This is a genomic window from Acidobacteriota bacterium (assembly GCA_004299485.1).
In the GTDB taxonomy this organism is placed as follows: domain Bacteria; phylum Acidobacteriota; class Terriglobia; order Terriglobales; family SCQP01; genus SCQP01.
The window spans coordinates 167,490-279,973 of the sequence record SCQP01000007.1 but is presented as its reverse complement, the minus strand read 5'-3'; the positions used below and the strand labels follow the sequence as shown (position 1 = coordinate 279,973).

Genomic DNA, 112,484 nt, shown 5'->3' with positions numbered 1-112,484 from the left:
CGCAATGCGGTCTGCATCGATGAGGCGCAGGTACCCGCGCCAGTTACGGCCAAAGCCATAGCGTTTGCCGTCCGCAATCTCCTGCTGCCAAGTCTCAGTCGCCATGGGGTTCTACCTCAAGCGCACGTTATGCGGAATTCTAGAGCACTCGGGGGTCGCTCGCAATAGCCGTTGGGGCCTGCCCGTGGCGTGCGGCGCACGCCGACAGGATTGGTGGCGGCGAGTGGACTCGAACCACTGGCCTAGGGATTATGAGACCCTCGCTCTAACCATCTGAGCTACGCCGCCTGAATCTGGATATTTTACCAAACCGCGCGTCTAAGCCAGATTTTCCGGTCGAGCCAAGGCCACGCCCGGCTGGCTAACCACGTAGGCCCCGGCGCGATTGGCCAGCTCCGCAATTGCCGCCAGGGGCAATCCTGCGGCAAGACCGAGCCCCACTACCGCGCTGACCGTGTCGCCCGCCCCGGTCACATCTGCCACCGCCTGGCCTCGTCCGTCAATCCAGCGCTCACGCCCGTCCGCGCCCAGCAGCGCCATGCCCTCCGCCCCCCGTGTGACGAGTACATACGCGCAGCCGTGCCGGCGCAGCAGCCGCGCCGCCGCCCGCCGCAACTCGCGGTCGGTACCCGTAGGCAGGCCCGTCAAGGCCTCAAGCTCGCTGCGATTGGGCTTCAATACCGTCGCGCCGCGATAACGCAGCGCGGGCAGCTTGGGATCCACGCACCACGGTAGCCCGCGCTCCGCACACAATGTAGCGACGCCCCTGACGAGCACGGGGGTAATCATTCCTTTGGCGTAATCGGAAAGGACTACGGCATCAGCCGTTGCCTTTTTCAGTCCAGCCAGCAGGGCGCGGGAAACCGCCGGCGCCGCCACGGCATTCGTTTCACAATCGCAGCGCAGCACTTGCTTGTTGCGGGCGAAAACGCGGTACTTAACTGTCGTGGGGCGATGTGGCACGACCGGCAAGGCCCCGATCTCGATGCCCGCCCCTTCGGCCATACTCCGCAGTCGCCGGCCGGCGGCGTCGCGTCCCACCGCCGCGAACAGCACCGCCTGTCCGCCCAGCGCGGTGATGTTGGCCGCAACATTCGCCGCCCCGCCCAGCGCCCAGCTTTGCCGCTCCAGCAGCACCACCGGCACCGGTGCTTCCGGCGAGATGCGCGTAGCATCGCCCCAGAGCGATACGTCCAGCATGGCGTCGCCGATCACCGCCACGCGCCGCCCGCGCAACGTGCGGAGATGTCTTTCCAGCGGTGCTACGCTAGCCATCGCTGCCCCTGGCCCGCAGGTCCTCGACGTATTTGGCCACGCCTTCCTCCAGGCTGTGCACAACGAGAGCGCAGCCGGCGGCGCGCAACCGGGTGAGATCGGCGCAGGTGTAGTACTGATAGGCGCCGCGTAGGCTCTCCGGCATTTCGATGTAATCGAGTTGCGGTTCGCGCCCCAGAGCTGCAAATACTGCCCGCGCGAGATCGTTCCAGCTCCGCGCGACGCCGCTGCCCACGTTAAAGATGCCGGCTGCCGCCGCGTGCTCCACGAACCAGGCAGTGATGCGGGACGCATCCTGCACATAGAGAAAATCGCGCGTCTGCTCGCCGTCTCCGATTCCCGGTTGGTAGGATTTGAACAACTTCACGGAGCCCGCCACCCGTATCTGCTCGTAAGCTTTGAGCACCATGCTGCGCATCTCGCCCTTGTGAAATTCGTTAGGCCCGTATACGTTGAAATACTTTAGGCCCGTGATCGCCCCCGGTCCTGCGAATGCGCCGTGCTGCCATGCCCATAAATCAAATGCATGTTTGGAAAACGCGTAGGCGTTGCGTGGCCGCAACTGGGCGAGATGGTGGAGGGCATCACTGTACCCGTGCGCGCCGTCGCCGTAGGTTGCGGCACTGGAAGCGTAGATGAAACGCACCCCGTGCTCCAGGCACCACCGCGCGAGCTCGCGGGTGTAGGCGAAATTATTGCGCATCAGGAACCCAGCATCCTTTTCTACCGTGGAACTGCACGCCCCGAGGTGGACGATGGCGCGCGGCCAGGTTGCAAGCTGGCCGTTGGCCAGAACGCGCAGGAATTCATCCCGATCCCAGTAATCGGCAATCGCCACGTCGGCGAGATTGCGCCAGCGCGCGTCCTCGCCCAGCACATCCACCGCGCCAACTCGCCAGCCGTTGGCCGTCAGTTCGCTGGCCAGAGCGCTACCCAGAAATCCAGCCGCGCCGGTGATTATCACCCAATCCATGGCTCACATTGCGCCCGGTCGTGAGGCGGCCTGGCTACGGCTTTTGGTACACAAAAACCAGATTCTCGTTTTTGCCGTGGGCGCCGACAAGGTTGGTGGCCGATTTTGCCAGCGCCGCGATTTTTCCCTTCCAATTCTGTTGTCCCCATGCCCAAAAAAAATGCGGTTCTAAATGCTGGCGCTGCCAAGCCCGGCCAGTCGACCGCATGCCCTCATGGAAATTCGCTTCACTAAAAGTCTGTTGGTGGCCCCAGCGATGAAAACGCGCCCCGCAGCCGGGACAGACCACAAGGCTGTCGGTCAACGGCTCACAATACGGCACGGTTCCCAGCAAGACACCGCCGGGCTGGAGGACCCGCCAAATTTCCTGCAAGCCGGCCCGCCACTGCTCCGCGTTCAGATGCTCGAAAACTTCCGTGGCTACAATGGCCGCAAAGGTTGCGCTTTCAAAAGGAATGGCCTCAATCCTCCCCGTCTGCGCGTGGATGCCCGCCGCCGCCAGTCGGGCTACGGTTTCGTCGTCGGGATCTAATGAGTGGCTGTCAAACCCGCGGCGTTGGAGCGCGGTCTCGAGATAGCCATTCCCCGCTCCGATGTTAAGAATGGCGGCCGGCGGCCGAACCCAGCGCCCAACCTGGCATACGAGAAAATCGTGTCTCGCGCACGACCCGTCGAACGAACCCTTCCCCTCGCCCTGGAAGTACCGCCATATGTTGTCCTGGTTTTCGAGCTTCTCCATTAGTCCCCCATGCCCCCGCTGGCCGCGGGCGCACTGCGGCGTACGACAAAGCCTTGCCCGGTCGGCACATGGACAACGCGCTCCGGTTTGTCCGCCATGAACCCATCAAAGGCCCTCCGCGCCCCCGGGCAACTCTTAAACCCATAGTCGTCGCACACGATCAATCCTCCCGGCACAGTGCGGGGATAGAAAAACTGCAGCGAGTCCAGCGTCGGCTGGTATAGGTCCACGTCCAGGTGGACGAAGCAGAATCTCCGTTCCTCGACCTCCCTAAAACGTTCGGGGATCCACCCCCGGTATAGGACCGCCGGCATGCCCGCCAGAACCTGGCGCGCGTGTTCCTCGCCCACGCTCAAATTGCCGCCCTCCCAGTATTGGCCGTCGCTGGCGCCGGGTTGCGAGAGCCCGGCAAACGAATCGAATCCAAAATGCGTTTTCCCACTGCCCCGGAAATGATCGCAGATGAGCCACGATGAGGTCCCCTGGTAGACCCCGCATTCAGCAGTATCGCCCGGGTACCCGTCCACGAGCTGCAGCAGCTCTCTTAGCAAAAACTTGCGGTCGGCACTGCGCAATCCCTGTGGTTCGGCCCTCCGGTACCACCGCCAGAACCGTTCATCGTCGGGCCACGATTTAAGCGCTTCCGTGAGGACCGCGCCCGGAGAGATGCGATTGGCGATGGCTGCTGCCAGTTTGTACCTGGCCTCCTCGCGCTGTGGCCCAGCGGCAAAACTCATGCGCCAGAGTGTGCGTGCGAGTGTGACGGTTTTCATGTCTTTCTTTTTTGCGCCCGCGGTTATAGCGGCTGAGGGGTTTTCACCGCCGCACCTCCCGCATCCGGCGCCGGAACAAAATTGGAGTAAACAGAGCCGCGGCAGCAGTGGTGGCCAAGTACATGCAGCTTGTCGCCAGAGCAATCCCGACTATACCCCAGAAATGCATGAAGAACAAATCCAGGGCGACATCAACCGGGAGCGCGATCACCGCGCCCCAGAGCAGAAAGCCATTGCCTTGCAGGGCCGAGAGCAACCGCACAAACAGGATGCCGACCACGTAGAAAGGGATCTGCAGAGCCAAGGCGATGAAAAGGTGCGAAACCAGCACGGCGTCGGCAGGTTTGAATGCGCCGCGCTGGTAAAGCAAACGTACTAGGGGCTCAGAAAAAATGATTAGTGCGGCGGTGAGAAGCAGAGAAGCCGCCATCGTCCATTTCGCGTAGGTGTATAGCGTGTGGCGGCAGCCTTTCCAGTCGCAGGATGCAATCTGCTGGGAAAAATACGGCAGCATGGCCGAGCTGATACTGACCGAGCCTAAAGCCAGGACCGCGAGGATGATCCGATTGGCATAGGCGAGGGCCGCTACGCTACCCGCCGGCAGCGTGGCGGCCAGTACCTGGTCGACAAGGGTGGTGCAGCCCATTAAAAATGCTCCGGCCAGCATCGGGGTGTATTGGCTCCCAATCTGGCGCAGGTAGCGATCGGCCCCGTGCCAGCCGAATCGAAACCCTGGGTAGCGACGGCGTACCGCTGGCCCCAGGATCAGGCACTGGAGGAGTGATCCTCCGGCGAAGCCGATACTCAGCACGTAAATGCCCAGCGGTCGGGCGCATGTAAGCAAGAGGAGAATGGCGAGCAACGGGGGCAGGATGGCGCTGGCGGCCGGCAGAGCAAACGATTCCTCGGAGTTCAGAATCGCAATATAAATGACAGCCAGACCGCCAAAGATCAAGTACGGCGCGAGGGAATACAGCAGGTGGCGCGTCACCACCAGCTTGGCTGCCGAAAAACCGCTAGCTAGCCAAGGGAGATAGTAGGAAGCCGCGGCGCATACAAGTAAGCTGCAAACCAATAGCAGTAGCAGGCTGGCGGTCACCACGCTCGAAAGCAGTTGTGTTCGTGCCTGCCGGGGCTGGTCATTGCGCGCGGCAATGAAACTGGGGATAAAAGCGCTGCCGAATGAACCCGCAATTAGGCTGGCCAGGAATTCCGGCAGCATCAGCGCGATCAGAAACGCATCCAGTGCGTCGGAGCGGCCGAATTGGCGGGCCACCAGCGATTCTCGTCCAATCGCAAACAGTTTGGTGCAGATCGACAGGCTGGCGGTGATGGCCGCCGCCCAAAATATCTTTTGATTGATCGACCGGTCCCGCCCGCGCCAACCTAAACGTTGCAGCACGCGGGGCCGTGGCTCGGGACGCGCGGCCACGGGCGAAGGCGGGCTAGGGGTCATCGGCTCGCGACCGCGAGCGCTGCGTCCAAGCCGATGGGCATGTGTTGCGCTTGCAGCCAGGCTTGGAACATGAGAACGATCCAGAGCTGAGCGCTGCAATCGGCGCCCGCCAAATGCTTCTGCCAAAGCGCCTGCACTGCTTCCGGGCGCAGGATCCCCTGCTGGCGTATTCTGTCCTCGGCCAGCAAGTCCTCCGCCCAAACGCGCAACGGGCCTCGAATCCATTCGCCCACAGGCACGCCAAATCCCATTTTCGGGCGATCAACGAGACTTGCAGGCACGTAGCGGTTCAGCACCTCCCGCAACAGCCATTTGCTTTTCCCCTTCTGGCGCTTCAACGCATAGGGCAGGCTCCAGACGAATTCCACCACCCGGTGATCCAGCAGCGGAACGCGCGTCTCCAGGGACGTCGCCATCGCCGCGCGATCCACCTTCACGAGAATGTCGTCGGGCAGATACGTCAACGTGTCCAGGTACATGAGCGTTTCAACCAGATCCAGCTTTCGCGGGGGCGGTTCGCGCAGCAGTTCCGGGACTGACGGTGGATCCACAAGTACCAGGTCCGGCTGTAAAAACTGGGAGAGGGTCGCCTGGTGGCGCTCCACTGCCGAGCGTGCATCCAGAAATGCTGCCAGCCGGCCGCCTTCGTAGCGCGGGGAGAAGCCATGAACGCCGCGCGCTGCCAGCGTCACCAGACGCCCGGCGCTCCGGCGCAGCGCAGGAGGAAAGTAACGCACCAAACTCCAGATGAACTCCCTGCGGTCGTAGCTGGAATACCCTCCCAATAATTCATCGCCCCCATCCCCGGACAGGCACGCGGTCACCTGTTGACGAGCCAAAGCGGAAACCAGCGCCGTCGGAATCTGGGACGAATCGGCAAACGGCTCATCGTACAGCGTGGGAAGGCGCGGAATAAGGTCAAAACAATCTTGTGCTGTTAAGTAAAGTTCGGTGTGGTCCGTGCCGAGATGTGTGGCGACCGCGTGCGCGGCCTCAGCCTCGTTGAACCCGCGCTCATGAAACCCGATCGTGAACGTACGCACGCGCCGCGAGCTTTGGGCTTGCATCAGCGCCACGATCGTGGACGAATCGATGCCGCCTGACAGGAACGCGCCAACGGGCACGTCCGCCACCATCTGGCCCGCAATCGCGTTGCGTAATCGCAGCTCCAGCTCGTCCACCGCCTCTTCTGGGTCGAGGAAGGAGCGGATCGGCGTCTCGGCAACCACGCGATCCAGACTCCAGTACGGCTCCGGCGCGGGAAGGCTTCCAATGTCCTGAACCCGCAAGAACGTGCCTGGCGGAAGCTTCTGGCAGTCCTGGAAAATGCTGCCCGGCCACGGAATGTAACCGTAGCGAAGGTATTCGCGCAGCCAGCGCTGGTCAATGCGCGGGCGCCAGCGCGGATGAGCGGAAAACGCTTTCAGTTCCGAGCCAAAAAACAGCACGCCCTCCTGCTGAGCGTAATAGAGAGGCTTTTCTCCCAGGCGGTCGCGTGCCAGCGTCAGCGCGCGCTCCTGCCGATCCCACACGGCGATGGCGAACATTCCCACGCTGCGCTTCAGAGCCTGCTCGAGCCCCCACGTTTCTACCGCTGCCAGCAGCACCTCGGTATCGGAATGGCCCCGAAATTGGCACTGCGATTCTAATTCTGCCCGCAATTCAGCGAAATTGTAAATTTCGCCGTTCAAAACCAACACGAACCGTCCGGAAGCGGAAATCATCGGCTGCTTGCCGGCATCGGATAAGTCCAGAAGTGCAAGCCGCCGATGGCCGAGCGCTACACCTGCTGTTGCATCGACCCAGTCCCCCTCCCCATCGGGGCCCCGGTGCGCCAGTCGGGAGCTCATCGAGCGCACCAGCGCGCTCATGGCCGCGGCAGAGTCGCGATTGCGATAATCCCAATATCCTGTAATGCCGCACATAGCTAACGATTATGGCCCATACGAGATGCACCGGCTGGCAAAACCTGATCCCACAGCGCCAATATCCGGCTCAGCGAGAACCGTTCCGCCAACTTCCGGGCGGCGTCGCCCAAGCGAGCCCGGCGTTCCCGATCCTCCATTAACGCCCACAGGGCTTGCGCCATCGCCGCTGGATTCTCGGGTGGGATGAGTATGCCACTGAGGCCATCCACGACGATATCGGCTGGGCCGCTGCGGCAGTTGCATGCAATACAGGCGACCCCTGCGGCCATGGCCTCGCACAGCACATTGGGGAAGCCTTCGAACCGGGAGCTGAGGACAAATATGTCGGCCATTCTCATCACCTGCGAGCTATCTGCGCACAGCCCCGGCAACGAAACTCGATCGCCCAAGCCAAGCCGTTCCCGCTGCGCCTCCAGCGCCGCACGGTCCCGGCCTTCGCCAAATATTGCCAACTTCCAGCCCTGCGCTGCACGCGGAAGTTGCGCAAACGCCTCGAGAAGTAAGTCAAACCCCTTTTCGCTGGTCAGCCGCCCCATGGCGACCACCAGACGTCGCGCGGGTGGGATCTCCGGCGCCGCGCTAGTGTCCTGAGTCAGAAATGCATCGCAACCCTCAGACCTGTCGCATGCGACTTGTCCCCAAGAAAAGTCGCACGCTCCGTCCCGAAGATTCACAACTTTCCTCTGACTCCGGACACTAGTTGGGGGCAGGACGGGGTTGGCAATGATTCGCGGTGGGCGGGACAACGTAACGCTTAAACCGCGCGCAGCCGACGCGGTCTGGAATATCACTTCGGTTGCCCATCGGTAACTGATGCGCCGCAATCGCTCCCAGATTGGCGGAATCCGGTACTGTGAGGGATCGACGCGTTCGGAAATGAGTACGGGTACGCCAAGTCCTCGAGTTGCAAACAGTGCGATCACGTTCGTTACATCTCCAAAAACGATCAAACTGTCGGGTCGCATGGACTTGGCAAGTTGTCGCAAACGCCGGCAGCGCCGGAAGTTCTGCCGCAAGCCCTGCCATGTCGTTGTCGACTCCGCCTCGCAGTCCAGACGATGTAATTGCACCCGCTCGTGCAGAGCGTAGAACGGCTTGGCATCCGGTTTTTCCATGGTGGCCAGATGGACTTCGTCGCCGCGCTCCGCCCAAGCGCTGGCCAATATGGAGATAACGCGTTCCGCTCCTCCGGGGCGCAGGGAAGCAATCACCAACAGGAGCACCCGCGATCCGGCGCCCGCGGGCGATCCCGGCTCACGGCAAGTGTTGTCGCAGGCTGACGGGGCGCTACGGTTCCCGATGAGACTATCTCCTCGTCTTGAACTCTGCATCATGGATGAACTGCTGTGCGCGTCAGCCCAGGGCGATGGGCCGGCTTGCCTCGAAATCACTGCGTGATGTGCCCGTTCGGTCGGGATCCTGACTTGCCTTTATCGGCGCGGCTGCGAGGGCGCAGCAGATGAAAAACAGAATCGCATTGGCCGGTGCGTGGAATTCAAAATCGACTGCGCTCTGCGCCAGAAACCCCAAGGTCCCGACGCAGGCCGCGAGACAGATCGTGCGATCGTAGCCCGCGAGCGCTCTCCAGCGCTGCCAGGTGCCGTACAGGTACAGGGCCAGAAATGCCAGCACCAGCACGGCCCCCATCACGCCCATCTCCGAGAGGGTTTGCAGGTATTCATCATGGGCGTGATCGACTTGTAAGCCGCTATCGAATCGGGCATAACGCGGATAAATGGCGGCAAACGTCTCCCACCCCGTGCCGGTCCAGGGGTGATCGCGAAAAATATCCCAGCTACTTTGGGCCATCCGCACACGCTCCGTGGCGCTGGGATCGTGATGGGCGAGCTGAGCGAACCGGTTCCACAGCGGCTGCAGGTTCGCCATATAGACAAAGGCGAACAGCAAGGCCACCCCCACCGTGCCGGCAAAAAGCCGGCGCTTTTGCGCCCGCCACGGCCGCCATAAAACCAGCAGGCCAATTCCTCCTTCCCCCAGTGCCGCCAGCACCCCGCCGCGGGATTGCGAAATCACCAGTGCGGCCGCGCCCAGCGCGGGCACCAGACCGCGCCGTATCCAGCCCACCCAGGGCGCGTCGCCAGACCGGTCGCGACGGAACGCAACCACTACCGCGACCGGTAACAGCAGTAACATACAGCCGGCAAAGTGGTTGTGATAAACAAAAGGCCCAACCGGCGTGCCGTAGGTGGCATCACGGAACCAGTAAATGTATCCGCTCGCGGTAAAATACTGAAAGATGGCTTCGCCCGCCAGCACGCCGGTTGCGGCCCAGACGAAGCGGGCGGCCCAGCGGCTGCTCCGCCGCGACTGGGCGCCAAACAAGGCGAGGTAGAATACGGCGCCGGGCAAGGCGAGCTGCAGGATACCCGTCAGCGTCAGCGCTGGCGCCACCGTCGCATGACCCAGCCATTGCCAAACCGCCATCGCAAAAAATGCCAATGCGGGTACCAGCATCCAACTCCACGGCAACGGCATCCCGCGCCAGGCGCAGGCGATCAGCAGCACCGACACGCCGCCGCAGGCCACAACCAGGAGCGGCGCCCAGGCCCAGGCATGCACGCCCCCAAGGCCGGCAATGGCCAGCGCAACGATGATGGCCGCACCGGCCGTGGCCCGCCAGCGCCAGCGTGCCAGAGGGATCACTGTGTCCATGCTCCTCATGGGGTTGCCTCCGCCCGCATGGACACCTCCGCCGTCTGCAACTCGCCGCGCAGCGGCACCTGGCCCAGCGGTCTTTGATAGCGGCAAGCAACGTAAAACAAACGTGTGCCCGGAGGAGGCGTGAAGTCCAGTAGCGTCGTCGCCCAGCCTGGCATCAGCGCCACGGGCGCCTGGGACAGTACCCGCCCGTCCAGGCCGCGGAAGGCGAGATAAATGCCCTGCGCATCGCTTGCGCCCAGCCAGCGGCTGTGCATCTGCACCCGATAGTGCTGCCCGGGCGCCAGGGCGATCAACTGTTCAAACAGCCATCCCTGGTCGGGTTCCATTCCCCCGAGCCGTACCGATACCACGGGGTTTGGCATCACGTTGGAGATGAGCAACAGTTTTACTGCGGCCGATGCCGTCCAGCCAAAGCCGAACCCCGGCCATGAGTGTTGAAATTGGCTGTCGCTGACCCTGCCGGCCTGCGCCCGTTCCTGGCGGAGATATCCCTGCCGGACGGCAGTATTCCACGCCCTCAGCGCGAAGGCCGCACGCCCACCACGATCGTGGTTCGCGGCCTGTACCTCCCCGGCCCGCCGCGCAGGCGGGCGGCTGACCACGCCCAGGATTGCCTCCAGGCCGCTGCGGCAATTCGGAAACAACCGTTCCGGGCACGTCAGTCGATCCCACACCTGTTCGGCTGCGGCGAGCGCGCTGTCATCGAGGAGCACGCCGGCGATGGCCAACGTTAACTGGGGCCGCTGACGGGGGAGAATGGCCAGCAGCGGTTGCGGATCGTTCCCGCTGGCGCGCAGGCAGGCGGCAACAGCGATCGGCGCCTGACTGGCGGGCGCAATCGCCAGAGCATGTTTCATTTCCGCCCAGAAGCCTGCCTCGTCGCCCAGCAGGAGATGAAAATTGGCCAGTTCGTAATGTGCTGCAAATCCCTGGCTGTCCTGTGCGGCGTGCTCCAGCGCCCTTCGCGCCGCGGGTAGCTCGCCAAGGCGATACTCCGCCATTCCCAGACTCCGCCAGTTCTGCCAATCATAACCGTCCAGTTCGGTGGCTCTGCGGGCGCTCGCCAGGGCAGCCTCCGGATTGAAATCCAACTCCAAATCGGCCTGCTGACGCCAACTGCTGGCGATGTCCGGCCGCATGGCAATCGCGTCCCGCAAATGCCACAGCATGGCCTCCGCCGGCATGGCATCGTTATTGACCGCTGCGCTATAATGCGCGGCCACCATCGTGCGCACCGCCATCCAGCTCAGCATGAGGCTTATAGCCAGCACCGGCACGCACACCGCCAACGCAAGCCACCTTCCCGCGCCGGTGGCGCGCTGCGATCGTGCCCGCCAGGGCTCCCCCACCAGCCGGGCGCTCCGATGCTGTGGCGAATGGGGATGCGCTCGCCGGCCATGGACGCTCATAGCGCCACCTGGTCTGCGATCGCGTGGGTGGCGGCCGGGGAGACCTTTGGCCGGCCCCGGAGCGGCAATTTGCGCAGCAGGCGCCAGAGCAGCCAGACGCCATGGGCTTGCGCCCACACGAACACGAAATAGAATTGATAGCGCTCCCGGTACTGGCCCAGCGCATTGGCACTCAGTGCGTACAGAATCGTGAGCTCGACCGCATAAACCAGCAACAAACGTGCGGTGCGGGAGCTGCGCCACAAGGCTACCGCGCCCAGCACGGCAAACGGCAGTCCTATCCAATGGAGCACCATCGCGGGATAAAGGAACCCGACGTTCCTACCCAGCTCCCAGGGTCGCGGGGTCAGCAAAAAATGCCCGATACCGTAGAGGATCTGTTGCGGCTGCAAGTCCCGCAAAACCTCGCTGCTGCGCGCGCTGAGATGAATGAGTCGCGCGACCGCCGCCGCGCCGACGACGGCGACCGGCACCAGCCATATCTTCTGAAGTTTCTGCTCGGAAATAGTGAGCCACAACCCGAAGGCCACCACCACGGGCAGGGCGGCGTAGTAGCGCACACTGGTGAGCACGAGGCTGATCACCGCCAGCCAAAGAATCGATCGGAGACTGAATCGCCGCGCCAGCAGCAGCAAATAATACAACATCATGAGCAGCAGGCAGAGAACAAGAGAATCTTTAAGGTCAGCGAACGAGCTGTAACAAATCATCATGGGGTGCAGCAGCATGGCCGCGGCCATGACTTTGGCGTAGAACGGGCGTCCGCCACAGAGGATCACGATCCGGTATAGAAAAAAGCCCGCCACAAGCGTTGCAGCGACGTTGGCCAGTACAGGCACGCAGATCCGGATGCCGAACAAGCTGAACCAGAGCAAGTTCCAAAGAAATGGTCCAATCTTGATCCTATCTCCGGCGACGACCTGGGCAAAGCGGAAGCCGCTTGCGGTGAACAGCACGGTGAAGACGTTGTACCCGGAAGTGAGCAGCTTAGCGCCCCCATTCGCGTATGTGTTCGCGTCGATACCGATCCAGGCGCCGCGGAAGTAGTACTGGAAATAGGCAATGGGAATCGCAAAACGGATCAGGACCACGAGCACCGCAACTGCCGTGGGCAAATATTTGCGGGTTAAAAAAATGCAGAACCCAACCAGCAGTGCTGCTTCCAGCCAGGCGGACTGGTTCAAAGTGTGCGGCATGTCACCCGCTACAGCAGCGCCTCCAAAACCGCAGCCGTCTGCAACGCTGCCGTACCTGCTCCAAACTCATTGAGAATCCTCTGCCGGCAACGCGCCCCGGCCACCGCTGGCTCCCATCCTAGTACCGCCTGCCAGGCCGCTGCCAGCCCCGCCGCATCGCCCGCGGGAACGACCATGCCAGTATCGCCGACCAGGTAAGTCGTATCGCCGACGTCAGTTCCCACGCAAGGCACCTCACAGGCCATAGCCTCGCCCAGGCTGTTCGGGAACCCTTCCGAATCCGAGCTGAGCGTGCAAAGGTTCAGGCTGCTGTAGAGAGCCTCCAGGTCAGTACGCTCACCCACAAAATGCATCCGCAATCCCAGCCCCAGTCTCTGCGCCTGGGCGCGGAGTGCCTGCGCATAATCCGCCTTACCGCCGCCCACGCAAAGGAAATGGACATCGGGCGGCATCTGGGCCGCCGCCTGCAGGAACAGCGTGTGGTTTTTCACCGGATCCAGCCGGGAGATGATGCCGACCACTGCAGCCCCGGCGGGAATGCCCCATTGTTGCCGCACCCGCAGTCCGGCCGCCGCGTTTGGCCGAAAGCGCTCGGTATCGATGCCGTTGTACACCACCCGCGCCTTCACTTTACCCTGCGTTGCGCGTAGCAGCAGTCGGCGGCCAGCCTCGCTATTGGAGACGACCGCGTCGGCCCAACGTTGGAGGCCCCACTCGAACCGCAGCAAAACGCGCTCGCGCTGCGACGAAAGCTGCTCCGGCGCGAGCGTGCTGCGCATGCCACAGACGAGATGCACGCCGCCCAAAAGTGGTCGGCAGAGCAACAGCCGGAGATTGGCCCCCGGCAGAAACGAGTAGATCCACGTCGCTTGCAGGCGTCGTAAAACCAAGGCCAGCGCCAGCACATTTCTGCGGCTGCTGGGAGCTTGCACGTGCCGCACCCCTGCCGGTGCAGGAAACTGAGCCATGCCCGGAGGCACAGCACGGTAGGTCACGAGAATGACCTCAAACTTGCTCTGATCCAGATGCTGCGCGAGCGTGACGAGTTGGCGCTCCGCGCCTCCTACCCATAGGCTGCCAATCAACAGCACGAGCCGTCGCCGCGGCCCACGCTGCGCGCCAACCTTCGGCAAATGCACCCCGGCTGGCGTTGGCGCTACCGTATCGCCTCCAGAACCGCCGCCGTCCGCTGTGCCAGTGCCGCCGTACTGTAGCAATCAAGGATCCGCTGGCGCGCCCGCTGTCCGGCCCGAGCGCGATCCCAGCTCAGAACCGTTCCCCAGGCCTTCGCCAGTGCCGCCGCATCATCCGGCGGCACGGTGACTCCGGTTTCGCCCAATAGCGCGGCGGTGTCGCCCACCTCAGTGCCCACACAGGGAACGCCGCAGGCCATTGCCTCCGCTAATGCATTGGGCAGGCCTTCAAAACGCGAGCACAGGGTACACAGGCTCAAGGCGTTGTAGGCGGCGCCCATATCTGCGGTGTCGCCGGTAAACAGGACCCGTGCGCCGAGCCCCAGCCCCTGCGCCATTGTTTGCAGTTCGCGGATATAATCCACGGGGCCACCGCCAATGCAGGCAAACTGCACGGCGGCAGGCATTTGCGCGGCTGCCAGCAGAAACAGCTCATGATGCTTGGCGTAGTGCAGGCGCGCCACGATTCCGATCAGAGCGACGTCGTCGCGAATGCCGTGCTCCTGCCGGAAGCGCCGTCCCCCATCTGCATCTGGCCGGAATCGCTCCGTGTCAATTCCATTGGGCACTACCCTGGCCTGGATCCGTCCATGAGAGGCGCAGGCCAGCAGGTCGCGGCCAGCCTGGCTATTGGCGATGACCCCATCCGCCCAGCGAAGAAAAACGGGCTCGGCCCGCAACATGATCCGGCGGCGCAGCGAGGGGGCCTGCCGCGGCCGGCAGCAACTGCGGAAGCACATGATCAGCCGAGTTGTGCCCAGCCAGGGTCGGTAGAGTACCAGGCGCAGATTCGCCCGCGGCAGACCGCCGCAAATCCATGCCGGTTGCAAGGCCCGCAGACGTCGCAGCAATTTCCGGTTCCAGCCTCGCCCCGGCACGTGGACATGCTGGACGCCTGGGGGTACGCAAAACGTAGCCACATCCGCAGGCACGTCGCGATAAGTGATGACGATCACCTCAAAGCCCTTCGCGCCCAGGCTTTGGGCTAACGTGATCAACTGCCGCTCCGCACCGCCGATCCGCAGGCAGTCGATGAGCAACACCAGCCGCCGCCGCTCTTCACGCGCCATTGCCATGCTCACGGAAATCGCTGGCGGCAGCTTGGAGGAGCCCGGAGCGCCAGCGGGCGCACCCGGCCGGGAATCGAAGCCCGCACTCCAAGCGATCAACGGGAGCGACCCGGGCAAAAAGTGGCGAGCCACAACGGGCGCTGCTGCACGCATCCGCATCCGCCTCACAGCTACGCGCTGGCGGCCGCCGCCGCTCGCACACGGTCGCCAAGTTGCCTCCAAGCCTGTTCATAGACGCGCAAGGTCGCCTGCACGACCCTGCTTTCGTCAAATTCTGCGGCAACCAGCCGGCGCCCGTTGGCGCCCATGCGGGCGCGTAGTCCAGCATCGGCGGCGAGGCGGGCGACGCGATCCGCTAATTCCAGTGCATCTCCAGGGGGAATCAGAAAACCGGTCAGTCCCTCCTGCACGATCTCCCGGCAGCCGGGCACGTCCGTGGCCACCAGGGGCTTGCCCATTGCCGCCGCCTCGATCAGGATGCGGGGCACGCCCTCTCGAATCTGGCTCGGCAACACGACCACGTCGCTGCTCTGCAGCACCTCCCTCATATCCTCGCGGTGGCCAAGATACCGGATCCATTTTTTTTCCACCCAGGCGGCGATCTCCTCTTCCCCAATAGCGCCGAATAAGCCCCGATCCGGTTTGCCCGCCAGCACGAACTCGACGTGCAACTCACGCTCGCGCAAGTATCGCGCCGCCGCTACAAACTCGCGCACGCCCTTAAAGGCGTTCACGCGCGTGGCCATCAGCACAACCACAGCGTCGGAGGGCGCCCGCGCGGTAGCAGTGAAGCGTTGCAACGAGACGCCGGAGCCGCGGATGAGGTGGAAGTTGCTTGCCCGCAACGCCCGCCATTGTTGTAACTCCTGGATGTCGTCGGGGTTTTGCAGAATGTTTTCCACGCCCGGCCCATTGCACGCCAGCCCATACCAGCGCCGCATCAGGCTTCGGGCCGGACGGGAACGCAGTCCCGGTGCCGAGAACGCGGACCAAAGGCCAGCCGGAGCGTTGACTACGGCGTAGCTATGGCGACACCAACGCCTCACCAGCGCGCCGTAGAGCATTGGCTTGACGGTGAAATAATGCACGAGATCGGGGCGTACCTTGGCGATCACGCCCGTCAACCGCCGCATCTCGGCCACCGCCCGCCATGGCCCACTCACTTGCCGCGATAGCTTCCAACTGTGGCAAGGGAAACCCAGCCTCCGCAGACGCGGCAGATATTCCCCCTCCGAACCCAGTAGATGCACTTCATGTCCTTCCGTCCGGATCGCCTCCGCCAGCGCGAGACGATAGTTGTACAAATACCAGTCCAGGTTAGCAACCATCAGGACACGCATCGGTCTACCGCCACCTTGCTCTGGCGCAATGTTCCAGCGCTCTGCGGATATTATTCTTCGCTACAAACCATCTCATGCGTCAGCGACCAAGCCAGATTTATGTCCCCTGGCGTGACGCCCTAAAAGATGCGCCCCGCGTTGTAACCCACGGCGAGGGCCAAAGTCTGCATGCTGGTATTGATCACCGCGGCCAGTACCTTGGATCGCTGGCTCTCCGCAACGTAAACTACCGCACCCGAATGGAGTGCAATATCTTCTGCTCGGCGTTTCAATATGCCGTCTAAATTGACTACCAGATCGGGCGGCGGTGTTGCGCTGGCGCTTTGGTACATGATTTGCACATGCTGCTTGTCCGCCGTCCCACTCAGTCCTTGCGCGAGCGCTAGGGCCCGCAGCAGGGTCATGCGCTGGCCCGCTGTGATTGGAAACGCCCCCGACTTAGTCACAGCCCCGACCACGTATACGAATGTGGCAGGTTCCACTTGTACTGACTCTTGCCCCGTCAGCAGTGGGCCCGATTGCAGACCCTCGACGATCGGCTCCAGGGGCAACTCGGTAACTTGTGGCCTGCCGCCTCCCTCGGGCAAGGTCCGGATGCGGACCTGATCCCCCGCCTCCTGGCTCAGCCCGCCGGCGCGGGCAATAGCTTCTGCCAGCGTCAGCGGGCGGATGGCCTCCAGAACCCCGGGATGATTAACTGCACCGGACACCACAACCATGTGACTCGCTACCTCTCGCACTACCACCCGCACCTGCGGTTGATGCGCCAAGTGCGCTCGGGCCAAGTCTGTGACGATTCGCTGTGCGATTTGTGGCGGTGTCGCACCCGCGGCGTGGATGGGTTGGCCCAGGTAGGGGAGGGAAATGTCACCGCGTGCGTCCACCCTATACTGACCGGTCAGGTCGCGCATCTGATCCACCAGGACGGTCAACACATCATCATCCCCTACTACATAGGTGTCCGGCGCGGCCGGCACTACCAGATTGGCATCCAGCGTACTTACCGCCGGCTCGGCTGGTGCCTGAGTGGTTTGCCCCTGCGCTTGCGCACGCAAACCTGGTGCCCCTGCGATTCCTATGGCAGCCATGAAGATGCAACCCAAGCCAATGTTCCGGGAACGCCGCCTCATTCTTATTCACTCTCCTCGCCGTCGCCATCCGAGTTGTAATAGTTGTGATAGGCGCTCTGGTAGTAGTAGTACGGATCCAGCCGCGCGCTCACGCAGTTGAGCACGATACCGGTGACGTCAACGCCGGTGGTGCGCAATTGGCGCAGCGCGCCGCGAACCAGGTTCCGCGCTGTTTTCCCCGCACGCACCAGCAGCACTAGCGCATCCGTATCCCGGGCGATGGCCCCGCTATCGGCGAATCCCAGCGTGGGGCCGCAGTCAATGATGACGCGGTCGAACCTCTCCCGCAATCGATCGAGAACGGCGGGCCAGTGTTGCTGCAGCAGCTCGGCGGAGTTGGTCACCGTGGGGCCGGCGGTAAGCAGCGTCAGATTGTCGCGCCTTGAGGGCTGCAGAGCCGCTTCCAGATCCATCGTGCCCCGCAGCACCGGCGATAACCCGCGCTGATTCGCCACCCCGAACAGCCGGTGAACCCGCGGCTTGCGCAGATCTCCGTCGACCAGCAGCGTGGATTGCCCCATCTGCGCCATCGACGCCGCCAGATGCCCGGCCGCCGTGGATTTACCCTCCGCTGGTAGGGCGCTGGTAATCGCCACGACACGCGCCTCCGCAGCGCCCAGCAGAATGGCGCTTTGCAGCGAAACAATCGCTTCGTGGTACGGGTGCCGCGCCTCGCGGTCCTCCTCACTGCCGCCGCCGGCGAGCTGCAGTTCGTTCTCTGATTCCAGCAGCGGCAGCAGGCCTAGCACCGGCACGCGGAACAGCAATTCGACCTGTTCGGCAGAGGCCACGCTCTGATCCAGAGCGTCGCGCGCCAGGACAAATCCCACGCCCGCCAGCAGCGAAAGCAGCAGCGCTACTGCTGCGGTGAGCTTGGGGCGGGGCGCGACGGGCCGGAAATCGGGCCGCGCCGGGCTGACCACCCGGGCGTTGGTGGTGTGAAAACCGGCGGCCAGCTTTGATTCTGCAATCCGCTGCAGCAGGTCGTAATACAGCTTGGTGTAGTTCTGCGCCGCCGCCTGCAAGCTCCGGTAGGTGATGGCACGCCGCTCGAACTGGTCCATGGCCTGCTTTTGTTGGGCCACGGCTTGCTCCAGCAGCATCTCCTGCAGTCGAGCCGCCACGAATTGGGCCCGTGCCGCCCCGGCCAGCCGCGCTTGCGCCTGCTGCACCGCTTCCTCGTCCCGTCGGACGACCGTACTTTGTTGGCGATAACGCGGATGGCTGGTCCCGTAGATCTGGCCCAGAACCTGCAACTGATTCTGGTCCGTCTGCAGCCGGCCACGCAGTGTCTGTACTTCCTGGGTCAGTGTCGGATTTGTCCATCCCGCAGCCGCCCCCGAGTCGATCACCCTCACCGCCGCTTGCATCTGCATGCGCTGGCTTTTCGCCTTCGTGAGGTCGCTGTTCAGCTCGGTGAGCCGCGCCACCATGATATTGTCTTTGCTGTCCGGATCGAGAATGTTGGCGCGGCTCTCGTAGCTGACTAAATTCTGCTGTGCCTGCTCCGTTTGTGCCCGCAGATTGTCCAACTGACCCGACATGTAGGCCGTAGACTGGTTCAGTGCCTGCGCCCGGCTGTTGTATTCCAGATTCAGAAACGAGTTGGCAATGGCGTTGGCAATCTGCGCCGCCAGAGTTGCGCTCTGCGTCTGATAGCTGACATTCAGCAGCAGCGAGGCTGGCGGTCGACTCACGCTCACGCCATTGGAAAGCTGGCGGAGTACGTCGTCCGGCGAAGGGGTGAGGTTCGGGTGCGAGGGAGCGCGGAACGCGGGGTTATCCTGCAGGTGTAGCTGCTCGACCACTTGCAGCAGCACAGCCGGGCTCGTCATTACGGTCTGGTCGGTCAGCACCAGTGCGTCGCTGTCCGCGGTGCTTGCCCGTTGCAGATGCTCGTCCCCGACCACCTGCGCGCCCAGCGCGTCCACCTGCAACGTGGTCACCGCCGCATACTGCTTCGGCCGCGTGAGCGCGATCAAAGTCGCAACAGCCGTAACGACACAGACAAATGTAACCAGCCGCCACAGATTTCTCTGCAGCAACCTGCCGTAATACACCCAGGGCGTGCCACTCCCTGCCGGCCGCTCTGCTTGCGGTCCCGCCTCTTCCGTTGCTTGCCACCAGGGCGCCGGCGCGCCCGCCCGCCCGGCGACCGGCTGCGGCGGAGGGATCGGGGAGGGTTGTTGTACAGCTTTGGGCATAATTTCAATCTTCTCGTCGTTACCAAAGGCGGGCGCAGGCGGCTACCTGCGCCCGCCCCGGTCTCCGCCAGTGGTCGACTTGCGTTGTTCTGGTTGGCGGCGGAGCGCCGACTGTGTTCACGCTGCCTTTCCGGCAATCGGTCCGGGGGGACTCAATCGAAGGTTAATGCTGGTCAGTATATTCGTGAAGCCGGCCGCATTGCAAGCGGCAGGAGCGGCCATGCTGCAACGCCGGCTCAGATCTCAGGTGTCCTACTGCCACACAAGGTCCGCCGCCGGGCCCGCTGCGTTTCAGCTGCCCCCCATTGACTCTCTCGGCTGTCTTTCCGTTGCGGGTTGGCCCGGTTTTCGTCTACACTCTAGCTTCTCGGGATTTTCTTCAGATCCGCGTGCGAATCGCAAGGCGATTTGCGGCAGATACTCAGGGCTGTTTTATGCTTCTTGCCATTAACGACCGCACCGCCAAAATTGGGATCATCGGCCTCGGTTACGTAGGCCTTCCGCTCGCGCTGGTGTATCAGCATGCCGGCTTCCATGTCACCGGTTTTGATAACGACGTCTCCAAAGTGACCAGCCTGGCCCAGGGGCGGAGCTACATCCAGCATATTGGCGCCGAGACGGTTGCCGAGGCCGTGGCCTCGGGCCGATTTCAAGCCACCACCGACTTCGACCGCTTGGCCGCGCTGGACGCCATCCTGATCTGCGTACCCACGCCGCTGACCGACAAGCGTGAGCCCGACGTGAGCTTTATCGAAAATGCCGGCCGCGAGATCGCCCGCCGCTTGCGCCCGGGCCAGCTTATCGTGCTCGAGAGCAGTACCTACCCGGGAACCACCGAAGAGGTGCTGTTGCCCCTCCTGGAAGCCAGTGGCGTGCGCTGCCGGGCGGAGCTTAAAGCCATGGCGCAGGCCGCGCATGCCAGCGCGTCGGTCGCGGTGGCCGACACGGGGCGCGCCTATGTTGCTTATTCCCCCGAACGCGAGGACCCAGGCAACCGCGATTTCACCACCCGTACGATTCCCAAGCTGGTGGGTGGCATCGACCCGGAATCCGGCGCCCTGGCGCTGGCACTGTATTCGGCCGCTTTCGAGAGCGCCGTCGGCGTCTCCAGCGCCCGCGTTGCCGAAATGGCAAAAATCCTGGAAAACACCTATCGTTGCGTCAATATCGCGCTCGTCAACGAGCTCAAGCAGCTCTGTCTTCGCATGGGCATCGATATCTTCGAGGTCATCGAGGCCGCAGCCACCAAACCCTTCGGATTCCATCCTTTCTACCCCGGCCCCGGTTTGGGCGGGCACTGCATCCCCATCGATCCATTTTATTTATCCTGGAAAGCTCACGAATTCGATTTCACCACTCGGTTCATTCAGTTGGCGGGAGAGATCAATACCGAGATGCCGTACAAGGTCGTCGAGGCCATCACCACCGCGCTCAACCGCCGCCGCCTCCCGGTGGACGGCGCGCGCATTTTGATCCTGGGTGTCGCTTACAAGAAAGATATTGACGACTTGCGGGAATCACCCGCGCTGAAGGTGATTGAATTATTGTCCAAATTGGGCGCCGAAGTGAACTACCATGATCCTCACTGCCCGCGCGTCTGGCGAGGACGCCATAATGATTTCGAGATGGCCTCGATCCCATTTATCCCAGCCGACGCCGCGCAATTCGATTGTGTTGCAGTCCTGACGGATCACACCGACTTGGATTATCGCGCCATCGCCTGCCACGCCCGCCTGCTCATCGATACCCGCAACGCCACGCGTGGGCTCCGTGCCGATAACGTCGTCCATTGCTGAACCGCGCGTGACAGCACCGAGCGTCGCTGGGCCGGTGGCGGCAGCTTGGAGGAGCCCGGAGCGCCAGCGGGCGGACCCTGCCGGGAATCGAAGCCCGCACTCCAAGCGACCATCGGGAGCGACCCGGGCTAAAAGTGGCGAGCCACCCCCTACGTCGTCAAGGTTAGCGGCCCGAACCCGATTGCGGACGCACGCAATACACCCGGGAGCTGCTCCCCAGGAGCTTCGCCAGCCATTGGCGCTTCGGCGCCGGTAAGGCGCTACCGAACAAGAGGCAGCCTGTGCCGAACATGCCTACGGGACGGTCGCGTATCACCGTGAAACCATTCTCCCCAAAGCTGCGCCGCCAGCGGCCGCGCCGGAATCGCCAAAGCTCAAATCCTGCATGCGGCCCCAAGGCAAGAGGAGGCTGGATCAGAGCCGCGTAGCCTGCGGCGAGCGCGTCCCTCCAGGCGCCTCGGCGGGTGTGGTTTCGGGGAGGTCTCCATGTACTCCAGGCCACGGCGCGAGCCAGCGCCATTGCAGCCATCGGAAACGAGGCAAGGCTGGTCCAAAAACGCCAGGACACCGTTGGCACCACGTGAACCGCGTAGCCCCCAGGTCGCAGCACCCTCCGCATTTCCCCGCTCAGCGATCCCAGATTCCTGACGTACATCAGACAGTGCGACGTGTACACAACATCAGCGCTGGCATCCGCCACCGGCAGATGCTCGCCCTCGTATTCCTGCACAGGAAACACCCGGTTTCGCGCATAGTGAGCGTAATTCCTGTAGCCAGATTCACGCCGGTCCACCGCCTGCACGCTATAGCCATGTTCCTGCAGGTAGCGTGCCTGAACTCCCGTACCCGCTCCGATTTCCAGCACGTCGGCTCGCGCCGGAAACTCGTTGAGAATCGCCTCCAGCTCCCAAATCCGAATCCGATTCAGATCGTTGGCACCCACGATCATGCACCGGCGCGCTGCCGGTCGCCATACTCGCCGAGCGTGAGCCCCTCGGCTCCGCTTGCCCTCCAAAACGTGAAGAGCTGCTCATAGCAGCGGAAAACCTTAGCGATCGAGTCCTCGGAAGGCCAGTAGGGACTAGCCCCGGCGATCATTTCCGATGAGTGTGTCATCATGTTTGCAAAGCCTTGCCGCGCCCAAGCCCATTTCGAAATGCTTTTCATAAGCTCATTGGAGCTATTCCGGCGAAGCCGCAGCCATTCGGGCGTAAGCTTGACCCCGAGTATTTTGCGGTTGAAAGAATCGGGACGGATCAGCCAGGTAGGCAGCCACGACCGGCGGATGGAACACGGCACCTCGATGACTTCGCCGATGAAGTGCGGTTTTGCACTGGCGAACCGATAATCTGGGCCCCGCGATTTGCGCCAATCGATACCGGGCGTGATGCTCGTGTCATATCGAATACCGAGGCGCTCCAGCACCCGATGATGCGCCGCGCTGAAACCCCAGCGTCCGGCCCGATGCGACACGACAGGTCCAAACTCCTCCCGCAGCAGCCGTAACAGCGCGTCGAGCTTCGCTTCCAGCACTGCCTCGGGATACTCCGTAGCGCACCTTTTTTCCCCATCGAGCGGGTGCTGCGGTGGAATTTCCCACAGATGAGGATGAGCGCCGATTTCGCACTCGCCGGTGCGCAGCATCTCCAGCAGCGCCAGCCGGTAGGGCCGGTTTTCTGCCACGGAGTGGGTTACCAAATAGGTGGGGCGAACCCCATACTGGCTACAAAGGCGATGAAAACGGCGCAGGCCGTGGGCGCTTTCAAACCCCGTGCCCAGCGGACTTTGCCAGCAATTGTCTGGTTCAACGTCAACGGTGAAGATGACGATAGGCTTCATGATCCTGCTCTCTGGCTGAAATCATCAGTGCTCATCCCTGTTGGAGTTCCGATCTGGCCGGCTTCGCTCGCGGCGCCCCAAAGCCTGCCGCGTGGGCTCACGCCTTCAAGCTCGCGCCCCTAGCCCCCTGCCCACGGTACCAGCCCACTGTCCGTTCCAGTCCCTCGGCAAAGCTCACCTGCGGCTCATACCCCAGCAGCTCCCGTGCCCGGCGGATATCGGCCAGCGAGTGCTTAACATCGCCGGAACGTTCCGGCCCATAATGCACCTCCCCGGTATACCCCAGCATCGGCCGCAGCAGAGCCAGCACCTGTTGGAGCGACGTCCTCTCGCCCGTGGCCACGTTCACTACTTTCCCAGCCACGCGATCCGCCGGGGCTTCGGCCGCAAGCAAATTGGCCGCTACCACGTTATCAATATAGGTGAAGTCGCGGCTCTGCTCGCCGTCACCGTTCACCTGCGGCGCGTTGCCGTCCAGCATGGCGTTGATAAATCGCGCCAGCACCGCCGCGTAAGGACTATTGGCGTCCTGATAGGGTCCAAAAACATTGAAATATCGCAGACTCAGCGTCGTCAGCCCATAGCTCGCGTGGAAGGCCTGCAGATAAAGCTCGCCGGCCAACTTGGCAGCCGCATAGGGAGATAAGGGCGCCGGCACGAAGTCTTCGCGCTTGGGTAGGGTCGCACTGTTGCCGTAGGCCGACGAGGATGCCGCATAGATCACGCGCTCCACGCCCGCTGCCCGCGCCGCCACCAGAAGATTGACGGTAGCGTCCACATTGGCCCGGTTGCTCTCCAGTGGCTGCGCTACCGAGCGTGGCACGCTCGGGATAGCTGCCTCGTGAAACACCACCTCCACTCCCTCGCAGGCGCGCTGTGCGCACGCCGTGTCGCCGATGTCGCCCTCGATAAATTCCAACCCCTCGCAGCGCTTTAGATTTTCACGCTTCCCAGTGGCGAAGTTATCGACCCCGCGCACCCGCTCGCCCCGCTGCAGCAGCGCCGCTGCCAGCGCGGAACCAATGAATCCTGCCACCCCAGTCACCAAATACACCTTCTGCATAGTCAGAGTCTATCATCGCCCTTGCTGCACCTGGCGGCAGCTTGGAGGAGCCCTGAGCGCCAGCGGGCGGACCCTGCCGGGAATCGAAGCCCGCACTCCAAGCGACCAACGGGAGCGACCAGGGCTAAAAGTGGCGAGCCACCGAGCCTCCCCGCCGCTCAAGTTAAAATAGTCCTCCGGAGGCCTTCATGAACTCTTTTGGCGCGCGCGCGCCCCTCGCCGCTGGCGGCCCGCACATCTATCGGCTCGATGTCCTCGAAAAATCTGGCGTAGGCCCGGTCTCCCGTCTCCCCTACGCCATGAAGATCCTGCTCGAAAACCTCCTCCGCCACGAGGACGGCCGCTTCGTCACCGCCGACGACATCACCCGTCTCGCCAATTGGAACCCCCGCCACAACTCCAATCGCGAAATCGCCTTCACCCCCGCCCGCGTCCTTTTGCAGGATTTCACCGGCGTCCCCGCCGTCGCCGATCTCGCCGCCATGCGTGATGCCTTCCGCGCCCGCGGCGGCGACCCCAAACTCATCGGCCCGCAGCAGCCCGTCGAGCTGGTCATTGACCACTCCGTCCAGGTCGACCGCTACGCCTCCCCCTCCGCCTTCGCCTTCAACGCCGAGCGCGAGCTCCAGCGCAACCGCGAGCGCTACCTCTTCCTCCGCTGGGGCCAAAAGGCGTTGCAGAACTTCCGCGTCGTTCCCCCCGATACCGGCATCGTCCATCAGGTGAATCTCGAGTATCTCGCCCGCGTCGTCGTCCGCTGCAAGTGCAATGGGACCGTCGAAGCCTATCCGGATTCCCTCGTCGGCACCGACTCCCACACCCCCATGGTCAACGGCCTCGGCGTCCTGGGATGGGGCGTCGGCGGCATCGAGGCCGAAGCCGCCATGCTCGGCCAGCCCATCTCCATGCTCCTGCCCGATGTCCTCGGCGTGCGCCTGCTCAACCACCTCCAGCCCGGCACCACCGCCACCGATCTGGTCCTCACCATCGCCGAAGCCCTGCGCAAAAAAGGCGTCGTCGGCAAGTTCGTCGAGTTCTTTGGCGAGGGCGTCCGCCATCTCACCATCCCCGACCGCGCCACCCTCGGCAACATGTCCCCCGAGTACGGCGCCACCATCGCCATCTCCCCCATCGACGAAGCCACGCTGCACTACCTCCGCTTCACCCATCGGGATCCGGACCGCGTCTCCCTCGTCGAGCGTTATGCCAGGGAGCAGGGTCTGTTCGGCTCCGATACGCCCGCCTCCAGCTACACCGACGTGTTGGATTTCGATCTCGCGCAGGTCGAACCCTCCCTCGCCGGTCCCAAGCGTCCGCAGGATCGCATCCCCCTCAGCCGCAGCAAATCCGCTTTCGCCCAGGCCCTGCCCAAGCTCCTGCCCACAGGCGGCACCGCTGCCGCCAAAGCCGAAAGCAACGGCCACCAATTGCATCATGGCTCGGTCGTCATCGCCGCCATCACAAGCTGCACCAACACCAGCAACCCCACCGTCCTGATGGCCGCCGGCCTGCTCGCCAAAAAAGCCGTCGAGCGCGGCCTCAAATCCCAACCCTGGGTCAAAACCAGCCTCGCCCCCGGCTCCAAAGTCGTCACCGAATACCTCAACAAAGCCGGTTTCACGCCCTATCTGGAGCAGCTCGGCTTCAACCTCGTCGGCTACGGCTGTACCACCTGCATCGGCAACAGCGGCCCGCTACCCGAGGAGGTCGCCGCCGAAGTCCAGGATCGCAATCTGGTCGCCGTCTCCGTCCTCAGCGGCAATCGCAACTTCGAGGGACGCATTCATCCCCAGGTCCGCGCCAACTACCTCGCCTCCCCGCCTCTCGTCGTCGCCTACGCCCTCGCCGGCGACATGAACCGCGACCTCACCACCGAGCCCCTCGGCCAAGGCAAAGACTCCCAGCCCGTCTACCTCCGCGACATCTGGCCTACGAACGAAGAAGTCGCCCAGGCGGTGGAAAGCTGCGTCTCGCCCGACATGTTCGCCCGCGAGTACAGCAACGTCTTCACCGGAGATCAGAACTGGCAGGGCCTCCAGGTCGCAGGCGGCGATTTATATCACTGGGATGAGGCTTCCACCTACATCAAAAAGCCCCCCTTCTTCGAGGGTGTGCCCGAGGCTCCGGACGCTATCCGCGCCGCCCGCGTCCTCGCCTACCTCGGTGATAGTGTCACGACGGACCATATTTCCCCCGCCGGCTCCATCGCCGCCAAAAGCCCCGCCGGCGAGTACCTCATCGCCCACGGCGTCCCGCCCGCCGATTTCAACTCCTACGGCTCCCGCCGCGGCAATCACGAGGTCATGGTGCGCGGCACCTTCGCCAACGTCCGCCTCCGCAACCGCCTCGCCCCCGGCACCGAAGGCGGCTTCACCCGCCACCTCCCGGCCGGCCCCGGCGGCCAAAAGGACGTCATGACCATCTTCGCCGCCAGCCAGATCTACGCGGCGGAGGGCGTTCCCTGCATCATCCTCGCCGGCGCCGAGTACGGCTCCGGCTCCAGCCGCGACTGGGCCGCCAAAGGCCCCCGCCTGCTCGGCGTCCAGGCCGTGCTTGCCGTCAGCTTCGAGCGCATTCACCGCTCCAATCTGATCGGCATGGGCATTCTGCCGCTGCAGTTCGCCGACGGCCAATCCGCCGACTCCCTCGGCCTCACCGGCGAAGAAACCTATGACATCCCCGCCGGCAAATCCCTCGAGGCCGGCGGCTCGATCGATGTCACTGTCACCTCGCCCGACGGCTCCCAGCGCCGTTTCCCCATGACCGTCCGCCTCGACACCCCCATGGAGCTGGCCTACTACCGCGACGGCGGCATCCTCCCCTACGTCCTCAACCAGTTGGCGGCGAATGGCGCCGCCTCTGTCGCCGCCCCCGCCCAGGAATGCTAAGCCGCGAGGGTGGCGTCTATTCGCCGCGCGCCGGAGAATGACGCTCCGCCGCGGCCAAGCAGGCCGGTTGAGCCAGCAGCGGGGCAAGCTCGCCCGCCCGCAACGGCCGCGCGTAGAACACCACCGCGCCGGCGCGCCCCGTCCAGCCCCGGCCCAACTCGAGGTCCGCGCCCGGCGCCATGGCGCTGAGCCGCAAGGGGAACCGCGCCAGCGCGCGCCCGTCGCCATACACGCTCACCTCGCCGCCCTCCGCGCTCGCCAGCGCCAGATGGTGCCACGTGCCCAGCGGCCAGCCAGGCAGCGCGCGGCACGACGGTAGCGTCTCGGCACAGAACTCGATCTGGTGCGCGGCATTGAAGCCCAGGCTCCAGCCGCGGCCCCGGGCGCCGCGCGAAAATACCGCTCCGCTTCCCTCGGCTCGCACCCAGGCGCCCACGGTAAATCCCGCCGGCTGCAAGCTGACATCGTGGCCCAGATCCACGTCCGGACCGCCCCTGAAGGCAAATGCCTGCCCCGTCAGTCCGGGCGCGTATTCCTGGCCGGCAGCGGCTTGCGCCCCCAGGTTTCCCCAGGCGTCCGCGCCACTGCCGTCTCCCCGCCACCACGCCACCAGATCCGTCGTGGGCGGCGTGCAGAGGCGGCAGGGCGCGTCAAATACGGCCACCGCGCCGCGCTGCGGCAGCGACGCGAAGGCGCGCGCGTGTGCCGGCACGGTCACGATCGCGCTTACGGTGTCCGGCAGCCTCTCCAGCGCTTCATACCGGGTGGTGTCAAAAACCGCAGCATCCAGTAAGGCCAGCCGCCCCCCATCGATAAACTGCAGTTGATTCACCGCTCCCGTGCGCAGCGCGAGCGTATGCAGCCGCTTCCGGGTTGCAGTGCTGTACACGTAGACCAGGCCCGTCGCTCCTGCAGGACAGCCGCGGTGGTCGTAGGCCGCCGTGCAGACATCGCCGCCGCTGACCCACAGCTCATTCCCATCCGGCGATACGGCCATCGCCGTCGCCACCAGCGGCACATCTCCCGCCAGTGCAGCGGTAAAACGCGCCTGCGCCATATCCCACACCCCGATAGAGTCGTGCCCGCGCCCTCCGGCCGGCCCGCCGCACTGGTAGCCTACATATAAGGTGCCTCGCTTGGGCGAGAGCGCCAGCACGCTGGGACAGCTCGGGGTGGCGATGTGCTCGACCTCCAGGCGCGCCAGATCCAGTCGCTCCAGCCCGTCGAAGCGCTCGGCCAGGTAGGCGAAGCGTCCATCCGGTGTGACCGCGATGTCGTAGACCCCGCCCCCGACCGCCACCGGCGATACTCGCTGCGTGCGGATGTCCACCGCCTCCAGACCGTCGGGACCGCCCGCCAGCACCCGCTCACCGTTGGCCGCCAGCACCATAGGCCGCTCCCCTAACCGAATGGTGCTTACCGCGCGCAGGGCTCTGGTATCCAGCACGGTCAGGGTGCGTGCCTCGACGTTGGCGACATACAACTCGCTGCCCCCGGCCGCCAGCGCCAGCGCGCCGGGGGCCGGACCGGCTGCCAGCAACCGGTAGCGCCCCCCCGCCGCGGTCGAGGCCGCAAACAATTGCTGCCAGTTGCCGTTGAGCCCACCCTTCGGCTGCGCTTCCGGGGGCGGGTTGGCCTTGCGCCAATACAGCACCAGCCCCGCCATTCCCAGCAGGACCGCTGCCAATCCCAGCGACCGCCAAGCCCATCCCGGCCGCGGCGCCGGTGCTGGGCCTTCCGCCGGCATGGCCACGTCCGGCGCTTGTGGATCCCGTTGCCGCCGCCAGGCATCCAGTTCCTCGCTAAAGGCGTACACGGAGCCACGCTTCTGGTGCTCCAGCCGGTGAACCGGGAGACCTTCGCTCCGCTCCCAGCGCTGCACCGTCCGCACTTCCCGCCCCAAGTGGGCGGCAATGGCTTTCCATGAATCCAGCCGCGTGCCGGCGCGGTTCGGTTCCGTCATGAGACTGGGCGCGACATCAGGCGACATACGCTTCAGGTCACTTCATGTCGCTTGCCGCCGTCCTTTCTGACCCCAAAGAATAGCATGCGTCCGCCATTTTATTCCTGGAGCACACCCTCATGACCCCTCGTCGCGCATATATTTCCAGCGTTCTATTTTTGGTGACCAGCCTGATCCTGGCTGGCTGCGGCGGCTCGAGCAGCGCTGGCAGCAACTCCAGCTCCAGCACCACCCCAGGCCCGGTAGCCAAAATTGTCCTCAGCCCCGCCTCGGCTAGCCTCGCTATCGGCGCCACCCAGCAGTTGACCGCGGCGGTCAGCGACGCCAAGGGCAACGTCATCACCGGCGCCACGCTGACCTGGGTCAGCAGCAGTCCCAGCGCCGCCACCGTGAGCAGCAGCGGCCTCGTTACCGCCGTCGCGGCGGGCAGTGCCAATGTGACCGCGGCCTCCGGCGCCATCACCAGCGCCGCCGCCGCCATCACCGTCACCCCGCCCCCGGTAGCCTCCGTAAGTGTGTCTCCCGCTTCTCCCTCGATTCAGGAAGGCGCCACCCAGCAATTCACCGCCGCCGCCAGCGACGCCAAGGGGAACGCCATCAGCGGCGCCAGCTTCACCTGGGCATCGAGCAACACCGCCGTGGCCACCATCAATAGCAGCGGCCTCGCCACCAGCGTGGGCGCTGGCACCACTAACATCACCGCCACCGCGGGCGGCGTTACCAGTTCTGCCGACGTGCTGACCGTAACTCCCGCCAGCACCGTCACCGGCACCGCCGCCATGGGAGCGCCCCTCGCTGGGGTGACGGTCAACCTGGAGGAAGCTTCCGGCGCGGCCAGCCGCACCACCGTCACCGCCGCCGATGGCACGTTTACACTCGACTCGACGGGCATGACCCCGCCCTTCCTGCTCTCCGTGACGCCCAACTCCGGCACGCCCCTCTACAGCGTCAGCGCCGACAGCAACGCCACCGCCACCGTCAACCTCACTCCCCTCACCGATCTCACCATCCGCTCCTGGTACGCGGCCCAAGGCCTCGGCATGGACGCGGCCTTTACCGCGCCCGCCACCGCCGCGCCGCCTTCCCCCACCCAGCTCCAACCCGTGCTCACCTTTGTGCAGAACCAGGTGCAACTCTGGCTCAACCAGCAGAACCTGGCCGCCAGCTTCAACCTCATCTCTACTCCCTTCGCTGCCGACGGCACGGGCCTGGACAAGGTTCTGGATCTGACCACCGTCACCAACACTGCCAACGGCACCACCATCAAAGTCACCGACGGCACCACGACCCAGAACACCACCCTTACCTACACGCCCACCAGCGACTCCGTCACCGCCACCACGACGACCACCAGCGGCAACTCCAGCTCCACCAGCACCAGCACGACCGCAGTGCCGGTGAGCACACCCCAGGCGACGGCGTTGGCCGCCATCCTGGCGCAGACCACCGCCCTTAGTCAGGTCTTCACCACGAAGGGTTCACAGTTGGCCGCTACCGACATCGAACCCTTCATGAGCAGCAATCTCATGTTCGAGGGCCTCAACCAGAGTCAGTTCGCGGCCGAGCTGGTCACCTTTGCCCGCGGCAACACCGCCTCTATCACCGCCACCAACATGAATAGCCTCGATACCGTCAATGGCAAGGCCAGCACGCACATGGTCTTCTATCTCGGCCAGTCGCAACTCAGCGCCGACATGAACTGGATTCTCACCAGCGGCACTTGGCTGCTGGACGGCGATGAGCGCCCGGCGGGTGTGGATCTGAACTCGGAGTACAACGTCGCGCAGCAGGGCACAATCCTCAGCCCGCAGTCGGGTGTCTTCGCCGACGTGAAGGCGCCCCCCGGCCTGGTGACCGCCGCCGCCATCAGCGGCAGCGTCTTTGGTTCCAGCACGACTCTGGCCCAAACTTCCCAGCAGGTGGAAACCTTCGCGCCCACTCCAGGGGGAACCCTCGCCGTCACCCTCGATCACTTCGATGCCGGCGCGACCCTCACTTCCCTCATTCCGGCAGGGACTCCCTTTACCTTCAACCTCACCACCACCCACGGACCCCTCAGCTACACCCTCTACTCCAACGCCAACACCACCGAGGGCATTCAGCTCACCAACGTCTCCACCGCCAGCCTATCCTCCCTCAGTCTGGGTGCTGGCAATACCTTTACCTGGACGTTGCCGAAGACCTTTCCCATCGCCTCCATCCAGCTCAAGGCCGATTCCTACAACGGCGATCCCCAGGCCGCCTCTACCACCGACTGCCGCAACACCCTGCAGATGAGCAACATCAGCGCCACCAGCGGCAGCATCACTATCCCGGGTACCTGCAACGGCACCGTGGTCCACGTCCAAATCGGGGTCAACATCACCGGCCTCAACGGCGAGAGTACCCAGGTCTTTGCCCAATTCCACTAAACCTATGGCGGGGGCCGGGCTGGAACTTCACCCCCAGCCCGGCCAAGCGTCAGAGGGAGCGACTAGGGCAAAAAGTGGCGAGCCACACGGGGCAGGGAACTCCTACGCTAAAACTGCGCTCAGCGCCGCATCGAACCGCCGCGTAAACTCATCCACGTCGCCGGTCCCGATATTCATCGGCGGTGAAATCCGGATCACGTTTCCGTACAGCCCGCCCTTGCCGATCAGCAGCCGCTGATCCCGGCACGCCGTCAGCAGGTCATTGGTCTCCTTCGACGCCGGCTCTTTCGTCCGCCGGTCGCGCACCAGCTCCACCCCCAGCAGCAGCCCCATTCCGCGCACTTCGCCGATGAGCGCGTGCTTTTCCTGCAATCCCTCCAGCTTCGCCTTCAGATACGCGCCCACTTTTTCGGTGTTCTCCAGCAGCTTCTGCTGCTCGATAAATTCCAGCACCGCATTCCCCGCCGCCGTCACCACCGGGTTCCCGCCAAACGTCGAAATCGTCAACCCCTTGAAGGCATCCGCCACATCCGCGCGCGCCACCGTCACCCCGATCGGCATGCCGTTCGCCAGCCCCTTGGCCGAGGTGATGATGTCCGGCGTCACGCCCCAGTGCTCAATGCCAAACCACTTCGAGCCCGTCCGTCCCCACGCCGTCTGCACCTCGTCGCTGATGAACAACCCGCCGTGCTTGCGCACAATCTCCGCCACGATAGGGAAGTACTCCTTCGGCGGCGTAATGAATCCGCCCACCCCCTGAATCGGTTCGGCGATCATCGCCGCCACGTGCCCCGACGTCGACGTCTTGATCAGCTCCTCCAGATCGGTCGCGCAGCGCACCCCGCAATCCGGATACGTCAACCCAAACGGACAGCGGTAGCAGTACGCGTTGTGCGCATGTACAATCCCCGGCTGCGTCAGCGGCCCCAGCCGCCAGGGCGCGTGCCCGGTCAGCGCCATCGCCAGCGCCGACCGCCCGTGGTACCCGTACCGCAGCGCGATGATCTCGGTCGAGCCGGTGTACAGCCGCGCCGCCAGCACCGCGGTTTCATCCGCCTCGGTGCCGCTATTGGTGAAAAACGTCTTCGCCGCCTCCCCATTCACCTTCGGCATCGGTACAATCTGCGCCAGCTTCTGCGCCATCGCCACCATCGGCTCGGTGGCAAAGCAGTTGGACACATGCACCAGCTTGTCCATCTGCTTCTTCATCGCCTGCTTCACCGCCGGATTGTCGTGCCCCACGGAAACCGTCACGATGCCGCCGAAAAAGTCCAGGTACTCGTTGCCGTCGGCGTCATAGCAGAACTGGTTCTTGGCATGATCGAGCACCAGCGGCGTGTCGAAGTAGTGAAACGTCGCCGGAAACAGATAGTTTTTGTGCGCCAGAATCAGTTCGTCTCGTGTCATATCGCTAGCATACAATGTCGCCTATGAGGAAACTGCTGCTCACGCTGCTCGCCGCGCCGCCAGCCCTCCTGCTGGCCCTGCCCCTCGCCGCCCAAACGCGCGTGGCTATCACTTACCCGGCGTCGCTCTCCCCCCAGCCCCTCAACGGCCGCGTCTTTTTGTATATCGCCCGCCCCGAGCCGCCCGGCCTGCATCAGCCTCGCTTCCTGCGCCGCCGCGGCCCCCTCGAGCCGCGCTTCGCTATCGGCGATCAGGTGGGCTCGCAGCAGTTCTTCGGTACAAACGTCCTCGCCTGGAAGCCCGGCCAGCCCGCCGTCATCAACGCCGCCATCTACGGCTATCCCATCACCAGCCTGGCCAAACTCCCCGCCGGTGACTACACCGTGCAGGCCCTCTTCAACCGCTACACCACCTTCCATCGCGCCGATGGCCACACGGTCCTGCTCCCCGCCGACGCAGGTGAAGGCCAGCAAATGACGCGCAAGCCCGGCAACTTCTACAGCGTCCCGATCAAAGTCCATTTCGATCCGCGCCGTCCCGGCACGCTGCGCCTCGAGCTCACCCAAGTCATCCCGCCCATCCCGCCGCCACCCGACACGCGCTGGGTCAAGCACGTCCGCATCGAGAGTAAGCGGCTCACGAAGTTCTGGGGCCAGCCCATGTACATCGAGGCCGCCGTCGTGCTGCCCGAGGGTTATTACACGCATCCGGGTGCCCATTACCCCCTCATGCTCGAGCAGGGCCATTTCCGCTACGACCTCAAAGGCGGCTTCGACCGCATCAAAACCGAATGGCTCGCCGGCAAGCTCCCCAAATTCCTCTGGGTCTACATCGACACCGCCAACCCCTACTACGACGATAGTTACGCCGTGAACTCCGCCAACCTCGGCCCCTACGGTGACGCCATCACCCAGGAGCTGATCCCCGCCGTCGAAAAGCAATTCCGCGGCATCGGTCAAGGCTGGGCGCGCGTCGACTACGGCTGCTCCACCGGCGGCTGGGAAGCCCTCGCCGACCAAATCTTCTATCCCGATTACTTCAACGGCGCCTGGGGCTCCTCGCCCGATCCCGTCGATTTCCGCTACTTCCAGATCGTCAACATCTATAAGGACTCTAACGCCTACTGGCTCGAAGGCCCCTGGTCCCCCGTCCCCCGTCCCGATCAGCGCAATCCCGATGGCAGCCTCGTCCAGACCATGGCCCGCGCCAACCACCGCGAGCTCGTCCTCGGCACCCACGGCCGCAGCGGCGATCAGTGGGATATCTGGCAGGCCGTTTTCGGTCCCGTCGGCCCCGACGGCTACCCCGCTGACATCTGGAACCCCCTCACCGGCGTCATCAACCATCACGTCGCCCAGTACTGGCACGATCACTTCGACCTCGACGTCTACCTCAACACCCACTGGGCCTCGCTCGCCCCCAGGCTCAACGGCAAGCTCCACGTCTACGTCGGCGACATGGACTCCTATTATTTAAATGACGCCGTCTATCTCATGCAGAAGACCATCGACGGCCACACCGATCCCAAAATCACCGCCGATTTCACCTTCGGCCGCCTCCAGCCCCACTGCTTCGACGGCACCTATCGCAAGATGACCGAAGAGCAGCTCTACATGCCCCAAATGAAGGCCCGCATCCTCGCCACCGCTCCCAAAGGCGCCGACCTGTCCTGGAACTACAACCACTAACCCAGGAGTATGTCCAACTGCTCGAACTGCTCGCTCGCCCCGCTCGTGCCCGTGCTTCCCGAGGCGATAGCGTCGTCGAGAGCTTGTTTGGAGGGATAGAGTTCGCGCAGGACCAGCACGGTCGTATCGCCCTTTTCCTCAAAGGTCACGGTGGTAAGCGGACCACCGGCGCTTTCCTCGTTCGTCCAGACGATACGCGCGTCAGGCTTGACTTCGAGATACCGGCCGAAGAAGGCCATCGGTTGCTCCGCCGCAGCGTGGCGGAACACAAATCGGTACGTGCCCCCCGTTCGAACATCGGCCTCGCACGAAACGAACGATATTCCAAACGACTTCGGCGCCCACCACCGCCTGAGCAATTCCGGCTTGGTCCAGGCTTCGAACACCAGCCGCACGGGGGCGTTAAAGATTCGCGTGACAGCCAGCTCACGCTCAGAGGTTCGTTCTACCGTAGTGGGATTCTTCATAAGGTTGGGGTCTCCTTTTTCATGCCTTGAACTTTTTCTGTCGTTTCAATTCCTCAACGATGTTCTCCAGCTCGTCGAAGCGCGCCTCCCAGAGTTGGCGGTAGCGGTCAATCCATGCCGCCGCTTCCTTCAGGTCGCGTAGACCGGGCTTGCAGGTCCGCACCCGCCCGACCTTTTCCGTGGTGACCAGTCCCGCTCGCTCCAGGATTCCCACGTGCTTCTTCATACCCGTGAGGGTCATGTGGAACTTTGCGGCGAGGGCCGTGATCGACGCGTCCGCTTGCCCGAGCTGTTCCAGAACCCCGCGCCGCGTGGCGTCCGCCAGCGCGCCGAACGAGCCGTCGAGGCGTTCACTCGAATACTGAACCATATGGTTCAGTATATGGCGCGGTTTGCCGGCATGTCAAGAGGAAGGTGGTCGCCACCGCTGCCCCCGGCGCCGACTGAACTACAACCACTAGCGCGCTTCTAGGCTTGCCTCGCGCGCGGCCGCTAGCCCTGCGGCGGGCTCCGCCTTTCTCCGCGCCTTCTTCACCCGTTAAGGGTACGCCGGGCGCAGCCCGCGCGCCCATCCCCCGTTTGGGGGAATTGACCCCACCCCCCTCCCTGGCGTGTAGTCAAGGTTTGGCCATGCTCTTCCGCACCCTCAGCGCCGCCGTCATCGGAATCGAATCGCGCCTGGTCGAAGTCGAGGTCGATTCCACCCCCGCGCCCGGCGGCGACCCGCACTACGCCACCGTCGGCCTGCCCGACGCCGCCGTCCGCGAAAGCCGCGAGCGCCTGCGCGCCGCCATGCGCAACTGCGGTTTCGACCCGCCCAACGCCCATGTGCTCATCAATCTCGCCCCCGCCGACGTCCGCAAGGAAGGCTCGGGCTTCGACCTGCCCATGGCCATGGCGCTGCTCGGCTGCTGGGGGGCACTCCCCAACGGCAACGGCCATCACGGCATCCGCGACTGCCTCTTTGCCGGCGAGCTGGCGCTCGACGGCTCCCTCCGCCCCATCCGCGGCAGCCTGCCCATGGCCATCATGGCGCGGGCGCAGGGCATTCCGCGTCTCATCGTCCCCGCCGCCAACGCCGCCGAAGCCGCGGTCGTGCAGGGCCTCGACGTCTACGGCGCCCACGATCTGCCCGAAGTCATGACCTGGATGCGTGACCGCTCCACCGCCTCTCCCGTCCGCGTCGATACCGCCGCCATGCTCGAGCGCGAGCGTTCCGCCGGCGAAGACTTTGCCGAGGTCAAAGGCCAGCAGACCGCCAAGCGCGCCCTCGAAGTCGCCTGTGCCGGCGGCCACAACATCCTCATGATCGGCCCGCCCGGCTCCGGCAAGACCATGCTCGCCCGCCGCATCCCCTCCATCCTGCCCGACTTAACCTTTGAAGAAGCTCTCGAAGCCACCCAAATCCACAGCGTCAGCGGCACCCTCGCCCGCGAAGGCGGCGCCACCTCGCTCCTCACTCACCGTCCCTTCCGCGCTCCCCACCACACCATTTCCGACGCCGGCCTCATCGGCGGCGGCAACGGTCCCCGTCCCGGCGAAGTCAGCCTCGCCCATCGCGGCGTGCTCTTTCTCGACGAGCTCCCCGAGTTCCCCCGTTCCGTTCTCGAAGTCATGCGCCAGCCCCTCGAAGACGGCAAGGTCACCATCGTCCGCGCCGCGAGCTCGGTGACCTATCCCTCCCGCTTCATGCTCGCCGCCGCCATGAACCCCTGCCCCTGCGGCTTCTTCAACGATCCCACGCGCGAGTGCCACTGCACCCCGCCCCAAATCCAGCGCTATGCCGGCCGCATCTCCGGCCCTCTCCTCGACCGTATCGATATTCACCTCGACGTGCCCGCGGTCAAATATCAGGAACTGCGCGGCGCCGCTGCCGCCGCCGAGCCCAGCGCCCGCATCCGCGACCGCGTCACCGCCGCCCGCGCCCGCCAGCTCGCCCGCCTCGGCGCCGAAGGTATTTTCTGCAACGCCCAGATGAGTTCCCGCCAGCTTGCCCGCCACTGCGCCCTCTCGCCCGCCTGCGAGCAGCTTCTCGAGCGCGCCATGACCAAGCTCGCCCTCAGCGCCCGTGCCCACGACCGCATCCTCAAGGTCGCCCGCACCATCGCCGATCTTGCCGCCGCCCCCGCCCTCGAGCCCGCCCACCTCGCCGAGGCCATCCAATACCGCACCCTCGACCGCACCTACTGGGCCTGAGGCCCGCCGTGCGCTACGCCGCCTTGCGCTCGAGCGCCGCCCCAAACACCGCAATCGCCGCCCGCGCGAACGCCGGAATGTCCTCCGGCTTCCGGCTCGACACCCAGTTGCCGTCCACCACCACTTCGCGGTCTTCCCACGTTGCCTCGGCATTGCGGTAGTCGTCCTGCAGCGTCGGCCAGCTCGTCAGCGTCCGCCCCGCCACCAGTCCCGCCGAAATCAGCAGCCATCCGCCGTGGCAAATTACGGCCACCGGTTTGTCCTCCTCCACCATCGCCCGTGCAAACGCCTGCGCCTCCGGCACGATGCGCAGGGCATCGCCGTTCATCACCCCTCCGGGCAAAAACAAGGCGTCGTAATTCGCCGGGTCCGCTTCGGCCAGCACCACATTGGCCCGGAATTCGTTCCCCCGCTCGTGATGATTCCAGCCGTGCAGTTCCAAATGCCGGGAAATCAAATCCACATGCGCCAGCGCCGCCTCAAACGCCGCCTTCGGCTTGGTGAACTCCACCTGCTCGAAATTATCCTCGACCAGCGCCGCCACCCGAAACCCCGCCAGATCCGCCTTCGCCATCGCTTAACCCCCGCGCTCGTTGGATGCCGCCACTTCTTCGCAGATGCCCCGCCCTGGCTCTTCCCTCTTCCCTTTTCCCTTTTCCCTATCCCCCCCCTGACCCCTGACCCCTGGCCCCTGTCCCCTGTTTCGCGCTCGCCGCCGCCTTCGGGTCCGCGGCGCTATACCGCCGCAGCACCGGGAAAAACGGGCTGAGCTGCAGCGGCATCTTCTCCCGCGCCGACAGCAACCGCACCGGCGCCGGCGTTTCCATCTCGATGCTGTCGTCCCACGGATTCACCAGAATCCGTCCGCCCAGCGGCAGCGCCGCCACCTGCCCCACGCTCGCCTGCTGCAGCGCTGGCGCTTTCACCTCCAGCGCGTGCAGCCGCGTCAGGTAGTCACGGCTGAACCAGCCGTTCCCCAGGTTGGGGTTGAACAAATGCGGCGACAGCTTCTCCCGCTCCGCCACCTGCCGCAAAAACAACCCCGCTTCGGCCATCTTGTCCTTGTAAGGCGAGTTCGCCAGCAGCGTCACCGCCAGCCTATTCGCCTGCCGTTCCTCCACCGGTGTGCGCCGCAGATCCAGCAGCTTCAAACTCTCCCGGTCGGCAAACAGCATCCGGTCGGCAAACGCGTAGCGCGTGTCGATGCGCTGCCCCAGGGCGATGTGCGCCAGCTCGTGCGCCAGCATCGCCGCCAGCGCCGCTTCGTCCGGCAGGCTGTCAATCAGCCCGCGGCTGATCACAATGGTGTTCCCCACCGTCAGCGTCTCCAGCGGCGTGGTCAGCAGAATCCGGCACTTCACCGGCGGCGCAATCTCCAGCTTGTTGGTGACTTCCAGATTCTGCACCACCGTGTCCAGCACCTGGTCCGCCGGCCCCGGCGGCGCCAGCAGTCCCGCCTGCATCAGCCGGTCGAGTACGTTCTGCGCCGCCTGCTGTTCCCATTCCCGTTCCTCAATCACCGGCGACATCGGCTTGGGCGGCGGCGCCGTTATCGCCATGTCCGCGCCCTCGATCGACATTGTGGTCAACTCCTGCTGATGCCCGCCTGCCGTCAGGTCATAGCCCCACAGCCGCGTCTGCGCCTGAAAGCGCGCCTGCCGGAACAAGCCGTAGCCCAGATCGTGCGCCTGCGTATAGACGTAGGTCGGCAGCCACACCTGCGGCCGCACGTTCACCCGCCAACTGTCAAAGTGCAGGTCCGGATGCCCATAGCGGTCTTCCCAGAAGCTGCCGTTGAACCGCACCAGAAAATCGTGCTGGTCCTCGATCCAGATCCGCCCCCAGAAGCTCCCCTTGGCATGCACGTCGAGCGGTACCACGTCGAACACATAGCAGCGCACCTGCCCCAGAAACGCCCGCTGCACATACGCAAAGCGATAATGCTGCCGGTCGAAATGGTCGCCGCCGGGAAACAGCATCTGCGGAAACGAATTCCGGAACACATCCAGATCCAGAATGTGCCGCGCCGGCGCCGTAATCGCATCATCGATCGGACCAATCCAGCGCCGCCACGCCTGCCGCGGTTCCGGCAAAAAACTGGACGACGAATACTTCCCCTGCCGGTAATGCAGAATTCCCAGATAATACCGGTCCGCCGTCGGCACCTCGCCCAGCACCGCATCCGCCCGCAGGTTCTGCATGTAGGTCTCCACCCGCGGCCGCATCTCCTGCATCCGCTTGTACAACTGCCGTTCGTGCGCGCTCATCCGGTCCAGAATCTGGTCCGCCAGCGCGCTGGCCGACATCGCGCCTGCGCCCGGTACCGTCACCGCCGGAGGCGGCGGCGCCGTCACCTGTCGCGGCAACTTGGAGACGCCAGGAGCACCTGCGGGCGTCCGTTGCCGGGGAGCGAAGCCCAGCCACAGCCCGACCAGCGCCGGGGCCCCCAAGCCGCACGCGGCTTGGGGTGGCAGCGGGAGGGCGGCTCCAGCAAGAGGTGGCTGTGCCACCGCCCGCGCGCCCGCGGGCGCCACAACCAGCAACACTGCCAGAGCGAGCAAAATCGTTAGGGTGCGCGACGGTTTCATATGCGCCTCAATTGGCAAGCTGAAATTGGATATGCACGAGCACGGTCCAGTCCACCGGCTGCCCGTTCCGCTCCGCCGGACGGAAGCGCAACTGCCGCGCCGCCGCCTCTGCGCTCGCATCCAGCCCGTGTCCCAGTCCCTGCACCAGTCGCAACACCGTCACTTGACCGTTCGACCCCAGCCGCACCCGCAGCACCACTTCGCCCTGAATGTGATGCTGCGTGGCATCGGCGGTATACGCCGGCGCCGGCCAGGAAAGGATGCGCGGCGCCACCCACGCCGGCGCCGCCACCTTCGTCTCGGCAGCTTCCGTCCTCCGCGCCGGTTGCGCCGCGGCGAAGCCGTTCAACCGCACTCCTCCCGCCCCCGCGCTGGTTGCTTCCGTCGTGCCCGCCGCTGCCGCACCAAACCCGCCGGTCTGCACCGCCGCCGCCCGCCGCACCGGCGCCGCGCCGCGGGCTGCCCCCGTTCCCGCAAACCCCGCCACCCCCACCTGCGCCCGCGAGGGCGGGTCGGGCGGATCCGGCGCCGCCGCCGCCGCCGCCCGCCCAAAATGCCCCAGCACCGGCACCGGCACCGGCTTGCCCGCCTGCGCCGGAATCCCGTGCGGATCGCCGAACTCCCCCAGCTTCACCGCCGGCGGCGGGGGCGGGGGCAGCGCCGCTGCCGCCAGCCGCGGCGCCGCCCCCGGCAGCCCTACGTGCGGCGCCGCCTGCAGCCGCACCGGCCGCACCCTCTTCTCCGGTTGCGGCAACGGAACCCGCACTCGCGCCGCCCGCTTCGGCTGGCGATAATGTACCGCCGCCGCCCGCGGCAGCCGCGGCATCTCGACCGGCGGCGTCCATAACAGCAACATCTGAACCTGCTCCGGCTCCGCCTGCGGCAGTGTCACCAGCGGCGACCCGATCGTCAGCGTTGCCGCCAGCACCACCCCCACCAGCACCTGCACCACCACGCTGATCCCCAACCCCTGCCGCCGCCGCTGCTGTTCCTCCGCTCCCAGCGGCAGCGAGCCGCCCGCCAGTAGAAACGTCTCCCCGCGCCATTCCGGCGCGCGTCCGCCCGCGTGCGAACCACTCGCTGCCCGTTTGCTCCTGCGGGCGTGTGACAGAACCAGTGGGGACATTCGTAGCAGCTCTGCATCAGAGGATGCGCCCCTCCCCGAGCAAGGTTGCGGCTCCCCCCGGCCCCACGCTCGGCCCGCTTGGGCGGCAGCCTGTATTGGCGCATTTGCGGCCAGAACCAAAAGTGGATTTGTGCCTTTCCACGGTGGGAAACGCCCTCCGCCTCAGCCATCCCCATGCCCGGCCCGCAATTCCAATCCAGTGCTGAAACGGAGTTGCCGTCATGAAATCTTCGCGCCGCCACGGCATCTTGATTGCTTCCCTCGCCGTCTTGGGCTGGCTGGCCTCTCCCGCCGTAGCCCAATCTCTTCAGGGCTATATCCCCTGCCTCGGCTGCGCCGAACATCACGAAATCGAAACCCGCTGGCACCGTCCCTTCCTGGTCGAGCTCGCCGGCGAAGGCCTGCTCATGTTCGATCACTTCCGCCTCGAGCGCGAAGCCCGCGACATGGGCCTGTGCGAAACCGACATCCTCATCCGCAGCTCCCGCTCCGTCAACGGCTGTCACCCCTATTCGGCTACCCGCGCCTGGCTGATCGAAGCCCCCCTCGAAATCCTCGCCTTCACTTCGCCCGCCTTGGGCCTCGAGCGTAGCGGCCATCCCCGCTGGGCCATGGCCCTCGAAATGGTCCCCATCGTCTATCACGGCCTGGCGCTGAAATCCACCCTTCACGCCATCCATCAATGGCAACGGCTGAAATACCTCTACCAGTGACGAGTTTCCCCCCCATGCCGAAGCACTCCTATTTCTACGCGCTGGCGCTGATTGCGCTCGTAAGTCTGGCGGCCTGGGGCTGCGGCGCCTCCGTGCCCGTCATACCCATCGTCAGTATTTCCCCCACCACCGTCACCCTCCAGGCCGGCGGCGGCCAGCAGCAGTTCACCGCCTCCGTCGCCGACGCCAGCAACACCGCCGTGGTCTGGAAGGTCAACGGCCATCTCGGCGGCGACGCCACCACCGGCACCGTCACCCAGCAGGGCCTCTATTCGGCCCCCGAAGCCGTCCCCACCGGCGGCCAGGTCGACGTCGAAGCCTTTAGCGTCGCCAACGCCAATGCCACCGCCACCGCGGTGGTCAAGCTCACCGCCCCGGTGGCCATCACGCTCACCCCCGCCACCGCTACCGTCGCCCCCGGCGGCACCGTCCAGTTCCAGGCCACCGTCACCAACACCACCAATACCTCGGTCACCTGGTCCGTCCAGGGCACCCAGGGCGGCAACGCCACCTACGGCACCATCTCCGCTACCGGCCTCTATACCGCGCCCGCCACCTTCCCCGGCTCCGGACAGGTCACCGTCACCGCCACCAGCGTCGCCGATCCCGCCATCTCTGCTATCGCCACCGTCACCTTGCAGCAAGCCGTCACCGTCACCCTCTCTCCCGCCGGCGCCAATGTCGCCATCGGCCAGTCCCTCGCCTTCACCGCCGCCGTCACCGGCGCCACCGATACCAGCGTGACCTTCGCCGTCAACGGCGTCGCCGGCGGCAACGCCACCCTCGGCGTCATCAACGCCAAAGGCGTCTTCACCGCGCCCGCCACCGTTCCCGCGCCCGCCACGGAAACCATCACCGCCACCAGCAACGCCGACAACACCAAATCCGCCAGCGCCAAAGTCACCATCGTCCCGCCCGTCGGCATCACCATCGCGCCCGCCACCGTCTCGCTCGCGCTCGGCGCCTCCCAGACCTTCACCGCCACCGTCACCAACTCCACCAACACCGCCGTCACCTGGAGCGTCAACGGCAAAACCGGCGGCGACTCCACCGTCGGCACCATCACCCCCGCCGGCGTCTACACTGCTCCCGCGACCGCCCCCGGCACCCAGACCGTCAACGTCACCGCCACCTCCGTCGCCGATCCCAGCGTCAGCGCCAACGCCGTCGTCACCCTGCTCATCCCCATCTCCGTCACCATCTCCCCCACCAGCGCCATCGTCAATCTCGGTTCGACGCAGACTTTCACCGCCACCGTCTCCGGCGGCAGCGGCGCCAACACCGCCGTCGCCTGGAGCGTCAATAACGTCGCCGGCGGCAACGCCTCCCTCGGCACCATCGACACCAACGGCGTCTTCACCGCCCCCAAAACCATGCCCTCCCCGGCCACCGAGACCATCACCGCCACCAGCCAGGCCGACGCCACCAAATCCGCCAGCGCCACCATCACCCTCCAGGTCCCGCCCAACGATTTCACCCTCTCCCCCACCACCAACTCCCTCACCCTGGCCAAAGCCGATTCCAAGGCCGTAACCCTGCAAGCCACGCTTTCGGCCGGCTTCGCCAATCCCGTCACCTTCACCGCCACCGGCGCGCCTCCCAACGTGGGCATCACTTTTGCCCCCGCCAGCCTCACCGCCAGCGGTCCCGTCCAGGTCACCTTTACCTCCGCGCCCATCTCCCTTGCCGTCAGCGCCGTGCCCATCACCGTCACCGGCACTTCCAAGGACAACCAGGGCAATCCCATCGTCCAGACCGCCACCGTCCTGCTCACCGTCACCGGCTGGACCGGCCAGATGAGCACCCTCGCCGGCGCCCCCGGCGGTCCCGGCTTTGCCGATGGCACCGGCGCCGCAGCGCTGCTCTATCCCAGCGCCGTCACCAGCGACGGCGGCCAGAACCTGTTCTTCGCCGACCTGCGCGGTGAGGCCCTGCGCCAGTTCAACCTCGCCAGCGCCGCCGTCACCACCCTCATCGGCGACACCGCCTACACCTTCACCGTCGGCGAAGGCGATGGCATCGCCTTCGATCCCGCCAACAAAACCGTCTATATCTCCGACGATCAAAAAGACGACATCATGGCCCACGTCCTCGGCACCGGTGATACCTCCAGCGTCCTCGCCGGCACCCCCTTCCAGCCCGGCAATGCCGACGGTGTCGGCGCCGCCGCCCGCTTCAGTCATCCTCAAGGCCTGGTCATCTCCCCCGATCACACCACCCTCTACCTCGCCGATGCCGGCAACGACAGCATCCGCAAAATCGTTATCGCCACCGGTGCCGTCTCCACCGTCGCCAGCCATGGCTTCTGCGTGCCCCAGGGTCTCGCCATTGACTCCGCCGGCGCCAACCTCTTCTTCAGCGACGCCTGCAATCCCGAGATTGACCAGCTCAACCTCGCCACCGGCGCCGTGACCACCGTCGCCGGCAGCACCACCCAGGGCCACACCGATGGCCCCGCCGCCACTGCTACCTTCGAAGCCCCCACCGGTCTCGTCATGGACCCCCACCCCGGCGTCAACATCCTCTACATCGCCGACCGCAACGCCATCCGCGCCCTCGTGCTCGGCCCCAATCCCACCGTCTACACCGTCGCTGGCGCCTTCGCCTCCGGCAGCGCCGACGGCTCCGGCTCCGCCGCGCGCTTCTACTTCCCTAACAGCCTCACCGCCCTCCCCGACCGCAACGGCACCGGCACCACCACCCTGTTCGTAGCCGATAGCCTCAATGGCCTGCTCCGCCAGGTCGCCGTCAGCAATCCCCTCACCGTCGCCAAGGATGGCGGCTTTGCTGCCGCCGTCACCACCCTCGCCGGCGCAGCGCCGGACCGCGGCAGCGCCGATGGCGTCGGCACCGGCAGCGGCTACAACGGCGCCTCGGTCGCCCAGTTCGATCAGCCCGAAGGCATTGTCACCGACGGCAAAGTCGCCTACGTCGCCGACTCCAGCAATGGCGCCATCCGCAAAATCGATCTCGCCACCACTCAGGTCACAACCGTCGCCGGCCCCGGCCTCGGCTACAAGGATGGTCCCGCCAATCAGGCCAATTTCTTTGAAGATGCCGCCCTCGCCTGGGATCCGACCCACAACGTCATCTACATCTCCGATACCGGCGACAGTCTCATCCGCAAGCTCGACCTCAACACCTCGACCGTCTCCACCGTCGCCGGCGTCTTCGGCTCCGCCGGTCACGTCGATGGCCCCGCCGCCCAGGCCGAGTTCAACCACCCCTACGGCATCCTCCTCTCCCCCGATGCCACCAAGCTCTACATCGCCGAAGCCGGCAACGACGACATCCGCCTGATCGACCTCACCACCTCGACCGTCTCTACCATCGCCGGCAGCGGCTCCAACAGCGAGCTCGACGGCATCGGCACCGCCGCCCACTTCCAGGAGCCCAACGGCATGGCCTGGTCGCCCGACCACCAGAACATCTACATCAGCGACTTCGAGGGCGAGACCATCCGCGAACTCAACCTCTCGACCCTGGTCGTCACCACCGTCGTGGGCAAAGCCAACGCCTGCGGTAACGTCGATGGCCCCGTGGGCAACGCCACCCTCTGCACTCCCGCCTTCGTCGCCACCGACGGCCGCAGCCTCTACTGGGCCGAGGCCGACGTCGGCCTGCTCCGCGTCATGGACCTGGCCACCCAGCAGGTCTATACCCTGGCCGGCTGGCCCTCCACCTCGCCCGGCGAGGCCATCCTCGCCGTCCAGAATGGCGCCTTCACCGAAAAGCCCGGCACTCTCACCGGCCCCGTGCTCTACAACAACCCCTTCGGCATCGCCCTCGCCCCCGATGGCAGCTTCATCCTCCTCAGTGACAAACTCAACAACACCATCCGCATCCTCCACTAACGGCCCAGCAAGAGGTGGCTGTGCCACATCGGCATGACGACCGCGACACCCCCGCCGCTCCCCGAGCCAGCTTGGGCCGCGACCTGGACGGCAAGTCGTCCCGAGGTCGAGCTGGCCTGGCGCGCCACGCAAGCCCGCTGCTGCGGAGACGACCTTGGATCCGATCCCGACTGGTGCGCTGCGTTCGAGCAAATCTATCCCGGCGCATTGCGCTGGGTGCGTCTGGAGTCCGGAAGCGGCTACCACGTCCTCCCGCTACGGCTCCAGCGCACCGAACTGAGCTGCTGCCTGGGCGAGTTGAAAGTCCTGCAATTTCACCCCCGCGTGGTGCAGTTGGCAGGCGAGCAAATACGCCTGCCCGAGAGCGACGCAGCCTACCACTGCCTGTTCGCCGCCTTGCTGCGCAAGCGCCGCGGCTGGGATCTGCTGCGCCTCACCGTTCCGGTATCCACACACCTCTGGCGCTGGCTCGAGCAGCGCGAGCCCGAGGCCCTCGGATTACGACGCTACCAGCCCGCGCCACCGGTACCGCACGATCTGATCGAGTTTCCGCCGACATTTTCCGCCTACGCCTCCAAGTTCTCTGCGAAGACGCGCAAGAACCGCGAGCGCGAACTGCGGCATCTGGAGCTAAAGGGCCCGGTCCGCCTCCAGTGCTACCGCTCTCCTGCCGAGGTTGAACCCTTCCTTGCGATCGCGGGCGCCATTTCGCGCCGCTCGTACCAGCACAAGCTCCTGCAAGCGGGGCTTCGCGATCCCGCACGCTTGCGCCCGCGCCTGGAAACCGCCGCCGCCCAGGGCTGGCTGCGCGCCTATATTCTCTGGTGCGGCGATGCCCCCTGCTCGTTCATGCTCGGCTACCAATACAAGGGCCGCTACTACTACGCTTGCATCGGTTACGACCCGGAGTGGGCCAAATGGGATGCAGGCACCGTGCTCCATTGGCTGGCCCTGCAGGACATGTTTCTCCACGACCCACCCACGGTTTTCGACCTCGGCTGCCGCGGCCCGCAGAAGCAGTACTTCGGCAATAGCCATTTCGAGGAGGCCACCATCTATTACTTTCGTCCCGGCCTCTACCCCTGGCTCGCCCGCTCCACCCACGCCGGCTCGCTCCGCCTCACCCGCTTATGCGGACGCTGGCTCACCCGCCATCAGCTCAAGCCCCGTGCCCAGCGCCTGATCCGGCGCCTGCGCGGCTGCTAAACCAGTGGCGGCAGCCTGGAGGAGCCCTGAGCGCCAGCGGGTGGACCCTGCCGGGAATCGAAGCCCGCACTCCAAGCGACCAACGGGAGCGACTAGGGCAAAAAGTGGCGAGCCACTTTTTGCATCGCTCGAGGAGCAACAGCCCGCCTCCGGGTAAGCATCGCAGCCAACGTGCTCCCACCAACTACCCCCCCCACTTCGGCCGAGGCGGCGCGGAGCCCCGGGCGCCAAGCAAGGCCCCGCCGCCGGCAGCAGCTTGGAGGAGCCCTGAGCGCTAGCGGGCGGACCCTGCCGGGAATCGAAGCCCGCACTCCAAGCGACCAACGGGAGCGACCAGGGCAAAAAGTGGCGAGCCACCGGCTCGGGATGATGCTCGTGCTCCTCGCCGTGCTCCCCTTCCTCCTTCACGGCATCCGGCGGGGCGAGTTCCTGCTCAACCATGACGAGCAGGCCCACGCCATAACCGGCCTGTACTTTGCCGATCTGTTCCGCGACCTGCCCGTAACTCACCTGCGCGCCTACACCAACGTCTGGTACGCGCATTACCCCAATCTGGGCATTCTGGTTTGGCCGCCCCTGTTTCACCTCGAAGAGGCGCTGTTCTTTCCGCTCTTCGGCCCCACCGCGGTGACCGCGCGGCTGGCGGTGCTCGCGTTTGTGCTCTTCGGCCTGGCCTTCTGGTTTCGTCTGGTGAATGAGATCGCCGGACCCTATGCCGCTGCGGCGGCAACCTTCGTGCTCGCGCTGTTGCCCCACATGCTGCTGTTTGAGCAGTCGGCCGTGCTCGAAATTCCCCTGCTGGCGCTGGCGCTGGCCGCCATCTTCTACTGGCTGCGCTATCTGCGCACCGGCGCCGCGCGGCCGCTGCTGCTGTTCGCCTTCTTCGCCGCCCTGACTGTCCTGACCAAGCAAAACTGTGTTTTCATCCCCGTCTACTGTCTGCTCACCCTGACCTTCGAGAAAAAGCTCCGCTGGATTGCGACCAAAGCCATGCTGGCGGCGGTGGCAATCGTGGTCGTGATCGCCGGACCGTACCTCATCGTGAGTACGAAACTGGTCCACAGTTTTCTGGGTACAGATTTAGCTCGCGGCATGAGCTTTACCAGCCTGGCCACATACGTCCGCTATGTCCGCATCCTGCCAGCGCAGATCACCTGGCCGGTGCTCATCCTCAGTCTCATCGGCCTCGCCTCCTGGCGCTGGTGGTGCCCGGCCCCGTGCCTATCAGAGGAACGCGCAGGGCGGGCTGGGGCTCTCGGGGTCCCCAGCCCGGCCGAGCGTGAAGCGGGTGGTGTGGCGCAGCCACACCCGGCCCCGCGCCTATCAATAGAATCCCGCCGCATCGCCCTCTGGATCGCCGCCGTATATCTCACCTTTCTCGCTATCCCCCACAAGGAAAGCCGCTATGTCCTCTACTGGGCGCCGGCCTTCGTCTTCTTTGCCGCCGTCCCGCTATGCGCTCTGCGTCGGTCAACGGCCCGGCCTGCGGACGCACCCCGCTGGGCGAAGCGTGCTGCCGCGCCAGTGCTGGCAGCCCTCCTGCTCACCTGCGCCGTCATGGGCTGGCGCTTCGCGCGGCCCTCGATTTCCGGCTACCGCGCCGTGGCCAACGCCGTCGTCCATCTGCCCCGTCCGGCCCACGCGCCCGCCTTCGTCGCCTTCGACGGACGCTACTTCGGCAACTTCATCTTTTACACCCGCGCCCTCGATCCCGGCCGCCACTGGATCGTGTTGCGCAAGCTCCTCTACGTCACCGACGTGGAGCGCGCCTGGGGCCTGCGCGAGCTGGTGCATTCCCCCGCCCAGGTGCGCCAGAAACTCGCCGCCTATGGCATCCGCTACGTCATCGTGGATAACCGCCCCGACCTGCTGCCCTCCGAACGCTACCTGCGCGCGGTGCTCCACCAGCCTCCCTACCGCCTCATCGAAACCTTCCCCATCCACGCCAACACCCCGGAGAACCAGGGCATCGTGGTCTCGCTCTACGAAAGCCCCGGCGCCTCCCCGCCCACCGCCCGCAATCTCGTCCTGCCCATGATGACGCTCGACCACAGCATCATCATCCCCATGAACCGCCTGGCCCTGCCATGAACGCTACTCTCCCTCCGCCGCAAATCAGCATCGTCATCCCTGCCTTCAACGAAGCCCAGCGCCTCCCCGCAACCCTCGCCGCCATCGCAGCCTACTGCCACACGCGCCCCCAGCGCTTCGAAGTCCTCATCGTCGATGACGGCTCAACCGACGCCACTCCCCGCCTCCCTCTGCCGCCGTCAACGCCCCAGCTTACCTGGCGCATCCTCGCCCCGGTCGGTCACCGTGGCAAAGGCTTCTGCGTGCGCCGCGGCATGACCGAAGCTTGCGGCGCGCTCCGCCTGTTTACCGACGCCGACCTGTCGGCGCCCATCGCAGAACTGGAACACCTCGAAGCGGCGGTGGCCGCTGGGGCCGACATCGCCATCGGCAGCCGCCGCGGAAAGATCGCCGTGCGTCAGCCGCCCCTCCGCAAAGCCGCCGGACGCCTCTTCAACCGCCTCGTCCGCTTCGCCCTGGGCCTGCCGTTCGCCGACACCCAATGCGGCTTCAAGCTTTTCACCCGCGCCGCCGCCGAGGCCGTCTTCCCGCGCCAGCGCATCGACAGCTGGGGTTTTGATCCCGAGCTGCTCTATCTTGCCCGCCGCGCCCGCCTCCGCGTCGCCGAAGTGCCCCTTGCCTGGTCGCACGCCGAAGGCGCCAAGATCCATCTCCTCCGCGACAGCGCCCGCATGTTCGCCGACGTGTTCGTCATCCGCACTGCCGCCTGGCGCAGCCTCTACGCCCCGGGCGCCGCACCCCCAAAGTCGCCTTCCACCCTCCGCGCCCGCTGATAAGCCACACCCCGCCGCCAAGGCGGTAACGCCCTTCCGCGTACCGTCGGCCACCCCGGCCCCGCTGACAAGCTGATCGCTGACAAGCTGACCGCCGCCCCCTCCGGTAGTCGTGCCCCGTTCCGCGTGCATCTCACCTACCGCATGGTTTCACTCGTAGTTCCCACACGCAATGAGCGCGCCAATATTGAGCCCATGGTCCGGCGCACCGCCGCCGCACTGGCCGCCACCGGAGAGCGATTCGAGCTGCTGATTGTCGATGACGCCAGCCAGGACGGTACCCGCCAGGAAATCCGCAGGCTCCAAGTGGCGGCAGCTTGGAGGAGCCCTGAGCGCCAGCGGGCGGACCCTGCCGGGAATCGAAGCCCGCACTCCAAGCGACCAACGGGAGCGACCAGGGCAAATAGTGGCGAGCCACCTTCCGGCCTCGGCTGGCTGCGGCTCATCGAGCGCGACCACGACTGCGACCTGTCAACCGCCGTGCTGACCGGCTGGCGTGCCGCCCGCGGAGACGTTCTCGGTTGCATGGACGCCGACCTGCAGCACCCGCCCGAGCTGTTGACCGAGCTGCTGCTCACCCTGCACGAGCGCCACGCCGATCTGGTCCTCGCCAGCCGTTACACCGCTGGCGGAGCGCTCGGAGCCTGGGGTAAAGCCCGCCGCCTCGGCTCCCGCGCCGCCACCGGGCTCGCGAGCCTCATGCTTCCGGGCACGCTCGCCGGCATCACCGACCCCATGTCCGGCTTTTTCCTCGTCCGCCGCCACGCCGCCGCGCTCGATGCCCTGCGGCCCCGGGGCTACAAGATTCTACTCGAGCTGCTCGCCCGCGCCGGGCCCCAAGTCGTGGCCGAAGTCCCCTTCCGCTTCGGCCAGCGCACCGCGGGCAGCAGCAAGGCAGGCTGGCGCCCTACCTGGTGCTTTTTGCGCCAGGTCGCCTCCCTCGCCGCCGCCACCGGCGAAGTCCGCCGCATGATCAGCTTCGGTGCCGTCGGTCTGACCGGCGTCGCCGTCAACTACCTCGCCTTTTGGCTTCTGCATCACCTGACATCATCCACCGCTCTCGCCGCCGCCGCTGCCTCGGCCATTGCCATCGGCAACAATTTCCTGGGCGACGAGTTCTACACCTTTCGTGATGCCTCCTCCGCCGCCCCGAGCGTGCGCGATCGTCTCAGGCGCCTCGCCCACTTTTACACTCTTTCGCTCGTCGGCCTCGGGATTAATACCGCCAGCGTGACCTTGCTCGCTGAGCTCCTGCCCTGGCCCGCGGCTCTCGCCGTCGGCATCGCCCTGGCCTCCGCCTGGAATTATTTTTCCAACGCCGCCGTGACCTGGCGCCGCCCGCCCCGCGCCGTCCGCGCCCGCGCCGCCTAACCCAAACTTAGCCCTTCCACCGCAGGCTGATCGCTGATCGCTGATTGCTGATCGCCCGCCGCCCGGATCACCCCGTCGCCTCCGCCCCGAGGCGCTATTTCGACTGGCGGCAGCTTGGAGGAGCCCTGAGCGCTAGCGGGCGGACCCCGCAGGGAATCGAAGCCCGCACTCCAAGCGACCAACGGGAGCGACCAGGGCAAAAAGTGGCGAGCCACTGCTCTGCCCAGCTCACGTTGCGAGGCAACCAAAGTACAATTTTCCGCCTCTAACTTATTGGCCCCCAATTTCTGAGGAACGCGCCCCGTTCCCGCGGGCAGCCCGCCGCACATCGTGGGTACGCATCGCCGAAGGTCACCCCATCCCCGCCCCGGTCCCTGAGGCCCTCACGCCCCCCGAGCCTTCACTAACCACTAGCCACTAGCCACTAACCACTGTTCCACGGTCCTGGAGGCCTACATGTCTTCCGAGCCTTTCAAGCCTTCCTCCGCCCAGCGCCGCCTGCTGGACTACATCCACGAAAACCCCTCCGGCCAGTGCACCCTGGCCCTCTGCAAGTCCGCCAATATCCCCCGCACCACCTACTACCGCTGGTGCCGCGATCCCAACTTCCGCGCCTGGTTCGGCATTTCCTGGTCCTCGCGCCTGCTCCTCGACGGCGTGGCGCTCATGAACCAGGCCCGCGCCCAGTCTCCCGGCAAGTACTCCTACTGGCGCGCCCTCTCCGAACTCACCTTCGATCCCAAAGGCCTCGGCACGCTCCTCAAATGGCAGGAAAGCCTCGCCCAACTCTCCCCCGACGCCTTCCTCCCCGGCCCCGACGTCAAGCCCAAGCCCAAGCCCAAACCCCCAGCCGGTCCCCGGCCCCAACCCGACTGGGTGGCCGAGCTCTACAAGGACAGCGAGTTTCCACCCCCGCCGCCTCCCGAAATCGGCCCCAACGGCTTCCCCATCTACCACCCCGAGTCCGTGGAAGAATGGAACCGCCGCCACGGCTTCGTCGATGAGCCGCCAGACGACCCGAAGGTTTTCAGCGTAGCGCAGCCGGGGAGCAGGGGCCCCAGGCGAAGCGGCTCCGAGGTCCACAGAGAGCGGGGAACAACGACGCAGTGCGTCGTTTGCCGGCGCAGCCGCGCTGGGGGAGCAGGCGCCACTGGCGCCTGCTCCCGATCAAATCTTACCAATCCCGCCCGCACCGCCGTCCTCGTCCAGCGCGCCCTCAACCCCTCCTACCGCTTCCGCCCCCGCGGCTCTTCCGCAGCGCAGCCGGGGCGTAGGGGTCCCCGGCTAAGCGGTCTGGAGATCCATAGAGAGCGGGGCACAACGACGCAGTGCGTCGTTTGCCGGCGGAGCCGCGCTGGGCGCCCGCGATTAATAACGCCTGGCACACTTAGCAGCGCCCGAATCCGTCGCAACAGGCTCGCGTGCTCCTGCCTCAACCCCAGTTCAACCCAACAACCGCGCCCATATTCCTCTCTCGTGTCCGTCGCAACTTGCCGCCGCACGGCTCCCGCCGCCGCCTCCCACTGTGCCACTGCAACTCGAAACTCGAAACGGAAACTCGCAATTTCCCCTTTGCCTCCCGCTCACCTAAAGAGCTACCATCCGAAGAGAGGATCACGAAATGCTCTGGCCTCTGGTCGTTTATTTCGTTCTGGTGATCCTGTTGATGGTGGCCATGCTCAGCTTGTCGTATCTGCTGGGCGGCCGGCACCGGCAGCACGCGACCGCCTTGCCCTACGAGGGCGGTGTGCCCTCCACCGGCGGCGCCCAAGTCCGCCTCTCCGCCCGTTTCTATCTGGTAGCGATGTTTTTCGTGGTCTTCGACCTCGAGTCGGCCTTCATTTTTTCCTGGGCGGTGGTCGCCCGCGACGCCGGCTGGTTCGGCTACGCTGAAATCGCGACGTTCATCGTTATCCTGCTCCTGACGCTCTGGTATCTGGCCCGTATCGGCGCGCTCGAATGGAATGAACTGCTCCGTCCTGCCCGCACCCGCTCCTTCGGCTCCAAGCCGCCCGAGGTAAACATTTGAACTATTGGATGACTAAGCCCGGCGAGCAGAGCGGTACCCGTCCGCTCGAGCTCCTGCCCGATGAAGCCGAGCAGCAGGTCCGCCGCTCCGTCGTGCTCACCCGCCTGGAGCAGCTCCTCGCCTGGTCGCGCAAAAACTCCATCTGGCCCTTCGGTTTTGGTCTTTCCTGCTGTTTCGTCGAAATGGCGACCTCCATCACCAGCAAATATGACCTCGCCCGCTTCGGCGCCGAAGTCATGCGCAACACCCCGCGCGAAGCCGACCTCATGGTCATCGCGGGAACCGTCTTCATCAAAATGGCGCCCGTCATCCAGCGCCTCTACGAGCAGATGATGGAGCCGCGCTGGGTCATCTCCATGGGCTCCTGCGCCAACTCCGGCGGCATGTATGACATCTACAGCGTCGTCCAGGGAGTCGACAAGTTCCTGCCCGTCGATGTCTACGTCCCCGGCTGTCCGCCCCGTCCCGACGCCCTGCTGGAGGGCATCCTGCTGCTCCGCGACGCCGTCGGCACCGAGCGCCGTCCCTTGAGCTGGGTGGTCGGCGAGCAACGCACCATCCGCCCCGCGATGCCCTCGCACCGCGATCGCAAAGACAAAGTCCGTATGGCTGCTACGGAGCTAAAGAATCCGGATGAAATCTGAAGCCCAACCCCGAGCCTTCCGACAGAGGGGCGCAGCGCCGGGTTGGGGCGAGCGGGGTCCCCAACCCGGCGCGAGCATAAGCGGGACGCGCGGCGGAGCCGCGCTGGGGCCCGCGCCAATCAAGGAGTTGAAGAACCCGGATGAAATCTGACGGCCCCCAACCAGTGCCCTTGGGAGACGCCCTTTCGGGCGGCCCACACTGGACGCAGCCGCCGCGCCCTGCCGCGCCGGTAGCGCTGCCTGCCGGCCTCGAACGCCTGCCCGTCCTCGCGCAGGAGGCCACCCGCGACGGCATCCCCACTCTCTGGCTGACCCGCGAACACGCCCGCGACACTCTGCGCTGGCTCAAGCATGAAGCCTCCCCGCGCTACGAAATGCTCTACGACCTCACCGCGGTCGACGAGCGCAGCCGCAAGCCCGCGCCCCCCAACTGGCCGCGCCCTCCGCGGGAAGAATTTACCGTCGTCTACCATCTGTTCTCTTTCGGCCGCAACGAGTATCTCCGCCTGAAGGTCCCGCTGCGCGACGCCGATTTGCATCTCGATTCGGTCACCAGCATCTGGCCCTCCGCCAACTGGTACGAGTGCGAGTGTTACGACATGTTCGGCGTCCGCTTCGATGGCCATCCCCATCTTCGCCGCCTCCTCATGCCGCGCTCCTGGAACGGTCATCCTCTGCGCAAGGAGCATCCCGCCCGCGCCACCGAAATGGGCCCCTTCCGCCTCTGGGAAGAAAAAGTCGATCAGGAGCAGGCTACGCTGCACTTCAATCCCGAAGACTGGGGCATGCAGCGCAGCGCCGGCGATACCGACTTCATGTTCCTCAACATCGGCCCGCAGCATCCCGGCACCCACGGCGTGCTCCGGCTGGCGCTGCAGCTCGATGGCGAAACCATCGTCGATGTTGTTCCCGATATCGGCTATCACCATCGCGGCGCGGAGAAAATGGGCGAGCGCCAGACCTGGCACACCTACATCCCCTACACCGACCGCATCGACTACCTCGCCGGGGTCATGAACAACTTCGCCTATCTGATGGCGGTCGAGAAACTGGGCGGCATCGAGATTCCTCCCCGCGCGCAGGTCATCCGCATCATGACCGCCGAGCTGTTCCGCATCATCAGCCATCTCGTCTGGTACGGCACTTTCGCCCAGGATCTGGGCCAGCTCTCTCCCGTCTTTTTCACCTTCAACGACCGCGAGCGCGCCTTCGGCCTCATCGAAGCCATCTGTGGCGCGCGCATGCATCCCAACTGGTTCCGCATCGGCGGCGTCGCCCAGGACCTGCCCCACGGCTGGGACACCATGATGCGCGACTTCCTCAACTATTTCCCCAAGCGCCTCAAGGAATACGATCACGAGGTGATGGGGAACCGCATCTTCAAGGCCCGCACCCAGGGCGTCGGCAAAATGAGCGTCGCCGACGCCATTGACTGGGGTGTCACCGGCCCCAACCTCCGCGCCAGCGGTCTCGAATGGGACTTCCGCAAAAAACAGCCCTACGGTGGTTACGAGCAGTTCGACTTCGACATCCCCACCTCCCAGCGTGGCGACTGTTACGGCCGCGCCGAGGTCCGCGTCGAAGAAATGCGTCAGAGCATGCGCATCATTGACCAGTGCATGAAAATCATGCCCGACGGTCCCTACAAGTCTTCTGACCCCCGCGCCACCCCTCCTCTCAAGGAGCGCTCCGGCGCCCCCACGGGTGAGGGCCGCGGCGGAACGATGCACGACATCGAAACCCTCATCACCCACTTCCTCGGCGTAAGCTGGGGTCCCGTCATGCCCGAGGGCGAAGCCCTCGGCGCCATCGAAGCAACCAAAGGCAACAACGGTTATTACCTCACCAGCGACGGCTCCGGCCACTCCTACCGCACCCGCGTCCGGACGCCCTCGTTTGTCAACATGCAAACCCTCCCCCTCCTCTGCCGCGGCCACATGATCCCCGATTTGCTGGCAGTGCTAGGCGCCATGGACTTCGTCCTCGCCGACATCGACCGCTGAGTTACTGACATACTGAAATACTGACATACTGAAATACCCCATGCTCACCCCGGCCGAACAATCCGAAATCCAGTCCGAAGTCGCGCATTACCCCTATAAACGCGCGGTCGCGATCGATGCTCTCAAGATTGTCCAAAAGCATCGCGGCCACGTGTCCGACGAAGCCATGGACGACGTCGCCCGCTTCCTCGAGCTCTCCCGCGAAGAGCTCGAAGGCGTCTGCACCTTCTACAATCTGCTGCTGCGCAAGCCCGTGGGCAAGCACGTCATCTGGGTTTGCGATGGCGTGAGCTGCTATCTCACCGGCTACGGCCGCCTCTGCCGTAAGCTCGAATCCACCCTCGGCATCAAGCCCGGCGAAACCACGAAAGACGGCAAGTTCACCCTCCTGCCCATCGTCTGCCTGGGCGCCTGCGATCACGCCCCCGTCCTCATGGTCGACGACGATCTCCATCGCGACCTCGACCCGCAACGCAATCCCGGCGCCGTGGAGGGCGTGCTCAAGCAATATGAGTGAGCCCAACGAACTCACCCACCCGCTCACCTGCCACCTCCGTGCCGACGGCACGCCGCTCGATCTCGCGGCCTACCGCGCCTGCGACGGCTACCAGGGTCTCGCAGCGGCGAACCAGCTCGAGCCTTCCGCCATTGTCGCCATGGTCAAGGCTTCGAACCTGCGCGGCCGTGGCGGCGCCGGCTTTCCCACTGGTATGAAGTGGTCGGTGCTGCCCATGGGTCCGGATGCTCCCAAGCCCAAATACATCGCCGTCAATGCCGACGAAATGGAGCCGGGCACCTTTAAAGACCGCTTATTGATGGAGCAGAACCCCCATCTCCTCCTCGAAGGCATCGCCATCTGCGCCCGCGCCGTTGAAGCCGAAACCGCCTACATCTTCCTGCGCGGCGAATACACCCTCTGCGCCACACGTCTGCGGCATGCCATCGCCGAGGCCAACGCCGCCCAGGCGCTGGGCAATGTCCACGTCTATCTGCACACCTCCGCCGGCCGCTACATGTGCGGAGAAGAAACCGGCATGCTCAACGCCCTCGAAGGCAAGCGTGCCAACCCCCGCACCAAGCCGCCCTATCCCGGCATCAGCGGCCTGTGGGGCAAGCCCACGGTAGTCAACAACGTTGAAACCCTCTGCAACGTGCCTGCCATCCTGCGCCACGGCGCCGAGTGGTATCAAAAGCTCAGCCGCACCACCGACGGCGGCACCAAAATCTATGGCGTCAGCGGCCGTGTCAAGCGCCCTGGCCTCTGGGAGCTGCCCATGGGCACCACGGTCGGCGAAATCCTCGATCTCGCCGGCGGCATGCAGGATGGCCTCAAGCTGCGCGGCCTATTGCCCGGCGGCGCCTCGACGGCTGTCCTCACGCCCGATCATCTCGATGTCGCCATGGACTTCAGCGCGCCGCAAAAAGTTGGCAGCCGCATGGGCACCGGCACCATGATCATCCTCGACGACCGTGCCTGTCTGGTCGGCGTCGTCGCCAACCTGATCGACTTCTTCTCCCGCGAAAGCTGCGGCTGGTGTACCCCTTGCTGGTCCGGCCTCGGCTGGGCCAGCCGTCTCCTCGACGCCATGGAAGCCGGCAAGGGCCAGCCCGGCGACATCGAAAAGCTCGAACATCTCGCCAGCTTCTGGGGTCCCGGCGCGACTTTCTGCGCTCTCGCCCCCGGCGCCGCTGACCCCCTCCGCTCCTGCATCCAGCACTTCCGCCAGGATTTCGAAGACCATATCCGCGAGCATCGCTGCCCGCACGAGGGCTGGGATGCGTAATCGCCATCAGCCATCAGCCGTCAGTCCTGCCGTGCGCCCGGGGTGCGCCACAACTTCCGAGCCTTCCTAGCCACTAGCCACTAGCCACTAACCACTAACCACTAGCCACTTGCCCCTCATGCCTAGCGTTCACATCATCGTCGACGGCCACCCCTACACAGTGGGCGCGAACCAGTCCATGCTCCAGGCCTGTCTCTCGCTCGGCTTCGACCTGCCCTACTTCTGCTGGCACCCCGCCATGGGCTCCGTCGGCGCCTGCCGCCAGTGCGCCGTCAAGCAGCTCAAGGATGAGCACGATGAGCACGGCCGCCTGGTGATGTCCTGCATGACGCCGGTGAGCGAGGGCCTCCGCATCTCGATCGAGCATCCCGAAGCCGTCGCCTTCCGCTCTTCGGTGATCGAAGGCATGATGGTGCACCATCCCCACGATTGTCCCGTGTGCGATGAAGGCGGCCACTGCCAGCTTCAGGACATGACGGTGATGACTGGCCACAGTTATCGCCGCTACCGCTTCCAGAAACGCACCTTCCGCAATCAGTACCTCGGTCCCTTCGTTCACCACGAAATGAACCGCTGTATCCAGTGCTACCGCTGCGTGCGCTTCTATCGTGAGTACGCTGGCGGCCGCGATTTCGACGCGCTGGGCATCAGCGACCGCGTGTTTTTCGGCCGCGAGCAGGACGGCGTGCTGGCCAGCGAGTTCGCAGGCAATCTGGTCGAGGTTTGCCCCACCGGCGTCTTCACCGACGCCACCCTCAAGCATCATTACACCCGCAAATGGGACCTGCGCTGGACCCCTTCGGTCTGCGCCCATTGCTCGCTCGGCTGCAACATCTCACCCGGCGAACGCTACAACAGCGTCCGCACCACCTTCAACCGCTACAACAGCGAGATCAACGGCTACTTCCTCTGCGACCGCGGCCGCTACGCCTACGAATATCTGGCCTCCGATCAGCGCATCCGTCAGGCCGTCGTCCGCGGCGTCCCCACGACCGCCGAAGCCGGCCTCAACCACCTGCGCGACCTCGTCGCAGCTCAAGCGGCGCGATGGGGGGAGGCCGACCAGCGGGAGGCCGCGGGGCGAAGCCCCGATAAAAGCGGCGCGAGCCGCCCCGGCCGCATGATTGGCATCGGCTCCCCGCGCGCTTCGCTCGAATCCAACTTCGCCCTCCGTGAACTCGTCGGCCGCGACCGCTTCTTCGCCGGCATGCGCGACAACGAGCTGGCGCTGATCAACCGCATCCTCGATCTGATGCGCTCCGGCCTCGCCCACGTTCCTAGCCTGCGCGACATCGAAAACTGCGATGCTGCCTTGGTCTTGGGCGAAGACCTCACCAACTCCGCCGCCCGCATGGCCCTCAGCCTCCGCCAGGCCATGCGCAAAAAGCCCCTGCGCGAAATCTGCGATCCCCTCAAAATTCCGCACTGGCTCGACCACGCCGCCCGCGAAGCCATTCAGGACGCTCACGGCCCGCTCTTCCAGCTCACCCCCGCCGCCACCAAGCTCGATGACATCTCGACCGCCTGCCATCACGCCGCCCCCGACGATCTCGCCCGTCTCGCCCTCGACTTCAACGGCCCCATCTTCGCTGCCTTGCTCGCCGCAGATCGCCCGTTAATCATCGCCGGAACAAGCTGCGGCAGCCCGGCGTTGATTGAAGCCGCCGCTGCCGTCGCTGCCGAGCTGGTAAAGCGTGGCCGCAAGCCCGAACTCAGCTTCGTGGTTCCGGAAGCCAACTCCCTCGGCCTGGCGCTGCTCAACCCGCGCCCCTTGGGTGAGGGTCTCGATCTCGCCCGTTTCGACGATATCGAAACCGTGATCGTGCTCGAAACCGACCTCGAGCGCCGTGCCCCTGCCGCCGCCGTCGAAGCCTTTCTCACCCGCTTCCGCGTCCCGCCGCTCGATGAAGTCGGCAACCCCCGCCGCCATCTCGTCGTTCTCGATCAGGTCACCCATTCGACCGCTCAAGCCGCCGAGCTCGTCCTGCCCGCCGCAAGCTGGGCCGAAGGCGACGGTACCTTCATCAGCAACGAAGGCCGCGCCCAGCGTTTCTTCCAGGTACTGTCGCCCAATCCGGAAATCCGCGAGTCCTGGCGCTGGTTGGAGCAAGCCCAGGATCACGACGTCGAGCTCGACGGTCTCCTCGCCTCACTCGCCGCGTCGGAACCCGCGCTGGCCAAAGTGCGCGACGCCGCCCCGGCCGCCAGCTTCCGCCTGGCCGAGCAGAAAATGCCGCGCGAAACCCATCGCTTCAGCGGCCGCACCGCGAAAGACGCCGATATCAGCGTCAGCGAGCCCAAGCCCCCTGTAGATGAGGACACCGCCCTCAGCTTCACCATGGAGGGCTACAACGCCCAGCCCCCCGCCGCCCTCACCGCCTTCTTCTGGCGCCCCGGCTGGAACTCGCCCCAATCGCAACTCGGCTACCAGAGTGAAGTAAACCAATCTATACGCGGTGGCGACGCGGGTGTCCGTCTCTTCGACGGGGCGCCCTGCGTAGCGCGCAGCGCGAAGCAGGGCCCCATAAGTTCACCCCTCCCTCAAACCCCCGGCAGCTTCCTCACCCTTCGCTCCCACCACCTCTTCGGCTCCGACGAGCTGAGCCGCCTGGGCAAAGCGATCGCCGAGCTCTCCCCCGCCGCCTACGTCGGCGTGAGCGCCGAAGCCGCCACCGCCGCTGGCTGGCGTGACGGCCAGCCCATGCGCATCGAGTTGGACAGCCGCGCCTATCAAGTCCCCCTCCGCATCGTCCCCGGCCTGGCCGCAAGCCTGGCCACCGTCCCCGCCGGCTTCACCGCCTTCGACGGTGCCGCCCTGCCCGCCTGGACCAAAATCGAACCCGCGGAGGCGGCGCGATGAAGGAACTGGTAAACCTGGTCAGCCCGTACCCGATCTGGTCCCTGCTCGGCATCCTCTTCTTCGCTCTCAACATCGCCGCCTTCCTCATCTGGGTGGAGCGCCGCTTGCTCGCCGTCTGGCAGGACCGCTACGGTCCCAACCGCGTCGGCCCCTTCGGTCTGCTCCAGCCCCTCGCCGACGCCGTCAAGCTGTTTTTCAAGGAAGACTGGATTCCGCCCTTCGCCGACAAATGGCCCTTCATCGTCGCGCCCGCCATCGTCGCCGCCACCGTTCTCATGGGCTTTGCCGTCGTGCCCTTCGCCTCCGGCATTGTCGTCACCGACCTCAACATCGGCCTGCTGTTCTTCCTCGCCATGTCCTCGCTCGGCGTCTACAGCGTGGTCATCGGCGGCTGGGCCTCGAACAACAAGTATTCGCTCCTCGGCGGCATGCGCGCCGCCGCCCAGATGCTCAGCTACGAAGTCTTCATGGGCCTCGCGGTCATGGGCACGGTAATTCTCGCCGGCTCCTTCAGCCTGGGCGCCATTGTGCAGGCCCAGGAGAAGAACATGCTGTTTGTGATTCCGCAGTTCCTGGGCTTCGTCCTCTTTCTCATCGCCGGCGTCGCCGAAACCCGCCGCCTGCCCTTCGATCTGCCCGAAGCCGAATCCGAACTCGTCGCCGGCTTCCACAGTGAGTACTCGGGCATGAAGTTCGGCCTGTTTTTCGTGGGCGAGTACCTGGGCGTCACGCTCATCTCCTGCCTGATCACGGTGCTGTTTTTCGGCGGCTGGCTGGGTCCGGGCCTGCCTGGCCTGGTCTGGTTCCTGATCAAGATGTTCGGTTTCATCGGTTTCTTCATCCTCTTGCGGGCGGCCCTGCCGCGCCCGCGTTTTGACCAGTTGATGACCTGGGGCTGGAAGCTGATGCTGCCGCTCGCCCTGGCCAACTTACTGGTGACAGGAGCCATCGTCGTCGCGCTCAAGTAGCACTCATGTTCTCCATCATTCGCACTCTCTGGGACGTTTTCCTGCACATGTTCGCCAAACGTGTGACCATCCAGTACCCGGAGGAAAAGGCCTATTTATCCGCCCGCTATCGCGGCCGCATCATCCTTTCCCGCGACCCCGACGGTGGCGAACGCTGCGTCGCCTGCTACCTCTGCGCCGTGGTCTGCCCGGTCGACTGCATCGCCCTGCAAGCCACCGAAGACGAAACCGGCCGCCGCTACCCCGAGTGGTTCCGCATCAATTTTTCCCGCTGCATCTTCTGCGGCCTCTGCGAGGATGCTTGCCCCACCTACGCAATTCAACTGACACCCGACATCGAAATGAGCGAATATCGGCGTCAGGACATGGTCTACGAAAAGGAGAACCTGCTCATCAACGGCCCCGGCAAATACCCCGGCTACAACTTCTGGCGTGTCTCCGGCGTCCAGATCGGCGGCAAAGACAAAGGCCAATCCGAACACGAAGCCCCCCCCGTCGATCTCCACTCCCTCCTCCCATGACCCCTTTTCCCTTTTCCCTTTTCCCTCTTCCCTCCTAGCCATGCCAGTCTTATTCGGCTTCGCCGCCATCATCGCCATCATCGCCACCATCCTGGCGATCACGCGCATGAACGCCTTCCACGCCCTGCTCTATCTCGTCCCCTCGCTGCTGGCGGTCGCGGTGGCCATCTACGCTCTGGGCGCGCCCTATCTGGCGGCTCTCGAAGTCATCATTTACGCCGGCGCCATCATGGTGCTCTTCGTCTTCGTGACCATGATGCTGAACCTGGGGGCAGCCGCCAAGCAGCAGGAAAAGCAATGGCAGCCGGGCCGTGGCTGGATCGGCCCCGTCATCCTCGCCGCCCTACTGCTCGCCGCCTTCCTCTGGACGATTATCCCCAGCCCCGCCCCCGCCTACGCCATCCATCACGTCGGTCCACAAGCCGTCGGCCGCTCGCTGCTGTCCACCTACATCATCGGCGTCGAGCTGGCCTCGGTCCTGCTCATGGGCGCCGTCATCGCCGCCTATCACATCGGCTCCAGCGTCGGCCGCCGCCAGACCCACACGGTGGAAGAGGAAATGGCCGCCACAACAAAAGGAGCGACGCAATGACTCACATGGGTTTGTTGCTCGCTGCAGTCCTCTTCGCCATCGGTGTAGTCGGCCTGATCGCCCGCCGCAATTTGCTCATGATTCTCGTGTCGATCGAAGTTATGCTGAACGCCGCCGGTCTCGCCTTCATCGCCGCCGCCTCCGCCTGGAACCAGCCCGATGGCCAGGTCATGTTCCTCTTCATCCTCGCCGTCGCCGCCGCCGAAGTCGCCGTCGGCCTCGCTCTTCTCCTGCAGCTCCACCACCAAACCCAATCCGTCGAGGCCGACAAGGCCAACAAGATGAAAGGATAACCCCGAGCCTTTTCCCTTTTCCCTATGCACCCCTCCGTTTACAACGCGCTCTGGCTCGAGCCCATCATCCCCTTCGTCTCGGCCTTCGTCCTCATGGTCTGGGGACGCAATCTCGGCAAGCGCGTCGCCGCCTGGCTGGGTTCGCTCTCGATCGGCGCTTCCTTTGTCATCTCGCTGCTGATCGGCATCGCCTTCATGAAGTCGTCCGGAGCGCCCTTCACCCAGATCGTCTGGCACTGGGTCGCGGTGGGCAGTTTCCACGTCGACATGGGCCTCTACCTCGACGCCCTGTCGGTGGTCATGACCCTGGTGGTGAGCTTCGTCAGCTTTTTGATCCATGTGTATTCGACCGAACACATGGAACATTCCGAGGGCTACGAGCGCTTCTTCGCCTACATGAATCTGTTCGTCGCGTCGATGCTGACGCTGACCCTGGCGAACAACCTGCTGCTGCTGCTGCTGGGTTGGGAAGGCGTCGGCCTGTGCAGTTACTTGCTGATCGGCTTCTGGTACGGCGATGAAGCCAACGGCCTCGCCGGCCGCAAAGCCTTCATCGTCACCCGCGCCGGCGACACGGCCTTCATCCTCGGCCTCTTCCTGCTCTTCGACCGTCTCGGTACGCTCGACATTCAGCCGCTGATGGCCGCCGCCCGGCTGCACTGGCACGTCGGTGCGGCGGCGGCGACGGTGGCCTGCTTCCTGCTGATCGGCGGCGCGGTGGGCAAATCCGCGCAGCTTCCCCTGCAGACCTGGCTGCCCGACGCCATGGCCGGTCCCACCCCCACCAGCGCCCTCATCCATGCCGCCACCATGGTCACCGCCGGCGTCTACCTCATCGCCCGCACCCATGTGCTCTTCGAGCTCTCGCCCGCGGCCATGTTCGCCGTCGCCCTGATCGGTTTCTGCACCCTGTTGCTTGCCGGCTTCTCCGCCCTCGCCCAGACCGACATCAAGCGCATTCTCGCCTACTCCACCGTCAGTCAGATCGGCTACATGTTCCTCGCCCTCGGCGTCGGCGCCTGGTCGGCGGCGATTTTCCACCTCGTCAGTCACGCCTTCTTCAAGGCTCTCCTCTTCCTCGCCTCCGGCGTCGTCATCGAAGCCCTGGCCGACGAGCACAACATCTTCAAAATGGGTGGCCTGCGCCACAAACTGCCGCTCGCCTTCTGGTGCTTCGTCTTTGCCGGCTCCGCCCTTGCCGGTTTGCCCCTCATCAGCGCCGGCTTTTACAGCAAGGGAGTGATTATGTGGCAGGCCGGCGCCAGCCCCTTCGGCCACACTTGGCTCTGGATCGGCGCCATGGTCGGCGCCCTCCTGACCGCCCTCTACATCTCCCGCCTCATCTTTGTTGTCTTCTACGGCAAGCAACAGCAGCCCCCGCGCCTGTTCCCGCGTTGGACCATCCAGTGGCCGATGATCATCCTGGCGTTCCTGTCGATGCTCGCCGGCTTCTTCAATCTCCCCGCAGCCTTCGGCGGCGGCGAGCGCATGACCCATTTCCTCTCGACCGCTCTGCCCGTGCTCGACGTCGTTCGCCTCAACAGCATGAGCGAGCTCGCCTCCGAAGCCATCGCCGCCGTGGCGTTTTTCCTGGGCGTCTATCTCATCTGGCTGTTCTATCTCCAGAAGCCGTCGCTGGTCGAAAATCTCATGGCGGGCGGCTTTGCCCAGGACCTGCACCGCTTCTGGTACTCCGACTGGGGCATGGACTGGTTCTATGACCGCGTCTTCGTAAACCCCACCGTCGTCCTCGCCCGCCGCGGCCGCCACGATGTGGTCGACAAAATCTTCGACGGCATTGCCTGGCTCTGCCAGACCTTCTATCGCTGGCTCTCGCCCACCGAGTCCGGCCTCGTCCGCCGCTACGCCGGCTGGATCACCGCCGGCGCCATCCTCCTGATGGTCGTCGTCCTCTGGGGGCGCCCATGACCCCCTTGTCCCTTTTCCCTCTTCCCTTTTCCCTCCTCGGGGGGGCGCAATGATCCTACTGTGGATACTGGTCATCCTCGCCGCCGCAGGAGGTTTGGCCGCCCTCGCCGCCCGCTGGTCCAACAGCGCCCCGCGCTGGATCGCCCTCATCGGCATCGCCCTCGACTTCGTCCTCACTCTCCAAATCTGGATCCGTTCCGGCGCTGGCCAGTTCACCGGCGCGCAGCAAGGCCACTGGCTGCGCGAAGTCAACTGGAACTGGATTCCGCAGTTCGGCATCCACTTCCATCTCGCCCTCGACGGCCTCAGCCTGCTGCTGCTTCTGCTCACCTTCGCCCTGGGCATGATCGGCGTCCTCTGCTCCTGGCGCGAAATCGGGGGCGCCGACCACCGGGAGGCGGCGGGGGCGGAGCCCCCGAGTAAGGGCGGCGCGAGCCGCGGCATTGGATTTTTTCATCTCAATCTTTGCTGGCTGATCCTGGGCATCACCGGCGTCTTCCTGGCGATGGATTTGTTCCTGTTCTACTTCGCCTGGGAATTGATGCTGGTGCCCATGTTCTTCCTCATCGCCATTTGGGGCCATGAGCGCCGCGTCTACGCCTCGATCAAGTTTTTCCTCTTTACCCAGATCAGCGGCCTGCTTATGCTGCTGGCCATTCTGGCGCTCTACTTCAAGCACCACGCCGCCACCGGTGTCTACACCTTCGAGTACGCCCAGCTTCTCCACACCCCGCTCTCGCCCAGCGTCGCGCTCTTGATTCTGCTCGGCTTCTTCGCGGCCTTTTCCGTCAAGCTGCCGATGTTCCCCTTCCACACCTGGCTGCCCGATGCCCACACCGAAGCGTCCACCGCCGGCAGTCTCATCCTCGCCGGCCTCATGCTCAAGACTGGCGCCTACGGCCTGTTGCGCTTCATCCTGCCGCTCTTCCCGCACGCCGCCCGCGCCTTCGCGCCCTGGGCGATGGTTCTCGCCGGCATCGGCATCGTTTACGGCGCTCTGCTCGCCTACGGCCAGACGGATATGAAGCGCCTGGTCGCCTACACCAGCGTCAGCCACATGGGCTTCGTCCTGCTCGGCGTCTTCGCTGCCGCCCTCGCCGGTCCCGGCAGCGAGGCGGCGAAATGGGCGCTCGAGGGCGTGGTGCTCGAAATCCTCTGCCACGGCTTCTCCACCGGCGCCCTCTTCGTCATTACTGGCCTGATCCAGGAGCGTCTGCACACCCGCGAGATGGCGGAGATGAACGGCCTCTGGGCCGTCATCCCACGCGCCAGCGGCGCCGGACAATTTTTCGCCATGGCGGCCATCGGCCTGCCCGGCCTCGGCAACTTCGTCGCCGAATTTCTGATCCTGCTCGGCGTCTTCCACGTCAGCGTTGGCCTGGCCATCGTCGGCGCCATCGGCATTCTGGTCTCGACCTTCTACGGCATCGAAATGGTGCAGCAGGCTTTCCAGGGCCCCAACCGCCACCACTGGCAAGTGCCCGACCTCAACTTCCGCGAAGCCCTCTCGCTCGTGCCCATGATGGCCGTCCTCCTCTGGCTCGGCCTCTACCCCCAACCCGTCCTGAATGAAGCCGCACCAAGCTTGGCCCTCATCGAAAGCCAGTTAGCGGCGTCTCAAGTGCGCACCGCAACGCTCCCCAAAGTTCCCCTCACCCTCACGGCGCACGCAGACCCTCCGAAGCGCAACGCGCGAAGGAGGGTTCTTAAATGAGCTTCACTCCCGCCCAATGGCTCGCCCTTTCCCCCCTCATCGCCCTCACCGCCACCGCGGTGATCGCCATGGTCGGCATTGGCGTCAAGCGCTCCCACCGCGCCACCCTCATCATTACGCTAGTCGGCTTGGCGGTTTCCTTCTACCTCCTCTGGCCGGCTTCCCGCGTCGCCCCAGTGAGCGTCACCCCGCTGCTCCGCATCGACGGCTACGCCCTGTTCTTCTTCGGCCTGGTCATCGGCGCAGCGTTTGTTGTAGCTCTCTTGGCTTACGACTACCTCGAAAAGATTGAGCCGCGCCACGAAGAGTTCTATATCCTCCTGCTGATCGCCACGCTTGGCGCTGCGGGCCTCGCCGCCAGCGGCGATTTCGTATCGTTTTTCCTGACGCTCGAACTGCTCAGCATCAGCCTCTACGGCCTCAACGCCTATCCGAACGGCCGTCCGTTGCCGCTCGAAGCTGGCATCAAGTATCTGGTCCTCGCCGCCTCTTCCGCCTCTTTCCTGCTGTTCGGCATGGCCCTGGTCTACGCCGCTACCGGCACCATGACTTTCTCGCTCCTCGCCGTGGCGTTGCCCCACGCCGATCCCGGTCTGGTCCTGCCCGGCGCCGCGCTCATCCTCGTGGGTATCGGTTTCAAGCTCGGCCTCGTCCCCTTCCATCTCTGGACGCCCGATGTCTACCAAGGCGCCCCCGCCCCCGTCACCGCCTTCGTCGCCACCGCCTCGAAGGCGGGCATCTTCGCCGTCCTCCTGCGCTTTTTCTACGAATCCACCGGAGCTCCCGAAGGCCGCCTGTTCCTCGCCCTCACCATCCTCGCCTTCGCCTCGATGGTGGTCGGCAACCTGCTTGCCCTCCGCCAGCGCAACGTCAAGCGCATCCTGGCTTATTCCTCGATCGCCCACATGGGCTACATCCTGGTCGCCTTCCTCGCCGCCAGCCGCTCGGCCGCCATGGCTGCCGCCGCCGTCGGCTTTTACTTCCTCGCCTACTTCATCACCACCCTGGGCGCCTTCGGCATCATCGCGGCTCTGTCCACCTCCAAAGGCGAGCCCGACGGCATCGACGACTACCGCGGCCTGTTCTGGCGCCGGCCTTTCCTGACGCTGGTCTTCACCGCCATGCTGCTCTCGCTTGCCGGCATTCCCCTCACCGCCGGCTTCCTCGCCAAGTTCTACATCGTCGCCGCCGCGGCTTCGTCCTCGCTCTGGATGTTGTTGCTGGTCCTGGTCATCACCAGCGTCGTCGGCCTCTACTACTACCTGCGCATCGTCGTCGCCCTCTATCGCGAGCCGCCCGAAGCGATCGCCCCCGACGGCCCGCTCGCGCTCCCCCTCGCCCCCACCGGCGCCTGGGTCCTCGGCGTCCTGCTGGTCGCCCTCGTCTGGGTCGGCGTCTATCCTGCGACCTTCATTCGCATGATGTTGCATCTGCCCCTGCGGTGATTCCAGTCACGGCGCTGCCGCCCAACCTCCCGCCAGAATAGCTTCATGCCTCCTATCAATAAGCAGGTCATCTCCTCCCGCCCCGGCGCCGAAACCGTCCGCCTCTCGATCGCCGCCGGCAACGCAGTACCTACTCACGCCAGCAACGTGGACGTGACCGCCGTCTGCGTCCGCGGCACGGGCCGCTTCGTAATCGAGGGCAAGCCCACCGACCTCAACCCCGGCGTGGTGATTGACATGAAGCCCAACCAGCAGCATTCCGTAGAGGCCAAATCCGACCTCGAGCTGGTGGTCCTCCATTACCGTCTCGGCGACACCGACGCCACCGTCCACTGCGGCGCCTGAGCATCTCCCGAGCCCGGAACTGTAAACTGTGAACTGTAAACTGTAAACTGTTGTTATGGCCTACGTCATCGCGGAACCGTGCATTAACGTCAAAGACACCGCTTGCGTGGATGCCTGCCCGGTCGATTGCATCCATCCCCGCAAGGACGAAGGTGACTTTGAACCGGAAACCCAGCTCTACATCGACCCGCAGGAATGCATCGACTGTGGCGCTTGTGTCCCCGTCTGCCCGGTAGCCGCCATCTTCGCCCGCGAAGACCTCCCGCAAAAATGGGACCTCTTCGCCGAAATCAACGCCAAGCACTTCGAAAAGAAATAGCTGCCGTCTACTCTGCAAGCAAGTGCAGAATTTGCGGCAGAAGCTCCGCGGCGGCGACGACAGCCGTCTCCCACAGGATGTCAGGATCGATGTCGAAGTAGGCGTCCTCGAGCCGGTTGCGCATGCCGATGATCTGCGGCCAGGGAATGCCCGGGTGCTGCTGCCGAAATTCGGAGCTGAGCTTGCTGGCAGCCTCGCCGGCAATTTCGATGGCGCGCGCCGCGGCAAATGCCAAGGCTCGATCCGTCGCCATTTGATCTCGCGTACGTCCCCGCGTAAATTCAATGGCGCCGGAAAGCGCCTCGGCGATATGGCGCAGACGGACGCGGTCAGACGGAAGCATAGAGTGGCGCTGCTGTGCGCACCACCTCGTCGCGAAAGTGCTGGCTCAGGTCCCTTGCCGTACGGAGGTCGACGCGGCGGCCTCCCAGCAGCGCCGACAGCCGAATCTCGATATCCGCCATGGTGAGCAGACTCGGCCGGGCCCCGGGTTCGAATTCGACCAGCAGGTCGACATCGCTGTCGGGCTTGGCCGCGCCGTGCAGGTTCGAGCCGAATAGCGATAAGCGGCGGATCTGGAACTGATGGCAGAGACTGGCCAGCGCGGCCGGATCTGGAAAGACCTGCATGGCTCAATCCTAGCAGGGGTCAAAGAGGCGCGATGAGGCTCCGCGACATGCCCTCGCGCGCAGTGTTCCAAGTTGTGACGCAAATGAGATCGTCTCGCTGACCAACTTCCTGACTCCAGTCCGTCTCTAAATAAGTATGGACACCCGACGCGGAACCTCGTCTGCCGGGCTGCTACTCAACGCGCCGCCCGCCGCGCTGGCAAAGCTGCGACTGCGGCCACTTCTTATAGAAGTGCAAGGGATGACGTGACGGCCGCTTCATGCCGGACCTGCTAAGATGTGAATGTGGATTCACGTTCTGCCATCAGGCGGCGGGTGCCGTCGCAGGCGCGGGGCAGGTTGAAGGTCGAATGCCTGCTGGCCGCCGCCGGCGCCGAAATGGCCCGTCAGGGCTACGCCGGCGCCACCATGTGCGGCATCGCCGGACGCGCGGGCGCGGCCGTCGGCTCGCTCTATCAGTTCTATCCCCATAAGGAAGCCATTGCCGAAGTGCTGCGTGAGCGTTATACCACCGCTGCGGCCCCGCTCTGGGCGCAGTTGCGCGCCGCGGCGCCGCGTCTGCCCGCCCCGGCGCTGGCCGCGCGCCTGGTGCAACTGGAGTTTGAAATCGACCGCACCTGCCCCGGCTTTGCCGCTCTCCTCGATGCGCCCCGCACCGAGGGATCCGCTCGCCGCCGCAGTCAGTTCCGCCGCCGCATCGCCGCCGTCTTACGTGCCTGGCGCCCGCGCCTGGGAGCCCCGCGCGCCCTGCAGCATGCAGCGGTCATCCAGCAATTGCTGCGCGGCATGCTCTCGCTGCCCGCGGCCAGCCGCCGCGCCGGCTGGCAGGATTTTGAGGGCATTCTCGCCCGCTATCTCGAGGATCGCATCGGAGATTTAACCACATGAAAGCCAAGCTCGTTCTTTTGCTGGCGGCGGCCGCCCTCGCCGCCGGCTGCGCGCGTTCTCACGCCGCGGCCGCGCCGCCGCCGCCCATTCCGGTGGTCGTGGCTACCGCCCAGCAGCAGGCGGTCGAGGTGCATACCGACTGGGTCGCCACGCTGTCCGGCTACGTCAACGCCAATATTCAGCCCCAGGTAAGCGGCTACCTGGTGAAGCAGGACTACCGCGAAGGTTCGGTCGTGCGCAAGGGTCAGATCCTGTTTGCGATCGATCCGCGGCCCTTCCAGGCGGCGCTCGACGAGACCAAGGGCAAGCTGGCGCAGGCGGAAGGCCAAGTCGTGCAGGCCACGGCGCAGGTAGCGCAAGCCAGGGCGCAACTGGGCGCCGCCACGCTCGATGTCAACCGCGATCTGCCCGAGGCCGCCGCGCGCGCCATTCCCCAAAGCCAGTTGCAGAACGATCAGCAAGCGCGACTCGCCGCGCGTGCCGCGGTTGCCGCGGCCGAGGCCAACGTCGTCGCCGACAAAGCCTCGGTCAAAGCCGCTCAGGCCGGCGTGGAACAGGCCGCGCTCAATCTCGGGTTTACCCAAGTGCACTCGCTGATTACCGGCGTCGCCGGCATCGCGCAGGTGCAGATCGGCAACCTGGTGTCGCCGCAGACGGTCCTGACCACCGTGTCGCAGCTCAATCCGGTCAAGGCGTATTTTTCGATTAGCGCCCAGGACTACCTCGCCAGCGCGGCGCATCAGCATGGCGCCATCGATCTGCTCGCGCCGCACGGCCGTGCCGGCGTGCAACTTGTCCTCGCCGATGGCAGCATCTACCCGCATCCGGGCACCGTGTTGTTTGCCGACCGCGCGGTGAATTCCGATACCGGCACCATCGCGCTGGCCGCTTCCTTTCCCAACCCCGGCGGTCTCCTGCGTCCCGGCCAGCCCGTCAAGGTCCGTGCGCTTACGCGCGTCCTCGCCCGTGCGCTCGTGGTGCCGCAATCGGCGGTGAGCGAAGTGCAGGGTGGCAATGAAGTCGCCGTCGTGGGCGCGGACGACCGCATCTCGATTCGTCCGGTGCAGCTCGGTCCCACCGCCGGCTCCGGCTGGGTGATTACCAGCGGCCTCAATCCCGGCGAGCGCGTCGTAGTCGAAGGCACCGGCAAAGTCCGGGCAGGCGCTCGCGTGCGGCCCGTCACCGCCGCAAGCGCGGGCGGAGCGGGCGAGTAATGCTTTCGAAGTTCTTCATCCGCCGTCCCATCGTCGCCATGGTGATCGCCATTCTGACGGTGATCGTCGGCATCATCGTCGTTGCCGGCCTGCCGGTGTCGCTGTTTCCCGCGATCATTCCGCCGGAAACCAAGCTCTCGGCCTTCTTTACTGGCGCCGACGCGCAGACGCTGGCGCAATCGGTCGCAACGCCCATTGCCGAAAAAATGAGCGGCGTCGACAACATGAATTACATGTACTCGGTCAACGCCAATGCCAACGGGCAGATGACGATGATCGTGGACTTCGGCGTCAAGACCGACCCTGACACCGACCTCATCCTTTCCCAGATGCGCGAGTCCCAGGCCGCTTCGCAGCTTCCCGCCGCGGTCAACGAGCAGGGCGTATTGGTGCAGAAGTCCACCCACGCGCCCATGATGCTGGTGTCGATCTACTCGCCCAACGGCAGCCACAACAGCCAGTTCCTGGCCAACTACGCCTTCATCAACATGGTGGACCCGATCAGCCGCGTGCCCGGAGTCGCCAACGTGCAGGTCTTCGGTGCGGGGCAGTACGCCATGCGCGTCTGGCTCAACCCGGATGCCCTGGCTAAACTCGGCCTGACCGTCAGCGACGTCATCCAGGCGGTTCAGGCACAGAACACCGTCAACCCCGGCGGCCAGCTGGGCGCCCAACCCGCCCCGCGCGGCCAGCAGTTCACCTATGCCGTCCGCGCCCAGGGACGCCTCGCCACCCCAGAGCAGTTCGGCAACATCGTCGTTCGGGAAAATCCCAAGGGCGGCGTGGTCCGCCTCAAAGACGTCGCGCAGATCGAACTGGGCACGCAAACCTATACCCAGGCGGCTCAGCTCAACGGCAAACCCAGCGCCATCCTGGCCGTCTACCAGTTGCCCGGCAGCAACGCCATCGACACCGCCAACGGCGTGAACGCGCTCCTCAAAACCCTGGAGGCCAGCTTTCCGCCCGGCGTCGCCGCTGTCCCCTCGCTCGACACCACGCAGGCGGTGCGCGAAGGCCTGCAGGAAATCCTCTTCACCCTCGCCATCGCCCTGCTGCTGGTCATCCTGGTGGTCTACCTCTTCCTGCAGAGCTGGCGCGCGACGCTCATCCCCTTGCTCGCCGTGCCGGTCTCGCTCATCGGCACCTTCATCATCTTTCCGGCGCTGGGCTTTTCCATCAACACCCTGTCCATGTTCGGCATGGTGCTGGCGATTGGGCTGGTCGTCGACGACGCCATCGTGGTGGTCGAAGCCGTCGAGCACCACATGAGCCAGGGCATGAAGGCCAAGGCGGCGGCGCTGCGTTCCATGGAAGAACTCAGCGGTCCGGTCGTCGGTATCGCTCTGGTTTTGTCCGCCGTGCTTATCCCCACGGCCTTCGTGCCCGGCATCACCGGCCGCCTCTACCAGCAGTTCGCCGCCACCATCGCCATCTCCGTAATCCTCTCGGCCTTCAATGCCCTCAGCCTCAGTCCGGCGCTCGCCGCCTTGCTGCTCAAGCCGCGCGGGCAACGGCACCGCGGTCCGCTCGGGGTGTTCTTCCGCTGGTTCAACCGGACGTTTGAAAAGACAACCCACTTTTATGTCCGTGGCTGTCACGTTCTGGCGCACAAGACGATGCTCGCTTTCGTCTTGCTGCTGGGTTTCGCCGTTCTCGGCATATGGTTCGGCAGCCGCCTGCCCAGCGGCTTTTTACCCGACGAGGATCAGGGCTACGTCTTCGTCAATCTGCAGCTTCCTCCTGCAGCCTCACTGGAGCGCACCGAAGCCGCGGTCGACCAGATCAATAAAATCCTGCTCTCCACTCCGGGCGTACGCTACGTCAACAGCGTCGCCGGCTTCAGCCTGCTCAGCTACGTCGAGACCAGCTACAACGGCTTCTTCTTCGTCGTCTTCAAGCCCTGGGGCGCGCGCACCCGGCCCGATGAGCAGTACAAGGTGATCGAACACCGGCTGAATGCCGCCCTCGGGCAACTGCCTGCCGGCGCCGCGTTCAGCTTTTCGCCGCCGGAAATCCCCGGCGTCGGCACCTCCGGCGGCGTCACCATGGTGCTCGAAGACCGCGCCGGCAAGGGCGTCGATTACCTCGCCCGCGAAACCGATACGTTTCTTGCTGCCGCGCGCCAGCGGCCGGAGATCGCCCGCATCAATACTTCGTTTTTGCCGCACGTGCCTCAGCGCTTTATCCATGTCGACCGCGCTCAGGCGCTCAAGCAGGGCGTGGCCATCCACGACATCTATGAAACCCTGCAGGCCGACCTGGGCGGCGTGTTCGTGAACTACTTCAACCGCTTCGGCCGCCAGTGGCAGGTCTACGTCGAATCCGGCGGCCAGTACCGCACCAACCCTGCCGACTTGAGCCAGTTTTACGTGCGCAACAATCATGGCGGCATGGTGCCGCTTTCGGCGGTAGCCAGCTTCGAGCCGGGGTTCGGTCCCGAGTTCGTGATGCATTTCAACGAATACAACTCGGCACAGATCAACGCCACCGCCGCGCCTGGCGTCAGCTCCGAACAGGCCATGGCCGCGCTCGAACAGGTCTTCCACCAGACCATGCCCCACGACATGGGCTTCAACTACATGGGCATGTCATTCCAGGAAAAGAAGGCCATGGAAGGCATTCCGGCCAGCGTCATCTTCGGCTTCTCGGTGCTCTTCGTCTTCCTGCTGCTGGCAGCGCTGTATGAAAGCTGGTCTTTACCGCTGAGCGTCCTCATCTGCCTGCCCGTCGCCGTGTTTGGCGCCTTTTTCGTCCTCTGGCTGCGGCGCGTCGTCATGCTGCATCTGGCGCCGGCGTATTCAGTGCAATTGGAAAACGACGTCTACGCCCAGATTGGGTTGGTTATGCTGATCGGCCTGGCGGCGAAGAACGCCATTCTGATTGTCGAGTTCGCGCGCACCGAGTACGCGGCCGGCCGCGATCTGATCGAATCGGCGCTGGCGGCGGCGCACCTGCGCCTGCGCCCCATTCTGATGACGACCTTCGCCTTTATCTTTGGCTGCGCACCTCTCTGGTTCGCCTCCGGCTCCGGCGCCGTGGCGCGCCGCATTATGGGTACGGTGGTCATCGGAGGCGCCGCCGCCGCGGCCGCCTTCGCGGTTTTCCTCATTCCGGCGATGTTTGTCCTGATCGAGCAGTTGCTGGGCGGCGAACGCAAGCGCGCCCACACCGCCTTGCCCGCGCCGGCGCCCGCGACGCCGCAGGAGGTGGTCTGATGCGCCGGCTCTCTGCGATCGTTGTCCTTGCCCTGAGCGCATGCCTCGCCGGCTGTTTGCTTGGCCCCAACTATCACCGCCCGGCGATCAGTGCGCCAGCCGCCTATCGCGGCGCGGCTGCCGCCACGGCGACGCCCCAGGCCGCCGCCAGCCTCGGCAACGAAAAATGGTTCACCCTCTTCCAGGACCCGGTCCTGCAGAGACTCCTCCGCACCGCGGTCGCCAACAATTACGATGTCCGCATCGCCGCCGCGCGCGTGCTCGCGGCCCAGCAGCAAGCCGGCATCACGCGCGCCGGCGAATTTCCCTTCGCGGCCGTCGATGCCGGGGTTACTGCCCTTCGCAATCCCAAAACCTCCAAAGCTCTGCCCTCCTACAGCACCCGCTTCGGCCGCCTCAACCTTGATGTCCTCTGGAACCTCGATTTCTGGGGCAAATACCGCCGCGCCACGGAAGCCGCCCGCGATCAATGGTTTGCCACGCGCTGGGGTCAGCGCGCCGTCGTCTCCTCCGTGGTGGCTCAGGTAGCGGTCGCGTACTTTCAACTCCGCGAGCTCGACGCCGCGTTGGCCATCGCGCAGAAAACAATCGCCGCCCGCCAGGATTCGCTGCACCTGATTCAGGTTCTGGATCATTACGGCTCTGCCTCCGATCTGGATGTCGCTCAGGCGCAGGAGCTGGAATCGCAGGCGGGCGAGACCATCCCCGATCTCCAGCGCCAGATTGCACAACAGGAAAATCTGCTCCGCACTCTGATGGGCGAAAATCCCGGCCCCATTCCCCGCGGCGCTCCGCTCACCGCCCAGCCCAATCCACCTTCCGTTCCCGCCGGCCTGCCTTCGGCGCTGCTCGACCGCCGTCCCGATATCCGCGCCGCCGAGATGCAACTCGCCGCGGCCAACGCCCAAATCGGCGTCGCCAAAGCGGCGCTGTTCCCGAGCATTACGCTCACCGCCTCGGGCGGCGTCGAAAGCTACGCCTTGAACCGGTTGTTCTCACCCGCAGGACGCCAATGGAACGTCGCCGGCGACTTGCTGCAGCCGGTCTTTGCCGCCGGCAGCTTGCGCGCCGGTGTTCGCCTCAGCGAGGCGCAGAAACAAGCCATGCTGCTCACCTATGAGCAGAGCATCCAGAACGCCTTCGCCCAGGTTTCCGACGCGCTCGTCGGTTTGCAAAAAGACCACCAGTTCCGCCAGCAGCAGCAGACTCTCACGCAGGCGGCGGAAAAAGCCGAGCAGCTTTCCCAAGTTCTCTATCAGCACGGCGGCGGCAGTTTCCTGCAAGTGCTGGTTGCCGAAACCAACTCCTTTTCCGCCCAGCTCAATCTTTCCCAGGCCGAGCTCAACGAGCGCCTAGCGCTTGTCGCTCTCTACAACGCCCTCGGCGGCGGCTGGCAGCGGTAGGCTCAGTACAGCCCGGCATCCAGCCCAGCAATGAAGCCGATGCCAGGCACGTGCAGCTTCTGCAGCCGCCGGTCGTTGGTCAGAAACACATCGACCTTAGCCGCCGCAGCGATAGCGAGGTGCAATGCGTCCGGGGTTGAGACGCCGGTCGTTGCCCGCAGCCGCGCAAAATGCGGTACGGCATCGGGCCGCAGCGGGAGCACGTCCAGGGCCGTGGACGAAAACAGGTCCTGTAGGGCTTCGATCGCGGCCAGGTCATCCCGCTTGGTTGGGAGCACCGCAAGTTCGCACAAGGTGAACATGCTGGCGCACAACCGGTGCCCGCGCTCGAGCATCGCTTGCCGGGTTGCTCGTACCGTGGGGCCGAATTCAGGGTTGCCTTCCGTCAGGTAGGCAAACAGCATTGTGTCCCAGTAGACGCGGGTCACGATTGCTTCCACATGGTCCGCTGTCGCCGTTCAAAATCGCGATGGAAAGCGGTTCGCTCCTTTTGCAGCGCGCGCTCCGCTCCGCCTTCGGCTGCGAATGCATCGCGCAGGCGGCCATAAAGCGCCAAGAGGGGATCTTTCTTGTGCTGGCCGTTGTCGTTCCAGATGTACGTCACAGCCACGGTGGTGCTCTGGCCCGACGGCGGACCTTCCCGTTTCATGATCTCCAGCCCGTGTTGCTTCAGGAATCGCTGTCCTTGCATCGCGGTGCAAACCTGGGGCGCCCGATTCTGCAGTTTCAGCTCTCGAATAATCTCACCCGCGGTGACGCGCACCTTCTTTTTCCCGCGCTGCCGTGCCGGCTCGATGTAGTGCGCCAGGAGCAGAGCTTGCACCCGCTTGGACGTGCCCTTGCCACTGGTTACGATCGCCATTTGCGTCACCATACTTGTTTTTGTTGAAACTAGCAAGCATGGCAGAGCCGATGCAACCTCTTTGCCCTCTGGATCTTCCGAGCCAGCATGGCGGCACTTCCCATCATCTTCCGCGGCCGTAAGGTCAAGACCCTTTCCGACGTTGTCGTGGCTACGCTGCTCGACTGGGGCGTGGACACCATCTTTGGATTGCCCGGCGATGGCATCAACGGCATGTTCGAAGCGTTGCGCCAGCGTGAACGCGAAATCCGCTTCATGCAAGTGCGCCACGAGGAGGCGGCAGCGTTCATGGCCAGTGCGCATTACAAGTACACCGGAAAACTGGGCGTCTGCATCGCCACTTCCGGCCCCGGTGCGATTCACCTGCTCAACGGTCTCTATGACGCCAAGCTCGACCGCGCGGGTGTGCTGGCCATCACCGGCCAGACCTACTCCGATCTGAAGGGTACGCATTACCAGCAGGAGGTCAACGTCGTCCGCCTCTTTGCCGACGTGGCCGAGTACAACGAGGCCATCATTAACGCCAACCAGGCCGAAAGCGTCACCGATCTTGCCTGCCGCCACGCCATCGCCAAAGCGTGCGTAGCGCACATCAATATCCCGGTGGACCTCCAGGGCGAGCCTGCCAGGGAAAAGCTCTCGGCCATGCGTCCGGTACGCACCGTAACGTCGGCCACGCGCGGCCGCTACGTGACCGTACCCTGTGATTCCGATCTCGACCACGCCGCCGAGGCGCTCAATCACGGCAGGAAGATCGCCATCCTCGCCGGCGTTGGCGCGGTGCATGCGCGCGAGCAGCTCATCGCCACCGGCGAGAAGCTTGCTGCGCCCATCGTCAAGTCCCTGCTCGGAAAAGCTGCTATTCCCGATGATCATCCACTCAGCGCCGGCGGCCTTGGCCTCATCGGCACGCTGCCCGCGCAAAAGGCCATGGAGGAGTGCGACACCTTCTTCATGATCGGCAGTTCGTTCCCCTACATGCAGTGGCTGCCGGAAAAGAAGAACGACGTCGTCGGCATCCAGCTCGACCTCCGCCCCGAGCGCATCGGCCTGCGCTTTCCGATGTCGGTCGGCCTCGTCGGCGCCGCCGCCGAGACGCTCGACAAGCTGCTGCCACGCCTGAAAAAGCACGACCATCGCTTTCTCAAAACCACGCAGAAGCGCATGGCCGAGTGGCATCGGCTCATGCACGAGCGCGGGAGCAACATGCAAACGCCGATGAAGCCGGAAATGGTCGCCGCCACGCTTTCCGAGCTCGCCCCGCGCGACGCCGTCATTGCCTGCGACTGCGGCACCGTCACCACCTTTATGGCCCGCCAGTTCCAGATCCGCGATCAGCAGAAGTGGGCCATGGCGGGCAATCTTGCCACCATGGCGCCCGGCCTGCCCTACGGCATCGCCGGCGCGGCTGCATTTCCGCACCGCCGCGCGATCGCCTTTGTTGGTGACGGAGCTTTCACCATGCTCATGGGTGAATTTGCCACTGCCGTCAAGTACAACCTGCCGCTCACCGTCGTACTCATCAAGAACAATACCCTCGGACAGATTAAATGGGAGCAGATGGTCTTCCTCGGTAATCCCGAGTATCAGTGCGAGCTGCAGCCCATCGACTTCGCCGCCTTCGCGCGCGCCTGCGGCGGCCTCGGCACCACGGTGGAGGATCCACTCCAGCTTCGTGCCGCGCTTCAGCAAGCGCTACGCTCGCCCAAGCCGCACCTGGTCGAGTGCATTACTGATCAATTCGAGCCGCCCATGCCCGCCGAAGCCACCCCGAAACAGGGTCTGCATCTGGCCGCAGCGCTGGCGCGCGGCGAACCCAACGCCAACCAAATCGCGCTCACCATGTTCCGCGACAAGATCCGCGACCTCAAGGCCTGACATGCCGGGCGATGCGCCTCTGCCGCGCCATAGAGGTCACGCGCGAGGAAATCGGGGCCGGCACTCCCATGCTCGTGCTCGAGCCGAGCTGCGCCGCGGTCCTCCGCGATGAGCTGGTCAATCTAACCTCGAAGGCAAGCTCCTCGACCGGATGGGCGTTGCCGTCGAGCCGCTCGACGCCGGTTGTTGCGGCATGGCCGGCTCGTTCGGTTTCGAGGCTGACAAATACGATGTTTCGGTCGCGGTCGGCGAGCGCCGCCTGCTGCCCGCCATCCGCCAGGCGCCCGCCAGCGCCCTCATCGTCGCCGACGGTTTTAGCTGCCGCGAGCAAATCCGCCAAACGCGGCGAAGCAACCAGCTCGCGAGCGCCTATTCCCCCAACCCGCCGCCAGCCGCGCGCCTGGCTGCTCGGCCTGGCCGCCGCTTCTCTCGCCGGAATCCTGCTTTGGCGAGCACGCCAGGCGCGCTGTCCGACACAAGCCAGGCGATGCGGCCGAAATGCCCATTGACTGCTTTTCGCTTTGCATCGTAAAGTAACGGTATGGGCGATCCACTTCACCAGGCACTGGACGAGATCGCCGCCATTCGCGGCCAGATGGCGCGTGCGGCGGAATTTCAAGGCTACGGCCCCGCCGCGCTGGCGGCGACGGCTTTGGTGGCCGCAGCGGCGGGCGTGGTGCAGCCCCTCTGGATTCCCGATCCCACGCGTGCGCCCCTGCACTATGTTCTGCTCTGGGGCGCGGCGGCGCTGCTGGCCGGCGCCCTGATCGCCTGCGAGGCGGTGGCGCGGACGCGCCGACTGCACGCCGGCGTCAGCAACGTCATGATCCGCTGCGCGGTCGAGCAATTTCTGCCCTCTGCGGTCGCCGCCGCGGCGCTGACCTTCGTCCTGCTGCGGTCGCTGCCGCAGAATGTGGCGCTGCTGCCGGGGTTGTGGCAAGTGGTTTTCAGCCTGGGCGTATTTGCCTCCTGCCGTTTCCTGCCGCGTCCTACGCTGCTGGTCGGGGGCTGGTATCTACTGACTGGCATCTGGGTGCTGCTGCTGTCGCAGGGCGGCATGGCGCTGCAGCCCTGGCTGATGGCGGCGCCGTTCGTGGTTGGCCAGGCTTTGGCCTCCGCCATTCTCTGGCGTGCCGCACGGCCCCAGCGCGTGGCCGCGGAACAGGAGGCGTCTTGAGCGAAGCCGAACGCACCGGCGCCGGCCGCTACGCCTACGCGGGTCTTGACCGCGTGCTGCATGAGCGCGCGCGCCTCGGTATCGTCACCTCGCTCGCCGCCCATCCGCGCGGCCTCACCTTTAACGATCTCAAAGTGCTCTGCGATCTCAGCGACGGCAATCTCAGCCGCCATCTGGCGGTATTGCAGGAGACTGGCCTGGTGCAGATCACCAAAGGCGTCCATCGCCAGCGCCCACGGACACTCTGCCGCCTGACCGCCGCGGGACGCGAGCGCTTTGCGCAATATCTGAACGAACTCGAGCAGGTCGTAGCCGATGCCGCCGAGGTTCGCCGCTTCGCCGGCCGGCTTGCGACGGAGGGTTCAAGGTAAATTTTTTTCCCCGGAGACTTTGCCATGCAAAGTTTATTGCACACCGCGATCATCATGGACGGCAACGGCCGTTGGGCGGAGGCGCGCGGCTGGCCACGCGCGCGCGGCCACGCCGCCGGCGCCGAAGCCCTGCGCACAATTGTCGAAGCCGCGCCCGGCCTGGGCATCGGCACGCTCACGGTCTATGCCTTCTCGTCGGACAACTGGCAGCGTCCGCCCGGCGAGGTGCAGGCGCTGATGGAGCTGTTTGCGGCTTACCTCGAAAGCGAGCGTGAACCGCTGCGCCGCGCGGGCGTGCGCTGCACCGCCATCGGCCGCCGCGACCGGCTGCCGCAGTCGCTGGTCACGGCGCTGGAGCGCATGGAAGTGGTCACGCGCGCCTGCACCAAACTTTGGCTGCGGCTGGCGATTGATTATTCCGCGCGGGGCGAAATCGCGCGCGCCTCGGCCGCTGCCGCTACCCGCTGGACGGCGGGATTGCCGCCCAGCGTCGAGCTGATGCAGCGGCTGACCGCCAGCGCCCTGGAGCGTGAAGCCGGGCCGGTGGATCTGCTTATCCGCACCGGCGGCGAGCGGCGTCTGTCGGATTTCGTGCTTTGGGAGGCCGCGTATGCGGAGCTGCTATTCCTGCGTGTCGCCTGGCCGGACTTCCGCCCCGCGCACCTGCGCCGCGCGCTGCGGGTCTTCGCCCGCCGGCAGCGCCGCTTCGGTGCTCTCCTGCCCGCCGCCGCCGGTGCCAGCGCTTAGCGCCCCAGGTTGTTCGAAGGCCGCCTGGCGCGTCCAAAGGAAATAGAGTTGCGCCAGGCAGGCGGCGATGCCGAGCGAGATCATCAGCGCCAGCGGCGGCATCGAAAGTGCGCGCGCGCCGAGCACATCTGTGAGCGCGGCGGGCTTCAACCAGGCAAGCACGCTGTTGATCAGCCACAGCACCACCCAGACCATAGCGGCCACGCGCGCCCAGCTTCGCAGCTCGACCAATCCCAAGCCGACAATCATGCTGATCGCGCCCGCCGCGATCAGTGCACTCTGTGCGGCATGGCCGCGGAGCGGGTGCATCCCCAGCGCAAAGCTGGCGTGGGCGCCGAGCAGAGGGGTGAAGAGAACGCTCAATACGCCACCGCCCAGCAGGAACCAGGCGATCACGGCAATGCTGATGGGCACGCGCGGCGGCGCACCGTCGCGGCGCGTGGTGAAGAAGGCAGCTTGGCTGTGCGGCCGGACGAAATAGGCAATCCACCAGATCGCCAGGCCCGTACACATCAGCCCCAGAAAAGTATCCACCACGTGGACAGCGGCTGCCGCACTCGCCGGTGCGGCCGGCGCAAGCGGCAAAAGGTCCATTGCCAGCACGCCCAGGCCTGTGCCCAGCAGCAGGAAGGAAAAGATCAACGTCGAAATCAGCGCCCACGTGCGCATCCACAGCAGCCCCAGCCCGGTGACCACGCCCCAGACCACTACCGCCGCGGCGAACGCGGCGACGCCGAACAGCATGGTGCGCGACTCCCCATGCGCCGCCAACTCGCCACCAGTGGCCGTAAGCGCGCCCAGAAAAATCATGGCCGCAATGCCGGAAACCAGCAGCGACCCAAAGATTTGCAGTACGACGACTGCGAGGACCGGACCGGGGCGATGCACAACGGCAGTATACGACGCTCACAAAACGAATGGGATCAGGGCCTTCACGAGCCGCCGGTAGACGGCGTGCGGCTTGGGGGCCCCGGCGCTGGCCGGGCTGTGGCTGGGTTTCGCTCCCGGCAACGGACACCCGCTGGTGCCCAGGGCGTATTTGGCTATCCTAACCCTGAAGCGCCATGTCCCGCATTCTGGATTTCTATCGCGGTGGTCCCGACCATCGCGGCCGCCGGCTGAGCGAAATTATCGCCTGGGATGCGGCCCGTCTCGAGCACACCCACGATTACATCCAGTGGCTGTTTCCGCTGCCCGAGCCGAGCGCCTTTCAACCCTCCGCGCCTTTGCTGACCCCGGAAGACGCCGCCGAGTTCCGCCGCTCGCCCGAGCTGCAAGACCGCATGCGCCAGGCGCTCGCCGCCATGCTCGCCTTCTATGGCGTTAACCCTCCCGGGCCGATGCCCTGGCTTTGCGCCGGCGACCATAATTTCCTACGTTTGACCCGCATTTTGCGGAGCCTGCGGCTCGCCGGCCTGGAAACAGAGGCGCAAGATTTGTTGGCTCACCTGCAGGGACTCTATCGCCTTTATCCCGCCACCATCGACCCGACGACCTTCGCTTTCTGGCGCCACGCGGTGACCGATCCTTTGCCATACTAAGGGACATGCAGGCCAGCCAACCGGGTTCCCAACTGACGTCTCTTGCCGAACGTTTAAAAGGCTCCGCCATTCTGGGCATCGCGGCCGAAATCCGTGAGCTCATGGCCCAGGGCGAGCCGATTCTGAACCTTACGGTGGGTGATTTCCATCCGGCGCAGTTTCGCATTCCGCGCGGCCTCGAAGACAACATCGTCGAGGCGTTGCGGGCGGGTGAGGCGAACTACCCGCCGCCCATAGGCATGGAAGTTCTGCGGCGCGCCATTTGCGGCCTGTACAAGCCACGCGGCGGCCGCGAGGTGACGCTCGACAACGTTGTGATTGCGGCAGGTGCGCGTCCGGTCATTTACGCGGCCTACGCGGCGCTGGTCGAAGCCGGCGACCGCGTCGTCTTTGGCGTACCGGGCTGGAACAACGAATACTACTGCGACATGGTGGGGGCGGAGCAAATTCGCGTCGCCTGTCCCAAAGAAGCCGGCTTTCTGCCCACCGCCAAGGCCCTCCAGCCGCATTTGCGCGGCGCGCGCCTGCTGGCGCTGAACTCGCCGCTCAACCCCGCCGGTTCATCGCTTTCCGCCGAAGAGCTCGCTGCCATCTGCGACGCGGTGCTGGAAGAAAACACCCGCCGCCCGGCCGGCGAGCGGCCGCTGTACATGCTTTACGACCAGGTCTACTGGATGCTCACAACGCCGGGTACGGTGCATTCCGATCCGGTGCTGCTGCGCCCCGCCATCGCTCCCTATCTGGTCACCATTGACGCCATCTCGAAATGCTTCGCTGCCACCGGCCTGCGTGTGGGCTGGGCGATTGCGCCGCCTGCCATCGCCAAGGCGATCAACAAAATCAACGGCCACGTCGGTGCCTGGGCGCCGCGTCCGGAACAGATCGCGACCGCCAAATTCCTGAACGACGCGGCCGCGGTGGACGCCTACATTGCCGGCATGCGCCGCGAAGCCGCCGCCCGCCTCGAGGTCGTTCACAAGGGCATGCAGGCGTTGCGCGCCAAAGGGCTTCCGGTCGATAGTCTCAAGCCGCAGGGCGCGATTTACGCCAGCGTCCGCTTCGCCCTGCATGGGCTGCGCACGCCCCAAGGTCAACGGCTGCAGACCGATGACGACATCCGCCGCTACCTGCTGCAGGCCGCCCACGTCGGCATGGTCCCGTTTGCCGCCTTCGGCGCCGCCGAAGGGGAAGGCTGGTTCCGGATTTCGATCGGCGTCGCCTCCATGGCCGATCTGGAGCAGCTCATGCCGCGGCTGGAGACCGCAGTAGCGGCGGTTGCGGCGCCGCAACCGGCAGCGGTGCGCTAAAAGCTGATCCGCAAACCAAGCTGCGCGGCAAACGGAATCCCGACCGTCGTTCCGGGACCGAAGAAATCTCCCAGCGCGCCAGCCGGCGCCAGCAACTGCTTCGGGCTAGTGATGGGTTGCGCCTCGGTGCAGGCGGCGTTCTGACACAGCGCGGTCGCGTTGAACAGGTTGTTTACCGGCGTTGGCAGAGCCGCGATGTTGGTGATGTAATTCGAGCCCGGGTTATTGCGGTTGAACACGTTGAACATATCCAGAGATGGATAGACGTGCCACCTTTCGCCCAGAGTGAACGGCCGGCTCAGGCGCAGGTCGAGCTGGATGTAAGGCGTGCCGCGGAACTCATCGAGCGCGGTGGGCACGCCGTTGATCACGGCGCGGTCGTTGGCCGCGTCGCCCGCGCCATTGACGTCCACCGGCGTGGTCAGCGTCAGGGGCCGGCCGCTCTCCGCTTGCAACAGTGCCGAAAGCTGGAAGCCGCCGGGCGCGAAGGTGTCGCCGGCCAGGACCAGGCGGTGGGTTACGTCCTCGCCCGAGGGGCCAAAGTCGCCCGGGCCGAAGGCGTTGAGCGGATTGCAGACGCCATCCACGTAGTCGAAGAGTTCGCCCAGCACGCAGCCCCAGGTGTTCGCGCGCGACAGGGTGTAGTTGGCGATGAAGTGGAGCCGCCGGGACAGATTCCCTTGCAGGTGCAGCATGAGCGCGTCGTAGCGCGAGCGGTTGTCGGAGCGGAACACGGTGATGTCGGGCACGTTCGCCTGCTGCGCCGCCATGGTCCGGGCAAACCGGGGCGAAAACAGGGTATAGCCGGCGTTGTAGTTGTAGGCGCGATAACCGTGGTTGCCTTCTTCGTGCGTGAAGTCGGCGCTCAGGTTCCAGTTGGGGGTTAAGGCATAGGCTGCGCCGCCGGTGGCATCGAGCGCATACGGGGTTTTGTAGTTGGGATCGATCAGCGCACCGCTGCCGCCGCTGGCGGCTCCCGGCAGACACCCCGGATCGGAGGCCGCCACACACGGCGCTGGCGCGCTATTCACCGCCTGCATGGCTGTGACCCAGCCGTTCTGCGCCAGGTCATCGTAGTAAAGTCCAAAGCCGGAGCGGATCACCAGGCGGTGCTGCGCCCCTGGCGCGTAGATCAACCCCAGCCGCGGCGCGAAGTGGCTATGGTCATCGTGAGGAACGCCCGGCACCAACGGGATCTGAAGTGCCTTCAGCGTCAGATAAGCGGGATTATCCGCTTGCGTCCGGCCGGACGCCAGAAACAGGCCGAAGGTGGTGTCGTACCGCAGGCCGTAGTCCAGCGTTAAATCCGGCGTCAGCTTCCAGGCGTCCTGGCCGTACAGGCCCAACCGCTGCACGTTTTGCGAGAAGCTTCCATTGCCCGCAGGGGTCGCGGTGCAGGTCGCGCCTGGACTGGCATTGGGGGCGCAGTTAAGGTCGGCGGCAAACTGCGCCGGATCGGCCACGTAGGCGCCCGGGTTCATGGGGAAAACGGTAAGGGTTTCGGCGGTGCCGCTCAGCGCCCCGCTGAGCACCGGCTCGTGCACGAAGTTCACGCCGAAGCGGGTCGCATGCGCGCCGCGGTTGTGGCTCATGTCGTAGCTGAACTGGTAGTTTTCCTGATTCCGCAGCACCGGAAAGGCGGTGATCGGCGTCAGAAACTGATTGTCGCCAAAGGTTTCGAATCCGGAGATGGTGCTGGAAGTTGAGGTGAACGGAAACGCCAGCGCGAAGCCCAGATGCTGGTTCCGCAACTGTGTCATGTGCAGGTAGCTGGCCGCCATCGCCAGGCTGCCGACCCAGTTGGGTGAGAAGGTGTAGGTATTGCTGACCACGCCGTTGAGATAGTTCGCATGCCAGGTCGTGCCGGTTGAGGGCAGGCTGCCCTGCTGCACAAAAGCATTATCGGTGGTGTAGTTGTCGGCAGAAAGACGCAAGAACCAGTGCGAATTGGACGACTGCGCCCAGTCCAGCCGCTCATCTGCCATGAAGTCATGAAAGGGCACGCTGACCGACGAGGGCGTGGGGATGGAGCGCACGCCCGGAATCAGGCCGTCGTTGGCGAGTTGCGCCAGCGCCTGGAACTGAATCTGGTTGGCGGGGCTATAGGCGATGCTGGCCTGTTCGGGCACATATTCCAGCGCGCTGAAGAACCAAAGCTTGCCGCGCGCAATGGGTCCACCGAGCGAGGCGCTGTAGTCCTGGCGCGAGAACGGCTGCTTGGGATTCGGCGCCGGATTGTCGATGGGGAAGCGGGCGTTCAACGCCGCCGCACGTTCGAGAACTGCCGCGCTGCCGTGCCACTCATCGGTGCCGCGCTTGGTGGTGATCTCGACTGCGCCGGCAGTGGTGCCGCCGACCGAGGCGTTCTGCCCCGCAGACTGGAAGGCAAATTCCTGCAGGGCGTCCACCGGAAGGTTCTGCAGAAACCCTCCGATGTAGTCGTCGCTGTTAGCGGCGCCGTCCACCGTCAGGCTGTTGTTCAGTCCCGAGCTGCCGCCGGTTGATACCGCGGTAATCCGCGCCTTGGTCGGATCGGAAGGTTCGACCGGCTCGGTGCCCGGCACCAAATAGGCGATGTTGGCGAAACTGCGCTGCGCCATCGGCAGCGTGGCGAGATCGTGTGCCGTCACCACTCCCTGATGGGCGGCGCTGGTCAGATCGATCGATGCCGTGGTGATCGACGACGCCGAAGCCGACACGTTCACCGTGGTATGCGCCGCCGCCGGGCGCAGCGTGACATGCACACTGCGGACCGTGCTCACCTGCACGGTGATGTTCGCGCTCGCGGTGGCAAAACCCGGCGCGCTCACGCTCAGCTCATAGGCGCCCGGGGGAAGCTGACTCAGGCGGAATTCCCCGCGAGCGTTGGCCTGAAGCCGGCGCTCGAGGCCCACGGCGGAGGCGTGCAGCACAATGTGGGCGGCCGGAACACGCGCGCCGGTGGCATCCGCGACCGTGCCCGCAAGGCCGCCGGTCGCCGACTGCGCCATCGCTACACCGCATGCGATCAAAACCGCCTGCAGAATTAGATAACGAACGGGCTTCATTCTGGTTCCAGGATCACCTCCTAAGGTGCAGGCAAACCGGCCCTACTACCAGCGCCGTAGGCCACAAACGCACGATTGATCGCGCCGTCATGAGACGCCGTGTATCTGGTATGCTCACACCATGAGTTACTTGCGCCGGTTCACGCCCGCTCTCGTTCTCTTGCTCGCGCTGCCGTTGGCGGCGCAGGTCAGCCCCAGCCTGTTTTCCGCCATGCGCTGGCGGCTGGTGGGGCCGTTCCGTTCGGGCCGGGTGCTGGCCGTCGCCGGCGTACCCGGCACCAGCACCTATTACATGGGCGGCGTGGGTGGGGGCGTGTGGCGCACCGACAATGCCGGGCGCACCTGGCACTCCATCTTCGACCAGCAGAACATCGCCTCCATTGGCGCCATTGCCATCGCGCCTTCGAACCCCAACATTATTTATGCCGGCACGGGCGAAGCCGACATGCGCTCCGACACCTCCTACGGCAACGGCGTGTATAAATCGATGGATGGCGGCCGTACCTGGCGGCATATCGGGCTACTGGAGACGCGGCACATCGGCGCCATCGACGTCGATCCGCACAATCCCGACATCGTGCTGGTCGCGGCCCTTGGCCGGGCCTACGCGCCCAATCCCGAGCGCGGCATTTATCGCTCGACCGATGGCGGCGCCACCTGGCGCAAGGTGCTGTATAAAAACCCCACCGTCGGCGGCATCGACCTGGCGATGGATCCTGACAACCCGCAGGTCATCTACGCGTCGCTCTGGGCCGCGTACCGCCCGGCCTGGAATCAATACCCGCCGACGCAAGGTCCCGGCAGCGGGATTTACAAATCCAGCGACGAGGGCGCCACCTGGACTGAAATCTCCGGGCACGGCTTGCCCGCCGGTCAATGGGGCCGCGTGGGTCTTGCGGTTGCCTATCACGATGGCGGCCGGCGCGTGTACGCACTGATCAGCGCCAAGCAAGGCGGTTTGTACCGCTCCGACGACAGCGGCGCCACCTGGAAGCGTGTCAGCGCCGATGCGCGCATCGACAGCCGCTCCTGGTATTTTTCCGGCGTTTACGCTTCGCCCGCCAGCCGCGATGAGGTCTACATCTGCGACGTGGCTTTTTACCACTCCGACAATGGCGGGGAAAGCTTCACCGCCCTCAAAGGCGCGCCCGGCGGCGACGACTACCACACCCTCTGGATCGACCCCAGCAACACGCACCACATGATCCTCGGCGTGGATCAGGGCGCCGTCATTACCCTTAACGGTGGCCAGGCGTGGTCGAGCTGGTTCAACCAGCCCATCGGCCAGTTCTATCACGTCATTACCGATAACCAGTGGCCCTACTGGATCTACGGCGCGCAGCAGGATTCCGGCACCGCAGGCATCGTCAGCCGCAGCAATTGGGGCCGCATCAGCTTCCGCGACTGGCATCCCATCGGCGGCGGCGAAAGCGGTTATGTCGCCCCCGATCCGCTCGATCCCAAAATCATCTTTGCCGGCAGCTATGGCGGGGTGATCACGCGCTTCGACAGCGTCACCGGCCAGGTGGAAAACATCACGCCCTGGCCCGGCAACGGCACTTACCGCACTACCTGGACCTTCCCCATCCTCTTCTCCGCCACTAACCCGCACACGCTCTACGCGGGAACGCAGTATCTGCTCGAAACCACCGTCGATGACCAAGGCAGCGCGGGCAAGAGCTGGAAGCGTATCAGCCCTGACTTGACGCTCTACCAAAATGCCGAGCCTAAGCCCACCGATCCCGCCGAAGCCGAGCGTTTCGTGAAGGGCGAAAACCGCGGCGTCATCTATACCATCGCGCCCTCGCCGGTGAAGAACGGCGAGATCTGGGCGGGCACCGACGACGGCCTCATCTGGCTGACGCAGGACGCCGGCGCGCACTGGTCCAACGTGACGCCCAGGGGCCTGCCTGTCTGGAGCAAGATCAGCCTGATCGAGGCTTCGCACAGCCTGCCCGGCACCGCCTGGGCCGCGGTCGACAGCCATCGCATCAACGACTTCCGGCCGCACATTTACCGCACCACCGATTTCGGCCAAAGCTGGACGCAGATTGACGCCGGCATTGCGCCGCGCGCCTACGTGCATGCCGTGCGCGAAGACCCGCAACACCCAGGGCTGCTGTTTGCCGGTACCGAGCGCGGCGTCTACGTCTCGTTCAACAACGGCAGGGATTGGCAGCCGCTGCAGCTCAATCTGCCGGACGCGTCCGTCCGCGATCTCGCCATCCGCGACAACGATCTGGTTGTGGCCACGCACGGCCGCGCCTTCTGGGTGCTGGACGACATTACGCCGCTCGAACAGATCGCCTCGGGCCGCGCATCTACCAGTGCGGTTACGCTCTTTCAGCCTGCAACTGCCATCCGCGTACGCGCCGACGTGAACGCCGACACGCCGCTACCGCGCTCGACGCCCACGGGCGAGAACCCTCCCGCCGGCGCCATCCTTGATTACTACCTGCCCGCCGCGGCTTCCGGCCGCGTCACGCTGAGCCTCCGCACGTCTTCCGGGCAGCTCATCCGCGAGTACTCGAGCACCGAAGCCACGCCCAAGCCGCCGGCAACGCCGCCGCAGGCCGCCGCCTACTGGGAGACGCCGCCGCGCGCACTGCCCGCGACAGCGGGCATGCACCGCTGGGTGTGGGACCTGCGCTATCCGCCGCCGGAAGCGCTTGGCCGCGACACCAACTACTCCATCGCCGCTAGTCCGGGCGCGTCGTTCCGGCTGCCGCAAGGCCCCATGGTCCTGCCCGGCCAGTACGAAGTGAGCCTGACCGTCGATGGCCGCAGCTACTCCGCGCCGCTCGACGTTAGACAGGACCCGCGCGTGCATGTGCCGCGCGCGGAGCTGGAGGCGCAGATGGATCTGGAAATGAAGATTCGCGCCGATCTCGCCGCGAGCATGGCCGTCTATCAGGACGCCGGACGTCTGGCCGCGCATCTTCATGCCCTGGAGTCGAGACTCGCCGGCCACGCTGTCGCGCTCGCCGCTGCCCGCCAGCTCGCCGCGGCCGCAACGAAGGTGGCCGGCGGCGCCTCCGACCTCTTCGGTTCGGGCGCGGCCGGCGGCGGCATGGCGCTGATCAATGGCACGCTCGGCGCGCTGACCACCAGCGTTGACTCCGCCGACGCAGCGCCCACCAGCCAGGATGTGGCCGTCTATCAGCAGGAGCACAACCTACTGGAGCCACAGCTTGCCGCCTGGAAATCGACCCGCGCCGCCGATCTGGCGAAGCTCAACCCGCTGCTCCGCGCCGCCGGTTTGCCGGCGATAAAATAGGCGTATGCCGATCTTTGAATATCGTTGCCAGCAGTGCGGCCAGCAATTCGAACGTCTGAGCTGGGGCGGCGAGCAGACGCCGACCTGCGGCTGCGGCTCGCAAAAAGTCGAACGCGTCTGGTATTCGCGGGTCGCCGTCTCGACCAGCGGTCGCGCCAGCGAGCCCGCGTTTGCAGACGGATGTTGCGGCGGCGGTGACGAGGGCGGCTGTTGTGGCGGTGGCGCCTGCGGCACCGACTTCGACGCCTGAGGGAGCTGGCTGTGCCCGTTCGCATTGATTACCGCGCTGCTTCACCCGATGCCCGCCGCGCGAGCACGCCGCTCTCACCTGGACCGAGGCGCTGACGCTGGTCGCCGTCGACCACGTTCCCGAGGCCGTGTACGAAGAGGCCCGGCGCGAGTTCGTGGCACAGCCACCTCTTGCTGGAGCCGCCCTCCCACTGCCACCCCAAGCCGCCTGCGGCTTGGGGGCCCCGGCGCTGGTCGGGCTGTGGCTGGGCTTCACTCCCCGGCAACGGACGCCCGCAGGTGCTCATGGCGTCTCCAAGTTGCCGCGTAACGAGCAGGAACTCATCGCGCTCACCATGGCCATCGTTGCCATCAACACCTGGAACTGGGTCAACGTGGCCTTCCGCACTCCGCCCGGCGCCAAGTAAGGCACTCTCCGCTTCGCTGCCGCAGTCCGGCCGCAAGGGAGCATCTAAAGTTGGAGGGGGGTGTCTGTGTTCCGCGATCGCCAGGATGCCGGCCAGCAGCTTGCGCGCCGGTTGGCCCGTTTTGCCCAGGGGCCGGAAGGCGTGGTGTTTGCCATTCCGCGTGGTGGCGTGATTGTGGCCGGCGAGGTAGCGAAGGTGCTGGGTTGGCCGCTCGACGTGGTGATTCTGCGCAAACTGGGTGTGCCCGGCCATGAGGAGCTGGCCTTTGGAGCCATTGCGGCCGCAGGCTCACCTGTGCTCGACAGCGAAATCATGCAGAAGCTCGGTCTCTCCGATGCTGCCGTGCAGCGAGTCATCGAGATGGCACGTGCGGAAGTGAAACGGCGCGAGCAGTTGTACCGGCAGGGCCGTCCAGCGCGCGACATTGCCGGCAAGCCCGTGATTGTGGTGGATGACGGTATCGCCACGGGGGCCGACATGCGCGCCGCCATTCGCGTGTTGCGGCCGCGCAACCCGCGGCAGCTTGTGATCGCGGTGCCGGTCGCGCCACCCGACGCCTGCGACGCGGCGCGCTTTGCTGCCGATGACATGGTTTGCCTTTCGGCGCCATACGATTACTATGCGGTTGGGCAGGTCTATCAGGATTTCCGCCAGATTACCGATGAGGCGGTGGTGCAGGCGCTGGCCGAAGCCGATGCCGCTTACGCGCAAAATGCGGCGCGGGCGCGGGCAGTCACGATTCGCACTGGAGGCGTCGATCTGGAGGGCACGCTGGGGCTGCCCGCGGGCGCACGGGGCCTGGTGCTGTTCGCGCACGGCAGCGGCAGCAGCCGCCACAGTCCGCGCAACCGCCGCGTGGCGGAGCGGCTGCACGGAGCCGGGCTGGGCACGCTATTGTTTGACCTGCTCTCGCCCGAAGAAGAAGTGCTCGACCATGCGACCGCGGGCTTCCGCTTTGATATACCGCTGCTCGCCGGTAGGCTCCGCCACGCCACACGATGGGCGGCGCAGCAGGCCGAACTCGAGCAGCTCGACTTTGGCTACTTCGGCGCCAGCACCGGTGCCGCGGCCGCGCTGATGGCGGCCGCCGGTGAGCCCCGCGTCACCACCATCGTCTCGCGCGGCGGACGCCCCGATCTGGCCGGTCCGGCGCTGGGCTCGGTCCGTGCTGCTACGCTGTTCATCGTCGGCGGCCGCGACACCGAGGGCATCGCTCTCAATCAGGACGCGCTTGCCCGCTGCGCCGCGCCCGTCAAGAAGCTGGTCATCGTTCCCAGCGCCTCGCACCTGTTCGAAGAATCCGGCGCCCTCGACGAAGTCGCCCGCCTCGCCGCCACCTGGTTTACCGACCACCTCAGCTCACATCTCCGTGCCGCCTGAGGCGTGTGGCACAGCCACCTCTTGCTGGAGCCGCCCTCCCGCTGCCACCCCAAGCCGCGTGCGGCTTGGGGGCCCCGGCGCTGGTCGGGCTGTGGCTGGGCTTCACTCCCCGGCAACGGACGCCCGCAGGTGCTCATGGCGTCTCCAAGTTGCCGCGAGCAGTGTCGTTTTGCTGCAAGCTTTTGCACTATTCCGCCGTCCTTCCGCTTTGGAACGCGGCGTGCAGCGGATTGTCCGTTCGCCGCATGGAAGTTTCCCTCGTTGCCGCCCATCCCGTCATGCTGGAACGCATGCGCCTGCAGCTCCCGCAGCGGGAGTTTGTGGTGCATGCGTTCCTGTTGCCGGATGCCGGCCAGGTCGAGCGGCTGAAGCTGCTGCCCTCGGCTGCATGGGCGATTGATGCCCATAACCCTGAGTTGCTGGAGCGCGTGCTGGTACGGCTCCCCGTGCAGCCTCGGGTTGTGGCCGTCGCCGAGGCCTTCGACCGGAATCGGGCGTTCACCTTGTTACGGGAAGGGGTGCGCGGCCTCGTCAGCTATGACGTGCTCGGCCGCGATCTGGCGCGGGCTTTGCGCGCCGTCGCCGCCGGCGCCTACTGGGCGCCGCGCTTGTTGCTCGCCGGGTTCATCGACGAGTTGCTGACTCAGCTTCCCGGCGCGCGGCTCGCGCCGGCGATGGCCGGCCTGAGCGCGCGCGAACGGCAGGTGCTCGACGGCATCCTGTCGCGCCGCAGCAATAAGGAGATCGCGGCCGGCCTGGGGATTTCCGAACGCACGGTCAAATTCCACGTCTCCCATCTGCTGCACCGCTACCGTGTGCCCAGCCGCCATGAACTGATGCTGCGCGTGCTCCAGGCGTCAGTGCCCGAGCGCGGCCGCGAATGAGGCGATCACGGCAGCGTTGGCCTGCTGCGCTGGTCCGATGAAGTTGCCGTAATTCGCGGCTTCGCCGCCAGTCGCGTAGCCCCAGGCGTCGGTACCCGCCGCAATTCCATCCGCCACGCCATCGTAAGGATTATCCAGAAATGTCACCAGGCCCCAATTCGTGCGCTCGCCCCAGGAATCCGTCCACGCCCAGAATTTGCTGCCGGCGACATTCTGGCTGCCAGCCAGATTGCCCGCCGCGGTTGAGCCGGTGTAGGCGAAATCGGCTTTAATCGCGGCCGTATAGGCCGTGGCGCGCGCGGCCTGGGTGCTGTACACATCCGGCTCGTTGGGATTGGGATAGGCCGACAGGTCCGAATCGGGGTTCGCCGGCATGCCCGTCCAGGTCACGAAGGGGCGGTCGCCTGCCTCCTGCAGGCTCAGGTCAAACACCTGCTGGGTCGCCATGCTGGCCTGAATTACATCGGTGTACTGCCCCGCCGCCGCCAGAATCGCCGCACGGCTGATGCCGTTCCAGCTATTCAGCGTGCAGGGGCCGAAGATCAACTGATTGGGCCGGTACTTGCGCAGCGCCGCGCTCACAATTGAAAAATACTTCTGTGCGTACACCGCGAGAAAGGCATTCAGGTCGGCGCGCACGGCCGCGCTCGCGCCGCGCAACGCCACGTCGTCCGCTCCCACCCAGGGGTCGCGCCCGTCCTCATCGAGCAGGCCAGTTCCGGTACCGAAGCCGCCGGCGTCGCCGAAGCTGGTGTAGTTGGCGCCCCAGGCGGCATCGAGCGCCGCAATGCTGCCATATTTGGCCTGCAGCCAGTTGGCCAGCGCGTATTTGGTGTAGACCTCCGGATCGGTATAGATCTCGCCCAGTTGCGCGTTGGCGGTCTGCTGGAAATTGGTGCAAAGCGCGATCCAGCCGATGTTTGAGGAGGTGCGCGCGGCCGGCAAGTCCGGGCTGGGGCCGAAGCCCCAGAGGTCATCGAGATCGTCCACCGCCGTGCCGATCAGCCAGCTCGAGGCCGCTTCTGCGGCACTGGTCTGCGCGGCCAGCGAAGCGTTGGCATACATCGCAAAATCGGGGTCAAAAACATCGGGCAGCGTATCGCCGCGATAGTTTCTATACACGCTATCGAGACCGGCGACCAGATCCTTGACCGGCTGCGGCGCATAGCCACCGCTGTCGCGCAGGCTGTAGTAGGAGGGCCGCATGATGGCGACCCAGGGCATCGGATCCGTGGTTTCGTAACTGCCGTCATTGTTTACCGGAACCACATACGCCGAGGAATATTCCGCGGTCGAGTTGAAACCCCAGGTGCGCAGCCGGCGCACCGCCTGCTCGCCCCAGGTGGCGCGGCTGCCGTACTTGCCGATGGTGTAGATGGTTCCGGCGGCGGTGTCGGTGTTCGTATCCACAGCGAACACGCCCAGCATCCAGAAGGGGTGGCCGAGCGGATCTACGAAGACCCAGCGCTCGCCCACTTTCTGCACGCGGAAAAAGCCCGTAGCTGTGCCTGCCGTGACGCTGCTCAGGCCCCCATATGTGTCCAGGACTGGTGGCGGCGGTCCTGGCGCGGGCGTTGGCTTGGGCCGTTGCGGCGCACTGGCCACCGCCGCGGCGGGCGCTGGCGCTGCGCCTGCGCACGCCATGGCCAGGGCAGCGGCCAGCAGCACCCCGGGAAGACAAAATTTTTGCATGCCGTCATCATCGGCGTTTCCGCACCGGGAAAACACTGACTGGCAGGTCTTTTTTGAACACGTAGAAGTACAGTCACCACCTGTCCTTGGGGACAGTGCAGACTCTGCTGTTACGCGGCCAGGCGGTCGTGCGGGGGCTCGGCGGGTTTTTCGGCAGCGGGTGTTGGGGGCGTGGTGGACCAGAAGTAGAGATCGAACAGAGGGTCAAGCCAGCCGCGCAGACTCATCCAGTAGATGCGCGCCATCATCGCCTTCATGAAGTGATTCATCCGGCTGGAGCGATACTTCACCACCGGCGCGGTGTAGGAGCTGATGATGAACGTACCCTTGCCGTAGCCCATGTCGAGCGGGCAGTTCGTCCGCCCATCGAATTGCGCGGCCTTGCCCGCCAGCTCCTTGCGCAATCACCCTGGCCTGCAGGTGCGCGCTGCGCCTCGAGCGAGTGCAGCGTGCGGTTTGCAGGGTCGACCTGCTCCAGATCGAAGAACGTGCACACCTCGATGCCGCGTTCACGCAAGATAGGCTCGACAATTTCGTTCATCGGCTCTGCCGGGTAGGCGCGCGGATAGGGCGTGAAATACACCAGCCGGGCTTTGTGCCGCAGGCCGCGCCGGCGCAGCAGCTCCTCGGTCAGGAAGATGCCCACCAGCGGCGAAGGCGGACACTTGCAGATCGGCCCGGCCTGCCCGATGACGATGGTGCCGCCCCGAAAATGCTTGAGGTGCTGCCAGATCTTCATCGCCTGCGGCACGGTCGAGTGATAGTCGCCGAATTCCGCGTTGGCTGCGGCGAGGCCGGGCACGCGCGCCGGATCGGTCCTGATTCCGGTGGCCAGCATCACGGTATCATAGGTCCGCTCGCGGCCGTCCTCCGTACGGACGCGGCGCGCGTGCAGGTCGATGCGGGTGACCGCGCACCGCTCAAACTGCACATGGCGGGTGGTGGGTCAGTTTGCGCCACCCCGCGCAGCCGCTACTTGAGCTGGCGCACCAGCGCCCGGTGCGTACTGCCATAAATTTCCAGCCGGAGCTCCGGATCCTTGGCTTTCTGAAACAGCCGGACCAGCGCTCCCACCAGGCCGCTCAGGCCGCTTTTGTGGGGCGCTGCCGCGACGTGAATGTCGAGCAGGAACCGCAGCCGCCCCGACGGGGCGATGTGTCCGTGCGCGGCCAGGTCGCCGAAGTTGGTGCCCGCGCGCAGGCGGCTCAGGTCGAAAGCGGAGCCGGCGTAACCGAGCGCGGCATCGAGGCGGGTGACCTCGATGGTGCCCGTGCCGCCCGTCATGCCGAACTGCGCGAGTTCGCGCCCGCCGAGCATCACCTGTTGCACCCGGACGCGGCCGGCGCGCGCCTGCGCCGTGACTTTGAGATGCGCCAGTGAGCCGTTCAGCTTCGCGTCCACTTGCACGCTGCCACTCGCGATGGTGAAGCCGGTGGGGCGATAGCCGAGAATGGCGATGGTGCGCGCGAGCTCGGCGGCCGAGAGCCGCCTGGCGGAGATCACCAGTTGCAGCGGAGCGGCGGCCAGGTTCTGGTCGAGCGGGCCGATGCTGCCGGAACCGGAGATCTCGCCGCCGTCCACCTCTGCGGCAAGCTGCACCGGGAAGGCCCGCTTTTGATTTACGTCCCGCGCCGTGGCGGTCATTACGGCGCGGGTTTCCCCAGCGCCCGGCTGGGTGAGAGTGATCGCGGCGTCGCGGATCTCGAACGAGCCGATGTGCAGCTTTGTCGGCTGCTGCGCGACGGGCCGCGGCTGCGGCGTCGTCCGCCGGAGCGTGGCCACATTCCATCGGCCGTTTCCCTGCCGCACCAGGCGGAGGCGGGGCTGCTGCAGCCGGACCGACGATGCCTCGATGCTGCCGGTGAGCAGCGCCCACCAGTTCAGGTGAACCACAGCGGCGGGCACCACGGCAAGCGGTTCACGACCGAAGCCGGGCGCGTCAGGAATGGTCAGGCCGGTGATCTTGACCTGGCCCTGGAGCATCGAAAGCGAGAGATGCTGGATCCGCACCGGCCGCCCCAGCGCCGCGCTCAGCTTCGTTTCCACTTGTGGCCGCACCGTTCCGTTCGCCAGCCATGCCGGCAGGCCCAGCACCACGACCACTGCCGCCGCAATCGCTCCCGCGATAATCCACGCGGTACGCCGCCGCATGCTTGACTCAGATACCGCGCCGGAGCGCGTTCTGCCGCGGGCTAAAAGCAGTTTTAGCGTTGGTGTACTCCGCTCCGGTGGAGTGCGTGCGGCTTTTCCTGTTGTTAAAGCCGCATGCGGTATGGTTGGCACGGGCTACAGCGATGCTAAAACCGCTTTATGCCGCCTTGCGGCGGCGGCTGCGGCTCGCGGGCTGTTCTTCTTCTTCGGCTTCTTCTTCCATGCCCTCGCCGGCGGCGAGCGCATCGCGATTGACGCTCTCGGCGACCTGGGTCAGCTTCTCGTCGGCGTCTTTCTCCTCCTGCAGCGACTGGCCCAGCAGATCCTTGATCTCCGGCTCGCCCATCAGCGAGGCCATTGTGGCTGCCGTTCCATACGCGGCGATTTCATAGTGCTCGATGCGCTGCAGGGCGCCGATCAGCGCCGCATCCCGCACCGGGCCGCCGTCGATCTGCTGCGCCTGCGTGGCTGCCTCCTCCAGCAGCCCCCGCATGCCTTCGCAGGTCTTGCCGCTCGCGCGCGCGTCCAGCCGTTCAAAGACGCGCTCCAGCCGCTCGACTTGCGCTTGCGTCTGCTCCAGGTGCTCCTGCATGGCCTCGCGCAGCTCGCCGGAATCGGCCGCCTTGGTCAGCCGCGGATAGGCGCGCACCGCCTGCTTTTCCGCCGAATAGATGTTCTTCAGCTCGTCCATCAAAAGTGCCCGCGCTGTGGTAACGCTCATGGCCGCTTGCCTCCTCGGCGTTAAGATGCGCCTTTCGGCGCGCAGGACAACTTCGCGCCCGTGGGTGCCTTACAGATACTTCTGCGCCAGGCGCCGATAGCGCGCGCTCCGCCGCCGCCCCGGCCGGAACTTCCCGCGCCAGCGCTCCGCGAACGACGGCTCGCGCTCTTCGGCCAGCTCGCGCAGAGCCGGCGCCAGCGCCTGTGACAAACTCTGTCCACGCCGTCGCGAGGCCGCGCGGGCGCGCGCGAGCAGCGCTGCATTCACCGTAACCGTGATCCGGGCCTTCATCGCCGCGAGTTGGTGCGCCTGGAGGGAATCGAACCCCCGACACGCGGTTTAGGAAACCGCTGCTCTGTTCCTTCTGAGCTACAGGCGCACGGTTTCATTTTACTTGCAGCGCGTGGGGCATGAGATCAGAGCTGCGCCGGCGCGGCTTGCTCACGCGGCGTGGTTGCGCTTCCGGGGCTGGAGCGGGGCCAAGGCGAGCCGCAGCTTGAATGGCCGGAGAAGGCGATTGAGAGTTGCCTGGGTTGGGTTGTGACGCGGATTGATCGCACGCAGGACGTTAGGTCCGGCCATGCGCACGCGGGAGGCGAACTGCTTGACCCCGATGGCACGAATTACCTTGGCCAGGGCGATTTGCAGAGGCGCGCCCTGTTCAACCGCGGCCAGCAGAAACTCCCGCGCGAATTCGGGGTCGTGCAGGTCCTTCGCCAGCCCAATATTCCAGTCCTCACTGTGCTTTGCCATGGCGCCTCGCCTCTAAGTGATCACTCCAGAATTTTCTAGCCAACTGAACGTCCCGCCGCTGATCCCGTCGCCTAGGGCCTTCGCGTCGCCCAGATTGCCCCGCTCGAATTGCGCCTTCGGGGAGGGCGCGATCTTCTTAGGCGTACCCGGGCTGTCGAGAGTAGCTGCTCAAGTTTTACGTTTAAGCGCGGCTTGCAGCGTCACTGCTCGACCCGGATCCCGTATTTGGCGAGGATGCCGACGATTTCGCTGTCTGCCTGACCGCTCATGCGGTAAATGAAAGCATCGAACCCGCCGTCCGGCGCAGCGAACACCGCCCTTCGTTTCCCGTCGGGCGTGGCGCCGGGTACGTACTCGGCCTTTAGGTCGTCGAGCAGTGGTTCCCAAGCCTGCTTGGGTAATCGATGGGCACCCAGGATGTCGATTCGCGTCTCATGAATAAGCGCCCGCACGGTAGCCCCAGCAGAGGCTTAGCACGGCCAATGGGCTCGGGCTGAAGTCGGCGCGCCGAGTCGGGTGGCGGCGCGGCTGCGCATCCCACCGCAAAAGCGGGTAGGCTCTGGATATGCAACGACGGGAATTTCTGAAAGGCGCGGCGGGGCTGACGGGGCTTGGGCTGGCCGCGGGGGCGGCGGAGCTGGGGGCGTGGGCGGCGGGCGCGCCTGCGGCGGAGAGCGCGGCGTCTGGGGCCGAGAGCGCGCAGGCGGGCGGCTATGCACCGGGGCGGATTCCGAATGAGTATTCGCTCTGGCTTGAGGGCGAGCGGGAAGCGCTGGCCCAGACACCCGCTTGGACGGCAAACGCGCCGGTGGGCACTGAGGCCGGAGGCTGGCGGCTGGTGGCGCGGCTGGCGGATCAGACGGCGGTGTTCGAGCGCCACGCCACGCACCAGGGCGTGCTCGTCTACGTTGGGCCGCAGGGCGAGGTGGCGCGCATTCCCAAAGGCGTTGGGCGGCTGGACGTCATCCGGCCGCGACCCACCAATGCGCCGTCGGTCAAAATCGAGCGGCCGGCGCGGTACGTGCCGGGGCCGGATGCGGCGAGCGACTACATCCTGGGGTCGAATGAGGATCCCTGTTACGAGAACGTGGCGGCGCTGGGCGCGGAGTTTCTCGGCTGGACGCTGGTGGCCAACGAAGAAGCCGGGCCGGAGCGCAGCCTGTGGCTGGAGCCTGACGGGCGCTCGCGTCAGTTGGCCGACAATCCGCAGGCGCTCTGGGCGCCCGATCTCGGCGGGCGGCGGTTTGACCCGCGGCGGTTGCTGCCTTCCGAGTATCTCTACGAGGCGCCGCGCGGCTACAGCAAGCGCACGCTGCTCGGCGGCTTTTTGCCCGCCGCCGACATCGGGGTCTGGAATCCGCGCTTCCAGCTCGGCTACGAAGTGATGATGGTGCTGCCGCGGGGCGCCGCGGCCGAGCCGGTCGCGCGCGTGCGTGCCATGCTGCCGCCCAAGCCGCAGGGCCTGATTCCGGCCGGCGACAGCCACGCCGGTGAAACGATGCCCGAGGCCGCCTGGGTCGAGCGCTACTGGAATGGCGATGCCGCCAAATTCTTCACTGTTCTGCTCGAGGTCTGGCAGCACTGGACCGGCTTTTTCGCCGGCGCGATGGAGGCCGACATTCCCGACTCCTGGCTGCGCGATGCCGCCCGCGCGGGCATCGTGCTGGCGCGGTGCAGCTATCGCGGCCTCGAGCCCAGCTATCAGGTGGGCGAGGGCGCGTACACCAAAATTCCCGAGCGCAGCCACGCGTTGTTTCCGGTGGCGCACTATGAGTTCGTCTGGGCGCAGCAGGAGTGGGGTCTGAGCGCCGCAGTCGAGCCTTATTTCCAGCACTATCTGGACAAGTACATTCTACCGAGCGGCGATTTTCTGTATAACACGCAGGACCAGGTCGAGGCGCCGCTGAATACCGGCGTCTTCCTGGCGAATTCGGCGCGCGCCTTCGACTACACCGGCGACCGCGCCGGGCTCGAGCGGAGGTTGCCGGTGCTGCGGCGCATGATCGCCTTCGTGCGGGAGCGGCAGGCGTGGTCGAAGCGTCGCTTTCCGCCCGGCGATGGCCGCCACGGCCTCATCTGGGGCTCGCCTGAGGCAGACCTGGGCGATCCTGCCCACAACACGCCGGACGCGCACCCCTACTTTTACCAGAACGCCGCCTGGATCTGGCGCGGGCTGAGCGAGCACGCGCGCTGCCTGCAGCTCGCGGGGATGGCGACCGAGGCGGACGAGGTGGCGCAGGCCGCGGCCACGCTGCGCGCCGATACCGAGCGCAGCCTGGCGGGCACGCTTGCCGCCCGCAATGCCGCCATGAAGGCCGCCTGCATCACACCGTTTTCTCCCGACGACACCCGCCGCAATCCGCGTCAGCTCACCAGTTACGAAAACCATCGCTTCATGATGGATTGGTGGACTGCCGATTGGGGCGACGCCAGCCTCGACGCCGGCCACTTCCGGCACCGCGCGCTTGCCGGCGAGCAGATGCTGGGGATGAACACCGACGGCGATTACCCGCGCACCTCGAACTTCATGGAGCACGGCACGCTCGCGGGCCGCATCCGGCAGGACGACTACCGCCCCTTCCTTATGGCGCTCTACGGCAACCTCTGCTACGCCATGGACAGCGGCTCGCGCTACGCGCCCGAAGATGCGCTGCTGCCGGGCAACTGGCCCGGCGAAGGCAGCCCTTATGCCTGGTCAGCAGTGGTGAACAGCACCTTGCAACCCACGCTGGGCTTGCGCTGGCTGTTGGTGTGGGAGGAGCGGCAGCAGGCGCGGGTGCATCTGCAAAAAGCCGCGCCCCGGCACTGGTTTGTCGAGGGGCGCCACATCGCTGTCCGCCGCTGCCCGACCCGCTTCGGTCCGCTCGCCTGGCGCACCGAGGCCGAATCTTCCACGCGTTGGCAGGTGACGATTACCGCCGCGGCGGGCTGGACGGCCGAGGTGGTCGCGCATCTGCATCCGCCCGGCGGCGCGCCGCTGCGGCGCAGCAGCGCGGGCAAGCTCGCGGGCGGCTGGGTGGTGATTCCGGCCGAGGCGCTCGCCAGCGGCCAGCCGCTCCGCTTCACCGTCGAGGCCTAGGCCGTTTCAAGCCGCAGCAGCACCGGCGTGTGATTGGGCACGTTGAAGCGGAACGTGCGGCCGCTTGCTTCGAGAGCCGCGCCTTGCGCGGCGACCGTGCGCGTGCCGCCCGCCCACGTGCCGGTGACCCGCACCTCGCCGCCTGCGCGCACGTCGTAGCGGACGTCGAGGCGATCACTACCCAGCCGCAGGTTGCGCACCGCGTAGCTGCGGCCCGCCTGCGCCAGCTCTTCCGGCAGGTTGGGGCTGAGCTCGAGGCGCAAAGAATCGGTGGTTTCGCGGAAGCCCACCACGCTGCGCAGAATGTGCGCGGGCAGCGTAGCGCCCCAGCCGTAGCCCTCGCCGCCGAGAGCGCCCTTGAGCGCCCACATCTCGCAGCTCACGCCGGGCCAGCCCAAGCCGTCATGGCCCGGCTGCCGGCGGTCGGTCGACGCGTAAACGCGCTCGGCAATATCGCGCACCACCTCGGCGGCGAAGGCGTGCTCGCCCGCGGTCCAGAGCGACTCGATATAGGGCAGCACGAACGAAGGCCACTCCAGAAAATACTGCGGCCGCGCGCGGTACTCGCGCAGCAGCGGCCGCATGGCCTGCATCTGCGCCGCGGTCGCCTGTCCGAGGAAGATGGGCGCGCACTGGCCCACTTCGCGCCCCAACTGGCCTGTGGGAGGGTTGTGCAGCACGATAGGCTTGCCGTCGCGGGTGTTGAAATCCTGGAACCAGTCGTGGCCGTTCCACAGGCTTTGGGTGCGCGCGGTGTACTGGTGCTCGAGCGCGCGCCACTCGGCCGCAGATGCGGCATTGCCCTGTTCGTTCGCGAGCGCTGCCAGCCAGCCGCAGGCATGGGCGGTCGCGGCCTGCAGCTCGACCACGCGGATGAAGTCAATCAGCTCGGCGCCGGTGGGCTGCGCAATGAGGAAGCGGCTGGAGGCATCCATGCCCGTTTCCCAACTGCATTTGCCCACGACGTAGCCGGCGCGGTCGGTGCGGTGCGCTAATGTCCAGCGCACGAACGCGGCCACGGGTTCATAGAGCTGCGCGCGCCAGGCGCGGTTGCCGGTGCGGCGCGCCACCGACTGCATGCAGAAAAGCGGGTAGCACCAGGCGATGGAGGTGCCGCAGGCGGAGCCGTCGGCGGCGACCATGTTCATCACGCCGCTCTCGCGCATGCAGGGCACATTGGTCTCCAGGGCGTCGGCGAACTGGCCGGCGAGCACGGTCTCGGCGGTGGCCGGATCGGCGTAGCTGAGCGCCCACATGTCGAGCGAGGTTTCGGCGAGCACGTTGCGCGGCGCCTGAATCTGCATGCCGTCCCAGGGATGGTGGTACACGCCCAGGGGGTGGCGGACGTTCATGCGCAGGGTTTCGAAATCGTAGACCCAGCCGCGGCGCCAGTGCGCGGGCCAGTCGCCTTCGAGGCGCGGCGCCAGCGCCCAGAAGCGGTCATCGTCGCCGGCGCGCTCGCCGAGCGTGGCGCTGGCGGCGGCGCGGGCGCGGCGCTCGCGGGCGCGCACCTGCGGCAGGTTGGCCGCGCGGGTGAGCCAGAACCAGAGATCCTCGCTGCCGCCCGGCGCCAGCGTCAGCTCCGTGCGCAGTGCGGCATACAGCGGCGCGGGAAAGTAGCTTACGGCCTCGGCGCTGGCCGCGCCGCCCAGCAGAAACGCCCGCGCCGCGCCATCCTTTGCCGATACGTGGGCGGCGGCGCTGGCCTCTGAGCAAGCCAGGCGGCAAACCTCGCCTGCGGCGAACGAGCGCGTCGTCACGGCGCCGCCGGCGTGTTCGGCCGTGCCGGCCAGGCCGTCGCGCCCCCACCAGCGCTGCGCGCCCAGATGATAGGTGTGCGCGCCGATCAGGGTAATGTGGCGCGGCGCTCCGCCCAGATTACGCAGGCGCACGCGCGCCGCCAGCGTGTTTTCGTCCACTTGCAGAAAGCTGGCTTCCAGCCGCGTCTGCTGCGCCTCGAACGCGAAGGTGAAGAGGTTGTGGCTGTGGTGGGGAGCAGTGAGCTGGCCGGGGGCAAAATCGGCGGCGTCGAGAAACGGCTGGCCTTCGATCACCGCGCCCACCCGCAGCAGCATTTGGTAGATGGCCGAATCGCGATAATCAAAATAGCCGCCCGGCCCCGCTGGATAGTAGAAACCGAAGCCTATCGCCTCGACCGAGCGCAGCACGCCGCTACGGTGCAGGTCCCAACTGTGGAAGGGATTGTCGAGGTAGCCGTAGGGGGTGTAGTCACCGGCAGGGAAATGCCCTGCGGCGGGGGGCAAGTCACGCGGCGAGGTGGCAGCCACGGATTGCGCCTGGGCGCGCCGCGGCCGTGTGCCCAGCCACGCGCCGGCCGCTGCCAGGCCTGAGATAAATTCGCGTCGTTTCATCTGCGATATCTTAGAGCAGAATCGGCGTTGGCGTGGCCCGCTTCGTGCCGTTCCGTGCGGCTTTTCGTGGTGGCTCGCCACTTTTTGCCCTGGTCGCTCCCGTTGGTCGCTCGGAGTGCGGGCTTCGATTGCCGGCAGGGTCCGCACGCTGGCGCCCAGGGCTCCTCAAAGCTGCCGCCAATGGAAAGGCCGCAACCGGCACGCCCGGCTGGGGTGCGGCGATGCTGGTTCTGCACTATTCGCAGCGCAGCACGGCGGCGGGATCGGCGCGGGTGGCGCGGCGGGCAGGGGCGAAACTGGCGGCGAGGGCGAGAGCGAGCAGGATGGCGGCGGCCGAGGCCCAGGTGAGCGGGTCGGCTGCGGTCACGCCGAAGAGCAGGCCGGAGAGCGTGCGCGCGAGGACGGCGGCGAGGGCGGCGCCAAGGACGATGCCGATGGCCACTGTCGCCAGACCGCGGCCGACGACCGAGCGATAAACCTGCTGTGGTTGTGCGCCGAGCGCCAGGCGCAGGCCCATTTCGCGCATGCGCTGCGCCACCGAGAAGGACAACACGCCGTAGAGGCCAATCGCCGCCAGCAGCAGCGCCAGCACGGCGAGCAGCAGGCCGAGCTGCGCCGCGGTGCGCTCGGCAAAGAGGGACGCCTCCAGTACCGCACCGCCCGAGTGCAGCGCATACACCGTCGCCCCGGCATCGAGCGCGCGCGCGGCGTTGCGGATGGAGGACGCGAGGGCCAGTGGCTCGCCACTATTTGCCCTGGTCGCTCCCGATGGTCGTTTGGAGTGCGGGCTTCGATTCTTGGCAGGGTCCGCCCGCTGGCGCTCCGGGCTCCTCCAAGTTGCCGCCAGCGGAGCACCACTAGAGGCTCGCACCACCAGCGTGGCGTCGCTCGTGGGGTTCTGCAAAAAGGGAAAATACAAAAACGGACGGGGCGGCTCGCGCAGGCTGGCGAAGCGGCTGTCACGGACGACGCCGACCACCGTCCACCAGCGGTCCCAACTGTTGAGGCGGTGGCCGATGGGGCTTGCGCCGGGCCAGTAGCGCTGTGCCATGGATTCGTTCACGATGCAGACGAGCGGCGCGCCGGCGCGGTCGGCGGCGGTGAAGCCGCGGCCGGCCAGCCGCGGTATGCGCATCGTCGAGAAGTACTGCGGCCCGACGGCGTTGTAGGCGATATCAATGTCTTCGCCGGGCGCCTGGGCGTAGCCGGCAATCGCCGGCCGGGTCGAGCCGTTGCCGGAGCCGCTGAGCGGCAGCCAGCGCTCGAAGCTCGCGGCCGCAACGCCCGGCAGCATGCGGACGCGGTCGTTCAAGCGGGCGTAGAAATTGGCCGCTTGCGCGTCGCTGCTGCCGGCGCTGCGCAGGTCGAGCGAGGCGATGAGCAGGTTGCGGGTGGCAAAGCCGGGATCGGTCTGCTGGGCCCGCTGCAGGCTGCGCGCCACCAGACCAGCGGTCACAAGGACGGTAAAAGCCAGCGTCGCTTCGAGCACCACCAGGGCGGTCCGCAGGCGGTGGTGCGCACGGCCGGCGATGGCGCCGCGATCGCCGCTTTTGAGCGCGTCTAGCAATTGTGGCGCGGAGGCCAGCGCGGGCGCCGCGACCATCCAGGCCGCGACGGCTACGGTGGCAAGCCCGAGGAATAAAACCGCGCGGCCGCTCAAGCCGGTCGAGAGGCCGAGCGGGACGCCACCGGAGGGCAGCAGCGCCGCCAGCCAGCCGCCTGTGGCGTAGGCGAGCAGCAGGCCTGCGGCGCCGCCCAACAGTGCCATTAACCCGTGCTCGGCGAGGGACTGCCGCAACAGGCGTCCGCGGCTGGCGCCCAGCGCGGCGCGCACCGCCTGCTCGCGCCAGCGCGCGGCGGCCCGCGTCAGCAGCAGCGTGGCCACGTTGGCGCAGCCGATGACCAGCACCAGCGCCATCGCCAGCAGCAGAAACAGCAGCACCGGGCCGAGCGACGGCTGCAAGCCGTAGTGCGCCTCGCCGATAGGGCTGACCGCGATGCCGACGTTGCGATTCGTCGCGGGATACTGCGCCGCAAGGCTCACCGCCAGGCGCCGCATCTCGAGGTTGGCGGCGGCGGCCGTAACGCCCGGCTTCAGCCGGCCGATCATGTGCAGAAAGCCCGGCGCGCGATAGTGCAAATCTTCGAGCGGGAGCAGCAGCGGCTCCATCATCAGCGGGACGTAATACTGCGGCTGGACGCCTACCGTCGTGCCTTCGAAGCCGCGCGGCGTGACGCCCATTATGGTGAAGGGCTGGTGGTCGACGTCGAGCACCGTGCCGACGACGCCCGGCGAGCCGCCAAAGCGCTGCCGCCAATAGCGGTAGCTCAGGATGATTTCCGGATCCGAGCCCGGGCCGTGGGCGTCGGCGGGCGTGGAGACACGGCCTAGCGTCGCGTGAATCCCGAGCACCTGGAAATAGTTTTCGCTGACGATCATGCCCCAGGCGCGCTCGGGCTGGCGCGCGCTGGGCCGTGCCACGTCCGCGGGGAGCAGGGCCGCTGCGGCGAGGCCGGTAAATGCGGTGTTCTGGTCGCGGTAATCGCGGTAGTCGAGATACGAGGTGGTGTGATACGAGCCATCGGGCATCACGGTCTCGACCGCCGTGAGCCGGCTCGCGCCGGGAATATTGGCCAGCGGATGCAGCAGCGTCGCGTTGACCCAGCCGAACACCAGCGTACTGCCGCCAAGGCCGAGCGCCAGGATGGCGATGATGGTCAGCGCAAAGGCCCGCCGCTTGCGCAGACCGCGCCAGGCTTGGCGCAGGTCGGCGGCGAGAGGATCGATCCAGTCGGCCATGATTGCTTAGCGTAGCAATCTTCGGACCAAAGGGCTGACGTAGTAACGGCAATCGCTACAGGCACTTAGCGGCGGGCGGCTGGCTCCGGTGCCGGCGCCACTGTTCGTATTCGCACAGTAGGCTTACGAACTCGCCACAGGACAAAAGTCGAGTAGCGGGCGACCGGGACGGCCGCTGCCTGCAAGGTTGCCGTTACAAGAGCGGGCGGGCCGTCGGTCCAGACATAATCAAAGTGCGCCAGGCAGCCGGGGTCTTCGCCCGGCCAGCAGATTTCCAGATCGGGGCGCTGGATCAGCGGCTGCTGCCCGGCTGCAGCAAACAGGTTGGACATGTACACGCCCCGGCTCATGCTCCAGACGTCAATCAAATGGCTGAACGCAAGGCGCTGAAAGCCACGGCTGCCGGATTTGCCTTCCGTGCCGTCGATGGCATCCACGCGCGCCCCTGCGGGCAACACGCTGCCCATGGCCAGCACCGCGCGCGCCTCGGGTTGCTCCGCAATCCAGCCGTGGCCAATGAAGACGACACGCGCGACGAGCAGTGCCAGCACGAAACCCAGCGCCAGGCGGCGCAGGGCGCCCTCGCGCGGCCGCACGGCCAGGATCAGCAGCACGAAGCCGGGCAACACGAAGCGGGCATCGGCGTAGTTGGCCGTGAATATGGTCATCGGTGTGATGACGTAGCAGCCCAGCAAAACCAGGCCAGCGATGGCGAGCGGCCGGTTCCAACGCGCGCGCCAGAGCAGCACGCCGGCGCAGGCGAGCAACTCGAGTGTCAGTAACGCCTCGAAGCGCGGGTTGAAGCTGCGGGTAAGCGTGAGCAGATGCGAGACTTTGATTGGCCACGTGCCCCAGTCCAGTTGACCGACGCGGCCGCTGCGTCCCAGGAAGCCGAAGACGAGTAGCAGCGTCGGACAGGCCATCCAGCCAACTGCGGCCACCAGCCGCCCGAACCGGCGATGACCGGCGAAGTCAACCAGTGCGATGGTGCAGCAGGCGACGCCCAGGACGGCGATCGCGCCCAGATGGGCCAGATAAATAATGAGCGACAGGCCGCAAAACAGCAGGAAGCGCCGCGCCGTCATTTCTGCACGCCAGCGCAGCCAGAGCGCCAGCACCCAAAAGGCCAGCGCCAGGCCGAACAGGTAATTCACCCGGCCATCCATCAGGTTCGAGTTCAAGAACGTGAACGCCGCCACCAGCGTCATGCCATGGCGCTGTCCCCAGGCGGCGCGTCCCAGCGCCTCACAGCCGCCGACGTAGAGGAGGGCGAGCAGGGTGAGAAAAAGTTTACCGCTCAGAGCGATGGGCAGCCAATGCGCCAGTGGGGTGACGATGGCATCGATGGCGAGGTCGGGGATGGGCCCGAACTGGACGCGATAGACCTGCGGCCAGAGCGGGTTGCTGTGAAAATGCGCGAGGATGTAGCAGCGCGCCAGGTGCGCCGGGTAATCCATCAGCTCGGGAAAGCGCACCAGCCAGAGCGGCACAATCGCCAGCACAAACGCCAGGCCAAGCAGCGCGTAATAGAGCCGCGGGTTGAGCGCAGACTCGTGCGCGCTAGCGCTTGCAGTGACTGCGGGAGCCTCGACCGGCATAGCGGAGCTATCGGTAGAATACCGCAAAGGCTTGAGCGCGCTATGCTGGCGAAGTGACTGCGTTGCGCGAAAACGTACCCTTGGCGGCGCATACGACGCTGGGCTTGGGTGGCCCGGCGCGCTACTGGGCCGACGTGGCGCGGGAAGCCGAGCTTCCGGAAGTGCTGGCCTGGGCCGGGGCGCGCAGGCTTGCGGTGCTGGTGCTGGGAGCGGGCAGCAACGTTTTGGCGAGCGATGGCGGCTTTGCGGGTCTGGCGCTGCACCTGGCGCTGGAAGGCGAGCAGGAGACGGGCGCCGGCCGCGTGCGCGTCGCCGCCGGCGAGAATTGGGACGCTGTGGTTGCGCGCGGCGTGGTGCGCGGCTGGGCCGGGGTTGAATGCCTGAGCGGCATTCCCGGCAGCGTGGGCGCCACGCCGGTGCAGAACGTAGGCGCCTATGGACAGGAAGTGGCCGAGGTCATTACGCAAGTGCGCGCCTGGGACCGACGCGAACACGTCTGGGTCGAGCTGACGGCTGCCGAATGCGGTTTCGGCTACCGTGCCAGCCGCTTCAATGCCGCCGATCGCGGGCGCTTCGTGATCACCGCGGTTGAGTTCCAGCTTCATCCCGGCGGCGCCGCCCGGCTGCGTTATCCGGAGTTGCGCCAGCACATCCGCGGCGATGCCTCGCTCACTGCCGTGCGCGAGGCGGTGCTGGCGCTGCGCCGCGGGAAAGCCATGGTGCTCGACCCGGGCGAGCCGGACAGCCGCAGCGCCGGATCGTTTTTCAAAAACCCGGTGCTGTCGCTTGCCGAAGCCGAAGCGCTCGACGCCCGCGCTGACGGCGCCCGACCGCCGCAGTTCACCGGGACGAGTGGCAGCGTCAAAATCTCCGCGGCCTGGCTGATCGAGCACGCCGGCATCGGCAAAGGCTTCCGCCTGCCGGCGAGCGGCATTCATGTCTCGACCAAGCACGTGCTGGCGCTGGTCAACGACGGCCGCGGCACGGCGGCTGAGGTGATGGCGCTGGCCGAGCACATTCGCTCGACTGTAGCCGCCCGCTGGGGCGTGCGCCTGGAGCTGGAGCCGGTCGCTGTTGGCTTTTAGGAATTCAGCCGATCGAGGAATGCAGCCTCGGAGGGCAGAATTTTTTCGTGGGCCTCGGCGAGCGTAAAAAACGCCGCCCGGTCGATCTCGGGGAATTGCTGCTGTTTGCCCGACCGCGGCGGCCATTCGATTTCGAATGTATTGCTGCGGATGGCGCGCGGGTCGCAGTCGCTCTCGAGGGCAAACGCGATCACGGTTTTCCCGCTGCGCTGCCGCACCTCGCCGAGGGGCATATAGCTAGCATCCGCCGCGAGGCGGATGCCGGTCTCCTCGGCGAACTCCCGCTGCGCCCCGGCCAGCGGCTCCTCGTCCGGATGCAGCTCGCCCTTGGGCAGCATCCACGCCCCGGCGTCTTTCTTCACCCAAAACGGTCCGCCTGGATGCACCAGCAACACCTCGATGCCAGCCGTTCCCCGCCGGTACAGCAAGATCCCCGCGCTCACCCGCGCCATGGCCTCACTATAAAGCTCGAGCTCATGCAGGCATTCCCAGGCGCCGCCTCTGTGAACCTCGCCCTGCGCCTTCTGGCCAAAACCGCCGCTGACGCGACCAATCGTCCAACCCGCGCGGCGCTGAGGCTGCGCTAGCGTTTGCCGGTTGACTGGAATTTCTTGAGTTCGGCGTCGAGGGTGGGGTGTTTGAGGTGGAAGCCGGATTTTTCCTGGTAGGCGCGGGCGAGGAGGCAGAGTTTTTCTTCGCCGCAGAGTTTGCCCAGGAAGGTGATGCTGGTGGGCGTGCCGTCGCTGGAGCGGAAGCCGTTGGGCACAATGCAGGCCGGGTGGCCCGTGAGGTTGGTGATGGCCAACTGGGGGCCATTGGTGGGCACGACGATGACGTCGTGGTCGTGCATCATGGCATCCATCTGGGTCATCAGGTCGAGGCGGATACGGTCGGCATTGATGTAGTCGACGGCGGGGTAGAAGTGCGCCACGCGGAAGGTGCCCGGCCAGGTTGAGGGGTTTTTTACCGGCGCTTCCATCAGTTTGATGCGGCCGCTGCGGACGAGGTGATCGAACGCGGCGCCGGCTTCGCAGTTCACCGCCGGACCGTAGCCGGCAAAGGGCGGCTCTTTGGGCAGCTCGACGGGGTTGAGCGTTACGCCCATGCCGCGCAGCGCATCAAGCACGGCGCTGTCGAATTTGGATTGCTCGGCACGGCGGGCGGCGTAAGCCTCGCGCTCCGCCGGGGTCATGCGCTGGAAGAAACGGCCGCGCCGTCCGTCCGAGCCGCTGGCCGGCAGGGGCTGACTCTCTTGCTCGAAAGCGGCCTTGACGTAGCCGACGCGCAGCGAGGCGAGCGGCGTTTGCGCATCCCAGTTCAGCGGCACGTCGAGCACGGTGCGGTCGGCTTTGGGATCGTCGCGCATGGGGCCATAGATGGCCTGCAACACCAGAATCGCGTCTTCCACGCGGCGGCAGATGGGGCCGAGTTTGTCCTGAGTCCAGGATAAGGTCATCGCGCCGGAGCGGTCCACGCGGCCAAACGTGGGCCGCAAGCCGGTGACGCCGCAGCGGGTCGAAGGGCTGGAGATCGAGCCTTCGGTTTCCGAGCCGATCGAAAAGCCCACGCAGCCGGCCGAGGTGGCCGAGGCTGGGCCGGCCGAGGATCCGCTGGAGCCCTGGCTGGGCTTCCAGGGGTTGCGCGTCTGGCCGCCAAACCAGACGTCATCCTGCGCCAGCGCGCCCAGCGAGAGCTTGGCGATCAGCACTGCGCCCGCGGCATCGAGCCGCTTCACGACGGTGGCGTCTTCGTCAATCATCTGGTGTTCGTAGGGCTGGGCGCCCCAGGTGGTGGGATAGCCCTTGACCGCGAGCAGATCTTTCGCGCCCCAGGGAATGCCATGCAGCGGGCCGCGGTAGCGCCCGGCAGCAAGGTCGCGGTCGGCTTCGCGCGCGTGCGCCAGGGCGCGCTCTTCGGTATAAGTAATGACGAACAGCAGCAGCGGATCGTAGCGCTTCAGCCGCTGTAGATACATCTCCGTCAGGTTCACGGAGCTGACGCGCCTGGTGCGGATCAGCTCGCCCAACTGGCGCACGCTATAGAACGCCACGTCTTCGAGGTCCCGGGGCGCGCGCGGCGCCGGAATGCGCGCCAGGCGCGTCGGCCGGTGCTCCTTTTCAAACGTCATGGTGGGCAGGACGGGCGAAAAGATCTGCGCCGGCGGGTCCCAGTTGTGCAGCGGGAGTTGGCGCAGTTCATCGAGGCTCTGCAGTTGCTCGTGGAAAATGCGCGCCATGCGCGTGCGCTCGGCGTCGTCGATACTCAGCCCGGCAAGCGCGGCCGATCCATCAATGAGCTCGGGGGTGACGGCGACGGCGGCGGCCTTGGGATCTTGCTCCAGCATCTTGCCCCAGAGCAGGCCGGGCAGCAGGGTGGCGGAAATGCCCAAGGTCGAGCAGGCGGCGAGAAAACGACGGCGGTTGCTATCGAGGGCGTCCATATTATCAACCTCCCAGGAATTCAGCCTGCACTATGACATATGCCAGGGTCCAGAGGCCAGAGGCCAGGGAGCATTTCTTAATCGCGGGCACCCAGCGCGGCGCTGCCGCGCGGCCCGCTCTCTAAGGCCGCACGGCCGCTTCGCCGGGGGCCCCTGTGCCCCGGCTCCGCTGCCCGGCTCGTGGTAGATTCAGCGGGTGGAGAGCCGAAGGCCGGTATGGACGTGGATGGATTTGATCTGGCTGGTGTTTCTGGCCGGGCTGGCGATTCTGCCGCCCATCACGGAAATCCATAAGCAGTTGATTCTGTTCGGCTTTGCCGTCTTTCAGATTTTTGAGGGGCGGCTGCTGGCGCACGCGCCGCAGCGCGGTCCGGCACTCGCGGTGCTGATCAAGATTGCGCTGGCGACGTTGCTTATCGGCCACACCGGTGTCATTGCCATCAACAGCCGCTACTACCCGATCTATTACATTCCCGTGGTCACCGCGGCCATGCTCTTCGGCCCCTGGGGCACGCTGGGCTGGACCACGCTCAGCTCCGCCGCCTACGTCGCCTATCTCTGGCCGGCGCTGCAGTACTACCGGCTGACGGCGGAGGCGCGCGACGAGCTGGCGCTGCGGGTGTTCTTCTTTTATTTCGTGGCCCTGATCATCAACCGCTTCGTGGTCGAGACGCGCCAGCAGCGCGATCTGTACCGCCAGACCGCGGAGTCGCTCGCGCAGGCACAGGCGGAGGCGCGCACCGCCGAGCGGCTGGCCGCGCTGGGGCAGCTTTCCGCCGGGCTGGCGCATGAGATTCGCAATCCGCTGCAGGTGATCAAAGGCTCGGCGGAAATGCTGCAGAAAGAACTGCACGGCGCCTCACCGGTGGCGCTCGAGCTGGCGGGTTACATCTCCGAAGAAGTGAACCGCACCAATTTGTTAGTGTCGCGCTTTCTCGATTTCGCCAAGCCGCTGCAGTTGCAACGCGAGCCCACCGACGTGGCGCAACTGCTCGACCGCGCGCTCGCCAGCGTGCACCCCGGCGCCGGGATCGTGGTCGAGCGCGCGTATGCGAAGGCGCTG

General features: G+C 65.7%; 85 protein-coding genes, 2 tRNA genes and 4 pseudogenes (1 of these 91 only partly in view). 46 read left to right on the top strand and 45 right to left on the bottom strand.

The features are described 5' to 3' along the window. Positions 1–211: 211 nt before the first annotated feature. The 16 genes from EPN33_06560 to EPN33_06485 all read right to left on the bottom strand — a co-directional run bounded on the left by EPN33_06560 (position 212) and on the right by EPN33_06485 (position 19,368). A tRNA-Met gene (locus EPN33_06560) sits at positions 212–288 on the bottom strand. A gap of 30 nt (positions 289–318) precedes the next feature. Continuing rightward, on the bottom strand, positions 319–1,275 hold the full coding sequence (locus EPN33_06555; protein ID TAN23142.1) for a D-glycero-beta-D-manno-heptose-7-phosphate kinase: 957 nt from the start codon (positions 1,273–1,275) through the stop codon (positions 319–321). Next, positions 1,268–2,248, bottom strand: a complete 981-nt coding sequence (gene rfaD / locus EPN33_06550; protein TAN23141.1) for an ADP-glyceromanno-heptose 6-epimerase — start codon at positions 2,246–2,248, stop codon at positions 1,268–1,270. Before rfaD ends, EPN33_06555 begins: the two co-directional genes overlap by 8 nt. Before the next feature lie 34 nt (positions 2,249–2,282). Continuing rightward, positions 2,283–2,987, bottom strand: a complete 705-nt coding sequence (locus EPN33_06545; protein ID TAN23140.1) for a class I SAM-dependent methyltransferase — start codon at positions 2,985–2,987, stop codon at positions 2,283–2,285. After that, positions 2,987–3,760, bottom strand: coding sequence for a methyltransferase (locus EPN33_06540; protein ID TAN23139.1), 774 nt, complete (start codon positions 3,758–3,760; stop codon positions 2,987–2,989). Before EPN33_06540 ends, EPN33_06545 begins: the two co-directional genes overlap by 1 nt. 43 nt (positions 3,761–3,803) lie before the next feature. Next, entirely contained in the window at positions 3,804–5,342 is a 1,539-nt protein-coding gene (locus EPN33_06535; GenBank protein TAN23138.1) for a virulence factor MviN, read from the bottom strand. Next, positions 5,213–7,141 (bottom strand): asparagine synthase (glutamine-hydrolyzing), encoded by a 1,929-nt coding sequence (gene asnB / locus EPN33_06530; protein ID TAN23137.1) that lies wholly within the window; start codon positions 7,139–7,141, stop codon positions 5,213–5,215. The genes EPN33_06535 and asnB overlap by 130 nt, the downstream gene beginning before the upstream one ends. Before the next feature lie 2 nt (positions 7,142–7,143). Then, entirely contained in the window at positions 7,144–8,478 is a 1,335-nt protein-coding gene (locus EPN33_06525; protein TAN23136.1) for a glycosyltransferase family 4 protein, read from the bottom strand. 19 nt (positions 8,479–8,497) lie between these two features. After that, positions 8,498–9,826 (bottom strand): O-antigen ligase family protein, encoded by a 1,329-nt coding sequence (locus EPN33_06520; GenBank protein TAN23135.1) that lies wholly within the window; start codon positions 9,824–9,826, stop codon positions 8,498–8,500. Further along, positions 9,823–11,079: a hypothetical protein gene (locus tag EPN33_06515; GenBank protein TAN23134.1), complete on the bottom strand. Its 1,257-nt coding sequence runs from the start codon at positions 11,077–11,079 to the stop codon at positions 9,823–9,825. The genes EPN33_06520 and EPN33_06515 overlap by 4 nt, the downstream gene beginning before the upstream one ends. A gap of 152 nt (positions 11,080–11,231) precedes the next feature. Continuing rightward, entirely contained in the window at positions 11,232–12,431 is a 1,200-nt protein-coding gene (locus tag EPN33_06510) for a hypothetical protein (protein ID TAN23133.1), read from the bottom strand. 8 nt (positions 12,432–12,439) lie between these two features. Continuing rightward, complete coding sequence (locus EPN33_06505) at positions 12,440–13,648, bottom strand: glycosyltransferase (GenBank protein ID TAN23132.1); 1,209 nt, start codon at positions 13,646–13,648, stop codon at positions 12,440–12,442. Beyond that, on the bottom strand, positions 13,588–14,853 hold the full coding sequence (locus tag EPN33_06500; GenBank protein ID TAN23131.1) for a glycosyltransferase: 1,266 nt from the start codon (positions 14,851–14,853) through the stop codon (positions 13,588–13,590). The genes EPN33_06505 and EPN33_06500 overlap by 61 nt, the downstream gene beginning before the upstream one ends. Before the next feature lie 11 nt (positions 14,854–14,864). Next, entirely contained in the window at positions 14,865–16,034 is a 1,170-nt protein-coding gene (locus EPN33_06495) for a glycosyltransferase family 1 protein (protein TAN23130.1), read from the bottom strand. A gap of 119 nt (positions 16,035–16,153) precedes the next feature. Continuing rightward, positions 16,154–17,164 (bottom strand): hypothetical protein, encoded by a 1,011-nt coding sequence (locus EPN33_06490; protein ID TAN23129.1) that lies wholly within the window; start codon positions 17,162–17,164, stop codon positions 16,154–16,156. A gap of 2 nt (positions 17,165–17,166) precedes the next feature. Beyond that, positions 17,167–19,368: a polysaccharide biosynthesis tyrosine autokinase gene (locus EPN33_06485; protein ID TAN23128.1), complete on the bottom strand. Its 2,202-nt coding sequence runs from the start codon at positions 19,366–19,368 to the stop codon at positions 17,167–17,169. Between the two features lie 434 nt (positions 19,369–19,802). On the opposite strand from EPN33_06485, the gene EPN33_06480 reads away from it, so the two are divergent. Continuing rightward, complete coding sequence (locus tag EPN33_06480; protein ID TAN23159.1) at positions 19,803–21,164, top strand: nucleotide sugar dehydrogenase; 1,362 nt, start codon at positions 19,803–19,805, stop codon at positions 21,162–21,164. A gap of 163 nt (positions 21,165–21,327) precedes the next feature. Here the strand turns inward: EPN33_06480 and EPN33_06475 are convergent, their stop codons facing one another. From EPN33_06475 to EPN33_06465, 3 genes are all read right to left on the bottom strand, one after another. Then, positions 21,328–22,113: a class I SAM-dependent methyltransferase gene (locus EPN33_06475; protein TAN23127.1), complete on the bottom strand. Its 786-nt coding sequence runs from the start codon at positions 22,111–22,113 to the stop codon at positions 21,328–21,330. Continuing rightward, entirely contained in the window at positions 22,110–23,003 is an 894-nt protein-coding gene (locus EPN33_06470) for a hypothetical protein (GenBank protein TAN23126.1), read from the bottom strand. Before EPN33_06470 ends, EPN33_06475 begins: the two co-directional genes overlap by 4 nt. A gap of 97 nt (positions 23,004–23,100) precedes the next feature. Further along, a complete protein-coding gene (locus EPN33_06465) occupies positions 23,101–24,066 on the bottom strand; it encodes an SDR family oxidoreductase (GenBank protein TAN23125.1) in 966 nt (321 codons plus the stop codon). 188 nt (positions 24,067–24,254) lie between these two features. Between EPN33_06465 and acnA the strand changes: the two genes are divergently transcribed. Then, positions 24,255–26,954, top strand: a complete 2,700-nt coding sequence (gene acnA, locus EPN33_06460) for an aconitate hydratase AcnA (GenBank protein ID TAN23124.1) — start codon at positions 24,255–24,257, stop codon at positions 26,952–26,954. Between the two features lie 16 nt (positions 26,955–26,970). Here acnA and EPN33_06455 read toward each other — a convergent pair whose 3' ends face one another. Beyond that, on the bottom strand, positions 26,971–28,944 hold the full coding sequence (locus EPN33_06455) for a hypothetical protein (GenBank protein ID TAN23123.1): 1,974 nt from the start codon (positions 28,942–28,944) through the stop codon (positions 26,971–26,973). A 92-nt stretch (positions 28,945–29,036) separates the two neighbouring features. Between EPN33_06455 and EPN33_06450 the strand changes: the two genes are divergently transcribed. Beyond that, a complete protein-coding gene (locus EPN33_06450; GenBank protein TAN23122.1) occupies positions 29,037–31,328 on the top strand; it encodes a hypothetical protein in 2,292 nt (763 codons plus the stop codon). 102 nt (positions 31,329–31,430) lie between these two features. Here EPN33_06450 and EPN33_06445 read toward each other — a convergent pair whose 3' ends face one another. Next, positions 31,431–32,735, bottom strand: coding sequence for an aspartate aminotransferase family protein (locus EPN33_06445; protein TAN23121.1), 1,305 nt, complete (start codon positions 32,733–32,735; stop codon positions 31,431–31,433). A gap of 23 nt (positions 32,736–32,758) precedes the next feature. Between EPN33_06445 and EPN33_06440 the strand changes: the two genes are divergently transcribed. Beyond that, on the top strand, positions 32,759–34,423 hold the full coding sequence (locus EPN33_06440) for a hypothetical protein (protein ID TAN23120.1): 1,665 nt from the start codon (positions 32,759–32,761) through the stop codon (positions 34,421–34,423). Here EPN33_06440 and EPN33_06435 read toward each other — a convergent pair. Together EPN33_06435 and EPN33_06430 are read right to left on the bottom strand one after the other, a co-directional pair. After that, on the bottom strand, positions 34,420–34,890 hold the full coding sequence (locus EPN33_06435) for an ATPase (GenBank protein TAN23119.1): 471 nt from the start codon (positions 34,888–34,890) through the stop codon (positions 34,420–34,422). The genes EPN33_06440 and EPN33_06435 overlap by 4 nt on opposite strands. A 19-nt stretch (positions 34,891–34,909) precedes the next feature. Further along, positions 34,910–35,260 (bottom strand): ArsR family transcriptional regulator, encoded by a 351-nt coding sequence (locus EPN33_06430; protein ID TAN23118.1) that lies wholly within the window; start codon positions 35,258–35,260, stop codon positions 34,910–34,912. 260 nt (positions 35,261–35,520) lie between these two features. On the opposite strand from EPN33_06430, the gene EPN33_06425 reads away from it, so the two are divergent. Then, a complete protein-coding gene (locus EPN33_06425; protein ID TAN23158.1) occupies positions 35,521–37,086 on the top strand; it encodes an ATP-binding protein in 1,566 nt (521 codons plus the stop codon). 13 nt (positions 37,087–37,099) lie between these two features. On the opposite strand, the gene EPN33_06420 is transcribed toward EPN33_06425, so the two are convergent. The 3 genes from EPN33_06420 to EPN33_06410 all read right to left on the bottom strand — a co-directional run bounded on the left by EPN33_06420 (position 37,100) and on the right by EPN33_06410 (position 40,800). Further along, a complete protein-coding gene (locus EPN33_06420; GenBank protein ID TAN23117.1) occupies positions 37,100–37,660 on the bottom strand; it encodes a type 1 glutamine amidotransferase in 561 nt (186 codons plus the stop codon). A gap of 85 nt (positions 37,661–37,745) precedes the next feature. Further along, positions 37,746–39,674 (bottom strand): hypothetical protein, encoded by a 1,929-nt coding sequence (locus EPN33_06415; GenBank protein TAN23116.1) that lies wholly within the window; start codon positions 39,672–39,674, stop codon positions 37,746–37,748. Positions 39,675–39,681: 7 nt separating this feature from the next. Continuing rightward, positions 39,682–40,800, bottom strand: a complete 1,119-nt coding sequence (locus EPN33_06410) for an energy transducer TonB (GenBank protein TAN23115.1) — start codon at positions 40,798–40,800, stop codon at positions 39,682–39,684. Positions 40,801–41,021: 221 nt separating this feature from the next. Between EPN33_06410 and EPN33_06405 the strand changes: the two genes are divergently transcribed. The 21 genes from EPN33_06405 (at position 41,022) to EPN33_06305 (ending at position 68,254) form a co-directional block, all read left to right on the top strand. Next, a complete protein-coding gene (locus EPN33_06405) occupies positions 41,022–41,513 on the top strand; it encodes a hypothetical protein (protein TAN23114.1) in 492 nt (163 codons plus the stop codon). Continuing rightward, the gene (locus EPN33_06400) at positions 41,510–45,367 is read left to right on the top strand and encodes a hypothetical protein (protein TAN23113.1); all 3,858 of its coding nucleotides are present in this window, start codon (positions 41,510–41,512) and stop codon (positions 45,365–45,367) included. The genes EPN33_06405 and EPN33_06400 overlap by 4 nt, the downstream gene beginning before the upstream one ends. 33 nt (positions 45,368–45,400) lie before the next feature. Continuing rightward, the gene (locus EPN33_06395) at positions 45,401–46,573 is read left to right on the top strand and encodes a GNAT family N-acetyltransferase (GenBank protein ID TAN23112.1); all 1,173 of its coding nucleotides are present in this window, start codon (positions 45,401–45,403) and stop codon (positions 46,571–46,573) included. Between the two features lie 345 nt (positions 46,574–46,918). Further along, positions 46,919–48,664, top strand: coding sequence for a hypothetical protein (locus EPN33_06390; protein TAN23111.1), 1,746 nt, complete (start codon positions 46,919–46,921; stop codon positions 48,662–48,664). Continuing rightward, positions 48,661–49,437: a glycosyltransferase family 2 protein gene (locus tag EPN33_06385; protein TAN23110.1), complete on the top strand. Its 777-nt coding sequence runs from the start codon at positions 48,661–48,663 to the stop codon at positions 49,435–49,437. Before EPN33_06390 ends, EPN33_06385 begins: the two co-directional genes overlap by 4 nt. A 144-nt stretch (positions 49,438–49,581) precedes the next feature. Further along, on the top strand, positions 49,582–50,808 hold the full coding sequence (locus tag EPN33_06380; GenBank protein ID TAN23109.1) for a glycosyltransferase: 1,227 nt from the start codon (positions 49,582–49,584) through the stop codon (positions 50,806–50,808). A gap of 1,621 nt (positions 50,809–52,429) precedes the next feature. Beyond that, positions 52,430–52,837, top strand: coding sequence for an NADH-quinone oxidoreductase subunit A (locus EPN33_06375; GenBank protein TAN23108.1), 408 nt, complete (start codon positions 52,430–52,432; stop codon positions 52,835–52,837). Between the two features lie 8 nt (positions 52,838–52,845). Beyond that, positions 52,846–53,481 (top strand): NADH-quinone oxidoreductase subunit B, encoded by a 636-nt coding sequence (locus EPN33_06370; GenBank protein ID TAN23107.1) that lies wholly within the window; start codon positions 52,846–52,848, stop codon positions 53,479–53,481. 140 nt (positions 53,482–53,621) lie between these two features. Then, positions 53,622–55,484, top strand: a complete 1,863-nt coding sequence (locus EPN33_06365; GenBank protein ID TAN23106.1) for an NADH-quinone oxidoreductase subunit C/D — start codon at positions 53,622–53,624, stop codon at positions 55,482–55,484. A gap of 40 nt (positions 55,485–55,524) precedes the next feature. Beyond that, positions 55,525–56,001, top strand: coding sequence for an NADH-quinone oxidoreductase subunit NuoE (gene nuoE, locus EPN33_06360; protein TAN23105.1), 477 nt, complete (start codon positions 55,525–55,527; stop codon positions 55,999–56,001). After that, positions 55,994–57,268, top strand: a complete 1,275-nt coding sequence (locus EPN33_06355) for an NADH-quinone oxidoreductase subunit F (GenBank protein ID TAN23104.1) — start codon at positions 55,994–55,996, stop codon at positions 57,266–57,268. The genes nuoE and EPN33_06355 overlap by 8 nt, the downstream gene beginning before the upstream one ends. Positions 57,269–57,386: 118 nt before the next feature. Beyond that, a complete protein-coding gene (nuoG, locus tag EPN33_06350; protein ID TAN23103.1) occupies positions 57,387–60,128 on the top strand; it encodes an NADH-quinone oxidoreductase subunit NuoG in 2,742 nt (913 codons plus the stop codon). After that, positions 60,125–61,096: an NADH-quinone oxidoreductase subunit NuoH gene (gene nuoH / locus EPN33_06345; GenBank protein TAN23102.1), complete on the top strand. Its 972-nt coding sequence runs from the start codon at positions 60,125–60,127 to the stop codon at positions 61,094–61,096. Before nuoG ends, nuoH begins: the two co-directional genes overlap by 4 nt. Before the next feature lie 5 nt (positions 61,097–61,101). After that, on the top strand, positions 61,102–61,617 hold the full coding sequence (gene nuoI, locus EPN33_06340) for an NADH-quinone oxidoreductase subunit NuoI (GenBank protein ID TAN23101.1): 516 nt from the start codon (positions 61,102–61,104) through the stop codon (positions 61,615–61,617). Positions 61,618–61,657: 40 nt separating this feature from the next. Further along, positions 61,658–62,209: an NADH-quinone oxidoreductase subunit J gene (locus EPN33_06335; GenBank protein ID TAN23100.1), complete on the top strand. Its 552-nt coding sequence runs from the start codon at positions 61,658–61,660 to the stop codon at positions 62,207–62,209. Beyond that, a complete protein-coding gene (gene nuoK, locus EPN33_06330; protein TAN23099.1) occupies positions 62,206–62,502 on the top strand; it encodes an NADH-quinone oxidoreductase subunit NuoK in 297 nt (98 codons plus the stop codon). Before EPN33_06335 ends, nuoK begins: the two co-directional genes overlap by 4 nt. A 24-nt stretch (positions 62,503–62,526) precedes the next feature. Then, positions 62,527–64,431: an NADH-quinone oxidoreductase subunit L gene (locus tag EPN33_06325; GenBank protein ID TAN23098.1), complete on the top strand. Its 1,905-nt coding sequence runs from the start codon at positions 62,527–62,529 to the stop codon at positions 64,429–64,431. Positions 64,432–64,480: 49 nt separating this feature from the next. Beyond that, on the top strand, positions 64,481–66,145 hold the full coding sequence (locus EPN33_06320; protein ID TAN23097.1) for an NADH-quinone oxidoreductase subunit M: 1,665 nt from the start codon (positions 64,481–64,483) through the stop codon (positions 66,143–66,145). Further along, positions 66,142–67,590, top strand: a complete 1,449-nt coding sequence (locus EPN33_06315) for an NADH-quinone oxidoreductase subunit N (protein ID TAN23096.1) — start codon at positions 66,142–66,144, stop codon at positions 67,588–67,590. Before EPN33_06320 ends, EPN33_06315 begins: the two co-directional genes overlap by 4 nt. 45 nt (positions 67,591–67,635) lie before the next feature. Further along, positions 67,636–67,935 carry a cupin domain-containing protein gene (locus tag EPN33_06310; GenBank protein TAN23095.1) on the top strand — a complete coding sequence of 100 codons (300 nt, stop codon included), beginning with the start codon at positions 67,636–67,638 and terminating at the stop codon, positions 67,933–67,935. Positions 67,936–67,990: 55 nt separating this feature from the next. Next, positions 67,991–68,254 (top strand): ferredoxin family protein, encoded by a 264-nt coding sequence (locus EPN33_06305; GenBank protein TAN23094.1) that lies wholly within the window; start codon positions 67,991–67,993, stop codon positions 68,252–68,254. Between the two features lie 7 nt (positions 68,255–68,261). Here EPN33_06305 and EPN33_06300 read toward each other — a convergent pair whose 3' ends face one another. Beyond that, complete coding sequence (locus EPN33_06300) at positions 68,262–68,597, bottom strand: DUF86 domain-containing protein (GenBank protein ID TAN23093.1); 336 nt, start codon at positions 68,595–68,597, stop codon at positions 68,262–68,264. Next, a complete protein-coding gene (locus EPN33_06295) occupies positions 68,584–68,883 on the bottom strand; it encodes a nucleotidyltransferase (protein TAN23092.1) in 300 nt (99 codons plus the stop codon). Before EPN33_06295 ends, EPN33_06300 begins: the two co-directional genes overlap by 14 nt. Positions 68,884–69,168: 285 nt before the next feature. On the opposite strand from EPN33_06295, the gene EPN33_06290 reads away from it, so the two are divergent. Genes EPN33_06290 through EPN33_06275 form a run of 4 tightly spaced genes read left to right on the top strand, consistent with a single transcriptional unit; the run spans position 69,169 to position 75,603 of the window. Continuing rightward, the gene (locus EPN33_06290) at positions 69,169–69,771 is read left to right on the top strand and encodes a TetR/AcrR family transcriptional regulator (protein ID TAN23091.1); all 603 of its coding nucleotides are present in this window, start codon (positions 69,169–69,171) and stop codon (positions 69,769–69,771) included. After that, the gene (locus tag EPN33_06285) at positions 69,768–70,985 is read left to right on the top strand and encodes an efflux RND transporter periplasmic adaptor subunit (protein ID TAN23090.1); all 1,218 of its coding nucleotides are present in this window, start codon (positions 69,768–69,770) and stop codon (positions 70,983–70,985) included. The genes EPN33_06290 and EPN33_06285 overlap by 4 nt, the downstream gene beginning before the upstream one ends. Next, a complete protein-coding gene (locus EPN33_06280; protein ID TAN23089.1) occupies positions 70,985–74,200 on the top strand; it encodes an efflux RND transporter permease subunit in 3,216 nt (1,071 codons plus the stop codon). Before EPN33_06285 ends, EPN33_06280 begins: the two co-directional genes overlap by 1 nt. Further along, positions 74,200–75,603 carry an efflux transporter outer membrane subunit gene (locus EPN33_06275; GenBank protein ID TAN23088.1) on the top strand — a complete coding sequence of 468 codons (1,404 nt, stop codon included), beginning with the start codon at positions 74,200–74,202 and terminating at the stop codon, positions 75,601–75,603. The genes EPN33_06280 and EPN33_06275 overlap by 1 nt, the downstream gene beginning before the upstream one ends. A gap of 2 nt (positions 75,604–75,605) precedes the next feature. Here EPN33_06275 and EPN33_06270 read toward each other — a convergent pair whose 3' ends face one another. Together EPN33_06270 and EPN33_06265 are read right to left on the bottom strand one after the other, a co-directional pair. Next, positions 75,606–76,031 (bottom strand): PIN domain-containing protein, encoded by a 426-nt coding sequence (locus tag EPN33_06270; GenBank protein TAN23087.1) that lies wholly within the window; start codon positions 76,029–76,031, stop codon positions 75,606–75,608. Further along, entirely contained in the window at positions 76,028–76,465 is a 438-nt protein-coding gene (locus EPN33_06265; protein TAN23086.1) for a hypothetical protein, read from the bottom strand. The genes EPN33_06270 and EPN33_06265 overlap by 4 nt, the downstream gene beginning before the upstream one ends. A gap of 87 nt (positions 76,466–76,552) precedes the next feature. Here EPN33_06265 and EPN33_06260 point away from each other — a divergent pair, with 87 nt between their 5' ends. From EPN33_06260 to EPN33_06230, 7 genes and pseudogenes are all read left to right on the top strand, one after another. Next, a complete protein-coding gene (locus tag EPN33_06260; GenBank protein ID TAN23085.1) occupies positions 76,553–78,343 on the top strand; it encodes a pyruvate oxidase in 1,791 nt (596 codons plus the stop codon). A gap of 56 nt (positions 78,344–78,399) precedes the next feature. Then, positions 78,400–78,683 (top strand): annotated as a pseudogene (locus EPN33_06255) (hypothetical protein). A gap of 201 nt (positions 78,684–78,884) precedes the next feature. Then, complete coding sequence (locus EPN33_06250; protein TAN23084.1) at positions 78,885–79,520, top strand: hypothetical protein; 636 nt, start codon at positions 78,885–78,887, stop codon at positions 79,518–79,520. After that, positions 79,517–79,891 (top strand): ArsR family transcriptional regulator, encoded by a 375-nt coding sequence (locus EPN33_06245; GenBank protein TAN23083.1) that lies wholly within the window; start codon positions 79,517–79,519, stop codon positions 79,889–79,891. Before EPN33_06250 ends, EPN33_06245 begins: the two co-directional genes overlap by 4 nt. A 24-nt stretch (positions 79,892–79,915) precedes the next feature. Beyond that, positions 79,916–80,638: a di-trans,poly-cis-decaprenylcistransferase gene (gene uppS / locus EPN33_06240; GenBank protein ID TAN23082.1), complete on the top strand. Its 723-nt coding sequence runs from the start codon at positions 79,916–79,918 to the stop codon at positions 80,636–80,638. A gap of 1,064 nt (positions 80,639–81,702) precedes the next feature. Then, a complete protein-coding gene (locus EPN33_06235) occupies positions 81,703–82,179 on the top strand; it encodes a hypothetical protein (GenBank protein ID TAN23081.1) in 477 nt (158 codons plus the stop codon). 5 nt (positions 82,180–82,184) lie between these two features. Next, entirely contained in the window at positions 82,185–83,486 is a 1,302-nt protein-coding gene (locus EPN33_06230; protein TAN23080.1) for an aminotransferase class I/II-fold pyridoxal phosphate-dependent enzyme, read from the top strand. Here the strand turns inward: EPN33_06230 and EPN33_06225 are convergent. Then, entirely contained in the window at positions 83,483–86,476 is a 2,994-nt protein-coding gene (locus tag EPN33_06225) for a TonB-dependent receptor (GenBank protein ID TAN23157.1), read from the bottom strand. The genes EPN33_06230 and EPN33_06225 overlap by 4 nt on opposite strands. Positions 86,477–86,654: 178 nt before the next feature. Here EPN33_06225 and EPN33_06220 point away from each other — a divergent pair. The 6 genes and pseudogenes from EPN33_06220 (at position 86,655) to EPN33_06195 (ending at position 92,730) form a co-directional block, all read left to right on the top strand. Next, a pseudogene (locus EPN33_06220) lies at positions 86,655–89,558 on the top strand (hypothetical protein). A 256-nt stretch (positions 89,559–89,814) separates the two neighbouring features. Continuing rightward, positions 89,815–90,060 carry a zinc ribbon domain-containing protein gene (locus tag EPN33_06215; GenBank protein TAN23079.1) on the top strand — a complete coding sequence of 82 codons (246 nt, stop codon included), beginning with the start codon at positions 89,815–89,817 and terminating at the stop codon, positions 90,058–90,060. Positions 90,061–90,118: 58 nt separating this feature from the next. After that, positions 90,119–90,214: pseudogene (locus tag EPN33_06210) on the top strand (carboxymuconolactone decarboxylase family protein). 156 nt (positions 90,215–90,370) lie between these two features. Further along, positions 90,371–90,466, top strand: a pseudogene (locus EPN33_06205) (carboxymuconolactone decarboxylase family protein). A 66-nt stretch (positions 90,467–90,532) separates the two neighbouring features. Continuing rightward, complete coding sequence (locus tag EPN33_06200) at positions 90,533–91,846, top strand: phosphoribosyltransferase (GenBank protein ID TAN23156.1); 1,314 nt, start codon at positions 90,533–90,535, stop codon at positions 91,844–91,846. A gap of 245 nt (positions 91,847–92,091) precedes the next feature. Next, positions 92,092–92,730: a response regulator transcription factor gene (locus EPN33_06195; GenBank protein TAN23078.1), complete on the top strand. Its 639-nt coding sequence runs from the start codon at positions 92,092–92,094 to the stop codon at positions 92,728–92,730. Here EPN33_06195 and EPN33_06190 read toward each other — a convergent pair. From EPN33_06190 to EPN33_06150, 9 genes are all read right to left on the bottom strand, one after another. Beyond that, the gene (locus EPN33_06190) at positions 92,704–94,422 is read right to left on the bottom strand and encodes a hypothetical protein (protein TAN23077.1); all 1,719 of its coding nucleotides are present in this window, start codon (positions 94,420–94,422) and stop codon (positions 92,704–92,706) included. The two genes, EPN33_06195 and EPN33_06190, sit on opposite strands and share 27 nt — an antisense overlap. 110 nt (positions 94,423–94,532) lie before the next feature. Beyond that, entirely contained in the window at positions 94,533–94,763 is a 231-nt protein-coding gene (locus EPN33_06185; GenBank protein ID TAN23076.1) for a hypothetical protein, read from the bottom strand. Further along, positions 94,709–95,353, bottom strand: coding sequence for a hypothetical protein (locus tag EPN33_06180; GenBank protein ID TAN23075.1), 645 nt, complete (start codon positions 95,351–95,353; stop codon positions 94,709–94,711). Before EPN33_06180 ends, EPN33_06185 begins: the two co-directional genes overlap by 55 nt. A 41-nt stretch (positions 95,354–95,394) precedes the next feature. Beyond that, a complete protein-coding gene (locus EPN33_06175) occupies positions 95,395–96,573 on the bottom strand; it encodes an AsmA family protein (GenBank protein ID TAN23074.1) in 1,179 nt (392 codons plus the stop codon). A gap of 157 nt (positions 96,574–96,730) precedes the next feature. Continuing rightward, positions 96,731–97,294, bottom strand: a complete 564-nt coding sequence (locus tag EPN33_06170; GenBank protein TAN23073.1) for a ferritin-like domain-containing protein — start codon at positions 97,292–97,294, stop codon at positions 96,731–96,733. A gap of 69 nt (positions 97,295–97,363) precedes the next feature. Continuing rightward, positions 97,364–97,585 carry a hypothetical protein gene (locus EPN33_06165; protein TAN23072.1) on the bottom strand — a complete coding sequence of 74 codons (222 nt, stop codon included), beginning with the start codon at positions 97,583–97,585 and terminating at the stop codon, positions 97,364–97,366. 10 nt (positions 97,586–97,595) lie between these two features. Continuing rightward, a tRNA-Arg gene (locus tag EPN33_06160) sits at positions 97,596–97,673 on the bottom strand. Between the two features lie 62 nt (positions 97,674–97,735). Beyond that, positions 97,736–98,047, bottom strand: coding sequence for a hypothetical protein (locus EPN33_06155; protein TAN23071.1), 312 nt, complete (start codon positions 98,045–98,047; stop codon positions 97,736–97,738). Positions 98,048–98,247: 200 nt separating this feature from the next. Further along, a complete protein-coding gene (locus EPN33_06150; GenBank protein TAN23070.1) occupies positions 98,248–98,499 on the bottom strand; it encodes a hypothetical protein in 252 nt (83 codons plus the stop codon). A 113-nt stretch (positions 98,500–98,612) separates the two neighbouring features. Between EPN33_06150 and EPN33_06145 the strand changes: the two genes are divergently transcribed. Beyond that, on the top strand, positions 98,613–101,126 hold the full coding sequence (locus tag EPN33_06145) for a hypothetical protein (protein ID TAN23069.1): 2,514 nt from the start codon (positions 98,613–98,615) through the stop codon (positions 101,124–101,126). On the opposite strand, the gene EPN33_06140 is transcribed toward EPN33_06145, so the two are convergent. The 3 genes from EPN33_06140 to EPN33_06130 all read right to left on the bottom strand — a co-directional run bounded on the left by EPN33_06140 (position 101,123) and on the right by EPN33_06130 (position 107,896). After that, positions 101,123–103,498, bottom strand: a complete 2,376-nt coding sequence (locus EPN33_06140; protein TAN23068.1) for a hypothetical protein — start codon at positions 103,496–103,498, stop codon at positions 101,123–101,125. The two genes, EPN33_06145 and EPN33_06140, sit on opposite strands and share 4 nt — an antisense overlap. Before the next feature lie 235 nt (positions 103,499–103,733). Continuing rightward, the gene (locus tag EPN33_06135; GenBank protein ID TAN23067.1) at positions 103,734–106,298 is read right to left on the bottom strand and encodes an FtsX-like permease family protein; all 2,565 of its coding nucleotides are present in this window, start codon (positions 106,296–106,298) and stop codon (positions 103,734–103,736) included. A gap of 65 nt (positions 106,299–106,363) precedes the next feature. Continuing rightward, the gene (locus EPN33_06130; GenBank protein ID TAN23066.1) at positions 106,364–107,896 is read right to left on the bottom strand and encodes a hypothetical protein; all 1,533 of its coding nucleotides are present in this window, start codon (positions 107,894–107,896) and stop codon (positions 106,364–106,366) included. Positions 107,897–107,949: 53 nt separating this feature from the next. Between EPN33_06130 and EPN33_06125 the strand changes: the two genes are divergently transcribed. Continuing rightward, complete coding sequence (locus tag EPN33_06125; GenBank protein ID TAN23065.1) at positions 107,950–108,981, top strand: UDP-N-acetylmuramate dehydrogenase; 1,032 nt, start codon at positions 107,950–107,952, stop codon at positions 108,979–108,981. Here the strand turns inward: EPN33_06125 and EPN33_06120 are convergent. Next, positions 108,978–109,433: an NUDIX domain-containing protein gene (locus tag EPN33_06120; protein TAN23064.1), complete on the bottom strand. Its 456-nt coding sequence runs from the start codon at positions 109,431–109,433 to the stop codon at positions 108,978–108,980. The genes EPN33_06125 and EPN33_06120 overlap by 4 nt on opposite strands. Positions 109,434–109,564: 131 nt before the next feature. Next, positions 109,565–111,421 carry an amidase gene (locus EPN33_06115; protein TAN23063.1) on the bottom strand — a complete coding sequence of 619 codons (1,857 nt, stop codon included), beginning with the start codon at positions 111,419–111,421 and terminating at the stop codon, positions 109,565–109,567. A 196-nt stretch (positions 111,422–111,617) separates the two neighbouring features. Between EPN33_06115 and EPN33_06110 the strand changes: the two genes are divergently transcribed. After that, positions 111,618–112,484, top strand: the 5' portion of a protein-coding gene (locus EPN33_06110; GenBank protein ID TAN23062.1) for a hypothetical protein. The gene runs 360 nt beyond the window's last position; only the first 867 of its 1,227 coding nucleotides appear in the window; the start codon lies at positions 111,618–111,620; its stop codon lies off the right edge, out of view.

Bases quoted from the DNA above. Each gene is read 5' to 3' on its own strand.
- EPN33_06555 (TAN23142.1), bottom strand. From the start codon at position 1,275: ATGGCTAGCGTAGCACCGCTGGAAAGACATCTCCGCACGTTGCGCGGG.
- rfaD (TAN23141.1), bottom strand. From the start codon at position 2,248: ATGGATTGGGTGATAATCACCGGCGCGGCTGGATTTCTGGGTAGCGCT.
- EPN33_06545 (TAN23140.1), bottom strand. From the start codon at position 2,987: ATGGAGAAGCTCGAAAACCAGGACAACATATGGCGGTACTTCCAGGGC.
- EPN33_06540 (TAN23139.1), bottom strand. From the start codon at position 3,760: ATGAAAACCGTCACACTCGCACGCACACTCTGGCGCATGAGTTTTGCC.
- asnB (TAN23137.1), bottom strand. From the start codon at position 7,141: ATGTGCGGCATTACAGGATATTGGGATTATCGCAATCGCGACTCTGCC.
- EPN33_06525 (TAN23136.1), bottom strand. From the start codon at position 8,478: ATGATGCAGAGTTCAAGACGAGGAGATAGTCTCATCGGGAACCGTAGC.
- EPN33_06520 (TAN23135.1), bottom strand. From the start codon at position 9,826: ATGAGGAGCATGGACACAGTGATCCCTCTGGCACGCTGGCGCTGGCGG.
- EPN33_06515 (TAN23134.1), bottom strand. From the start codon at position 11,079: ATGCTGAGCTGGATGGCGGTGCGCACGATGGTGGCCGCGCATTATAGC.
- EPN33_06510 (TAN23133.1), bottom strand. From the start codon at position 12,431: ATGCCGCACACTTTGAACCAGTCCGCCTGGCTGGAAGCAGCACTGCTG.
- EPN33_06500 (TAN23131.1), bottom strand. From the start codon at position 14,853: ATGCGGATGCGTGCAGCAGCGCCCGTTGTGGCTCGCCACTTTTTGCCC.
- EPN33_06495 (TAN23130.1), bottom strand. From the start codon at position 16,034: ATGCGTGTCCTGATGGTTGCTAACCTGGACTGGTATTTGTACAACTAT.
- EPN33_06490 (TAN23129.1), bottom strand. From the start codon at position 17,164: ATGAGGCGGCGTTCCCGGAACATTGGCTTGGGTTGCATCTTCATGGCT.
- EPN33_06485 (TAN23128.1), bottom strand. From the start codon at position 19,368: ATGCCCAAAGCTGTACAACAACCCTCCCCGATCCCTCCGCCGCAGCCG.
- EPN33_06480 (TAN23159.1), top strand. From the start codon at position 19,803: ATGCTTCTTGCCATTAACGACCGCACCGCCAAAATTGGGATCATCGGC.
- EPN33_06475 (TAN23127.1), bottom strand. From the start codon at position 22,113: ATGATCGTGGGTGCCAACGATCTGAATCGGATTCGGATTTGGGAGCTG.
- EPN33_06470 (TAN23126.1), bottom strand. From the start codon at position 23,003: ATGAAGCCTATCGTCATCTTCACCGTTGACGTTGAACCAGACAATTGC.
- EPN33_06465 (TAN23125.1), bottom strand. From the start codon at position 24,066: ATGCAGAAGGTGTATTTGGTGACTGGGGTGGCAGGATTCATTGGTTCC.
- acnA (TAN23124.1), top strand. From the start codon at position 24,255: ATGAACTCTTTTGGCGCGCGCGCGCCCCTCGCCGCTGGCGGCCCGCAC.
- EPN33_06455 (TAN23123.1), bottom strand. From the start codon at position 28,944: ATGTCGCCTGATGTCGCGCCCAGTCTCATGACGGAACCGAACCGCGCC.
- EPN33_06450 (TAN23122.1), top strand. From the start codon at position 29,037: ATGACCCCTCGTCGCGCATATATTTCCAGCGTTCTATTTTTGGTGACC.
- EPN33_06445 (TAN23121.1), bottom strand. From the start codon at position 32,735: ATGACACGAGACGAACTGATTCTGGCGCACAAAAACTATCTGTTTCCG.
- EPN33_06440 (TAN23120.1), top strand. From the start codon at position 32,759: ATGAGGAAACTGCTGCTCACGCTGCTCGCCGCGCCGCCAGCCCTCCTG.
- EPN33_06435 (TAN23119.1), bottom strand. From the start codon at position 34,890: ATGAAGAATCCCACTACGGTAGAACGAACCTCTGAGCGTGAGCTGGCT.
- EPN33_06430 (TAN23118.1), bottom strand. From the start codon at position 35,260: ATGGTTCAGTATTCGAGTGAACGCCTCGACGGCTCGTTCGGCGCGCTG.
- EPN33_06425 (TAN23158.1), top strand. From the start codon at position 35,521: ATGCTCTTCCGCACCCTCAGCGCCGCCGTCATCGGAATCGAATCGCGC.
- EPN33_06420 (TAN23117.1), bottom strand. From the start codon at position 37,660: ATGGCGAAGGCGGATCTGGCGGGGTTTCGGGTGGCGGCGCTGGTCGAG.
- EPN33_06415 (TAN23116.1), bottom strand. From the start codon at position 39,674: ATGAAACCGTCGCGCACCCTAACGATTTTGCTCGCTCTGGCAGTGTTG.
- EPN33_06410 (TAN23115.1), bottom strand. From the start codon at position 40,800: ATGTCCCCACTGGTTCTGTCACACGCCCGCAGGAGCAAACGGGCAGCG.
- EPN33_06405 (TAN23114.1), top strand. From the start codon at position 41,022: ATGAAATCTTCGCGCCGCCACGGCATCTTGATTGCTTCCCTCGCCGTC.
- EPN33_06395 (TAN23112.1), top strand. From the start codon at position 45,401: ATGACGACCGCGACACCCCCGCCGCTCCCCGAGCCAGCTTGGGCCGCG.
- EPN33_06385 (TAN23110.1), top strand. From the start codon at position 48,661: ATGAACGCTACTCTCCCTCCGCCGCAAATCAGCATCGTCATCCCTGCC.
- EPN33_06380 (TAN23109.1), top strand. From the start codon at position 49,582: ATGGTTTCACTCGTAGTTCCCACACGCAATGAGCGCGCCAATATTGAG.
- EPN33_06375 (TAN23108.1), top strand. From the start codon at position 52,430: ATGCTCTGGCCTCTGGTCGTTTATTTCGTTCTGGTGATCCTGTTGATG.
- EPN33_06370 (TAN23107.1), top strand. From the start codon at position 52,846: ATGACTAAGCCCGGCGAGCAGAGCGGTACCCGTCCGCTCGAGCTCCTG.
- EPN33_06365 (TAN23106.1), top strand. From the start codon at position 53,622: ATGAAATCTGACGGCCCCCAACCAGTGCCCTTGGGAGACGCCCTTTCG.
- nuoE (TAN23105.1), top strand. From the start codon at position 55,525: ATGCTCACCCCGGCCGAACAATCCGAAATCCAGTCCGAAGTCGCGCAT.
- EPN33_06355 (TAN23104.1), top strand. From the start codon at position 55,994: ATGAGTGAGCCCAACGAACTCACCCACCCGCTCACCTGCCACCTCCGT.
- nuoG (TAN23103.1), top strand. From the start codon at position 57,387: ATGCCTAGCGTTCACATCATCGTCGACGGCCACCCCTACACAGTGGGC.
- nuoH (TAN23102.1), top strand. From the start codon at position 60,125: ATGAAGGAACTGGTAAACCTGGTCAGCCCGTACCCGATCTGGTCCCTG.
- nuoI (TAN23101.1), top strand. From the start codon at position 61,102: ATGTTCTCCATCATTCGCACTCTCTGGGACGTTTTCCTGCACATGTTC.
- EPN33_06335 (TAN23100.1), top strand. From the start codon at position 61,658: ATGCCAGTCTTATTCGGCTTCGCCGCCATCATCGCCATCATCGCCACC.
- nuoK (TAN23099.1), top strand. From the start codon at position 62,206: ATGACTCACATGGGTTTGTTGCTCGCTGCAGTCCTCTTCGCCATCGGT.
- EPN33_06325 (TAN23098.1), top strand. From the start codon at position 62,527: ATGCACCCCTCCGTTTACAACGCGCTCTGGCTCGAGCCCATCATCCCC.
- EPN33_06320 (TAN23097.1), top strand. From the start codon at position 64,481: ATGATCCTACTGTGGATACTGGTCATCCTCGCCGCCGCAGGAGGTTTG.
- EPN33_06315 (TAN23096.1), top strand. From the start codon at position 66,142: ATGAGCTTCACTCCCGCCCAATGGCTCGCCCTTTCCCCCCTCATCGCC.
- EPN33_06310 (TAN23095.1), top strand. From the start codon at position 67,636: ATGCCTCCTATCAATAAGCAGGTCATCTCCTCCCGCCCCGGCGCCGAA.
- EPN33_06305 (TAN23094.1), top strand. From the start codon at position 67,991: ATGGCCTACGTCATCGCGGAACCGTGCATTAACGTCAAAGACACCGCT.
- EPN33_06300 (TAN23093.1), bottom strand. From the start codon at position 68,597: ATGCTTCCGTCTGACCGCGTCCGTCTGCGCCATATCGCCGAGGCGCTT.
- EPN33_06295 (TAN23092.1), bottom strand. From the start codon at position 68,883: ATGCAGGTCTTTCCAGATCCGGCCGCGCTGGCCAGTCTCTGCCATCAG.
- EPN33_06285 (TAN23090.1), top strand. From the start codon at position 69,768: ATGAAAGCCAAGCTCGTTCTTTTGCTGGCGGCGGCCGCCCTCGCCGCC.
- EPN33_06280 (TAN23089.1), top strand. From the start codon at position 70,985: ATGCTTTCGAAGTTCTTCATCCGCCGTCCCATCGTCGCCATGGTGATC.
- EPN33_06275 (TAN23088.1), top strand. From the start codon at position 74,200: ATGCGCCGGCTCTCTGCGATCGTTGTCCTTGCCCTGAGCGCATGCCTC.
- EPN33_06265 (TAN23086.1), bottom strand. From the start codon at position 76,465: ATGGCGATCGTAACCAGTGGCAAGGGCACGTCCAAGCGGGTGCAAGCT.
- EPN33_06260 (TAN23085.1), top strand. From the start codon at position 76,553: ATGGCGGCACTTCCCATCATCTTCCGCGGCCGTAAGGTCAAGACCCTT.
- EPN33_06250 (TAN23084.1), top strand. From the start codon at position 78,885: ATGGGCGATCCACTTCACCAGGCACTGGACGAGATCGCCGCCATTCGC.
- uppS (TAN23082.1), top strand. From the start codon at position 79,916: ATGCAAAGTTTATTGCACACCGCGATCATCATGGACGGCAACGGCCGT.
- EPN33_06235 (TAN23081.1), top strand. From the start codon at position 81,703: ATGTCCCGCATTCTGGATTTCTATCGCGGTGGTCCCGACCATCGCGGC.
- EPN33_06230 (TAN23080.1), top strand. From the start codon at position 82,185: ATGCAGGCCAGCCAACCGGGTTCCCAACTGACGTCTCTTGCCGAACGT.
- EPN33_06225 (TAN23157.1), bottom strand. From the start codon at position 86,476: ATGGCGCAGTCGGCGACCGGCGGCCTTGCGGGCACGGTCGCGGATGCC.
- EPN33_06215 (TAN23079.1), top strand. From the start codon at position 89,815: ATGCCGATCTTTGAATATCGTTGCCAGCAGTGCGGCCAGCAATTCGAA.
- EPN33_06195 (TAN23078.1), top strand. From the start codon at position 92,092: ATGGAAGTTTCCCTCGTTGCCGCCCATCCCGTCATGCTGGAACGCATG.
- EPN33_06190 (TAN23077.1), bottom strand. From the start codon at position 94,422: ATGCAAAAATTTTGTCTTCCCGGGGTGCTGCTGGCCGCTGCCCTGGCC.
- EPN33_06185 (TAN23076.1), bottom strand. From the start codon at position 94,763: ATGGGCTACGGCAAGGGTACGTTCATCATCAGCTCCTACACCGCGCCG.
- EPN33_06175 (TAN23074.1), bottom strand. From the start codon at position 96,573: ATGCGGCGGCGTACCGCGTGGATTATCGCGGGAGCGATTGCGGCGGCA.
- EPN33_06170 (TAN23073.1), bottom strand. From the start codon at position 97,294: ATGAGCGTTACCACAGCGCGGGCACTTTTGATGGACGAGCTGAAGAAC.
- EPN33_06165 (TAN23072.1), bottom strand. From the start codon at position 97,585: ATGAAGGCCCGGATCACGGTTACGGTGAATGCAGCGCTGCTCGCGCGC.
- EPN33_06155 (TAN23071.1), bottom strand. From the start codon at position 98,047: ATGGCAAAGCACAGTGAGGACTGGAATATTGGGCTGGCGAAGGACCTG.
- EPN33_06145 (TAN23069.1), top strand. From the start codon at position 98,613: ATGCAACGACGGGAATTTCTGAAAGGCGCGGCGGGGCTGACGGGGCTT.
- EPN33_06140 (TAN23068.1), bottom strand. From the start codon at position 103,498: ATGAAACGACGCGAATTTATCTCAGGCCTGGCAGCGGCCGGCGCGTGG.
- EPN33_06135 (TAN23067.1), bottom strand. From the start codon at position 106,298: ATGGCCGACTGGATCGATCCTCTCGCCGCCGACCTGCGCCAAGCCTGG.
- EPN33_06130 (TAN23066.1), bottom strand. From the start codon at position 107,896: ATGCCGGTCGAGGCTCCCGCAGTCACTGCAAGCGCTAGCGCGCACGAG.
- EPN33_06120 (TAN23064.1), bottom strand. From the start codon at position 109,433: ATGGCGCGGGTGAGCGCGGGGATCTTGCTGTACCGGCGGGGAACGGCT.
- EPN33_06115 (TAN23063.1), bottom strand. From the start codon at position 111,421: ATGGACGCCCTCGATAGCAACCGCCGTCGTTTTCTCGCCGCCTGCTCG.